Source organism: Streptomyces sp. NPDC015220 (genome assembly GCF_043079345.1).
GTDB lineage: Bacteria > Actinomycetota > Actinomycetes > Streptomycetales > Streptomycetaceae > Streptomyces.
Map to the genome: position 1 here is coordinate 115,344 of NZ_JBIBUK010000002.1, position 114,125 is coordinate 229,468.

At 71.0% G+C, this 114,125-nt stretch carries 100 protein-coding genes, 1 pseudogene and 1 riboswitch; of the genes and pseudogenes, 47 read left to right on the top strand and 54 right to left on the bottom strand.

Annotated features, from left to right (window positions below; all coding sequences use genetic code 11):
- Positions 1-436: 436 nt before the first annotated feature.
- Positions 437-922, top strand: coding sequence for a hypothetical protein (locus ACF061_RS05410; RefSeq protein WP_392265493.1), 486 nt, complete (start codon positions 437-439; stop codon positions 920-922).
- Here ACF061_RS05410 and ACF061_RS05415 read toward each other — a convergent pair.
- The 5 genes from ACF061_RS05415 to dndB all read right to left on the bottom strand — a co-directional run bounded on the left by ACF061_RS05415 (position 888) and on the right by dndB (position 7,289).
- Positions 888-1,670 (bottom strand): IS5 family transposase, encoded by a 783-nt coding sequence (locus ACF061_RS05415; RefSeq protein WP_392265494.1) that lies wholly within the window; start codon positions 1,668-1,670, stop codon positions 888-890. The genes ACF061_RS05410 and ACF061_RS05415 overlap by 35 nt on opposite strands.
- A 521-nt stretch (positions 1,671-2,191) precedes the next feature.
- Positions 2,192-2,569, bottom strand: a complete 378-nt coding sequence (gene dndE / locus ACF061_RS05420; RefSeq protein ID WP_392265495.1) for a DNA sulfur modification protein DndE — start codon at positions 2,567-2,569, stop codon at positions 2,192-2,194.
- Positions 2,559-4,586 carry a DNA sulfur modification protein DndD gene (gene dndD / locus ACF061_RS05425; RefSeq protein ID WP_392265496.1) on the bottom strand — a complete coding sequence of 676 codons (2,028 nt, stop codon included), beginning with the start codon at positions 4,584-4,586 and terminating at the stop codon, positions 2,559-2,561. Before dndD ends, dndE begins: the two co-directional genes overlap by 11 nt.
- Positions 4,573-6,153 (bottom strand): DNA phosphorothioation system sulfurtransferase DndC, encoded by a 1,581-nt coding sequence (dndC, locus tag ACF061_RS05430; RefSeq protein WP_392265497.1) that lies wholly within the window; start codon positions 6,151-6,153, stop codon positions 4,573-4,575. The genes dndD and dndC overlap by 14 nt, the downstream gene beginning before the upstream one ends.
- The gene (gene dndB / locus ACF061_RS05435; RefSeq protein ID WP_392265498.1) at positions 6,150-7,289 is read right to left on the bottom strand and encodes a DNA sulfur modification protein DndB; all 1,140 of its coding nucleotides are present in this window, start codon (positions 7,287-7,289) and stop codon (positions 6,150-6,152) included. The genes dndC and dndB overlap by 4 nt, the downstream gene beginning before the upstream one ends.
- Before the next feature lie 244 nt (positions 7,290-7,533).
- Between dndB and dndA the strand changes: the two genes are divergently transcribed.
- Positions 7,534-8,688, top strand: coding sequence for a cysteine desulfurase DndA (gene dndA / locus ACF061_RS05440; protein ID WP_392265499.1), 1,155 nt, complete (start codon positions 7,534-7,536; stop codon positions 8,686-8,688).
- A gap of 6 nt (positions 8,689-8,694) precedes the next feature.
- Here dndA and ACF061_RS05445 read toward each other — a convergent pair whose 3' ends face one another.
- From ACF061_RS05445 to ACF061_RS05475, 7 genes are all read right to left on the bottom strand, one after another.
- Positions 8,695-10,131, bottom strand: coding sequence for a DNA phosphorothioation-associated putative methyltransferase (locus ACF061_RS05445; RefSeq protein ID WP_392265500.1), 1,437 nt, complete (start codon positions 10,129-10,131; stop codon positions 8,695-8,697).
- Between the two features lie 107 nt (positions 10,132-10,238).
- Positions 10,239-10,925, bottom strand: coding sequence for a DUF6308 family protein (locus ACF061_RS05450; protein WP_392265501.1), 687 nt, complete (start codon positions 10,923-10,925; stop codon positions 10,239-10,241).
- Between the two features lie 110 nt (positions 10,926-11,035).
- Positions 11,036-11,980 carry a hypothetical protein gene (locus tag ACF061_RS05455; protein ID WP_392265502.1) on the bottom strand — a complete coding sequence of 315 codons (945 nt, stop codon included), beginning with the start codon at positions 11,978-11,980 and terminating at the stop codon, positions 11,036-11,038.
- On the bottom strand, positions 11,977-13,206 hold the full coding sequence (locus ACF061_RS05460) for a protein phosphatase 2C domain-containing protein (protein WP_392265503.1): 1,230 nt from the start codon (positions 13,204-13,206) through the stop codon (positions 11,977-11,979). The genes ACF061_RS05455 and ACF061_RS05460 overlap by 4 nt, the downstream gene beginning before the upstream one ends.
- Positions 13,207-13,214: 8 nt before the next feature.
- Positions 13,215-13,889, bottom strand: coding sequence for a VWA domain-containing protein (locus tag ACF061_RS05465; RefSeq protein WP_392265504.1), 675 nt, complete (start codon positions 13,887-13,889; stop codon positions 13,215-13,217).
- Positions 13,890-13,935: 46 nt separating this feature from the next.
- Entirely contained in the window at positions 13,936-14,454 is a 519-nt protein-coding gene (locus ACF061_RS05470; protein ID WP_392265505.1) for a hypothetical protein, read from the bottom strand.
- The gene (locus ACF061_RS05475; protein ID WP_392265506.1) at positions 14,451-16,013 is read right to left on the bottom strand and encodes a hypothetical protein; all 1,563 of its coding nucleotides are present in this window, start codon (positions 16,011-16,013) and stop codon (positions 14,451-14,453) included. The genes ACF061_RS05470 and ACF061_RS05475 overlap by 4 nt, the downstream gene beginning before the upstream one ends.
- A gap of 1,204 nt (positions 16,014-17,217) precedes the next feature.
- Between ACF061_RS05475 and ACF061_RS05480 the strand changes: the two genes are divergently transcribed.
- Entirely contained in the window at positions 17,218-17,787 is a 570-nt protein-coding gene (locus ACF061_RS05480) for a hypothetical protein (protein WP_392265507.1), read from the top strand.
- Between the two features lie 23 nt (positions 17,788-17,810).
- Here ACF061_RS05480 and ACF061_RS05485 read toward each other — a convergent pair whose 3' ends face one another.
- Genes ACF061_RS05485 through ACF061_RS05500 form a run of 4 tightly spaced genes read right to left on the bottom strand, consistent with a single transcriptional unit; the run spans position 17,811 to position 20,272 of the window.
- Entirely contained in the window at positions 17,811-18,107 is a 297-nt protein-coding gene (locus ACF061_RS05485) for a hypothetical protein (RefSeq protein WP_392265508.1), read from the bottom strand.
- Positions 18,104-18,304 (bottom strand): DUF397 domain-containing protein, encoded by a 201-nt coding sequence (locus ACF061_RS05490; RefSeq protein ID WP_392265509.1) that lies wholly within the window; start codon positions 18,302-18,304, stop codon positions 18,104-18,106. The genes ACF061_RS05485 and ACF061_RS05490 overlap by 4 nt, the downstream gene beginning before the upstream one ends.
- 8 nt (positions 18,305-18,312) lie before the next feature.
- Positions 18,313-19,167 (bottom strand): helix-turn-helix domain-containing protein, encoded by an 855-nt coding sequence (locus ACF061_RS05495; RefSeq protein ID WP_392265510.1) that lies wholly within the window; start codon positions 19,165-19,167, stop codon positions 18,313-18,315.
- A 25-nt stretch (positions 19,168-19,192) separates the two neighbouring features.
- Complete coding sequence (locus tag ACF061_RS05500) at positions 19,193-20,272, bottom strand: helix-turn-helix domain-containing protein (RefSeq protein ID WP_392265511.1); 1,080 nt, start codon at positions 20,270-20,272, stop codon at positions 19,193-19,195.
- Positions 20,273-20,939: 667 nt separating this feature from the next.
- Here ACF061_RS05500 and ACF061_RS05505 point away from each other — a divergent pair.
- A complete protein-coding gene (locus ACF061_RS05505; RefSeq protein ID WP_392266148.1) occupies positions 20,940-21,332 on the top strand; it encodes an ATP-binding protein in 393 nt (130 codons plus the stop codon).
- 73 nt (positions 21,333-21,405) lie between these two features.
- Here the strand turns inward: ACF061_RS05505 and ACF061_RS05510 are convergent, their stop codons facing one another.
- Positions 21,406-24,735, bottom strand: coding sequence for an AAA family ATPase (locus tag ACF061_RS05510; protein WP_392265512.1), 3,330 nt, complete (start codon positions 24,733-24,735; stop codon positions 21,406-21,408).
- 324 nt (positions 24,736-25,059) lie between these two features.
- Complete coding sequence (locus ACF061_RS05515) at positions 25,060-27,231, bottom strand: M4 family metallopeptidase (protein ID WP_392265513.1); 2,172 nt, start codon at positions 27,229-27,231, stop codon at positions 25,060-25,062.
- Between the two features lie 365 nt (positions 27,232-27,596).
- Between ACF061_RS05515 and ACF061_RS05520 the strand changes: the two genes are divergently transcribed.
- Both ACF061_RS05520 and ACF061_RS05525 read left to right on the top strand, forming a co-directional pair.
- On the top strand, positions 27,597-28,067 hold the full coding sequence (locus ACF061_RS05520; protein ID WP_392265514.1) for a hypothetical protein: 471 nt from the start codon (positions 27,597-27,599) through the stop codon (positions 28,065-28,067).
- Positions 28,064-28,408, top strand: coding sequence for a hypothetical protein (locus ACF061_RS05525; RefSeq protein WP_392265515.1), 345 nt, complete (start codon positions 28,064-28,066; stop codon positions 28,406-28,408). The genes ACF061_RS05520 and ACF061_RS05525 overlap by 4 nt, the downstream gene beginning before the upstream one ends.
- Positions 28,409-28,934: 526 nt before the next feature.
- Here the strand turns inward: ACF061_RS05525 and ACF061_RS05530 are convergent.
- Together ACF061_RS05530 and ACF061_RS05535 are read right to left on the bottom strand one after the other, a co-directional pair.
- On the bottom strand, positions 28,935-29,666 hold the full coding sequence (locus ACF061_RS05530) for a hypothetical protein (protein ID WP_392265516.1): 732 nt from the start codon (positions 29,664-29,666) through the stop codon (positions 28,935-28,937).
- 104 nt (positions 29,667-29,770) lie between these two features.
- The gene (locus ACF061_RS05535) at positions 29,771-30,868 is read right to left on the bottom strand and encodes a Ku protein (protein WP_392265517.1); all 1,098 of its coding nucleotides are present in this window, start codon (positions 30,866-30,868) and stop codon (positions 29,771-29,773) included.
- A gap of 76 nt (positions 30,869-30,944) precedes the next feature.
- Between ACF061_RS05535 and ligD the strand changes: the two genes are divergently transcribed.
- Positions 30,945-31,829 (top strand): non-homologous end-joining DNA ligase, encoded by an 885-nt coding sequence (ligD, locus tag ACF061_RS05540; RefSeq protein WP_392265518.1) that lies wholly within the window; start codon positions 30,945-30,947, stop codon positions 31,827-31,829.
- 49 nt (positions 31,830-31,878) lie between these two features.
- On the opposite strand, the gene ACF061_RS05545 is transcribed toward ligD, so the two are convergent.
- Positions 31,879-32,718, bottom strand: a complete 840-nt coding sequence (locus ACF061_RS05545; RefSeq protein WP_392265519.1) for a nuclease-related domain-containing protein — start codon at positions 32,716-32,718, stop codon at positions 31,879-31,881.
- Positions 32,719-32,819: 101 nt separating this feature from the next.
- Here ACF061_RS05545 and ACF061_RS05550 point away from each other — a divergent pair, with 101 nt between their 5' ends.
- The 7 genes from ACF061_RS05550 to ACF061_RS05580 all read left to right on the top strand — a co-directional run bounded on the left by ACF061_RS05550 (position 32,820) and on the right by ACF061_RS05580 (position 39,887).
- On the top strand, positions 32,820-33,326 hold the full coding sequence (locus tag ACF061_RS05550; RefSeq protein WP_392265520.1) for a dual specificity protein phosphatase family protein: 507 nt from the start codon (positions 32,820-32,822) through the stop codon (positions 33,324-33,326).
- A 142-nt stretch (positions 33,327-33,468) separates the two neighbouring features.
- The gene (locus ACF061_RS05555) at positions 33,469-34,269 is read left to right on the top strand and encodes a hypothetical protein (protein ID WP_392265521.1); all 801 of its coding nucleotides are present in this window, start codon (positions 33,469-33,471) and stop codon (positions 34,267-34,269) included.
- Positions 34,266-35,555 (top strand): ATP-binding protein, encoded by a 1,290-nt coding sequence (locus tag ACF061_RS05560; protein ID WP_392265522.1) that lies wholly within the window; start codon positions 34,266-34,268, stop codon positions 35,553-35,555. Before ACF061_RS05555 ends, ACF061_RS05560 begins: the two co-directional genes overlap by 4 nt.
- Positions 35,556-35,876: 321 nt before the next feature.
- Positions 35,877-36,383 (top strand): SH3 domain-containing protein, encoded by a 507-nt coding sequence (locus tag ACF061_RS05565; protein ID WP_392265523.1) that lies wholly within the window; start codon positions 35,877-35,879, stop codon positions 36,381-36,383.
- 43 nt (positions 36,384-36,426) lie between these two features.
- Complete coding sequence (locus ACF061_RS05570) at positions 36,427-37,800, top strand: FtsW/RodA/SpoVE family cell cycle protein (RefSeq protein WP_392265524.1); 1,374 nt, start codon at positions 36,427-36,429, stop codon at positions 37,798-37,800.
- A 31-nt stretch (positions 37,801-37,831) separates the two neighbouring features.
- Positions 37,832-39,301, top strand: a complete 1,470-nt coding sequence (locus ACF061_RS05575; protein WP_392265525.1) for a penicillin-binding transpeptidase domain-containing protein — start codon at positions 37,832-37,834, stop codon at positions 39,299-39,301.
- Between the two features lie 70 nt (positions 39,302-39,371).
- On the top strand, positions 39,372-39,887 hold the full coding sequence (locus ACF061_RS05580; RefSeq protein ID WP_392265526.1) for a DUF3291 domain-containing protein: 516 nt from the start codon (positions 39,372-39,374) through the stop codon (positions 39,885-39,887).
- Here the strand turns inward: ACF061_RS05580 and ACF061_RS05585 are convergent.
- Entirely contained in the window at positions 39,884-41,059 is a 1,176-nt protein-coding gene (locus ACF061_RS05585; RefSeq protein WP_392265527.1) for a ferritin-like domain-containing protein, read from the bottom strand. The two genes, ACF061_RS05580 and ACF061_RS05585, sit on opposite strands and share 4 nt — an antisense overlap.
- A gap of 153 nt (positions 41,060-41,212) precedes the next feature.
- On the opposite strand from ACF061_RS05585, the gene ACF061_RS05590 reads away from it, so the two are divergent.
- The 4 genes from ACF061_RS05590 to ACF061_RS05605 all read left to right on the top strand — a co-directional run bounded on the left by ACF061_RS05590 (position 41,213) and on the right by ACF061_RS05605 (position 44,933).
- Entirely contained in the window at positions 41,213-42,151 is a 939-nt protein-coding gene (locus ACF061_RS05590; RefSeq protein ID WP_392265528.1) for a diiron oxygenase, read from the top strand.
- A 303-nt stretch (positions 42,152-42,454) separates the two neighbouring features.
- On the top strand, positions 42,455-43,114 hold the full coding sequence (locus ACF061_RS05595) for a TetR/AcrR family transcriptional regulator (protein ID WP_392265529.1): 660 nt from the start codon (positions 42,455-42,457) through the stop codon (positions 43,112-43,114).
- 10 nt (positions 43,115-43,124) lie between these two features.
- Positions 43,125-43,430, top strand: coding sequence for a hypothetical protein (locus ACF061_RS05600; protein WP_392265530.1), 306 nt, complete (start codon positions 43,125-43,127; stop codon positions 43,428-43,430).
- A gap of 102 nt (positions 43,431-43,532) precedes the next feature.
- Entirely contained in the window at positions 43,533-44,933 is a 1,401-nt protein-coding gene (locus ACF061_RS05605) for a C40 family peptidase (protein WP_392265531.1), read from the top strand.
- Here the strand turns inward: ACF061_RS05605 and ACF061_RS05610 are convergent.
- The 5 genes from ACF061_RS05610 to ACF061_RS05630 form a co-directional block, all read right to left on the bottom strand.
- On the bottom strand, positions 44,897-46,159 hold the full coding sequence (locus ACF061_RS05610) for a styrene monooxygenase/indole monooxygenase family protein (protein ID WP_392265532.1): 1,263 nt from the start codon (positions 46,157-46,159) through the stop codon (positions 44,897-44,899). The two genes, ACF061_RS05605 and ACF061_RS05610, sit on opposite strands and share 37 nt — an antisense overlap.
- A gap of 141 nt (positions 46,160-46,300) precedes the next feature.
- Entirely contained in the window at positions 46,301-46,948 is a 648-nt protein-coding gene (locus ACF061_RS05615; RefSeq protein WP_392265533.1) for an ATP/GTP-binding protein, read from the bottom strand.
- Positions 46,929-47,363 carry a DUF742 domain-containing protein gene (locus ACF061_RS05620; RefSeq protein WP_392265534.1) on the bottom strand — a complete coding sequence of 145 codons (435 nt, stop codon included), beginning with the start codon at positions 47,361-47,363 and terminating at the stop codon, positions 46,929-46,931. Before ACF061_RS05620 ends, ACF061_RS05615 begins: the two co-directional genes overlap by 20 nt.
- A gap of 8 nt (positions 47,364-47,371) precedes the next feature.
- Positions 47,372-47,875, bottom strand: coding sequence for a roadblock/LC7 domain-containing protein (locus ACF061_RS05625; RefSeq protein WP_392265535.1), 504 nt, complete (start codon positions 47,873-47,875; stop codon positions 47,372-47,374).
- Entirely contained in the window at positions 47,872-50,940 is a 3,069-nt protein-coding gene (locus ACF061_RS05630) for a nitrate- and nitrite sensing domain-containing protein (protein ID WP_392265536.1), read from the bottom strand. Before ACF061_RS05630 ends, ACF061_RS05625 begins: the two co-directional genes overlap by 4 nt.
- Before the next feature lie 414 nt (positions 50,941-51,354).
- Between ACF061_RS05630 and ACF061_RS05635 the strand changes: the two genes are divergently transcribed.
- Complete coding sequence (locus ACF061_RS05635) at positions 51,355-52,143, top strand: hypothetical protein (protein WP_392265537.1); 789 nt, start codon at positions 51,355-51,357, stop codon at positions 52,141-52,143.
- A 17-nt stretch (positions 52,144-52,160) separates the two neighbouring features.
- Here the strand turns inward: ACF061_RS05635 and ACF061_RS05640 are convergent, their stop codons facing one another.
- Positions 52,161-52,652, bottom strand: a complete 492-nt coding sequence (locus tag ACF061_RS05640) for a MarR family winged helix-turn-helix transcriptional regulator (protein ID WP_392265538.1) — start codon at positions 52,650-52,652, stop codon at positions 52,161-52,163.
- Between the two features lie 282 nt (positions 52,653-52,934).
- Here ACF061_RS05640 and ACF061_RS05645 point away from each other — a divergent pair, with 282 nt between their 5' ends.
- On the top strand, positions 52,935-53,753 hold the full coding sequence (locus ACF061_RS05645) for a lysozyme (RefSeq protein WP_392265539.1): 819 nt from the start codon (positions 52,935-52,937) through the stop codon (positions 53,751-53,753).
- 206 nt (positions 53,754-53,959) lie between these two features.
- Here the strand turns inward: ACF061_RS05645 and lon are convergent, their stop codons facing one another.
- Together lon and ACF061_RS05655 are read right to left on the bottom strand one after the other, a co-directional pair.
- Positions 53,960-56,383 carry an endopeptidase La gene (lon, locus tag ACF061_RS05650; RefSeq protein WP_392265540.1) on the bottom strand — a complete coding sequence of 808 codons (2,424 nt, stop codon included), beginning with the start codon at positions 56,381-56,383 and terminating at the stop codon, positions 53,960-53,962.
- Between the two features lie 89 nt (positions 56,384-56,472).
- Positions 56,473-57,342, bottom strand: coding sequence for a rhomboid-like protein (locus tag ACF061_RS05655; protein ID WP_392265541.1), 870 nt, complete (start codon positions 57,340-57,342; stop codon positions 56,473-56,475).
- A gap of 207 nt (positions 57,343-57,549) precedes the next feature.
- Here ACF061_RS05655 and ACF061_RS05660 point away from each other — a divergent pair, with 207 nt between their 5' ends.
- The 7 genes from ACF061_RS05660 (at position 57,550) to ACF061_RS05690 (ending at position 66,902) form a co-directional block, all read left to right on the top strand.
- On the top strand, positions 57,550-58,227 hold the full coding sequence (locus ACF061_RS05660) for a spermidine synthase (RefSeq protein WP_392265542.1): 678 nt from the start codon (positions 57,550-57,552) through the stop codon (positions 58,225-58,227).
- 122 nt (positions 58,228-58,349) lie between these two features.
- On the top strand, positions 58,350-59,087 hold the full coding sequence (locus tag ACF061_RS05665) for a response regulator transcription factor (protein WP_392265543.1): 738 nt from the start codon (positions 58,350-58,352) through the stop codon (positions 59,085-59,087).
- Positions 59,084-60,217, top strand: coding sequence for an ATP-binding protein (locus ACF061_RS05670; RefSeq protein WP_392265544.1), 1,134 nt, complete (start codon positions 59,084-59,086; stop codon positions 60,215-60,217). The genes ACF061_RS05665 and ACF061_RS05670 overlap by 4 nt, the downstream gene beginning before the upstream one ends.
- A gap of 280 nt (positions 60,218-60,497) precedes the next feature.
- Positions 60,498-64,316 (top strand): multifunctional oxoglutarate decarboxylase/oxoglutarate dehydrogenase thiamine pyrophosphate-binding subunit/dihydrolipoyllysine-residue succinyltransferase subunit, encoded by a 3,819-nt coding sequence (locus tag ACF061_RS05675; RefSeq protein WP_392265545.1) that lies wholly within the window; start codon positions 60,498-60,500, stop codon positions 64,314-64,316.
- 165 nt (positions 64,317-64,481) lie between these two features.
- The gene (locus ACF061_RS05680) at positions 64,482-64,661 is read left to right on the top strand and encodes a DUF6104 family protein (RefSeq protein WP_018544467.1); all 180 of its coding nucleotides are present in this window, start codon (positions 64,482-64,484) and stop codon (positions 64,659-64,661) included.
- A 323-nt stretch (positions 64,662-64,984) separates the two neighbouring features.
- A complete protein-coding gene (locus ACF061_RS05685) occupies positions 64,985-65,875 on the top strand; it encodes a DUF4097 domain-containing protein (protein ID WP_392265546.1) in 891 nt (296 codons plus the stop codon).
- 1 nt (position 65,876) lies between these two features.
- Positions 65,877-66,902 (top strand): helix-turn-helix transcriptional regulator, encoded by a 1,026-nt coding sequence (locus tag ACF061_RS05690; RefSeq protein ID WP_392265547.1) that lies wholly within the window; start codon positions 65,877-65,879, stop codon positions 66,900-66,902.
- Between the two features lie 102 nt (positions 66,903-67,004).
- On the opposite strand, the gene ACF061_RS05695 is transcribed toward ACF061_RS05690, so the two are convergent.
- Together ACF061_RS05695 and ACF061_RS05700 are read right to left on the bottom strand one after the other, a co-directional pair.
- Positions 67,005-67,970 (bottom strand): zinc-binding dehydrogenase, encoded by a 966-nt coding sequence (locus ACF061_RS05695; RefSeq protein WP_392265548.1) that lies wholly within the window; start codon positions 67,968-67,970, stop codon positions 67,005-67,007.
- Between the two features lie 162 nt (positions 67,971-68,132).
- Complete coding sequence (locus ACF061_RS05700; RefSeq protein WP_392265549.1) at positions 68,133-69,356, bottom strand: NADP-dependent malic enzyme; 1,224 nt, start codon at positions 69,354-69,356, stop codon at positions 68,133-68,135.
- A 549-nt stretch (positions 69,357-69,905) separates the two neighbouring features.
- Between ACF061_RS05700 and ACF061_RS05705 the strand changes: the two genes are divergently transcribed.
- From ACF061_RS05705 to ACF061_RS05715, 3 genes are read left to right on the top strand one after another with little or no spacing between them, the layout of a single operon-like run.
- Entirely contained in the window at positions 69,906-70,865 is a 960-nt protein-coding gene (locus ACF061_RS05705; RefSeq protein ID WP_392265550.1) for an ABC transporter substrate-binding protein, read from the top strand.
- A gap of 33 nt (positions 70,866-70,898) precedes the next feature.
- Positions 70,899-71,840 (top strand): amino acid ABC transporter permease, encoded by a 942-nt coding sequence (locus ACF061_RS05710; RefSeq protein ID WP_392265551.1) that lies wholly within the window; start codon positions 70,899-70,901, stop codon positions 71,838-71,840.
- Positions 71,837-72,643: an amino acid ABC transporter ATP-binding protein gene (locus ACF061_RS05715; RefSeq protein ID WP_392265552.1), complete on the top strand. Its 807-nt coding sequence runs from the start codon at positions 71,837-71,839 to the stop codon at positions 72,641-72,643. Before ACF061_RS05710 ends, ACF061_RS05715 begins: the two co-directional genes overlap by 4 nt.
- A gap of 116 nt (positions 72,644-72,759) precedes the next feature.
- Here the strand turns inward: ACF061_RS05715 and ACF061_RS05720 are convergent, their stop codons facing one another.
- Entirely contained in the window at positions 72,760-73,536 is a 777-nt protein-coding gene (locus ACF061_RS05720) for a class I SAM-dependent methyltransferase (RefSeq protein WP_392265553.1), read from the bottom strand.
- 99 nt (positions 73,537-73,635) lie between these two features.
- Here ACF061_RS05720 and ACF061_RS05725 point away from each other — a divergent pair, with 99 nt between their 5' ends.
- Entirely contained in the window at positions 73,636-74,265 is a 630-nt protein-coding gene (locus ACF061_RS05725; protein WP_392265554.1) for a CGNR zinc finger domain-containing protein, read from the top strand.
- On the opposite strand, the gene sodX is transcribed toward ACF061_RS05725, so the two are convergent.
- Complete coding sequence (sodX, locus tag ACF061_RS05730) at positions 74,169-74,603, bottom strand: nickel-type superoxide dismutase maturation protease (RefSeq protein ID WP_392266149.1); 435 nt, start codon at positions 74,601-74,603, stop codon at positions 74,169-74,171. The two genes, ACF061_RS05725 and sodX, sit on opposite strands and share 97 nt — an antisense overlap.
- Positions 74,604-74,748: 145 nt before the next feature.
- Between sodX and sodN the strand changes: the two genes are divergently transcribed.
- Positions 74,749-75,144 (top strand): superoxide dismutase, Ni, encoded by a 396-nt coding sequence (gene sodN / locus ACF061_RS05735; RefSeq protein ID WP_392265555.1) that lies wholly within the window; start codon positions 74,749-74,751, stop codon positions 75,142-75,144.
- Positions 75,145-75,719: 575 nt separating this feature from the next.
- On the opposite strand, the gene ACF061_RS05740 is transcribed toward sodN, so the two are convergent.
- Positions 75,720-76,301, bottom strand: coding sequence for a dihydrofolate reductase family protein (locus tag ACF061_RS05740; protein ID WP_392265556.1), 582 nt, complete (start codon positions 76,299-76,301; stop codon positions 75,720-75,722).
- Between the two features lie 122 nt (positions 76,302-76,423).
- Here ACF061_RS05740 and ACF061_RS05745 point away from each other — a divergent pair, with 122 nt between their 5' ends.
- A complete protein-coding gene (locus ACF061_RS05745; RefSeq protein ID WP_392265557.1) occupies positions 76,424-77,032 on the top strand; it encodes a TetR/AcrR family transcriptional regulator in 609 nt (202 codons plus the stop codon).
- Between the two features lie 58 nt (positions 77,033-77,090).
- Here ACF061_RS05745 and ACF061_RS05750 read toward each other — a convergent pair whose 3' ends face one another.
- The 3 genes from ACF061_RS05750 to ACF061_RS05760 form a co-directional block, all read right to left on the bottom strand.
- A complete protein-coding gene (locus tag ACF061_RS05750) occupies positions 77,091-77,735 on the bottom strand; it encodes a GNAT family N-acetyltransferase (protein ID WP_392265558.1) in 645 nt (214 codons plus the stop codon).
- Positions 77,736-78,149: 414 nt separating this feature from the next.
- Positions 78,150-79,319 carry a family 2 encapsulin nanocompartment cargo protein polyprenyl transferase gene (locus tag ACF061_RS05755; protein WP_392265559.1) on the bottom strand — a complete coding sequence of 390 codons (1,170 nt, stop codon included), beginning with the start codon at positions 79,317-79,319 and terminating at the stop codon, positions 78,150-78,152.
- 112 nt (positions 79,320-79,431) lie between these two features.
- A complete protein-coding gene (locus tag ACF061_RS05760; RefSeq protein WP_392265560.1) occupies positions 79,432-80,838 on the bottom strand; it encodes a family 2B encapsulin nanocompartment shell protein in 1,407 nt (468 codons plus the stop codon).
- Positions 80,839-81,198: 360 nt separating this feature from the next.
- Here ACF061_RS05760 and ACF061_RS05765 point away from each other — a divergent pair, with 360 nt between their 5' ends.
- Entirely contained in the window at positions 81,199-82,140 is a 942-nt protein-coding gene (locus ACF061_RS05765) for a 1-aminocyclopropane-1-carboxylate deaminase/D-cysteine desulfhydrase (RefSeq protein ID WP_392265561.1), read from the top strand.
- Positions 82,141-82,164: 24 nt separating this feature from the next.
- Here ACF061_RS05765 and ACF061_RS05770 read toward each other — a convergent pair whose 3' ends face one another.
- A complete protein-coding gene (locus tag ACF061_RS05770) occupies positions 82,165-83,760 on the bottom strand; it encodes a Na+/H+ antiporter (protein ID WP_392265562.1) in 1,596 nt (531 codons plus the stop codon).
- A 62-nt stretch (positions 83,761-83,822) separates the two neighbouring features.
- On the opposite strand from ACF061_RS05770, the gene ACF061_RS05775 reads away from it, so the two are divergent.
- The 3 genes from ACF061_RS05775 to ACF061_RS05785 all read left to right on the top strand — a co-directional run bounded on the left by ACF061_RS05775 (position 83,823) and on the right by ACF061_RS05785 (position 85,931).
- Complete coding sequence (locus ACF061_RS05775; RefSeq protein ID WP_392265563.1) at positions 83,823-84,083, top strand: UBP-type zinc finger domain-containing protein; 261 nt, start codon at positions 83,823-83,825, stop codon at positions 84,081-84,083.
- Positions 84,084-84,330: 247 nt separating this feature from the next.
- Positions 84,331-84,747, top strand: a complete 417-nt coding sequence (locus ACF061_RS05780; RefSeq protein ID WP_009190566.1) for an anti-sigma regulatory factor — start codon at positions 84,331-84,333, stop codon at positions 84,745-84,747.
- A 17-nt stretch (positions 84,748-84,764) separates the two neighbouring features.
- Positions 84,765-85,931, top strand: a complete 1,167-nt coding sequence (locus ACF061_RS05785) for a SigB/SigF/SigG family RNA polymerase sigma factor (protein ID WP_392265564.1) — start codon at positions 84,765-84,767, stop codon at positions 85,929-85,931.
- A 44-nt stretch (positions 85,932-85,975) separates the two neighbouring features.
- Here ACF061_RS05785 and ACF061_RS05790 read toward each other — a convergent pair whose 3' ends face one another.
- Complete coding sequence (locus ACF061_RS05790) at positions 85,976-86,428, bottom strand: hypothetical protein (RefSeq protein WP_392265565.1); 453 nt, start codon at positions 86,426-86,428, stop codon at positions 85,976-85,978.
- A gap of 136 nt (positions 86,429-86,564) precedes the next feature.
- On the opposite strand from ACF061_RS05790, the gene ACF061_RS05795 reads away from it, so the two are divergent.
- A complete protein-coding gene (locus ACF061_RS05795) occupies positions 86,565-87,533 on the top strand; it encodes a diacylglycerol/lipid kinase family protein (protein ID WP_392265566.1) in 969 nt (322 codons plus the stop codon).
- 318 nt (positions 87,534-87,851) lie between these two features.
- A complete protein-coding gene (locus ACF061_RS05800; RefSeq protein ID WP_003992873.1) occupies positions 87,852-88,109 on the top strand; it encodes a WhiB family transcriptional regulator in 258 nt (85 codons plus the stop codon).
- A 334-nt stretch (positions 88,110-88,443) separates the two neighbouring features.
- Here the strand turns inward: ACF061_RS05800 and ACF061_RS05805 are convergent, their stop codons facing one another.
- Positions 88,444-89,910 carry a sensor histidine kinase gene (locus ACF061_RS05805; RefSeq protein WP_392266150.1) on the bottom strand — a complete coding sequence of 489 codons (1,467 nt, stop codon included), beginning with the start codon at positions 89,908-89,910 and terminating at the stop codon, positions 88,444-88,446.
- A gap of 854 nt (positions 89,911-90,764) precedes the next feature.
- On the opposite strand from ACF061_RS05805, the gene nagB reads away from it, so the two are divergent.
- Positions 90,765-91,550 carry a glucosamine-6-phosphate deaminase gene (gene nagB, locus ACF061_RS05810; RefSeq protein WP_392265567.1) on the top strand — a complete coding sequence of 262 codons (786 nt, stop codon included), beginning with the start codon at positions 90,765-90,767 and terminating at the stop codon, positions 91,548-91,550.
- A gap of 64 nt (positions 91,551-91,614) precedes the next feature.
- On the opposite strand, the gene ACF061_RS05815 is transcribed toward nagB, so the two are convergent.
- The 4 genes from ACF061_RS05815 to ACF061_RS05830 form a co-directional block, all read right to left on the bottom strand.
- Complete coding sequence (locus ACF061_RS05815) at positions 91,615-93,138, bottom strand: glycoside hydrolase family 3 protein (RefSeq protein WP_392265568.1); 1,524 nt, start codon at positions 93,136-93,138, stop codon at positions 91,615-91,617.
- A gap of 9 nt (positions 93,139-93,147) precedes the next feature.
- A complete protein-coding gene (locus ACF061_RS05820) occupies positions 93,148-94,008 on the bottom strand; it encodes a carbohydrate ABC transporter permease (protein ID WP_392265569.1) in 861 nt (286 codons plus the stop codon).
- The gene (locus ACF061_RS05825) at positions 94,005-94,991 is read right to left on the bottom strand and encodes a carbohydrate ABC transporter permease (RefSeq protein ID WP_392265570.1); all 987 of its coding nucleotides are present in this window, start codon (positions 94,989-94,991) and stop codon (positions 94,005-94,007) included. The genes ACF061_RS05820 and ACF061_RS05825 overlap by 4 nt, the downstream gene beginning before the upstream one ends.
- A 128-nt stretch (positions 94,992-95,119) precedes the next feature.
- Positions 95,120-96,403: an extracellular solute-binding protein gene (locus tag ACF061_RS05830; RefSeq protein ID WP_392265571.1), complete on the bottom strand. Its 1,284-nt coding sequence runs from the start codon at positions 96,401-96,403 to the stop codon at positions 95,120-95,122.
- A gap of 465 nt (positions 96,404-96,868) precedes the next feature.
- On the opposite strand from ACF061_RS05830, the gene ACF061_RS05835 reads away from it, so the two are divergent.
- From ACF061_RS05835 to ACF061_RS05860, 6 genes are all read left to right on the top strand, one after another.
- A complete protein-coding gene (locus ACF061_RS05835; RefSeq protein ID WP_392265572.1) occupies positions 96,869-97,633 on the top strand; it encodes a GntR family transcriptional regulator in 765 nt (254 codons plus the stop codon).
- A gap of 169 nt (positions 97,634-97,802) precedes the next feature.
- Positions 97,803-98,069, top strand: coding sequence for a DUF3311 domain-containing protein (locus ACF061_RS05840; protein ID WP_392265573.1), 267 nt, complete (start codon positions 97,803-97,805; stop codon positions 98,067-98,069).
- On the top strand, positions 98,066-99,694 hold the full coding sequence (mctP, locus tag ACF061_RS05845; protein ID WP_392265574.1) for a monocarboxylate uptake permease MctP: 1,629 nt from the start codon (positions 98,066-98,068) through the stop codon (positions 99,692-99,694). The genes ACF061_RS05840 and mctP overlap by 4 nt, the downstream gene beginning before the upstream one ends.
- Positions 99,695-99,842: 148 nt before the next feature.
- Positions 99,843-100,349: a GNAT family N-acetyltransferase gene (locus ACF061_RS05850; RefSeq protein ID WP_392265575.1), complete on the top strand. Its 507-nt coding sequence runs from the start codon at positions 99,843-99,845 to the stop codon at positions 100,347-100,349.
- A 27-nt stretch (positions 100,350-100,376) separates the two neighbouring features.
- Positions 100,377-100,549, top strand: a riboswitch (cobalamin riboswitch).
- A 121-nt stretch (positions 100,550-100,670) separates the two neighbouring features.
- Positions 100,671-103,037 carry a ribonucleoside-diphosphate reductase subunit alpha gene (locus ACF061_RS05855; RefSeq protein WP_392265576.1) on the top strand — a complete coding sequence of 789 codons (2,367 nt, stop codon included), beginning with the start codon at positions 100,671-100,673 and terminating at the stop codon, positions 103,035-103,037.
- A 62-nt stretch (positions 103,038-103,099) separates the two neighbouring features.
- Positions 103,100-104,056 carry a ribonucleotide-diphosphate reductase subunit beta gene (locus ACF061_RS05860; protein WP_392266151.1) on the top strand — a complete coding sequence of 319 codons (957 nt, stop codon included), beginning with the start codon at positions 103,100-103,102 and terminating at the stop codon, positions 104,054-104,056.
- On the opposite strand, the gene ACF061_RS05865 is transcribed toward ACF061_RS05860, so the two are convergent.
- Positions 103,969-104,241: a hypothetical protein gene (locus tag ACF061_RS05865; RefSeq protein WP_392265577.1), complete on the bottom strand. Its 273-nt coding sequence runs from the start codon at positions 104,239-104,241 to the stop codon at positions 103,969-103,971. The two genes, ACF061_RS05860 and ACF061_RS05865, sit on opposite strands and share 88 nt — an antisense overlap.
- A gap of 93 nt (positions 104,242-104,334) precedes the next feature.
- Between ACF061_RS05865 and ACF061_RS05870 the strand changes: the two genes are divergently transcribed.
- The gene (locus tag ACF061_RS05870) at positions 104,335-105,300 is read left to right on the top strand and encodes a GlxA family transcriptional regulator (protein WP_392265578.1); all 966 of its coding nucleotides are present in this window, start codon (positions 104,335-104,337) and stop codon (positions 105,298-105,300) included.
- 59 nt (positions 105,301-105,359) lie between these two features.
- Here the strand turns inward: ACF061_RS05870 and ACF061_RS05875 are convergent, their stop codons facing one another.
- The 8 genes and pseudogenes from ACF061_RS05875 to sigR all read right to left on the bottom strand — a co-directional run bounded on the left by ACF061_RS05875 (position 105,360) and on the right by sigR (position 113,952).
- Complete coding sequence (locus ACF061_RS05875) at positions 105,360-106,736, bottom strand: cytochrome P450 (RefSeq protein WP_392265579.1); 1,377 nt, start codon at positions 106,734-106,736, stop codon at positions 105,360-105,362.
- The gene (gene cyc1, locus ACF061_RS05880) at positions 106,733-107,818 is read right to left on the bottom strand and encodes an epi-isozizaene synthase (RefSeq protein WP_392265580.1); all 1,086 of its coding nucleotides are present in this window, start codon (positions 107,816-107,818) and stop codon (positions 106,733-106,735) included. Before cyc1 ends, ACF061_RS05875 begins: the two co-directional genes overlap by 4 nt.
- Positions 107,819-108,107: 289 nt before the next feature.
- The gene (gene def / locus ACF061_RS05885; protein ID WP_392265581.1) at positions 108,108-108,758 is read right to left on the bottom strand and encodes a peptide deformylase; all 651 of its coding nucleotides are present in this window, start codon (positions 108,756-108,758) and stop codon (positions 108,108-108,110) included.
- 59 nt (positions 108,759-108,817) lie between these two features.
- Positions 108,818-109,798, bottom strand: a complete 981-nt coding sequence (locus ACF061_RS05890) for a tetratricopeptide repeat protein (protein WP_392265582.1) — start codon at positions 109,796-109,798, stop codon at positions 108,818-108,820.
- Positions 109,799-109,902: 104 nt separating this feature from the next.
- Positions 109,903-111,129, bottom strand: a complete 1,227-nt coding sequence (locus ACF061_RS05895; protein ID WP_392266152.1) for an HD-GYP domain-containing protein — start codon at positions 111,127-111,129, stop codon at positions 109,903-109,905.
- A gap of 362 nt (positions 111,130-111,491) precedes the next feature.
- Positions 111,492-112,787, bottom strand: a pseudogene (locus ACF061_RS05900) (HD-GYP domain-containing protein); the annotation flags it as partial.
- Between the two features lie 143 nt (positions 112,788-112,930).
- Complete coding sequence (rsrA, locus tag ACF061_RS05905; RefSeq protein WP_392265583.1) at positions 112,931-113,260, bottom strand: mycothiol system anti-sigma-R factor; 330 nt, start codon at positions 113,258-113,260, stop codon at positions 112,931-112,933.
- Positions 113,257-113,952 (bottom strand): RNA polymerase sigma factor SigR, encoded by a 696-nt coding sequence (sigR, locus tag ACF061_RS05910; protein WP_392266153.1) that lies wholly within the window; start codon positions 113,950-113,952, stop codon positions 113,257-113,259. The genes rsrA and sigR overlap by 4 nt, the downstream gene beginning before the upstream one ends.
- Positions 113,953-114,125: the final 173 nt, after the last annotated feature.

Consider the following 114,125-nt stretch of genomic DNA (forward strand, 5'->3'; position numbering starts at 1 on the left):
CGGTTCGTGATCTAGCCCGCCTCGCCTAGGCGCCCCGAACCGCCTCCAGCGCCGCACGGGCGACGCCAGCAACCTTCCACCGCACCTAAGGGCCTGTCACCTGCGGGCACGGCGGCCATCAACTGTGCCGTACACACAGGGACGCCAACCGCTCCACCCACCCCTCGACAGACTTGCCTTCGAATCCAGGTGCGACCCGCGCACCTGCCGTACCCAGACGGAGACGGCAACACCTCACCCCACCCCGAAGTGCTTGACCGTTACACCATTCACAATATGACCACATGAAGATCGCCTGCGCCAGGTGCAGTTCCAGGAGCGTTAGAAGCCGTTGTCTTTCCGAAAGTGACGGGTGCGTTTCCGCTGGTCAGGCATAGCGCCGGTGCGTTGGTGGCAGAGACGGGGCGTCGTGTCGTCTCTTCGGTGGAGGTGCCGGATGCCGTCGGTGATGGGGCTGCTGGAAGAGCGTGAGCGTGCTGCCCGGCAACGGGTGGAGGCCCTGCAGTCCGAGCTGCAGGAGGCGGAAGCCGCGTGGGAACGGTTCGTTATCGCCCGTCAGACGGTGGCCGAGGTCCTGGCGGAACCTGCTGCAGGCGAGAAGGCGCCCCTGGCCGAGGTGGCCGGTCACCGGCCTGCGCGGGTCGCAAAGGCGGTGCCCGGATCGGTGGTTCCCGCCTGGAGGGAAGGGTTCGCTCTCGACTTGCTGGCGCCGGACTACCAGCGGCTCGTGGAGATCCTGGCCGATCGGGGCGGGGAGGCGATGGACTGTCGGCAACTCGCGGCGGCCCTGGGCCTGGAGGTGGTCGCGGCGAAAGTCGAGGGAGTTCGGTCGAAGGTGAAGCGCCTGGCCGCGCGGGGCTGGCTGGTCGAGGAGTGCCCGGGAATGTTCAGGACGGTCGCCGGGCGAGCCGGCGGCTCATGACCATGCTCATCGACCACCGGATCATCGCCTCGGAGGTGTCGGCGCGGGTCTCGTAGTCGCGTGCCAGGCGGCGGGAGCGCATCAGCCACGCGAACGTCCGCTCGACCGGCCACCTCTTGGGCAGCACGGCGAAACCGCTGGCGTCGTCGCTGCGTCTGACCACCGTCAGCGCGACACGCAGCACCTCGCGGGAGAAGTCGACCAGGCGTCCGGTGTAGCCGCCGTCGGCCCACACCCGTGTGACGCGCCGGTGGCGCTCACGCAGCCGGGCCAGCAAGGTCTGCCCCGCGCCCCGGTCGGTGACCGAGGCCGCAGTCACCATCACGGCCAGCAGCAGTCCGAGAGTGTCCACCACGATGTGCCGCTTGCGGCCGTTGACCTTCTTCCCGCCGTCGAAGCCTCTGGTCACAGCCGGCACCGACGCGGCTGCCTTCACCGACTGCGCGTCGATGACGGCAGCGGTCGGCTCCGGATCCCGGCCCGCGGCCTGACGTACCCGGTCACGCAGCCGGACGTGGAACTCGGCGGTCAGACCCTTGTCCCGCCAGCGCCGGAAGAAGGCGTAGACACGGTCCCACGCGGGGAAGTCCGCGGGCATCGCCCGCCAGGTGATGCCGCCCGCGACCAGGTAGCGCACCGCGTCGACCATCTGCCGGTGGCAGTAGCTCTCCGGCTGCCCGCCGCGGCCCTCCAACCAGCCGGGAACCGGCATCGCGTCACGTACGACGGCCCACTCCGCGTCGCTCATGTCCGACGGATACTTCGGTCGCCTGTACGGCCGGTCCCTGGCATTCCCGAACCGGTGAGCGAGACAATCGCACGACGGGGAAGCCGAGTTGGACGACATCGGCGTCGGAACGGAAGACTGCAGCACCAGGGGCCTCCTGTTGCTCGGGATTCGACACCCACGAGCTGTGCGGGAGGCCCCGCTCTCATGCCCAGCCAACCAGAAGATCACCCGACCGAGTCGGTGACCTCGAACTCATGCCCACCGAGATCGATAGAGCGACGGCTTCTTACACCTGAGCAACGGCGTGATCTGCGGGTCGTGTGTGGGGAGAAAGCCATTTACCAGGAGGAGTCGCCAAATTTGGGGCATGAGGTAGGAAGCGCCGGCCCACCGCCTGGACCCCGATTCTCGAGACGGGCCGGCGAGCAACAGGGCGGAGTAGCGCTACAGCGGCAGCACTCTGCCGCTCGGGAAGGCACATACGCCGATCCCCCCAGGACGGACTCCATGGGGGGATCGATAAGAGGCACATCAGACAGTCACGTCACGACGGCGCCGACCATTCCTTCGATCGTGGCCATCTGTTTGTCAGCACCGAGGTAGCCGATGCCACGGTGCAGGTGGACGGTCAGGATGCGCTGGATGTTCTCGTCGGTGGGTTCCTCGCCTATGGCGACGCAGCGCTGTTTAAGCAGGGCCAGGTAGAGGTCGCCGTGCTGGCCGGCGAAGGTCTTCCAGCTCATCTCGACGTTGGAGTCGGTGACGATGTCCTTCACCAGGGGCGTGGAGGGGTCTTTCAACGACAGCAGCAGCGCCCAGCGGCACAGCACGTTCCATTGAGTGATGCCGGTGGTGCGCTTGAGATAGATCAACCGGTCCTTGGCAGGCTGGGACAGGCGGACGTTCTCAACCGACATGCTGCACTCCTGCGTTCCACCAGTAGCCCTCGACAACGCTGGTGGTGAACTCAGTATCGTCGTGGACGAGCGTATAGGTGTGGGCGACGGACTTCTTCAAACGGCCTAGCAGGTACTCGTCGATCTCCTCGTCGGTGGAGAGCAGGAGGACCTGGTCACTGGCGTTGGGGAAGTAGCGGTCGACGAGGTGCTCACGGTGACGGCTATCGAGACGCCCCAGGGGGGTGTCGATCACGCTGGGCAGCCTGTTGCCGGCAACCCGCATCAGGCCCCACAGCAGCGAGACGGCCAGAAGCTGGCGCTCTCCCGCACTGAGGCGCGCAGGATCGATGGCCTCGCCCTCAGCGTCAGCGAGGGTGAGCGTGAACTTGTCGGTGTCGATACGCAAGTCGTGGACGAGAGATTGCTTGCGCATGAGGGCCCTGAAGCTTTGCAGGACAGCCACTTCAAGCCGGTTGATGTGCCGTTCAAGGAGCGCGGAACCGAAGCGTTCGAGGGTGTCGCGAGCCTTCTCGGAGTACTTGATGATCCGCTCGACTTCTTCCGCCTTGACCTTGGTGCGGACGAACTCCTTATGAGCGCGCTCCAGCAGGGTGGTCACGTGTTCACGGCGCCGCTTGAGGTCATCCAGCTTGGCCGCGGCGCGGTCGCAGGAGGCCTTACAACGGGCAACCTCCATGATCTGCTCGTCGCGGGCCACTTGTAGGGCCTCGACCTTGTCCTGGGCGGGAACGCCGGCGAGTTGCCGGTCCAGCTGATCAAGCTGTTCGGCGAGTTCAGCGGCGCTGTGCAGCAGCTGTGTGGACCGCTGGGTGTCCCGCTGCAGCAGTTCGTCGAGGACGGTGAGCTGAGCCAGCGCATCGTGTGGCAGCCGCAGATCCACCGGAAGCCGCGTCTTGGCAGCGCGCTCGGCGCGGTCGTCATCCAGACTTTTAATGACCTCGGCGCGGACGGTGTCGGGCATCAGCTCCAGCAGCCACCGGTCCCGCTCCTCCAGGACATCGAGGACCTGAGCTGACTGTTGGGCTTCCTGCTCACTCATGGCTTGCTGGCGCACGTCGTCCAGGAGAGGCTTAACCATCAGCAGTGGTAGCGGTCCAGCAGCGAGCTGCGTGAGCTCCGCACGCACTTGGGTCAGCTGGGCAAACGCCTGCTTCTTGTCGTTCTCCAGCTCGACGCGCCGTGTGAACAGTTCGCCGCCTTCGTCGGCGAACGCCTTCTCCAGGCTCTCCAGCTTGCGTAGCGCCTTGCCGAGCTCGCTGCGGGACTGGGCGAGCTCTTGGTGGGCGATGTCGTATTGGGACATCACCGCATCGCGTTCGGTTTCCTGCGTGCGAATGTTGTCCAGGAGGTGCTGTTCTTCGTCGGAAAGTTTCTGGCGCCGCTGCAGGGCCAGAAGATCGTTGCGCAGCTGCTGGACGGTGCTGACACCCAACAGAGAGTGCACTGCCGACTCGATGACGGACGCCGCCCGTTCGGGGTTGGCCAGCGACTCGATCTTCTCGCCGTCGAAGAAGGCGAGGGAGGCGATTTCCAGGGGCAGCAGTGACTCGACGTGGTCGGCCCAGCCCTCGCTGAGCAGCCGGTTGAACTTCCCTTCCTGCGCCGCGTTGCGCTGAGTCTTCACCCGCTCGCCGTAGGTCTCGTCGACGTAGACGTTGAGGAACTCTTTGAGTGTTTTGCCGCTGATGTGCCAGCTGCGGACGACACGGTAGTAGTGCTCTTGTCCACCGGCCATGACAGTGAACTCGAGGGTGATGGCAGAGCCGCGGCTGGGGTCAGCCTTGCGGTTGATGCTCTCCCGCAGGTACGTCTCGTACGCCTTGGTTCCGCGCCCACTGCAGCGTGCACGGTTGCCGTAAAGCGCCAGCTGGATGGCGTCGAGCAGAGTCGTCTTGCCGCACCCGTTCAATCCGCCAATCAGAATGATCGGCTTGTTCTTCTTGGGGGTGAGGTCCAGAGACTGCTTGCCGCGGTAGGCCCCGAATTCTTCGAGGGTGATCTTACGCAGGAGCATCGAGTTCGTTTTCGTCGTCGAAGGTCAGGTTCTCGGCGATGTCGTCCCGCCACTTTTTCTTGCGCGTAGCGAATTCCACGGCGTCTTCGTGGTTGTCGTAGTAGCCCTTTTGTACGGCTTGCTCGAGGGCCTGGAAGAGGCCGGAGCGGCGGGCCATGGTGCGGTACTTTCGCTCGACGGCGAGGAGTTCGCGGACCATGTTGTAGTGCAGGTCGTCGCCGTCGCAGACCTGCTTGAGGACATCCATCTCGTCGGAGCCCATGACGAGCTGCTCATCCAGCGGGCCGCCCGGGAACGGCTCGCCGGTAGCGTCCTGGTAGATCCGTGGCAAGCTGTCCTCGACCTCATGCTTGTCGAACACCCAGATCCTGCGGATCTCATGGAGTTCGTCGAGCGTGATGAGTTCAATGTTCTGCACGTGCTCGGGGGCGTGGGCACGGATCCATGTTTGCGCCTGGAGCAGCTCCTTGAGCCACTCTTCGCGGTAGGACTGAAGATATGGGCCATGGATGGCGCCGTCGTTGAACAGCATCACCTTGCCGTTCATCCGGCGGAAGTCGCGGGCCGGCTTGTCCGGGCGTGGGAACGGTGCCTTACGGCCAGGCGGAAGGTCGGGGTCGCCCTCCTTGTAGTGGCCGAAGGGGGCATCGAGCTTGTTGCGCAGATCCAGCAGGGGGAGCATCCACTCCTTCTCCTCGTCATTCTGGATCATGGCGGACATGGACTTGTCCTGCTCGACGAGGGTGCAAGTCCAGCAGCCGAAGCGGCTGGAGCCGCAGGAGGGAGTGGTGGAGTCGACCACGAGGGGGCATTCGCCGTCCCCGGAGGCGCCCTGGTACATGGTGAGCAGGTCCTGATTGTTGTAACCCCAAGGGTTGGGCTTTTGCATCAGGAAGTGCCACACGTCGTCGTTGGTCCAGTCCTCAACGGGGCTGTACACGAGGGAGTTGGGCAGGTTGGCGTTGGGGGAGAGGCGGTCGCGCACACGTCGCTTCTCGTGCTTCTCCATGGCGCGGGCGCGGGCTTGGCTCTCTGCCTTGCGAATGCCCAACACCATGATCGCTTCGCCGTGGGCAGCGACCACGCTGCGGATGAAGCTGTTCGACGGCTTGATCTTCAGTCGCTCGGTGCACCAGCGGAACTTCGGGCGCGGGGCGGGATAGCCGCGGCCGATCAGGTTCACCCAGAAGGTGTCCTTTATCTCCGGCGTAAGGCGGTGCGGCTCGATCGGCAGGCTCTGTGCCTGCGCCGCGTCCTGCATGGTGCCTAGAGAAGCAGAGACCCAGGCGGCAACGACGGGATTCTCCACGAGGGTGTCAGTGGAGATGACGTGTACGGCCTTGGTGCGCTGCTCAGCGGGCAGGTCTGCGAGGGCCATCCACACCAGCTGCAGGACGGCGGTCGAGTCCTTACCCCCGCTGTAGCCGATGACCCACGGCACCTGGTCGGCGGTGTAGAGCTCGCGAATCTCCTCGGTGAGCTCAGTGACGACCTCATCCAGCGAGCGGCCGTTGAAGGGCTTGCGGCGAACGGGGGTGAGCCCGAGGTTGAGCGGGATGGTGGTCATGCCTCGCCTCGCAGGTATGCGTCTTCCACGCGCTGCTCTTCTGGGCTCAGCTCCAGGCCCAGATGCTTGCGTAGGTAATTAACGGTAAGTGTCACGTTTTGGTGGCTTTTGGAGACGCGGCCGCCGACGATGGCGCGCCCCTCCCAGTCTGCATTGGTTCGGCTCCAGTCCACGTGCTTCAGCGGAGCCAAACGCTTCTTCCACGCAGTTGCCTTGGTGGACTGCCGCAGGAGTGAGTTGCCGACACGACCCAGCGCATGCAAGGCGATTCCGTGGCTGTGAATGAAGTCCCGGCGCATCTCCTGAGCAGACAGCTGCTTGTCACGCACCATCGCCCACTCGGGCAGCGCCGCATCCACGGCCTCCCAGAACGACTGCGCCAGCCGGCTGGCCTCCTCCTGCTTCAGCTCGAGGCCCTGGAGCAGGGACTGGTTGCCGAAGTACAAGGCGCTCAGGGTGAACAGCTTGCGGGACCGGGCGGACAAGGTGCTCTTTTCCATCTCCACAAAACCCTTGAAGATGACCGAGCGCTCGGTGAGGGTCCGGGTGATCTGCGCGTTGACGTCCCGGTGGTCGTAGAGGACACCAATGGAGCGCGCCGGACGGACGGCGTGCCGATTGAGGTCGGCGAACATCTGCTGAGAGCGGGCGAGCCCAGTGTCGTGGAAGAAGACCACGGCGATGGTCTCATCCCCCAGATCCGGGTTCTCCTTCAACGCGAGCTCGATGGCGGCGCGGCGGTGCTGCCCGTCATTGATGAGGAAGCGTGCATCCATCGGGATGCGCAGTTGCCCCGTACGGTGCGCGGCGCCCTCTGCGCCCTGGCTTTCGAACACCATGTCCCCGTCCACGGAAGCAGTCAGGGCACTGAACACGTAGTCCTCGGGGTTGTCCAGGATGTAGCGGGCGAGCGCCGGCAGGCGTCCTTTATTTAGGACGCGCTGGGCTCTCAGATCAGCAGAAAGATCATCTTCGTCGAAGAGGAAGATCTTCGGGATGAGCCGCAGCGGGCACATCGACGCATAGAACTCCCGCCCCGCCTGCACCCCGCGGATCGCAGGGAAGGTGTACTCAAAGCCATTCGACACTCGCGAGACGACCCGCCCCGCAGCCTTACTCGCCGCTTCAGTCTGCACCCGTGCACTCTAGCGTGCCCGTACGTCTCCTGAGAAACGTACGTCACCTTCGTCTCGACGTACCCAGGTGCGGAAAATGACGTCCACTCCCCGGCGGTGCGTCTAGAGAGCTCGCAGAGCGGCAGGAACAGACATCGCAAGTACGGTGTCCACATGCCGAGGTGGCGGCTTCATGCGCTGCGGTCCCAGCGTGTACGTTAATCACTTGACGTACGACCTGTTGTAGAAGCGTGCAAAGAGGCGGGTGAGCGCCGTGGTGGCGTATCTGGATGTGGCGGCGACGACACGGGTGGACCCGCGGGTTGCCGAGGTGGTGCTGCACTGGATGACCGAAGACTTCGGCAACGCCGGCAGCCGCACCCACGAGTACGGTGCACGCGCCAAGAAGGCGGTGCAGCAGGCGCGTTCCTTCATCGCCGGCACCGTGGGCGCCAAGACGGAAGAAGTGATCTTCACCAGCGGGGCGACGGAGTCCAACAACATCGCTCTGCTCGGGCTGGCGCCGCACGGCGAGCTCACGGGTCGCAAGCACATCATCACCTCCGCCATCGAGCACAAGGCGGTACTGGAGCCGCTGACGCACCTACGCGATACCCGTGGCTTCGAGGTCGACTTCCTCTCCCCCGGCCCCAGCGGCCGCATCACCGCTGACGCCGTGCTGGAGCGGCTACGCCCGGACACCCTGGTCGTGTCGCTGATGCACGTCAACAACGAGACCGGTGTCATCCAGCCGGTCGCCGAACTCGCGGAGAAGCTGCGCGCCACGCCCACCTTTCTGCACGTCGACGCCGCTCAGGGCTACGGCAAGGTCCCCGCCGACCTGATGGCGCCCATCGACCTGATCAGCATCTCCGGCCACAAGATCGGCGCCCCGAAGGGCGTCGGCGCTCTGATCACCCGTCGGCGGGGATGGGACAAGGTGCCGCTGGAGCCGATCATGTTCGGCGGTGGTCAGGAGCGCAAACTGCGCCCCGGCACCCTCGCTGTTCCATTGATCATGGGCCTGTGCGAGGCCGCGAAGATCTTCACCGAGAGCCGGGCAACGTGGGAGCGGGAGGCGAAGGCGATGCGCGAACGGATCCTTGCTGCGCTCAGCGCGACGCGCTTCCGCCTCAACGGAGACCCAGAGCACAGCGTCCCCCACATCCTCAACGTCAGCTTCGATGAGCTGAATGCCGAAGCACTCATCGTCCGCCTCAAAGACCAGGTCGCCATCGCCACCGGCTCGGCCTGCACCAGCGCCTCCTACACCCCCAGCCATGTCCTTCAGGCGATGGGCCTGGAAGACGCCGTGGCTGCCAACGGGCTGCGTCTTTCCTGGTTCCCCTCCCAGGCAGCCGATTTCGATCCCCTCCCGCTCGCCGAGACCATCGCCAGCATGCAGCCTCAGGAAGGTTGACCAGCCCTACGCCTCCGAGCGACGGACCAGCCGGTGCCCGCGCAGCTGCCGGCCGCACCTGACGAGCTCGGCCTCCCAGCCGTTCTCGGTTCCGATCAGGTGCGGCCGTTCATACAACCCCGCCCGCATCTCAGACTCGGTCAATCGGCGGTATCGCTGCACGTCCGCATCATCTGGTGCCAGAAACTCGTGCTTGCGGTGCAGCAGCGGCCGGTTGGCCGAGCTCTCGTATGAGAGATGGGACGCCTCAAGCGTCTGCAGGTCCACCATGTAGGAGGACCGGATCCGCGGATGCGGGTCTTTGTCAAAGTCCGGGTAGTCCAGCCACGAAACCGCTCGCCCTTGGTGCTTGAGCTTGGCCACAGTCCACTCCTCCGGGCGACCGGCAGCGATCGATGCGCAGTGCTCGTACAAGCGCAATACCGTCGGGATCCGCTCCAGCGCGCGTCGATGCACGTACAGCGCCGTCGGTGTCACCTTGCCGGCAATGGAGGCGTTCATGGCATTGCGCACATAGCCGTCGTCGCGGAGCTTCAGCAACAGTCGGTCAGCCCGCTGACAAGCCTCCTTGTAGGAACTGAAGAACGTGCGCACGTCCTGTTGCAAGCCCACTGGCAGACTCCCGAACGGCCCACGACCGTTGAACAGCTCCACCGCCAGGTAGAGCAACGTGTTCAACGTCGATCGCTTAGCCCCCGCAGCGGCCCGCTCAGGATCAGCACCATCCCGCACCAGGCGCTTGACGTCGCCAGGTCGCAGATGAGCCAAAAGCTCCGCAACAGTCCGCGGCATCTCCTCAATCCGTGGCGGACGTCCCCTGCGCTCGAAGAAGTCCACGACCGCACTCACCGCTGAGGCGGTGTCCTCGGAAGCAAGCCACTCGGCATCCGGGATCACCCGCTGCGCCAGATAGCTCAGACGGGCGCCCTCGTCCCGGAACGCGTAGACGACTCCGGGCGCGGCCGCCACCACCCGCGCGCCGGTCACCTGCTCCACGTACGCCCGAAGCTCACTCGCGGCATATAGATGCTGGAACGTCTGCCGACTCGTCAGTAGACCGTCACCGAATTGCTGACCGTGGACCTTTGACTTCTCCCAGGTCAGCCGGGCTGAGACAACCAGCAGCGTCGAGGTCAGTTGCCACGCCTGCTTCAAGGTCTGCCGACGCTCTACCGGATCTTCGATCACGTTCAACACGTAGGTCAGCAACACGACGTCGCTGGCGACCAGCTGGGTGTCGGAGCGGTAAAACGGATCCCACCCAGCCACCTGGCAGTCCAACTGCTCCAGAGCCCTAACATCGTCCCCACGGCCACAGCCGTAGTCGAGGATCGTCCGCTCAGGTAGCAACTGGCGGTCCGCCAGCGCCTGACGCGCGGGGACCGACAACGCCATCCGCCCGATCGCCGTTCGGCGACGCTCACTACCCCACATCTGCTGCATCACAGGCACCTGCATCCAGGTAACGACACGATCAGCAGGGTAGAAGACCGGCGCCCGGCACGCTCACGCAACGACGAACCTGCCCCTCAAGTGTCAGCAAGGCACCATCACGCGGCGCACCCGCTGGCCGTGTGTTCCCAGATAATGATGTCTGCCGCTCGAAGAAGGCTAAGAGGTCTCTCGTCAGGCGTACGAATGGGGACGATGAGGTCTTGGATCCAACCCCGGTGACGGCGTAGGTCTGCTTGCAGGAGCGGCCACAAGCGCCGGGGAGTGTCCTTATAGGCTCCGGGAACTGGCTTTTGGCCGAGGTAGAACTGGTAAATGCTGCTGTCGAAAATCGGCACTAGGTTAGGCCGCTTGCGGTGGAGGATCTTGGTGACGGCAACGGCCTTGAAGTCGGGCAGCCCCGTACCGCCGGCTTCACCTGCAGCCACTAGTGCTCGATCGACCAGAGACCAGGGTCCCGTCAACGGATCCAGCGTCACGTCCAAGAAGTCCGCTGTCGCACACCCCTTGTTCGCAAGCACCGCTTCCATGGCCTGCAGGACCTCAGCTCCCGGGCCATCAGGGTGGAACAACGGCACTACCTGCTTGTAGCCCATGCGGACGCTCAGCAGGGCCGGGGCCAGACAGTCCAAGGGGCTCAATCGGTCCGGATCGCCCTGCCAGTCATACGTGCGGAAGGCTCTGGGCCCCCGGGGATCTGTGTAGGTCTGCAGGTGCTTCTCCGCACACCCATGCAGTGCTCCAATGGTCCTCACGTAGCCCCCCGCAGCCTCGACGTTTCGCATGGCAGCGCCGCCGCTCTCATCAGAGCAATGCTTATGCTACGAGCTGTCGACTATGCGTGGACCCATACTCGTGGAACAGCCCGTCGAGGTCCCGCCTGAGCCCCCGGCCACTACCCGCGGCGCAATTGAATCGGCCTGCGATCGCGGACGCCGTCCAGGACGGATGTGTCGACGACGGGCCGCTGTCTGGGCTGCGTCGCGCGGAGCTGGATGGTGCCGCGGTCGCTCATGGCGTTACACCACTCGCTCGGTTTTGGCCTAGTGCCGGCCGGGCCGCCCGCCTGCTCGAAAAGGCTGCGGACGGCCGACTCTTGGCGGTCGTTGAGGCAGCCGGCGACGAATCTGAGCGGGTCACCCGGGACGACGTACGGGTCCTCGGCGAGGATCCGTACGACAGCCAGGGCGGTCTTGAAAGCGTCACTGTCCACGCTCGCCTGCGCCGACGGGGTATGCGGGTCGCCCCACTCCGGGGTGTCAGCCTGGATCTGCACCGACACTCCTCCAACACGACGGAAGCCGTCGCAATCGATGAAGTGAACCATCGGCTCCGGCTGCAGAGACCACAGGATGTTGGCGTGGGAAATGTCCCCGATGACCATGCTGGTGCTGTGGAACCAGTCGACGGCCTTTGCACAGGCCATGGCCAGTGCGCGCCGCTGCTCCGGAGACGGGCGGCGAACGTTCTTCGTCGCGGGCCTCTCGGGGTAGAGCACGTGCTGCAGCTGTAGGAGCTTGGTCTTGCCGTTCGGCGTCTGCCATCTGTACGCGTCCGGTGCATTGCGCATGAGGAAGCCGACCGAACGGCCTCCGTCCGACACACGGCACAGCGGCCAAGCAGCGATCCGATCCAGATGGGCGCGCTCCGGGTCAGACAGTGCCTGGCGGAGCGCGGGGAGAGTCGCCAGGGCGCTCTCGTTCACGGTGGCGGGGTTCTTGTATTCCTTGAAGAGCAGGCCATCGCTGGCTAGGTACACGACGCCCTGACCGCCGCTGCCCATCTTGGCGCCGAGAGTGAGCGATGACTTCGCAACATCCTGACCGTCCTCGGCCGTCATCGGCCCGCCACCCCCTCCCACACACAGATGACCGTGCGGTCGTCGTCGTACGTCTTGGCGCGGAGCTGCGCCTGCCTGAGGAATTCAGACATGGTCGGGACCTCGCCGATACCCCAGTAGGCGGCCAGACGCGCACGGAACTCGGGTTCCTGGTTGATCGGATTGGTGATTCCGTCGGTTCCGAGGAGCAGCAGTTCGCCCGGTTCGGATCGAAGCAGGGCGACCGCGGCATACCGGGTTGAAGGCAGGGCGGTCGTCCTCGTGCTGGCGATTCCACCGTCCTGGCCTTCCAACCCGTGCCACTCGCCATCGACGAGACGTAGCAAACCGCCGTCACCAATGCTGACCCATACCCTGTCCCGGATCTTGGTGTCCGTGGGCACCAGAAGGAGGTGCAGAGTAGTGGCGTAGTCCCGCTCGTCGAACCCCGCGGTCTTCGCCGCCCACTTCTTAAGGCAGTCGGGCACGGCCTCGCCGATGGCGCTGTTGACGGCAGCGATGAGCATCTGATGGTCCTGGGCCGCCAGCAGGTTGTGGAGGTCCCGGGCCTTCGTGTCCAAAGCCTTGATCACGGCGTGAGCCAATTCCTGCGAAGCGACGTGGGACCGCTTCGACGAACCAACACCATCCGCCACCGCGAGCACCAGCAACTGTTCATTGCCCTCGCCAATCCGAGCCAACACCATCGCGTCCTGGCGGCAGGTCCCCTCCCACCGATGGGAGTCGCCCCGCATGGACGCGCCCAGCACGGCCAGTCCGGGCACGGTGAGACCATCGACGATGGTATCCGGGGTGAAGGCAGCGAAATCGTCCTCACCGACGGCCGGCTTGTTCTTCGGGAACAGCGGATAGGCGGGGGGACGCCTGCCGATGTGCTCGGGAAACGTGCGCGCAGTGCCGCCGCACGCGCAGCCGGGGTTCACCGCCGACGGATTGGGGGTCGGCTGCAGGGCCGATACCGGGGCGGGATCCGGGGTCAGTTGCGGCTGCGGCTGGACCTGAGTTTGCGAGGTCTCGTGGGGACCTGAAGCATCCAGCTCGACCTGCGGTTTCTGAAAGACGTGGGGCGTCGGCAGCGCCTGGGGCAGCGGGGACGCCGAGGCCGCGACCGCCTCGGCCGGAAGAGGAGCGGAAAAGGGCGCAGGCAACCCCATACTGACCAGCGCCACGGCCTGGTCCATCTGCTCGTCCGCGCTGATTGGCACGCGCGGGTCGTCATGATTCATCGGCGCGCTCACATCTTGTCCAGGGAGAGGCTGGTGTACCCGTCCACGTGGTCGTCGACCTTAAGGTCGAAGCCTTCGCCCCCTTTAGACGAGATGCTGGTGGTCGAGTTGACGATCGAGTTTGTCAAGCTCGACGCGAACTCGCGAAGGGCGACAGCGGGAGTGACATTGTCGCTCTTCTGGATGAACGCCTTGAAGTTGGCGACCTCAGCGATCGTCATCGGATCGGCCGTGCCGATGCCGAAGGCGATGATCTTCGGGGCGTAGGAGAACTCCTTGAGTTCCTTGAGCGCATCGCGCCAGAGGGTGTCCGGCATGTCAGTCGGAGCACCGTCGGACAGGAAGAAGACGACCGGGCGGAAGACGGAGTGGCCCTCGCCCTTCAGCCGGTCGATATCTTTCTGGATGGTGTCCTTAAGCAGCTGAAACGCCGAGGCAAACGACGTCACGCCACCCGCCGACAGCGACGGCAGAGAGTCGATCTCGCTGAGGTCGACCAGCGGCTGGAGCAGGGTGGCGCTGGTGGAGAAGCCGATCATCGCGAATCGGGCCTTGTCGGCGACGGCCGGGTTGGAGCTGATCTCGTCGTGCAGATCCGGCAGGGCGTCGTTGATGGCGTCCACGCCGCCGGCGGCCATGGAGGCGGACTCGTCGCATACCAGGTAGAAGGGAAGAAGCTGCATTGCTTGCTCCTGAATCGATGGAACGTGGGGGACGACGGCCTGGCCGTCAGCGGGTGTAGAAGTAGATTTCGAGCGCGGCGCTGCCAGAGGTCGGGCTGCCCTGCCAGAACGGGCGCTCCACGGACTTGCCGAACATGTCCGGACGGGCCTTCTTCAGCGCCTTGTTGATCTCATCGGCGTACGCCTGACCCTGACTGGTCTCCGGAGACTCGCCGAAGGTGAGGACCAGAGCGGCCTGGCGGTCCCCGTACCGCTCAGTGGCCGCACGCACCTGCGCGACCATGGCAGACCGGTCGCCTGCGGCCGCCTGCACCCGGATCTTTACCGGCTTCAGCTCAAGCGACCGGGGCCCGGGGGGCGTCGGTGACGGCGAAGGGGACGCCGAGGTGGACGGCGACGGCTTCGGCTTCGCCGCCGACTGGGCTGCGAGCGGATCGGCCCGGTCCCCCAGGGAGACCAGGGCCAGGACGAGGAGCATATCGGCGAAGAGCCAGCCGGCGAGGTGCAGCGGGTTGAACCGACTCAACCGGCGCCTCTCGCTCGCGGACCCGGACGAGGCGGTCATGAGGCCTTGTCCAGGCTTACCGGCGGCCGCTGGGGATAGGCGGCGTCGGAGGAGGAATGCGGCCTGGCATCCGAGCGCTCACGTTGCTGCGGCTGCGCGGGGAACGGGTTACTCGGCGACATGGACGACGCAGGAGGCACCGGCGGTGTCGACGCTGAGGCCTGGCGCAAAATCTCCTCGGCCCTCGCGAGCGCTTCCTGCGCCTGTTTCCTGGCGTCCTCCGCCATGCGGCGCTCGATTTCGGCGGCCGCACGCGCCGCGTCGCCGTCCTTGGCGGCACGCTCCACGACGTCGATCAGGGCAGTGAACCGCTTCGCGGCCTCGTCGAGCGCCTTCGTGCGGTCGGCGATGCCGGAGACGGCCTGCCGGGAGTCCCCAGCCGCCTGCTCGGTGTGTTCGGCCATGGCCTTGAGGCCGTCGATGAGCTGGCTGTGCAGGTCGCCGACTACTTCGACGCTGGTGGTGAAAGAGCGCTGCGTGGCGGCCAGCAGCGTAACGGAGTCCTCGACGCGCTGAGCCGCATCCGTGAGCGCGGTACGGACGTCGTCACCGTTGCCGGAGACAGTGGCCTCCAGCCTGTCTGTGGTGCGGGAGAGGAGGTTCCGAAGATCGTTTGTGGCGGTGATCAGGCTGTCGCGGCTACGATCGAGGGCCTCGCGGTGGCCGTTGACGGCATGCCGGAGCTCGTCGCCGACCTGCGTGAGCGGCTGGTCCAAGTCGCGCACGGCCGTACGGATCGCAGTGCCGCTGTCCCGGACGGTGTCAGCCATCCGCGCCACCGCCGTCTCGAGGGGTCGAACCGAATCGTCGGCTTCCGCGAGGCGTTCTTCCGCCTTTTCCAACGCCTCACGGACCACCTCGGCGGCGTTGACGAGATGCTTCTGTGCGGCGAGCGCCTTGGAGTGCATGCGCTGGATCTTCCCGCCGGCCTTGTTGAGCTCCTCCGCGAACCTTCCCGGCGAAGCAAAGCGGTGCGCGTTGAGGATCAGCTGGGCTTCGGTCAGTACGGGCACCAGGCGGGCCATCGCGGCACGGGTCTCCTGCTCCGCCCTCTGCTCTGCCCGGTCCGCGGCGGCACGACGATTGCCGTGGAGCAGCGTTAGCGCGAGTAGGGCAAGAAGAGCGACGCTGCCGACCTCGGCGACGTGGCCGAACTCGAACCAACCGCTGAGGTGCCCCTCGAAGCCGGTCTGCCACAGCTGGAGGAAGGGGCGCCTGGCCGCCTTCGGGTCCGCGGTGGTGAGATCGCCATAGGCGCTGGTCGCCATCGCGAGACCGGACCAGGTAAAGATGAGCGGCATGAAGACGAGTGCGCCGAGGACCCAGTCCAGCCCGTCGACGGTCTTCGATACCAGGGCGGCCCGACGGCTAGTCGCCGGCGTCACGTCGCACACCATGCTCTCGGGGCGGGCGAAGTTGGCCATCAGGTCGAGGTCGGCCCAGGCGTCCAGCGCGTCGAGTTCGCGAGAGTCCATCGCACGGGCGAGCGCGCGTAGTTCCTCAGCTCGTGGGGCAAGCGCAGGATCCTGGGCCTGGTCCTCAAGGTGACGGGCGGTCACCGATCTGTCGTGCAAAACCCCCACAGGGCTCCCCTATCCTGCCCATGGCTGTCGCCAGGTCGTATGACGGATCGATGCACTGGCGGCACCGGCGAGTTTGATCGGAGCGCGCATGGCCCCCAAGCCGCATGGGCGTCGATCGGATGGACCTTCACATCCTCCACAAGAGACGGTCGAGAGTAGTGCAGGGTTGTAGTGGAAGTGTGATGCTCTGTGAATCCGGTCGGGACTGACGTGACACGCAGTTGAGGGGGGTGAGGCGGATGAGCGGGGACGGTCGTAAGCGAGGGGTCGTCCAACTGAAGTCGACGAAGGGGCTTCCCCGGGGGTGATCATCGAACCAGAGCCGGAGCCGGTGCCGAAATCGCGGCGGGAGCCGCAGCCAAGGCGGACCTCGGCCTCGGGTGCATGGTACGTACGCGGGACGGTCGAGGCGGCGCGATCCAGCCGCTGGGTGCCAACTTCGGCTCCTTCGATCACTGGCCCTACCTGGAGCATCAGGACGACCGCACCGGTCGGTCGAGGCACCGCGCGGACCATTCGTGGACTGGGGCTTATCGCTCGTCATGCAACGAGCCTCTGACCAGGAGAAATGCCTGGCACACCAAGGGCCTCCGGAGCCGTGTGTGCAGGTTCTAATCCTTCCATGCCGTGGAGTGCTTCCGGCTTTCGGCGTTTTACGGAAGAGGTGGTCCGGGCCCAGTCGGCACCAGGGGCGACGAGATCCGTGGCCCTGGCCGGTCCGAATGAGCCAGCGCTTGGCCATCGGCAGCCATGGGGCTGGCAGCAACGGGGACGCGATGTTGCACCTGTGGACACCTCGGGGGCTGCTCCGCTTCGCCGCTTCCTGGGCAAGGCGGGCCAGCGGGGTCGGGGGCGCGCTCTGGTTGCTCGCCTGGCGGGGTCGGCTTGTCGTTGTGTTTCTCGGGAGTGGGGTGTCTGGTGATCCAGCCGTTGATGGATCAGGCCGAGACCGGTGGGGGCTCAGGGTGGTTCGCTTGTCGGGCAGGGTGAGGGGTTGGTGCTGCGGGCGCTGGGGCTTCGGTGAGGTCGTTGGTATGCGGTGAGGGGGGTTTCGCCTGGGTGGGCTTGTGGTGTCACACGTGGGGATTGTCTGAAATGACAGGTGTAGGGGGTGTCGTTACGTTCGTCTCAGGTCGGTTGGCCGGCTGGCGGCCGCGAGACTGAGAGAAACGGGACTGACATGTTCACGCGTCGATTTGTTGTGGCCGCTGCCGGTGTGGGCGCGGCCGTGCTTGGGGCCACGGGTATCACGTACGCCTCGGGTTCCGGGGGCACGACAGCGGCTCCGGTTGTTCGCCACGCGGCTCCGGCTGTTCATCACGTGGCTGCGCCCGGCCAACAAGCCAAGCCCGTTCAACGGGCCAAGCCGGTGCAGCGTGCCGCCCCTGCTGCGGCTCCCGTGGGGAGTGGCGCGCGTGGGGAAGAGAAGCGCGAGGGCGGGGGCCATGGGGGCGGGCATGAGGAAGGGGGGAGGATCTACTTCAATGAGCGGGAGTACTCGGCCGCGGGTGAGGGGTGCATCACCGCGGTGAGTGGGCTGGGCTCCAGTAGCTTCAACGTCTTCAATGACAGCCGGAAGGTTGTCGAGGTCTTCCGTGGCTTCACCTGTGACAACGGGTCTCCGGTCGCCACTGTGGGTCCGCACGGCGGCACCAATGGCGTGGTGACCCCTACCGTCCAGGGCAGCCTGTTCGGTGACGACGGCGTCGTGGGGAGCTTCCGGGTGATCGGTGACTACGACGAGTGGTGACGGCGCCGCCGCCGTCCGTAAGGTCAGGCTGTCCGAGCTTCTTCGAGGGTCCGCTGCACGTCGTCCACCAGGTTGCGGAGGCTTCCGGACCGCACGCCTTCTCGGTCCAGCCATTCGTTGAGCCGGGGACGCAGGTATCGCGCCGTGCCCATCCCGTGGCGACGTAGCGCTGAGCGGCTGGTCGAGATCTCTTCCTGTATCTCTCTTCGGAGGTCGTCGGTCCAGCCCTGCGCCCGGTCCTCTTCCTCCAGAGGAGCCTTGAGGACGGCTACCGCTTCATCCAGGGGCGTGAGCAAAGCCATGGCCTCTTCCGAGATCACTCGGCGCGTTCCGCGACGAAGCCGATGAAGGATGCCCAAGCATGCCGGCGAACCGTGAGGTCGGCGCGTTCGGTGTTCTTGGAGTCTCGTATGTGGAGGCCGTGCGGGGACACGGCGACTTCGACGCATTGGCCGCCGTCGCCGGCGCTGTAGCTGCTCTTGAACCAGGTCAGGGGTGCTGGGTTCCGTCCAGTCATGTCTGCCTTCATCCCGCTTCCAGGGTTCTGATCAGGGCAAGCGACTCGGCCGGGGTGAGTGCCTGGGCTCGCAGGGTTCCGTAGATGGCTTCGAGCTCCCGCACCTTGGCGCGTGCCGTGTGCACGCGGCTGTCGCCTTGCACTTCCGTGTAGGCGATCTTCCGCTCCTCCTTGGTTTCCATCAAGGTGAACGGACCGGCCAGTCCGGCATGTTCCCTGCGATCCCACGGCATGACCTGAATCTCGATGTTCCGCATCTGTCCGATCACGAGCAAGTGCCGCAACTGCTCGCGCCAGATGTCTTCTCCGCCGAGCGGACGCCGTAGAGCGGCCTCCTCCATGACGAACGTCAGACCTGCTGCGGGGCGTTTCGTCAACAGCTTCTGCCTGGTCAACCGTGCGTCCACTCGCTCCTGGATCACATCCTCGTCCAGGAACGGACGCCACATCGCGAACACGGCTCTCGCATAGTCAGCTGTCTGGAGCAGGCCGTTGACCAGGAGAGCGTCGTAGACGCTGATTGCGAGGGCATCCGCCTCCAGCTTCGCCGCGTTCCTGAAGAACGCCGGGTACTGCGCCTCCGCCACCGCCTCCTTCATTTCGCAGAGGACGCCGCCTGCGTCCAGGAGGTCGTCCGCCTGGTCGATGAAGGTGGGTGGGGGGACTCGGCGGCCCTGTTCGAAGGCGGCGATGGTGGAGGGGGAGTAGCCGGTCCGGGCGCCGAAGTCGGGGCGTTCGAGCCCGGCGCGTAGGCGGAAGCGTTTGAGTTGGCGGCCGAAGACTCGTAGGACACTGGGGATTTGGTCGGTTGTGGCTTCGGGGCCTGTCTCGTCTTCGTTGGGGTGGCTGGTCAGGTCGTGCATCCGTCCTCATCCCTCCGTTTCGTCGTCACGCTAGGGCCTGGTGCGGCCACTGCGACGGGTGGTGAATCGGGTTCACCGGAACGCGTGGCAGGTGGCTCGTCACGCTGCCTCGGGCTCGTACGCGGGGCGGCAGCCGGCGCAGCGGGACTGCGGGTCGTGGGAGCGGAAGGCCCGGTCGCAGCCGTCGCAGTTGATCAGTGGGGGTGGGGTCGCGGGCTGCTGGGAGGTGTCCGCGCCGCTGGGAGGGAGTGGGGGGTGGGAGGAGTGTGCGCAGGCGGTGGGAGAGGAAGCGGGACGGGTGGTGGATGGGGACTGGGGTTGGGGGGAGGCCTGCTGTCAGGGTGCGGGTGATCTGGGGTGGGGTGGCGCCTCGTGACAGCCAGGCGTTCACCTCGGAGGTGAGGTCTTGGACGTCTCGGGTGGAGAGCAGGAGTCTCGGGTCTGCGAGGCGTAGGCGGGAGAGCAGGTCTGCGGCCGGGCCGGTCGGGGGCGTGAGGGGTGTGGGGGGTGTGGGGGGTGTGGGGGGTGTGGGGGGTGTGGGGGGTGTGGGGGGTGTGGGGGGTGTGGGGGGTGTGGGGGGTGTGGGGGGTGTGGGGGGCGGCTGTGTGGGGGTGGGCTGCCGGGTGGTGGTTTTGGTGGTGGGGGGATCGGGCGTGGGGTGGGTGCGGGGGTGTTTGGTGGGCGGGCTTGTAGGGCGGGGTGGGTGCAGTCGTGGGGGCGGAGCTTGGGTGGAGTTGCGGTCGGCTGTCGGGTTGTCGGTGAAGAGGGTGCGGGTGGTGACCCGGCCGTTGTTCGTGCGGATGCGGCTGCGGATCAGGTAGCCGGCCTTCACCAGCTCGTTCAGGGCCCGGCCGATCCTTGTCTCGCCCTCGCTGAAGCGGGCCGCCAGGGTCTTGATCGTGACCGGGGCTCCGTCCGGGAGCGACTGGATGTGTACGCCCAAACCGATCGCCGTGGCCGACAGGGCGGGGTGTTGGGCCAGGTGATTGCCGACCACCGTGTAGCGCTCGGTATGGCGGTGGCGGATGTGGAGGACACCTGCGCGAGGGGTGTTCTCGGGGCATGGGTACGCGGATGCGGCCGCGTTAGACTGCGGGTCAGCCATCGGGAAGGTATCGGCTTCCTGGTTGGTCAGGCCCCTGGTGCGGATTGCCGTCCTGCCGGGGGCCGTTCTGTGTGGTGTGTGGAGTTGTTGTCGCGAACGTACCTCACCTTTCGGGCCGAACTGCCTTGCTTCACACGATCGGGTGGCCGGGGCGAGACCGAGGCCGAGCCACAACTCGATCCCGCCCGTGTCAGTCCTTCCACGTCGGGTCCATCCGTTCGACCGTTCGGCCGTTCGGCCGTTCGGCCGTTCGGCCGTTCGGCCGTTCGGCCGTTCGGCCGTCCAGGCTCAGTGTCGTCGTGGCGGCGGGGGGTTGGTTTGGTTGGGTTGTTTCTTCCAGGGGTTTTTAAGAGCGGCGGGGACTACCGGGGCGTGGGCGGTCGCGACCCGGTGGGCTGAGTCGTGGTCGGGGCCGCGAGGGTCCTCGCCGAGGGTGGGGGCCCGGGGGCGGTGGGTCGGCGAGGGGGCGTCGGTCCGGGTGTCGCCGTCTTCCGCCTACACGTGCGGTGGCCGCGCCTACAGGGTTCGGGTGTGCGCGTGTCGGGGCTGGTCAGGGGCCTCCCCCGGGCTCGACCGTGGGGGTATGAACGACCTTCCCTCTTCTGTGGTGGACCCGTCCGTCCTCGGTCCCGTTCGGTCGGCCGGTGTCGAACTCGACCAGTTCGCCATGCGTTTCAGCTCGACTCCGCGTGGTGCGCGGCTCGCTCGGCGGCTGGTGGCGCACCGGCTGGACGCGTGGGGGTTTCCGTACGGGGGTGATGTCAGTGAGGCGCTCACGCTCGTTGCCGCCGAGTTGGTCTCCAATGCCGTACGGCACGGGCATGTGGCCGGGCGGGACTTCGCGGTGCGGCTGATCGCACTGGAGGGGGTGGTGCGGGTCGAGGTTTCGGACGCGCGGGGCGAGCGGGTGCCGTTGCTGTCGCACCGCGAGCCGCCCGGTGATGTGGAGTCCGGGCGGGGGCTGTTGCTCGTCGCGGCGCTGGCCGATCGGTGGGGGGCGATGCCCCGGGTGAACGGGCCGGGCAAGACCGTGTGGGCCGAGAAGGACACGGGGTGTTGAGGGTATTGCTGCACTGATGGGAGGGGCCGGGGAGAAGTGGGGCGCTGAGGGGGCGGGGGTGGGAGGGGGACGCCTATCCCGCGGGGCGGGTCATCACCATGCGGGTGATTTCCACGCGGGACTTGGCGCCGAGTTTGCGGTAGGCGCGGGTGAGGGCGGCTTCGACGGTTTTGACGCTGAGGACCAGGGCGGCGGCGATCTCGCGGTTGGTGGCGCCCTGGGCGGCTCGGGCGACGACGCTGCGCTCGGTCGCGGTGAGGTGTTCCGACCAGGAGCCTCCGGCGGGGAGCGGGACCGGGCTGTCGCCCGCGCGGTCGCGTTCGGCGCGGGTCATGGTGACCCAGGAGCGGGCGCCCGCCTTGGTGAAGATGCGCAGGGCGTCGGCGAAGGCGGCTCGGGCGGCGGCTTCGTCTCCGGTCAGGCGGCGGACCCGGCCGAGGGAGACTCGGGTGCGGGCCTCCTCCAGGGGGTAGCCGATGGCCCGTAACCGTGTTGCGGCCGCCTCGAACTCGCGGCTCGCACGGCCGAGTTCCCCTCGGGCCGCGCTGACGGTCGCTGTCGCTCGGTCCAGGGTGGCCAGGACGCCGTGACGGCCGAGTCGTTCGGCCTGTCGGCGGGCTCGGGTGATGACGGCCTCCGCCTCGTCGGGCGCGCCGCTGCCCGCCAGGGCTTCGGCGAGGTCGGCGTGCCAGCGTCGGGTGGCCGGGTCCTGCTGGCCTTGCGCTGTTTCCAACTCACCGGTTCGGCAGAGGAGTTCCGCCGCCTGTCGGCACTGGCCGCCGAAGAGCCGGATGCGGCCCTCGGCGTGCAGTGCTCGGGGCAGGAAGAGGCGGTCGTCGTCGTCCTCGCTGTGCCGTCTGGCGGTCTCTGCCGCGGCGAGTGCCTGGGTCAGACTGCCGCCGGCGGTCTCGGCGAGCGCGACCGTGTACCAGGCGGGGCCCGGGCTGAGTCCGGCGTCCTCGGCGATGCGCAGGCTCTGCCGGGCGATGGTCAGGGCGGGTCGGCAGCGGCCGCGCAGGATCTCGACCTGGGCGAGGCCGATGAGGCACTGGCTGAGGCTGTCCGCGGAGCCCCGCTGGCGCAGCGTGTACACCAGGGAGCGCAGTTCGGCGCGGGCCTCGTCCAGTTCGTCGTGGGCCAAGTGGAAACGGTGCTTGAGGTAGATGGGGCCGTTGTGGTGGGTCATGGCGTGCACGTCGTGGGGGGTGGCGAGGGCGGCGGCCAGGGTCGTCTCCGCCTCCGGTAGTCCGAGGAAGAGTTCGAGGGCCGCCTGCTGGGTCAGTGCCATGAGTTCGGTGCGCCGGTCGCCGGTGCGAGCCGCGAGCCCGGCGGCGAGGACGGCGTGGCGGTGGGCGCGTGCGGCGGAGCCGCCGACCATCCACTCGCGCCAGCTCATCCGGTAGTGGAGCTGGGCCAGCAGGCCGGGGTCGCCGCCGGCGTCGCGCACCGCCTCGGGGAAGACGTCGGCGATCTCGGCCATCGCCTGGCCGGAGGAGTCGATGACCACGTTCCAGGCGCGCACCCGGTCGGCGGGCCGGTCGGCCTCGCCCAGCACCTCGTGGGCGAGCTGCCTGGCGAAGTCGAGGTCTCCGGCCGCGAGGCCGTCCTCGGCGGCGGTGAGCCGGCGGTCGGTGTCGAGGTGCGGCAGGTCGGTGGGGGTGTAGTCGGCGGCCATGCGGCCGAGTCGCGCCGCGGTCCCGGGAGCGCCGCGCCGGCGGGCGGCACGGGCGGCGTCGGCGAGCCGGGCGGCCACCTCCGGGTCGGGGCCGGCCGCGAGCCGGACGATGTGGTGGGCGCGCTCGACCTCGTCGTCGGAGGCGTCGGCCAGCGCGCGGTGTACTTCCACCAGGTGTGTGTAGGGGGTCTCGGCCTGGAGCACCATCGGTGTCAGCGGGTCCAGGAACCTGATGATCCCGTGGTCGGAGGTCTGGGGGAGGCCGAGGAGGCCGTGCCGTACGCAGGTGTCGATGTCGGCGGCGGCGTGGGGACGGCCCGCGCGGCGCAGGAGTTCGGCCGTGGGGCGGGCGGCGGCGGCCGCGGTCACCAGTGTCCGTCGGGCGCCGGCGGGCAGGGCGTCGATCCGGTCGAGGATCGGGCGGCGCAGGCATTGGGGTACGGGGAGCGGTTCGGCGGAGTCGGGCAGTCGCGCGCCCTCGATCCGGACGTGCTCGTCGAGGGAGCAGCTGAGCTCCAGTGCGGTGCGGGGATTTCCTCCGCTCGCCTGGTGCAGGCGCGCGACGAGCGGGCGGGGCCAGGAGGGGTGGTCGTGCGCCTCCAGCAGCTCGGCGGTCTCGTGGGCGGTCATGGGCGGTACGGGCACCCGGCGGACCGGCGGCACGCACAGTTCCCGGGCGCTCGCCAGGTCGTCCGGGCGGTGGTCGGGGCAGTGTCCGGGGTCGTCTCCGGTGGCCGTGGTGCGCAGGGTGACGAGGGCCGAGACGCCGGGCTCGCCCCGTCGGGCGAGGAACGTCAGGATCTCCGCCGTCTGCGGGTCCAGCCACTGCGCGTCGTCGACGACCAGCAGGAGCGGGCCGGTGCGGCTCAGCAGGGTGAGGACCTTGCGGACGGCGATGCGCAGGACGAGGGCGTCGCGTCCGGCGGCCGGGTCGGGTGCGGAGGCCGGAAGGGGAGCGCTGATCGGGTCGGATTCGGAGGCCGGAATGGGACCGGTGGCCGAGGCAGGGCCGGTAGCCGGGTCCGGTGCAACGGCCTGGTCGCCTCCGGAGGCCGCATGGGAACCGGAGGCCGGGTCAAGTGCAGTTGCCGGCTCGCGCCCGATGACCGGGTCGGGAGGGGCAGCCAGATCGGGACCGGTGGCCGAGGCGGGACCGGCAGCCGGGTCCGGTACAGCGGCCTGGTCGCCTCCGGAGGCCGCATCAGAACCGGAGGCCGCAGGGGAACCGGGGGCCGCATCGCGTCCGGAGGCCCGGTCACGCCCGGAGCCCGCATCCGAACTGTTGGCGGCATCGAGTCCAGTGACCGGGCCGCACCCGGAGGCCGCATCGCCCCCAGAGGCCGCATCGCCCCCGGAGGCCGGATCAAGCGCGAGACCCCGTGGGCTGCGCAGCAGGGCCGCGTCGAGTACGGCTCTCTCGTGGGGGGCGAGGGCGGCGAGGGTGGTGTCGTCTACGCCGGCCAGCAGGTCGATGAGTCCGAGGAAGGGGGTGCCGCGTTCGGACGGGGAGGGCGAGCAGCGCAGGATGCGGCGGCCGCGGGCGCGCAGTTCCGCCGCCAGCCGGGTCGCCAGTGTGGTGCGGCCGATGCCCGCCGGGCCGGTGAGGAGGACGCCGCCTCCGCCGGTCAGGTGGGTCCGTACGGTGTCGCAGAGGGCGTCGCGTCCGACGGCGGGCGGCCGGGGAGCGGCGGGGCCGGCGGCGGCCGGCGGGCTGGTCGGCTCGGTCATCGCAAGCCCTCCCGGACAACGGACGCAGCCTTGTTCATGGCTCGTGCGGCGGGCGTGCTCCAGGCGCTGGGCGGCACGTCCCGATGCCGAGCATGAACCTGCCATTCGTGGTGCCGCGCCGAATGTAGGACCGCCCTCCGGGAAAGGTCAAGACCAATTGGAGGGCCGCGCCGCGATGAAAGGTCAAGACCAATTAAAGGTCCGTCGGCCGCCTCCGGAGCGTGCGGAACGGGCCGCCGGTGGACTCACCGACGGCCCGGTCACACAGCCGAGTCGACGGGCTCAGTCGTCACTCGGCAGTGGCCTCGAAGAGGACGGGTGCGCTCAGCAGGCGCCCTCGTCCTTCCAGACGGCCCAGGAGCCGGGCGCGCCCGGTGTGGCGCCGGTCGAGTACCACTGCGAGGCCCACTTGTGGCCGTTGTAGGAGACCTCGTCGCCCGGCGCGTAGGCCGTGGTCGCGCTCCAGGCCGGGACGTTGCCGCAGCCCTGCGGCGGCGGGGTGCCGCCGCCGGTGACGGTCCAGGTGAAGGAGGCGGTGCCGGTGGCGTTGTCGGTGTTCTTCGCCGTGACGGTCACGGACGAGGTGCCGGCGGTGGTCGGCGTACCGGTGATGCGGCCGGTGGAGGAGTTGATCGTCAGCCCGGCGGGCAGGCCGGTCGCGCTGTAGGTGAGCGTCTTGCCGCCGGGGTCGCTCGCCTGGATCTGGAGGGAGACCGCGGTGCCGACGGTGCCGTTCTGGTTGCCCGGGTTGGTCACCGAGGGCGCGCCCGGCTGGCTGTTGCAGTTGCCGGGCACGGGGTCGGCGCCGGTGACGCTGACGGCCGCCCAGGCGGCGTCGACGGTGTTGTACTCGGTGCAGTGCGCGCCGTAGAGGTCGGCGGCGGCCTTCAGCGAGTCAGTGCGGGCCTGGTGGTAGTTCTCGCTGCTGTTGGCGTAGGAGGCCAGCGCCTTGTACCAGATCTTGGCGGCCTTGTCGTTGCCGATGCCGTTGACCGTGGAGCTGTTGCAGGTCGGGCTGTTGCCGTAGCCGTGGTCACCGCTGCCGACGGCCAGCAGGAAGAACCAGTGGTTCAGCGGGCCCATCGAGTAGTGCGGGTCGAGGCTGCCGTTGTTGCTGGCCCAGCAGTTGGGCGACTGGCCGTCGAGGGACGGGTTGTACATGTAGCGCAGCGGCCGGTTGTCGCCGCTGATGTTGATGAGTTCGCCCATCGTGTAGTCGGGGGTGTCGACGGGGTTGGCGGCGTAGAACTCGACCATGCTGCCGAAGATGTCGCTGGTGCCCTCGTTCATGCCGCCGGTCTCGCCGGTCTCGTCCCAGCCGGTCAGGGCGCCGCTGACGCCGTGACTCATCTCGTGACCGGCGACGTCGAGTTCGACCAGCGGGCGGGCGTTGCCCGAGCCGTCCCCGTACGTCATCTGGGCGCCGTCCCAGAAGGCGTTGACGTAGGCGTTGCCGTAGTGCGTGCGCGACGGCACGCCCCGGCCGTCGCCGAAGATGCCGTTGCGGCCCTGGACGTTCTTGAAGTAGTCGAACGTCATCGCGGCGCCGTAGTGGGCGTCGACGCCGGCGGAGGCGGGGTCGCTGTTGGTGCCGTTGCCGAAGCTGCCGCTGGAGCTGGTGAAGACGGTGCCGGTGCCGCTGGTGGCGTGGTTGAGGTTGGTGGTGTAGCCGTTGCCGTGCGACGGGTCCTGCATCGAGTAGCCGCCGCCGGTCTGGGTGACGTCGAGGGAGACCCGGCCGCTGTAGATCGACTGCCCGCTGCCGGCGGCCGCGGCGGCGACGCCGGTCTTCGGGGCGGCGGCCGTGGAGCCGGCGGCCGCGGCGCCCTGGGCCGCGAAGGTGTCCACCTCGTCGCTGGTGCGGACCACCTTGCCGGTGCGCGCGTCCACCAGGACGTGCAGGCGGCTCGGCGTCTGGTCCGGGCGGACGCCGCTGACGACCGTCTCCCAGACCAGGGTGGCGTCAGCGCCCTTCATCTGCACGGCGAGGTGCGAGGCGGAGACCGATTCGACGTGGCCGCGGAAGGCGGCCCTGGACGTCCTGGCGGCACGGGCGGCGGGCAGCCGGGGCTCGGTGGAGACCGCCCCGGAGGTCCGCGAGCCGGTGGTCAGCGACTCGAAGGCGCCGTCCTTGCCCAGGTGCACGATGACATCGCCGCCGTAGGTCGGCAGCCCCTTGTACTTCCGGTCGAAGCGGACGGCGGCGGAGCCGTCCCGGTCGACCACCAGGTTGCGGACCGAGAAGGCGTCTCCGTCGGCCTTGTGGGCCGCGCCCGGGTGGGCCGCCAGCGCCTTCTTCGCGTCGTCCACGACACGGTCGCGGACGGCGGGCGCCGGCCGGGTGGTGAACGGGGCCGCGGTGAACGCCTCGGGGCCGGCCGGTGCGGGGTGCCGGTGCGGCGCCGGAGCGGCCGTGGCGGCCGGCAGGGCGATCGCGGAAGCGGACACGCAGGCCAGAGTGACCGTCAGAAGCCTGGCGGCTCTTCGTATGACCATGGGACGGGGGGTTCCTTTCACCTCGTGCATGAGGGCGCCTGCCGCTGACTCGCAGGGCGGTGGGGGAAGCGGCGGACACCGGTGGGTGTGCCGACGGCGCGGCCCGTGGGTGGAGCGGCGCCGACGCACGAGTGTCGGAAAACGGAGGTCACGGCTGCCAGGCAGTGCGCCGGGGGTGAGGGGTTTCCCTCACCGCGCGGGGAGGGCTGTGACGCCGCTGTTACCGGAGGAGTGGCTTCCGCCACAGCCCTGGTGATCAGGGCGTGGTGGGGTGGGCGGATTCGCGTCGCCGCCGACCCGGTCACCCGTGTTCGCGCGCGGCGGCCGGCCGGCGCGCCCGTCGGCGCGTGTCAGGAGGTGGGGTCATGACGCTGTTGGCAGGTCTCGCCGTCTGCGTCGTGTGCGCGGTCGGGGCGGTGGTCGCCGCGTTCGGGGTGCTCGCGGTGGCGCTGCCGGGGCGTCCGCAGCCGTGGCGACTGCATCTGATGCGCCGCGGGGCGTGGTTCACCGGCTCGGCAGCCGCGGCCGTCTACGCGCTGGGGCTCTCCGGCGTCATGATGTCCGAGGCGGAGTACGGTGACGGCGCCGACTCCGTTCCGGCCCCGGCGTGCCGTGACGGGTTCGACGAGGCGACCCGGCAGGGCCTGTCCCACCACCGGTCCTCCTACCTGCCGCTGCGCTTCGACTGTGTGCGGTACGACGGCAGCGTCTATTCCAGCGACCCCTCCTACACATGGCTGAACTGGACGAGCGCGTCGCTCGCGCTGTGCGGGGCGCTGCTGGTCGTCGGCGCGGGTTTCCTGTCCGAGTTCCGGGCGAGGAGGGCGGCCGGATGAGCGGTCCGGTCCGGCGGTACTCGCTGCCGGTGCTGGTGAACCTGCTGATCGGGCTGCCCGCGGTCGTCGTCCTGGCGTGCGCGCGGTGGTACGCCGCCAACGGGCACTGCGACATGGGCGACCTGCGCCGGCCCGATCTCGACGGGTGCACCTACCGCCAGATCGACCACAGCGGGCCGATCCTGTTCGCCCTGGTCGTCAGCGGGGCGTTCGTGTCGTCGCTCGTGCTGATCGCCGATGTGCTGGTGCCGCTGCGCCGGGGGCGTTCGCCCGCGCCGTGGCTGCTGACGCTGCCGGTCGTGCCGCTGCCGTACGTCGTGCTGGTCGTGACGGCGCGGTGACGTCGCCGCCAGGTGCTCCAGCCGTTCCACCCGCTCCCGCCGCTCCCCGACCGTCCCTGCGCCGGACGCCCGTGGGAGAGGAGTGCGTGCGATGCCGTCCCTCCGGGCGTGGTTCGTCGGCGGCCGTCCGCGCACGTGGCGGGGCCCGGGAGTCGTATCCAGCTCCCGGGCCCCTGGGGATGCCACCCAATTGCGCACGCCGGCGGCTTTGAAGAGTACGGATCCGTCTCAAGCCGTCGTGTTCTTCCTTTGAACTACCGCACCGTGGAGAGGTGCAGGCGAGAGTCGAACTCGCACCCGTCGGCGTTCGTCCGTACCCGGTCGCACCGGCGATCGGTGGCGGATGCTGAAGCTGGAGCGAGAGTCTGAGCTTGACCGCGGCCGGCGGTCGGCCGGTACCGCTTCTCAGGCTGAACGTCAGTTTCAGCTTGCGCCCATGGCACGTGCCGGTCCTCAGTCCGGCCCGCGCCTGTCGCGCACCCCCGCGCTCGCACGCGGGGGCGATCATGGGGTGGCCCCGGCTCGCTCAGGCGAACAGGTAGCCGAACACCGCGTCCCCCACCCGCTGGTCGGTGATCTCCGTGCCGTTGGCCTCCTCGCGGGCGAACTTCACCGCCTGCTGGAGCCTCTCCACCCGGTCCAGCAGTTCGTTCACCCGCCTCGCGGGGAGGGCGCCGGAGAACTTCACCGTCGTCCAGTAACCGATGGGCACGTCCTCGTAGTACACCTCGACCTGCGCCGGGTGCTTGTCCGTCGCCTCGGCCTTGACGTGGTTGCGCGGCACCTTCTTCGTACGGATCGTGCGGACCGGGTCGGTCTTCCACCAGTCCGTCGACGGATCGAGCGACCAGGACTCGGCCGCGTCGAGCACCGGGAGCTTCTTGACGAAACCGTGCAGTTCGGCGAGCTGCTTCTCCAGGAACAGCAGGTAGCTGACCGGGACTTCGGCGAGGATCGTCCGGCCGTCGACCGTGACGTCCGCGCACGCCGTGCGGTTCGCCCAGTCCTTCGTCGCCGTCACGTCGAACAGCCGCGTCAGCGACGCCGACACCTCCCGCAGGATCTCCTCGCCCTTGACCTGCACCCGCGTCGACTCGGGCGGCAACTGCTCGCCCTCCTCGTCCTTCGGCTGGTACGTCCGCGAGATCCCGGCGAGCAGCGCCGGCTTCTGCACCTTGTTGTGCGCGGCCGAGATGTCCTGGAGCGACTTGCTCTTGACACCCTTCTCCACGGCGATGATCTGATTCAGCTTCGTCACGTGGCCCCCCTTCGAACATCAGCAACATAGCTCGCCGAGGGGGAGGCTTTCCCCTGATTTTTCTTGGGAGGCCCGCGGGGGGCACGGGGGCGGGCGGCGGTGCGCTACGCGGTGCGTTTGCGGGCCGCCGTCTTCTTCGCCGCACCTGTCTTCGCCGCACCTGTCTTCGCCGCGCCGGCCTTCTTCGTCCCGTTCTTCGCCGCCGCCTTCTTGGCCGTGCTCCTGCCGGCCGAGGCGGTCTTCTCGGTCTGCGCCGACTTGGCGCCGGTCTTCTTCGCCGCGGTCTTCTTTGCCGCCGGCTCGCGGGCCGGCGGCTTCTCCTCGGCGGCGCGGCCGGACTTGCGGCGCGGGAGGTGTCTGACCTCCGCCTGTGCACCCTCCTCGGCCGCCGGTACCTCGGCGGTCTCCGCCTCCCCCGCTTCCTCGCCCCTGGACCGCCTGGCCGCCTGGACGCTCTTCTCCAGGGCCGCCATCAGGTCCAGGACCTTGCCGCCCGGGGCCGGTTCCGGGGTCTCGGGGGGCGTCTCGCCGGCGGCCTTGGCGGCGATGACCTCCTCCAACGCCTCGCGGTACTCGTCGTGCAGGTCCGCCAGGTCCACCTCGCCGAGGGTGTCCATCAGGGCGTCCGCCAGGTCCAGCTCCTTGTCGCGGACGGTCACCTCGGAGTCCGGGGCCACGCCCTGCGGGGCGCGGATCTCGTCCGGCCAGAGCAGGCCGTGCATGGTGATGACGTCGTCCACCACGCGGAGCATGCCCAGGCGCTCCCGGCCGCGCAGGGCGAACTTCGCGATGGCCACCCGCCGGCTGCGCTTGAGGGCCTCGCGCAGCAGGGTGTACGGCTTGGCGGCGGGCGCGCCGCTCGCGGCCAGGTAGTACGCGTTCTCCATCTGGAGCGGGTCGATCCGGTCGGCCGGTACGAAGGCGACGATGTCGATGGTCTTCGCGGTCGGCAGCGGCAGGCGGGACAGGTCCTCGTCGGTGATCGGGATGATGCTGCCGTCCGCGTCCTCGTACCCCTTGCCGATCTCCCCCTGGGCGACCTCGCGGTCCTCCAGTTCGCACACCTTGCGGTAGCGGATGCGGCCGCCGTCCTCCGTGTGGATCTGGCGGAAGGAGATGGTGTGGTTCTCGGTGGCGTTCACCAGCTTGATCGGGATGCTGACCAGACCGAAGGAGATGGCGCCGTTCCAAATGGATCGCACGTGCAGCACCTTCCGGATCGGGGCGGTACGGGCTCTTTGTAATCTTTTGCGTACTTTGACGTGGTTTTCTTATCGTATGGCACCGATCACAGAGGTGGAGGGACGACGGCTCGCGCTCAGCAACCTGGACAAGGTGCTCTATCCCGCGACCGGGTTCACCAAGGGCGAGGTGCTGCACTACTACGCGACCGTCGCCGACGTGCTGCTCCCCCACCTGCGGGACCGGCCGATGTCCTTCCTGCGGTATCCGGACGGAGCGGACGGGGAGCGCTTCTTCGTCAAGAACGTGCCGCCGGGTACGCCCGAGTGGGTTACGACCGCGGAGGTGCCCCGGTCGGCGGGGCCGGCCCGGATGGTGCTGGTGCAGGATCTGCCGAGTCTGATGTGGGCGGCCAACCTGGTGACCGAGTTCCACACCCCGCAGTGGCTGATCGGGGCGCCGGGGACGGCCGACCGGATCGTCTTCGACCTCGACCCGGGGCCGCCCGCGACCGTGGTCGACTGCTGCCGGGTGGCGCTGTGGCTGCGCGAGCGGCTGGCGGCGGACGGGATCGAGGCGTACGCGAAGACCTCCGGGTCGAAGGGGCTGCACCTGCTGGCGGCGGTGCGCGGGGCGTCCGGCGAGCGGACCTCGAGGTACGCCAAGGGGCTGGCCGTGGAGGCGGAGAAGGCCATGCCGCGGCTGGTGCTGCACCGGATGACGCGGAGTCTGCGGCCGGGGAAGGTGTTCGTCGACTGGAGCCAGAACGCGGCCCGGAAGACGACCGCGGCGCCCTACACGCTGCGGGCCCGGCCGGAACCGACGGTCTCGGCGCCGGTGACCTGGGAGGAGGTCGCCGGGTGCCGGGCGCCCGAACTGCTTCAGTTCCGGGCCCCGGACATCGCGCCCCGGGTGCGTGACCTCGGGGATCTGCTGGCCGCGCTGCTGGACGCCGAGGGGGCGCGGGAGTTGCCGTCGTGAGCCCTCGGCGGGACGCCGCGCCGCCGCCGGCCGTCCCGGGGAGGTCCGCTCAGAGCCTCAGCCATGTCCTGCGGTCCCGCGCCATCGCGTGCAGGGCCTCCGCGTCCGCCGGTTTCAGTACGCCGCCCAGACGCGCCAGGGCCGGCAGTTCCTCGCCCCGCAGCACGCGGACCCCTCTCGGCGGGGCCGTGACGCGGAGCTCCGCCGGGTCGGTGAGGACCAGCAGGGGCTGGACCTCGGCGGTGAGGGCGTAGGAGACCCGGTCGGCGGTCGCGCGCAGGAGCCGGAGCAGCGGCTGTGGGGCGTGGCGGCCCAGGACGACCACGGGATCGGTCACCCGGACGCGCTGTCTGCGGGCGTACACGCTGTGGACCGCGAACACGCCGCCGGGGCCCATCAGCAGGTGGTGGACGCGGTCGCCGCCGGGCAGGGGGATCGAGTGCACGGTGTGCCAGTCGGCGCCGTCCAGGCGGTCCAGCGCCTCGCCGGTCGCCTGCTCGGCGGCCAGCGCCCGGCGGCGCGGGTCCGGACGGAGCCGGTGGGCGGGGGACGGCTCGCGGTCGAGGGCGATCAGCAGGGCCTCGCCGGGGCGGTTGGGCGCCAGGTCGTCGTCCGGGTGGAGGCTGAGCCGGGCGAGTTCGGCGGCGGTGGGCACGGGCGGCGGGCCGATGGCGACCGGGCCTGTGAGGAAGGGACCCAGGGCGTGCAGGACGTCTTCTCGCTCGGCCTCGCTGAGCAGGTGCACCCTGCCCGCCTCCCGGTCGTACCAGGCCACGGCCCTGCCGTCCGGGTGGCAGACGTGCAGCCGCTCCTGGCCGTGGCGCCGGCCGGGTACGACGCGCAGGCCGCCCGTGCCGGGCGGGCCGGGCTGTCGACGTGGTCCGCTCATGCACCATCACCCCTACGACCATGGGAACAGGCGGGGTGCTCCCGGGGCAAGAACCCGGCTACCTTTGAGGGGCGGTGGGGAGCGGAGTGGGGGAGGCACCGTTGCGGACCCGCGGAAGGCAACCCGACGTACCGGTCCCGGACAACCCGTGGAGCGAGATCGTGCCCGGCCTGTGGATGGGCGGCCACGAGGTCCGCGGCCGTTCCGGACAGCGGGAGCCCGTCGTCGTGCACGACGAGTTCGATCTCGTGCAGAGCCTGCTCAGGCTGCCCGGGCACGGCCCCGACCCGGGCGTCGAGCACCAGGTGTGGCCGATTCCCGACGGGCCGCTGGACAGCACCCAGCTCGCGGGGGTGATGCGGCTGGCCCAGGCCGCCGGTGACGCGCTCGACGCGGGGCGCCGGGTCCTGGTCCGCTGCTACTCGGGGTACAACCGCTCGGGGCTGGTCGTCGCGCACGCCCTCGTGCGCCGGGGGCGCTCCGCCGACGAGGCGATCCGGCTGATCCGTGCCCGCCGCTCCCCCTGGGCCCTGCACAACGAGCTGTTCGCCGACTACCTGCGGGCCGGGCTGGCGACGGTCCGGGTACTGGAGGAACTGGCCGAATAATCGTTTTACCTTCTGTGCGTACGCTCCGCGGAGCGGCGCCCTCGCCGGCCCCGCCCGCCGGACCGGGAATCCGGTGAACAAAAAGGACTTCCGTACGAATAAGGTGTACGCGGCCTTCCCGCCCCCGATCCTCCGGAGAGCAGTGTCCCGCAGACGTCCCGCCCAGGTCACCGCCCTCGTCGCGCTGCTGCTGGGCACCGCGGCGGCGTGCGGTGACGCGGGCGGGCTCCGGGCCGCGGGCGCCACCCGGACCGCGGTGAGCCCGGCCCGGCTCTGGCCCTCGCTCAGGCCGGCCGCCAGCCCGGCGTGGCCGTACGACGAGGTGCAGGTCGAGCCGGTGAAGGGGATCACGGCTCCCGGCGACGACATCCGTAAGGTCGATCCGGTGGCCGTCGTGCGGGCCGAGGTCGCCGCGCACCGGGACGACTACACGGCCGCCGGGGCGCCGTACCACGAGGCGGCGGACCGGCTGGCGGAGTGCGGCAGGCGCGGGGCCGCGGGGAAGCGGTGTCCGGTGATGCGACCGTACTACCGCGACCTGACCGGTGACGGGCGCGACGACATGACGCTGGGGTTCCGGCTTCACCCCACCAACCAGACCGCCGTCCGCGTCTACACCTTCGAGGGCCACCGGCTCGTACAGGTCTTCGCCAACGACGACGCGGTGACCGGCGTGGAGCTGGCCGGCCGGGCCGTGATCATCCGCTCGCCGGCCGGGATCGCCGGGTACGAGTACCGCACGACGTGGTCCTGGGACCCGGACCAGCGGGCCATGGTGTTCTCCCGGGACGAGTTCCTGCGCACCGGCACGCACAAGCCCACCCGGGCGCGCACCCCGGCGGCCACCGCCCCGCCGTCGCCGGTGCCCCGGCCGACACCGACGCCGAGCCCCTCCCCCGCCGATCCCGTGCCCTCGGAGTCGTCCTCCGCGAGCGCGGGATGAGGCTCGCGCTGCCCCGGTGGACCGGGACGCTCGCCATGAAGGCCGCGGCCTTCATCACGGTGATGTGCTGCGCGCTCGCCGCGCTGCTCGGCGTCCTGGTGCACGTCTCGGTGACCGACCAGACCGTCGGCCAGGCCCGCACCCTGGCGCTGTCCCGGCTGAAGGACGCCACCAGCGCGTTCGAGTCCGGGGACACGCTGCTGCCGGGCGCGGGCGTGGACCCGCCGGGGCTGCCGCGGTCGCTGCGGCGGCTGGCCGCGAGCGGACAGCGCGGCACGATGGTCGGCCGGCACCACGGGCGGCCCACCATGTGGGCGGCCGGGCCCGCCGACCACGGGCGGACGCTGGCCGTCGAGGTCGACTACTCGCAGCAGGCCCGCACCATCGCCGGGCTGGACGGGGCCATCCTGTGGTCCTCGGGGCTGGCGATCGGGACGACCCTGCTGGTGGGCGCGTTCGCGGTGACCCGGGTGACCCGGCGGCTGCACGCGACGGCGCGGGTGGCCCGGCGGATCACCGCCGGCGACCTGGACGCCCGCGTCAACGACCCGCTGACGCACGACCGTTCGCGCCCGCAGGACGAGGTAGCCGCGGTCGCCGCCGCGCTGGACTCGATGGCCTCCTCGTTGCAGGGCAAGCTGCTGGCCGAGCAGCGGTTCACCGCGGACGTGGCGCACGAGCTGCGCACGCCGCTGACCGGGCTGCACGCGGCGGCCGAGCTGCTGCCGCCGGGCCGCCCGACCGAGCTGGTGCGCGACCGGGTGGCCGCGCTGCGCACGCTCACCGAGGATCTGCTGGAGATCTCCCGGCTGGACACCGGGCGGGAGCGGCTCGACCTCGACGCCGAGCACCTGAGCGCGGTGGCGGAGCGGGTGGTGCGCGGCTCGGGGGCCGCGGCGGGCGGCGAGGCGCGGGTCAGGGTCGTACGGGACGTGTACGTGGAGACCGACCGGCGCCGGCTGGAACGGGTGCTGGGCAATCTCGTGGCCAACGCCCTGGGGCACGGGCGAGCGCCGGTGGTGCTGACCGTGGACGGGCCGGTCGTCAGCGTCCGCGACCACGGCGACGGCTATCCGGCCTACCTCGTGGAGCACGGGCCGCAGCGGTTCCGCACCGAGGGCGGCGCGACGGGCCACGGGCTGGGGCTGACGATCGCGCTGGGCCAGGCGGAGGTGCTGGGCGCCCGGCTGGAGTTCGCCAACGCCCCGGACGGCGGGGCGGTGGCGACGCTGACGCTGCCTCAGCGACCGCCGGAGGGAGGGTCCGCGGACGCCGGTCCCGCGTGACGCCGGCGCCCGTACCCCGACCGGCCCGTCACCGCCGCCCCTCGCCCTCCCCCTCCCGGCACGGCCTCCTCCGGCTCGCTCCCTTCCGGCACGGCCTCTTCCGCACGGTCCCTTCCGGCCCGGCCTCTTCCGCACGGTCCCTTCCGGCCCGGCCTCTTCCGCCCGCTCTCTCCCCGTACAGCCTCTTCCCGCACGGCCTCACACGGCGGCGGCTCCGATGGCTCAGCGTGACGGGCGTCCCGCGGCGCCCGCTCCTAATGTGGCGGTCAGTCAGCCACGCCCGCCATCGGCGGGTCACGCCGCCTCAGGTGGAGGTCCTCCATGTCCCCGCGCTCCCGCCTCACCCGGCCGGCCCTGGCAGCGGCCGCCGGCGCCCTCCTGACCGCTGCGGCGGTCGCGCCCGCCGCCGCCGACGCCGGCCGGGACGGCGCCTCGGACCCCGTCCCCGTCAGCGGTCCGGGCCCGGACGCCGGCGACACCGCCCCCGGCGCCGCGAGGACCGCCCCGGACGCGGGTACGCAGAACACGGCGCACCCGAGCGGCGACGGCCCCGCCGGGACGCGGCCGAACGGCCCGGCATCGAACGACCAGCGCTTCTACCGGGGACGCGTCACGGCCCGCGGCGGGCTCGCCCTGCACGACCGGCCGGACCGGGGCAGCCGGGTGATCCGGGTGGTCCGGCAGGGCGAGACCGTCTGGATCCACTGCAAGACGGCCGGCCGGAACGTGTCCGGCAACCACCTGTGGTACCTGCTCGCGGACGGCACCTGGGCGTGGGTCTCGGCCCGCTTCGTCGACAACGTCGGGCCCGCGCCACGCTGGTGCTGACCTCCAGGGCGGGTAATCGCCCTCTTTTCGGTAGGTTCCGGACATGACCAAGGCCGGAACCACCGGAACCACCGTGGCAGCCGCTCCCCCGCCCGCCCCGGCCGCCGCACGTCCGCTCCGGCGCCCGGGCGTCGAGCTCTCCCTGATCGTCATGGCCGTCCTGCTGTCCGTGTACGGGTACTGCGCGGTGGGCCTGGCCAGGCACGGCGCCGTTCCGCCCGGCGCGGCCGGCTACGGAGCCGGGCTCGGCGGGCTCGCGCTGCTCGCCCACGTCGCGGTGCGGGTGCGGGCGCCGTACGCGGACCCGCTGCTGCTGCCGATCGGCGTACTGCTCAACGGGCTGGGCCTGGTGCTGATCTACCGGCTCGACCTGGAGACCCCCGGCGAGCGGGCCGCGCCCGCCCAACTGGTGTGGTCCACCCTGGGCATCGCGCTGTTCACCCTGGTCGTGCTCGTGCTGCGCGACCACCGGTGGCTCCAGCGCTACTCCTACGTCTGCGTCGCCGCCGCGCTCGCCCTGCTCACCCTGCCCATCCTCTTCCCGCCCGTGAACGGCGCCCGCATCTGGATCCGGCTGGGCGGGTTCTCCATCCAGCCGGGCGAGTTCGCGAAGGTGCTGCTGGCGGTGTTCTTCGCCGCGTACCTGGCCGCGAACCGCGGCGCGCTGGCGTACACCGGCCGCCGGGTGTGGCGGCTCCAGCTCCCCACCGGCCGGGTGCTGGGGCCGGTCGTCGCGGTGTGGGTGCTGAGCGTCGGCGTGCTGGTGCTGGAACGGGACCTCGGGACCTCGCTGCTGTTCTTCGGCCTCTTCGTCGTCATGCTGTACGTCGCCACCGGCCGCACCGGATGGATCGCGGTCGGGCTGCTGCTCGCCGTGGCTGGCGCGGTCGGCGTCGGCCGGCTGGAGCCGCACGTGCACGGCAGGGTGGAGGAGTGGCTGCGCCCGTTCGCGTCCATCGAGGCGGGACGGGGGCCGGGCCAGGTCGCCCAGTCGCTGTTCTCGTTCGCGGCCGGCGGGCTGCTCGGCGCCGGGCTCGGTCTCGGCCACTCGATCCTGGTCGGCTTCGCCGCCAAGTCGGACTTCATCCTGGCCACCGCCGGGGAGGAACTGGGGCTGGCCGGACTGGCCGCGGTCTTCCTGCTGTACGCCCTGCTCGTCGAACGCGGCTTCCGGGCGGCCCTCGCCCTGCGCGACCCCTTCGGCCGGCTGCTGGCGGTCGGGCTGTCCTCGATCGTGGCGCTCCAGGTGTTCGTGATCGCGGGCGGGGTGACCGGGCTGATCCCGCTCACCGGCATGGCCATGCCGTTCCTGGCCCAGGGCGGCTCCTCGGTCGTCACCAACTGGGCGATCGTGGCGCTGCTGATCCGGGTGAGCCATGTCGCGCGCCGCCGGCCCGACGCCGAGGCCGCGCCGTGAACCGCCCGGCGACCGGCGCGGAGGTCCTCCGGTGACCAGGCACATCCGGCACGCCGGCGTCTTCTGCGCGCTGCTGCTGGCGGCGCTGCTGGTGAACACCGCCTGGCTCCAACTCGTCCACGGCCCGTCCTACGGCGGCAACCCGGCCAACCGCCGCCCCACCATCACCCGTTACGAGCAGCCGCGCGGCCAGATCCTGGTGGGCGGCCGGCCGGTGACGGGCTCCCGGGACACCGGCGAGCAACTGCGCTACGAACGCACCTACGCCGAGGGTCCCTTGTACGCCCCGGTCACCGGGTTCGCCTCGCAACGCTACGGCACCACCTTCCTGGAACACGCCGAGGACCCGGTGCTGTCGGGGACCGATCCGATGCTGGCGGGGTTCCCGCCGTGGAACGACTTCACCCGGGGACAGGCTCCGGGCGGCAACGTCGTGACGACCCTCGACCCCGCCGCCCAGCGTGCGGCGTTCACCGGGCTCGGCTCGCGCAAGGGGGCGGTCGCGGCGATCGAGCCGACGACGGGCCGGATCCTGGCGCTGGTGTCCACGCCGTCGTACGACCCGGCGGAGCTGTCCGGGAACGGCCCCGCCGCGGCGGCGGCCTGGGCCCGGCTGAACGCCGACCCGGAGCAGCCGTTGCTCAACCGGGCGGTGCGGCAGACGTATCCGCCGGGTTCGACCTTCAAGGTGGTCACCGCGGCGGCGGCGCTGGACTCGGGTCTGGTGACGGACCTCGACGAGCCGACCGACTCGCCGGACCCGTTCCGGCTGCCGGGCAGCACCACACGTCTGGTGAACGAGGGCGAGGGGTGCGAGGACGCCTCGCTGCGCTACGCCTTCGAGTTCTCGTGCAACACGGTGTTCGCCAAGCTCGGCGTGGACGTGGGCGCCGAGGCCATGCGGACGGCGGCACAGGGGTTCGGCTTCGACGACCCGGACCTGCGCATCCCCTTCTCGGTCACGCCGAGCACCTTCGACGCGCCCGCCGACCCGGCGCAGCGGGCGCTGTCGTCGATCGGGCAGTTCAACACGCGGGCCACGCCGTTGCAGATGGCGATGGTCGCGGCGGCGGTCGCCGACGGCGGGCAGGTGCGCGCGCCGTACCTGGTGGAGCGGACCACGCGCAGCGGCGGGGGCACGGTCTCGGCGGCCGGTTCCCGGCCGGTGCGGCAGGTGATGCGGCCGACGACGGCGGTGCGGCTGCGGGAACTGATGTACGACGTGGTGGCCGAGGGCACCGGACGCAACGCCGCGATCCGGGGGGCGACGGTGGGCGGCAAGACGGGGACCGCGCAGCACGGCGTCGGGAACAAGGGCACGCCGTACGCGTGGTTCGTCTCCTGGGCGCAGGGTGAGGAGGACATGGACCCGCGGGTCGCGGTCGCGGTGGTGGTGGAGGACGCCTCGGCGCGGCGCGGGGACATCAGCGGGGGCGGTACGGCCGCGCCGATCGCCAGGGCGGTGATGGAGGCGGTGCTGCGCTCGCCGCCGGCCGGGTGAGGGGCACGGGTCCGCTCGCCTGTCGAGACGAGGGTGGTGCCCGCCGGGCGGCCCGGCCTACCGTTCGATCATGACATCAACCGCCGCGTACGAACTCGCCGAGGTCAACGTCGCCCGCCTCGAAGCCCCTCTGGACTCGCCGCGGTTGAAGGACTTCGTCGACGCGCTCGACCCGGTGAACGCGGACGCGGACGACGCCGACGGTTTCGTCTGGCGGTTGCAGAGCGACTCCGGCAACGCCACCGACGTCCCCGTGCTCGGGGACGAGCGGCTGATCGTCAACCTGTCGGTGTGGCGGGACGCCGACGCGCTGACGGCCTTCATGTACCAGGGCCGGCACCGGGAGATGCTGGCCCGGCGTCGGGAGTGGTTCGAGAAGCCGGCGGAGGCGGTGACGGCACTGTGGTGGGTGCCGGCGGGCCACCGCCCCACGGTCGCCGAGGCGGAGGACCGGCTGCTGCACCTGCGCGCCAACGGTCCGACGCCGTACGCCTTCACACTGCGGACGTCGTTCGCCCCGGGAACGGCGGTACCGGTGCCGGCCGCGGAGGGCGCGGTGCCCGGGGAGCTGGGCTGCCCGGTCTAGGCCGGAGGCCTCCGATCGGGGGCGCGCCGGTCCGGCACGGCCCCGAACGGGAGGAGGCCCTGTCGGCTCGGGCCCCGCCCCTCCTCGATCGCTGCCGCCACCTCGGCCACCCGCTCCCGCTCCTCGGTCGCGAAGCGTTCGGCGTCCAGTCGCTCGGCGATCTCCTCGTCCTCGGCCATCAGCCGGTCGAGGCTGGAGTCGCCCATCTCGAAGACGCCCATGTCGACGTAGGCCCGCTGGAGTCGTTCGCCCCACAGGCCGATGTCCTTGACGCAGGGGACGATGCGGCTGAACAGCAACTGGCGGAAGAGCCGGAGGAAGTCGGACCGCTCGCTCAGTTCGCCGGCCTCGGCCTTCGGGATGCCGAAGTTCTCCAGGACCTCCACACCGCGCAGGCGGTCGCGCATCAGGTAGCAGCCCTCGATGACGAACTCCTCGCGTTCGCGCAGTTCGGCGTCGGAGAGCTGCTTGTAGTAGTCGCGCAGCGCCATGCGGCCGAAGGCCACGTGCCGGGCCTCGTCCTGCATGACGTAGGCCAGGATCTGCTTGGGCAGGGGCTTGTCCGTGGTGTCGCGGATCAGGCCGAAGGCGGCCAGCGCGAGCCCCTCGATCAGGACCTGCATGCCCAGGTACGGCATGTCCCAGCGACTGTCGCGCAGGGTGTCGCCGAGCAGGGACCGGAGGTCGTCGTTGATCGGGTAGACCATCCCGATCTTCTCGTGCAGGAAGCGGCCGTAGATCTCGGCGTGCCGGGCCTCGTCCATGGTCTGCGTCGCCGAGTAGAACTTGGCGTCCAGGTCGGGGACGGACTCCACGATCCGCGCGGCGCAGATCATCGCGCCCTGCTCGCCGTGGAGGAACTGGCTGAACTGCCAGGACGCGAAGTGCCGGCGCAGCTCGCCCTTGTCCCGGTCGGTCATCTTCGCCCAGTAGGGCGTGCCGTAGAGGGCCATCGCCTCCTCGGGGGTGCCGAGCGGGTCGTACGGGTCCACCTCCAGGTCCCAGTCGATCCGCTTCCGCCCGTCCCACTGCTTGTCCTTGCCCTTCTGGTACAGGGCCAGCAGCCGGTCGCGGCCGTCGTCGTACTCCCAGCTGAAGCGCGCCGCGCCGGAGGCGGGGACCCGCCAGTGCGGGTCGCCCGGGTCGTCGGCGTACACGTCATAGGTCGCCATACTCCGCAGGCTCACACGTAGACGCCGAGTCAACAAGTCGTGTGCGGGGGATTGACGAGCTTGCTGACAAGCAGTCTCATAAGAGGCGGAGAATCTGACTCCCGAGTAACCAGCCAATCCAGCCGCAAACCCGTACGACGAGGTGGGACAGCCATGACGACCGTGACGGATGCCGACGCGCTCGCCGGACTGCGCGACGCGCTCGGTCTGCTCAAGGACCGGGAGCAGGTGGCCGAGCGGCTGCTCGACTCTTCCGCCAAGCACTCCTTCGACCCGGACAAGGAGCTGGACTGGGACGCGCCCTTCGAGGAGGGCAAGTGGTTCTGGCCGCCGGAGCTGGTGTCGCTGTACGACACCCCGATGTGGAAGCGGATGAGCGAGGAGCAGCGGATCCTGCTCTCCCAGCACGAGGCCGCCGCCCTCGCCTCGCTCGGCATCTGGTTCGAGCTCATCCTCATGCAGCTCCTCGTCCGGCACGTCTACGACAAGCCGGCCACCAGCGCGCACGTGCGGTACGCGCTCACCGAGATCGAGGACGAGTGCCGGCACTCCAAGATGTTCGCCCGGCTGATCACCCGCGGCGGCACGCCCTGGTACCCGGTGGCCCCCGTGCACCAGCACCTCGGCCGGCTCTTCAAGACGATCTCCACCACCCCAGGCTCCTTCACGGCGACCCTGCTCGGCGAGGAGGTCCTGGACTGGATGCAGCGGCTGACCTTCCCGGACGAGCGGGTGCAGACGCTGGTCCGCGGGGTCACCCGGATCCACGTCGTGGAGGAGGCGCGGCACGTGCGGTACGCCCGCGAGGAGCTGCGCCGGCAGATGGTGACCGCGCCGAGGTGGTCGAAGGAGTTCACCCGGGTCACCTCCGGTGAGTTCGCGCGGGTGTTCTCCATCGCCTTCGTCAACCCCGACGTCTACACCAACGTCGGCCTGGACAAGCGCGAGGCCATGGCGCAGGTCAAGGCGAGCGGCCACCGGCGCGAGGTCATGCAGAACGGCTCCAAGCGGCTGACCGACTTCCTGGACGACATCGGCGTGCTGCGGGGAGCCGGCCGGCGGCTCTGGAGGTCCTCGGGCCTGCTGGCGTGACACCCGGCGGGTCCCGCGCGCTCCGCCCTCGCCGGCGCACACCCCGGGACGGCGCCGCGGCACCCACCGAGTGGCCGGCGCCGCGCGGCGGAGCCGCACACCGACACAGCCCGGACGAGATCGGCGTGCCGCGGGGCGCCGGCCGACGGCTCCGGAGGCCCTCGGGCCTGCCGGCGTGACACCCGGCGGCCGGTCCCGCCGTTCCCGGCCGGCGGCCGCAGGGGCCGTCGGGCCCGACGGCCCGGAGTCCCCGGCGCGAGGGAGGGCGGCTGGGCGGGGCGGGCAGCGATTACGCTGCCGGACATGAGCCCTGCCGCCCCGACCCCCGCCTACCGCCGCCTCAGTGTCGAGGCGCGGCGCGCTCAGCTGCTCGAGGCCGCCCTGTCCCTCTTCGCGCACCGGGCGCCCGAGGACGTGTCGCTCGACGACGTCGCCGAGGCGGCCGGGGTGTCCCGGCCCCTGGTGTACCGGTACTTCCCCGGCGGCAAGCAGCAGCTGTACGAGGCCGCCCTGCGCTCGGCGGCGGAGGAGCTGCGGAACTGCTTCGACGAGCCGCACGACGGCCCGCTCGTGCCCCGGCTCGCCCGCGCCCTCGACCGCTACCTGGCCTTCGTCGACGGACACGACGCCGGTTTCACCGCGCTGCTCCAGGGCGGCAGCGTGGTGGAGACGTCCCGGACCGACGCGATCGTGGACGACGTGCGCAGGGTCGCCGCCGAGCACATCCTCACCCACCTGGACGTACCGGCCCCGGGGCCGCGGCTGCGCATGACCGTGCGGATGTGGATCACCGCGGTGGAGGCCGCCTCGCTGATCTGGCTCGACGAGGGCAAGCAGCCGCCCGTGGAGGAGCTGCGGGACTGGCTGGTAGAGCAGTTCGTGGCCATGCTGTCGGTGACCGCGGCCCGGGACGAACAGACCGCCGCGCTGACACGGCGCCTCCTGTCCCCGGCGGATGACTGAGACTGGTGCCGTGAAGAGCGAAGACACCCCGTTCGAGGGCGGCCCCATGGACGGGCGGGTGCTGCCGGTGCTGGTGGGGCCCACCGGGAACCCCCCGAAGACGTACCGCATCCCGGTCCCGGACGCGGCGGGCGGCCCGCCCACCGTGCTCGTCTACCGTCGGGTCCCGCGCGGTCACAGCAAGCGGCTAGGGCTGCCCCGGGGGTGGAAGTACGAGTTCGACCCCGAGGGCAGGCGGGGCGGGCTGAAGTGGCCCTGGTCCAGGCCGGAGCCCCGTACCGGCTCGCAGCGCAAGCCGGATGACACCGACGGCTGACCGTTTTGCGCCAGATGGCGTACAACAGGCGCACATGGTCGGTTCATACGTCGAATCTCACGGTGTGGAGCGGAAGGACCGCCCCACACCGGAGGTGATGTCGTGTCAGGAAGGGTGCCGCGTCTGGTGTGCACGGCGGCGGTGGCGGCGCAGGCCGCTCTCGCGCCGATGGCCGCCACGGCCGTACCGCAGCCGCCCCCGCCCGGACAGCCTTCCATGACCGGGCAGCCGCCCCCACCCGGGCAACCGTCCGCGCCCGGCCAGCCGCTCCCGCCCGCACCACCGCCCGCGTCCGGGAGACCGGCCCCGCCCGGGCGACCGGCCCCGCCCGCGCCATCGCTCGCCCCTGGACAGCCGTTCCCGTCCGCACCACCGCCCGCGCCCGGACAGCCGGCCCCGCCCGCACCACCGCTCGCCCCCGGCCGGCCGTCGGCGGCCGGGCAGCCACCGGTACTCGGGCAGCCGCCGGTGGCCACGCTGCTGACGGATCTGCGGGCGCTGTACCGGCAGGCCGAGCGGGCCGCCGAAACCTTCAACGTCACCGGCGAGCAGCTGAGGAAGCAGCACGCCCGGACGGACCACCTGGACGCCGCCCTCGCCCGCGCCCGGGTAGCCCTGCACGACAGCCGCGCGGCGGCCGGCCGGCTCGCCCGGCAGCAGTACCAGGACAACGGCGGCCTCTCCCCCTACGTGCGGCTGCTGCTGGCCCGTGACCCGCAGCACGCGCTGCAACAGGGCCATGTGATCGGGCAGCTGGCGCAGGAGCGGGCTCGGACGGTGGGGCGGCTGGCCGACGACGAGGCGAAGGCGGCCGCGCTCGCCCTCGAGGCGCACCGGGCGCTGGACGCCGAGCTGGCCCTCGCCCGGCGGCAGCAGCGGGCCCGGGACGACGTGCGCAAGCGGCTCGACGGCGTCGAGAAGCTGCTGGCCTCGCTCACCGCCCAGCAGTTGGCGGCACTCGCCGAGTTCGAGCGGAGCGGGATCACCGAGGCGCAGCGGAGGTTCCTGGCCTCCGGCAGGCTCGGAGCCGGGCAGCGGCCCTCCCTGGCGGGCGAGAAGGCCGTGCGCTACGCGGTGCGGCAACTGGGCAAGCCGTACCAGTGGGGCGCCGCCGGCCCCACGGCCTACGACTGCTCGGGGCTGACCTCGCAGGCGTGGGCGCAGGCCGGGACGCCGATCCCGAGGACCAGCCAGGAGCAGTGGGCCCGGCTCAGGCGGGTACCGCTGACCCAGCTGAGGCCGGGCGACCTCGTGGTCTACTTCCCCGAGGCGACACACGTCGCGCTCTACCTCGGCGACGGCATGGTGGTGCAGGCGCCCCGGCCGGGCGCGAGGGTGAAGGTGTCACCGCTCGCCGCCAACCCGGTGCTGGGCGCCGTCCGGCCCGACCCGGGCGGGGCGCCGCTGCCGCGGTACGTCCCGCCGGCGCTCCCCAGGGGCGCCCTGGACGGGCCGGACGCGGGGCTCTACGCCGCGGACCCGGCGGCGACCTCACCGAGGTAGGCCTCGGTCTTCGCCGGCTCGTAGAAGAAGTTCTCGAAGTCGGCCGGGTCGTTGAAGGCGTTGGCGAAGCGGTCGGCGACCGGCTGGAGCTGACCGGCCGCGCCGATCAGGTTGAGGACGTGCTCCGGCGGCGGGGCCAGCATGGCGTTCGTCCACTTGGTGACGTGCCGGGCGGTGTTCCAGTAGCGGTCGAACGTCTGCTGCATCCAGTCCTCGTCGAACGGCTTGTCGCCGTGTTCGAGGATCGAGGCGAGGTAGGCGGCGGCGCACTTGGACGCCGAGTTGGAGCCCTGGCCGGTGATCGGGTCGTTGGCTACGACGACGTCCGCGACGCCCAGGACGAGGCCGCCGCCGGGCAGCCGGCCGATCGGTTTGCGCACGGTGGGGGCGTAACGGCCGGCCAGGGTGCCGCCCGCGTCCGTGAGTTCGACCTTCGTGGCCCGCGCGTACTCCCAGGGCAGGAAGGTCCTCAGCAGGTCCAGGGTCAGCGCCAGGTGCTCGGCCGGGTCCTTGACGCCCCTGAAGGCGTCGAGCGGGCCGCCGGGTATGCCCTCCCAGAACAGGATGTCGGCGCGGCCGGTCAGGGTGTAGGTCGGCATGACGAACAGCTCGCCGACGCCGGGGACCAGGTTGCACCGGACCGCGTCGAACTCCGGGTGCTCCGGGCGCGGGCCCAGTCCGTGCACGTACGCCACCGCCAGCGCGCGCTGCGGCTCGCTGTACGGGGAGCGCTCCGCGTCCCGCTCGAACATCGACACCAGCTCGCCCTTGCCCGCCGAGACCAGGACGAGGTCGTAGGCGCGGGAGAAGTAGTCGAGGTCGCCGACGGCCGCGCCGTGGATGACGAGCTGGCCGCCGCGCTGCGCGAACGTCTCCATCCAGCCGGCCATCTTCACCCGCTGGTCGACCGACTGCGCGTACCCGTCGAGCCGGCCGACCCAGTCGATCGCGCGCTGCGAGGGGCCCGGGTCGAAGGAGCCGGGGGCGGCGACCGAGACGCCGAGTCCCTCGATCCTCGGGGCCTGGGACTCCCAGAAGTTCAGTTGCAGGTCCCGCTCGTGCTGGAGCGCGGTGTGGAACATGCACTGCGTCGACATGACCCGGCCGGCGCGGATCTCGTCCGCCGTCCGGTTGGACATGAGGGTGACCTCGTACCCGTGCGACTGAAGGCCGAGGGCGAGCTGGAGGCCGGACTGGCCGGCCCCCACGACGAGTATCTTGCGCATGCGGGTGGTGCCTCCTACGACTTCTGGGCTGCTCGCTGGACTGCTCGGGGACCGGGGCCGGTCCGGGGCCGGAACCGCTCGGGGACCGGGCCCGCCCGGGATCCGTGACCGGGCCGGATCCGTGACCGGGCCGGATCCGCCCTACTCGGGGGTTTCCTCGAGGGCGTGGGCCACGAGGGCCAGCAGGGTTTCGATGGCCGAGATCCGGCGCCGCGCGTCCATGATCATGACAGGTATGTGCGCGGGGATCGTGAGCGCCTCCCGGACGTCCTCCGGATCGAACAGCTCGGTGTCGTCGAAGTGGTTGACCGCCACGACGTACGGCAGCCCGCAGCTCTCGAAGTAGTCCAGGGCCGGGAAGCAGTCCTTCAGCCGGCGGGTGTCGGCCAGGACGACGGCGCCTATCGCGCCGCGCACCAGGTCGTCCCACATGAACCAGAACCGCTGCTGGCCCGGCGTGCCGAACAGGTACAGCACCAGGTCGTCGTCGAGCGTGATCCGGCCGAAGTCCATGGCCACGGTCGTGGTCAGCTTGCCCGGTGTCGCGCTGAGGTCGTCGGTCTCCTCGCTCGCCTCGGTCATCAGCGCCTCGGTCTGCAACGGCGTGATCTCCGAGACGGTGGTGACGAGCGTGGTCTTGCCCACGCCGAAGCCGCCGGCCACCACGATCTTCGTGGCGATCGGAGCGCGGGTGCGGTCCGTCTGCCAGGGCAGCAGGGGCTCGTCGGGCTCGACGAGAGGGGAGACGCCGACCGAGGAGGAGGCGGCGTCAGAGACGGCGGAGTCCACTCAGCACCCTTTCCAGCAGAGCGCGGTCCGGACGGCCGGTGCCATGACCGGTGCCGGTGCCGTACACACGGATCTTTCCCTGGTCCGCGAGATCGCTCAGGAGCACGCGGACCACACCGAGCGGCATCTTCAGCAGCGCGGCGATCTCGGCCACCGTCCGCATCCGGCGGCACAGTTCGACGATGGCCCGCATCTCCGGCATGACCCGGGTCGCGAGGGAGCCGTTCTCCAGCTCCCTGCGCTCCTCGGGGGCCTCCAGCGCGGCCGTGCTCGCCACGAACGTCTCCACGAGGAGCACGTGACCGAAGCGGGTGCGGCCGCCGGTGAGCGAGTAGGGGCGCACCCGGGCGGGCTTGCGGTCGCCGCCGCGCACCGGGAGCTGCTGTTTGGGCACGGCGCTCGTCGGACTGCTCATGGCACGGCTCATCGGGCGCTCCCCGCCGACTCGGTCTCCAGGGACTTCCGCAGCTCGCTGCGGAGTTCGGGCGTCAGGACGTGTCCGGCGCGGCCGACGAAGAGCGCCATGTGGTACGCCACCACGCTCATGTCGCACTCCGCGGAGCCGTGCACGCCGAGCAGCGAGCCGTCGCTGATGGACATCACGAACAGGCTGCCCTCGTCCATCGCGACCATCGTGTGCTTGACGGCTCCGGACTCCATCAGCCTGGCCGCGCCGACCGTGAGGCTGCCGATGCCGGAGACGACGGTGGCGAGGTCGGCGGCGGAGCCGCGCGGGCCGCTCCGGGCCGCGACGGGAGACCGGCGGGCGGCGTCGTTGCGGTCCTGGTCGGAGGAGAGGAGCAGGAGGCCGTCGGAGGAGACCACGGCGACGGACTCGATGCCGGGCACCTCCTCGACGAGGTTGGTCAGCAGCCAGTGCAGGTTGCGTGCCTCACGGCTCAGTCCGAAGGTACTGGGAGCGGTCAACTGCTTGCCTCCTCGACGGTGCCCCCCGTGGATTCCTCGGCGTGGGAGCGGGCGGGCGGCGCCGGCCGCTGGTTCTGGCCGGTCCGCTCGGCGATCTCCGCCTGGACGTCGCGGTGACCGGCCTGCGCTCCCTGGCGGAATCCGCCCAGGCGTCGGCGCAGGGCATCGGCGTCCACGGAGCCGGTGCGCTGGCGCGGGGCCTGGCTGGGGGTGGTGATCCTGGGGGTGCGCTTGGGGAGGCCCTTGGCGGTGAGCCGGTCCTCCGACGCGCGCTCGTGCGCGTCGGTCTCGGCCCCGCCGTCGGCCGGTGGCCTGTTCTTCCCCGCACCGCTTTCCCGGTCGGAGGCGGGCGGTCCCTGGGGGACGCGCTCGCCGTCGGCGGCCGCGGGTCGTGCCTGTGCGGGGGTGGTGCCGGGCGCGGAGTCCGCCCGGGCTGGGGCGGCGCTCCCGGTCCCGTGGTGGGTACGCTCCGGGGCGCGCCCGGACGCGTAGGGCGCCTGCGCCGGAACGGGTCGGTCCGCCGGGCCGGTCCGCGGCCGGTCCCGCTGCTCCTCGGGGTCGGGCCCCGTCGCGTCCCGCTCGGCCGCGGGCGACGGCAGCAGGAGCTCCATCGTGGTCTCGGCGGGGGACTCCGGCGGCGCCGGGTGCCCGGCCATCCGCTCCCCCCTCGTGGTCTCCTCGGCCGCTTCGGGCTCCGTCGCGGCCCGGCTCTCCTGCGCCGTCGCGCCCCGTTCCGCCGCCTTAGACCGCCGTACGGCCTGCTCCGCCAGGTTCACCAGCGGGTCGCCGTCCTTGGCGCGGGCGTGCAGGACGTTGGAGTTGGCCTCGGCGTCCGCTCCGGGGAGGGTGAAGGTGCCGGTGCCGCCGTGGGCCGGGTCGGAGGCCGGGACCGCGCCGTCGGGGGCGGAGGCCAGGAGCGGCTGGGGCACGACCACGACCGCCGCGATGCCGCCCTGCTTCTGCTTGCGCAGTTGCACGCGGGCGCCGTGCCGGTGGGCGAGACGGGCCACCACGTACAGGCCGAGGCCCAGTCCGTCCTCGCCCTCCTGGTCGTAGGCGCCCTCCGGGCCGAGGTCGGCGAGGCGGGCGTTGAGGCGGGCCATCCGGTCCTCGGCCATGCCGATGCCCTCGTCCTGGACGGAGAGCATGATCTCGCCGTTCTCCAGGAGCCAGCCGGAGACCTCGACCGGCTGGTCGGGCGGGGAGGACGAGGTGGCGTTCTCCATGAGCTCGGCCAGCAGGTGGGAGAGGTCGTCGGCGGCGAACCCGGCCACGTGCGCGTGCGGCGGCAGCGCGGCGATGCGCACCCGCTCGTAGCGCTCGATCTCGCTGACCGCCGCCCGGACCACGTCGACCAGCGGGACCGGCCCGGCGTGCTGCTGGACGTGCTCGGTGCCGGCCAGCACCAGGAGGTTCTCGCTGTGCCGGCGCATGACCGTGGCGAAGTGGTCGAGCTTGAAGAGGGTGGCGAGCCGTTCGGGGTCCTGCTCGCGCTCCTCCAGGCCCTCGATGACGGCGAGCTGCCGCTCGACCAGGCCCAGGGTGCGCAGCGCGAGGTTGACGAAGGTGGTGCCGATGCCGGTGCGCAGCCGCTCCAGCTGGGCGGTGGCCTCGGCGACCTCGGTGCGCAGCTCCTCGCGGGCGTCGGCCATCTTCTGCCGCTGGCCGATCAGGTGCTTGCGGTCGGTCTCCAGGGTGGCGATCCGCTCGGCGAGGGCGGCGGCCCGGGTGTGCAGGGTGTTGACGGACCGGACGACCTGGGCGAACTCGTCGTTGCGGCCGGTGAAGGTGACCGGTTCCTCCGCGGTGGCGTCCTGCGCGTCCGCCAGGCGTGCCGAGCCCCGGCGGAGCACGGAGAGCGGGCGGGTGAGGGTGCGGGCCAAAGCGGTGGCGATGCCGATGGTGACCAGCAGCAGGGCGCCGAGGAGGGCGACGCGGATCTCCAGCGCGGTGACGTCGTCGTCGCGCAGTGCCGCGAGGTCCTTGGTGCGGTGGTCGTAGAGGGAGGACTCCGCGCCGCGCATCAGGTCGACGCGGGCGCTCAGTGCGGCGTCCGCCTTCTTGACGCTGGTGTTCAGGTCGTCGTCGGAGAGGGTCGGCCGGGTGGTGAGCTTCTTCAGGTAGCTCTCCGCCGAGTTCGCCTCGGGGCCGGTGACCGTGGAGTCGTAGGAGGCACGGGCGGCCTCCGGCGCGGTGTCGCGGAACTCGGCGAGGGCCGCGTCGGAGCGGACCCGGGCCTGCTGGGCGGCGGCGCTGAGGGCGTCGCGCCGCTTGCCGTCGGCCTCCGAGGAGGTGTTCGACTGTGTGGGCAGTCCGGTGACCGGGCTGATGACGCTCTGCGTGGAGTACGGCACGTTGAGGGCCGCCAGCAGCAGTCCGCGGGCGGCCGCGGCCTGCTGGACGGCGGTGTCCAGTTCGGCCAGGGCGTGCGCCCCGGAGCCCGCGCGCGAGGGCATCCGCTCGGCCAGCCGTTCGGCGAGCTTGTGCAGGTCGGCGATGGTGGCGGAGTACGCCTGGTGGGCCTGCAGGGCGCTGCTCCGCCCGGTGAGCGCCGACCGGCGCACGGCGGCGATGCCGTCCAGGTCGGTGCGCAGCCCGGCGGGTGTGTCGGGGTCGGCGCGCAGTTCGTCGACCTGGCGGTCGACGCGGGTGCTGCGCTGCTGCGAGGGCGCCTTGGACTTGGGCCGGCCGGCGGCGATGTAGGAGGTGACCTCGTCGCGCTCGTCGGCGAGCGAGTGGGCGAGGGCGAGGGCGTCCTGGGTCTGGCCGGCGAGCGTCACCAGGTCCTGCGAGTCGCTCAGCCGGCCGGAGGCGGCGATCACGGAGGGGGCGCCGGCCGCGGCGACGGCCGCGGCCACCACTGCGACCGCGGCGATGAGGCGGTTGCGCACATGGGTCGGACGGCCCTTGCCGACGGGGACGGCGGGGACGGCGGGAGTCACGGGCGACGTGCCGGGGGCCACGGGGGGTGTGCCGGGAGCCGCTGGGGGTGTGCCGGGTGTCCGTGCCGGGCCGCCCGCGGTTGCCGCCTGCTTGCCTGTGCGCCGAGGCCGCTTCTTCTGCACCGGTGCTCGCATTCCTGTACTCGTGTACTCCTGGGCCCGGGTGGCGCTCCGTCAGGTGTCGCGACGGGGGCGTGCACCCTCCCCCGGCCCGCGCTGGCGGGCGAGCGGGGGACCTGCATCGGTTTCCGACCCTCCCAGTGCCGGTGGGCAGTGGGCCCGCATCGTCCGACCGGCCACCCGAAGGAGTGAACATCGGAGGGGAGTTGGCGGGCAAGTTCCTCCGGCCTGTGCCCGGGCGCCGTCCGGCGGGCCGGTTGGACGTCTGCGGCAGGCTTTGACAGGATTCGCCGCCACGCTTTCCCGGAGGCCGCCATTTGCTCCCAAACCAGGCGGCTGACCTGCACCGCTGCGGCAATTCCAAGGCGGTTGGCGGTCTTTGGCAGGCCATGTGAAGGCCTGGTGCAGACTGGCCGGATGCGTACTGAGGTTGTTTCGGAGCCCGGCCGTCCGGACCGGCCCAACGAGGACTTCGCCGCCGTCGGGCTGCCCGCCTCGGGACAGGGCGGCTGTCTCGTCGCCCTGGACGGGGTGACCCCGCCGAGGACGGGGAGCGGGTGTCTGCATTCCGTCCCCTGGTTCACCGCCCGGCTCGGCGGCGCGCTGACCGAACTGACCCTTTCGCGCCCTGATCTGACGCTGCCGGAGATCCTTTCGGGCGCGATCGCGCGCACCGCGGAGGCACACGCGATCACGTGTGACCTTTCTCACTCACGCACGCCTCAGGCAACCGTGGTCATGGCGCGCTGGTCCGCCGACACGGTCGAGTACCTGGTCCTGTCCGACTCGGTGCTCCTGCTGGAGTCCGCGGACGGCTCAACCGCCCCCGTCCTGGACGACCGGCTGGCCCGGCTGCCCCGGGCCGCGCTCGCCACCGACGAGCTCGTCGACACCACCCTGCGCAACAAGGAGGGCGGCTTCTTCACCGCGGCGGCGGACCCCTCGGTGGCGGACCGGGCGGTCACCGGCTCGCTGCCGCGCGAGGGGCTCCGGGCCGTGGCCGCGCTGACCGACGGGGCGGCGCGCTGGGTGGAGACGTTCCACGAGGGCGACTGGGCGCAGTGTCTCGGCCTGGTCCGCGAGGAGGGGGCGCGGGGTCTGGTGGACCGCGTACGGACGCTGGAGCGGGCCGACCGGGAGGAGCGGGCACGTCTCGGCCGGGGCAAGACGCACGACGACGCGACGGTGGTCCTCGTGGAGCTGTGAGGGCCGGAGCAGGCCGGCTACTTGTCCATGACGCCGTTCAGCTCGTGCAGCAGCCGTGCCAGTTCGGCGACCTCGCGGCGGTCCCAGTGGGCGAGCTGACGGACGTAGCGGGCGCGGCGGGCCTCGCGCACCTGGCCGACCCGGCGGCGGCCGTCGGCGGTGAGGGCCACCAGCCAGGCCCGGCCGTCCGCGGGGTCCGGTTCCCGGGCGACGAGTCCCAGGTCCTCCAGGGCGCGCAGCTGACGGGACATCGTGGCCTTGCCGACGCCGATGTACGCGGCGAGCGCCGTGGCGCGCTGGCCCCCGCACTCGTCCAGCCGGGCCAGCAGTCCGTACGCCGAGGACTCCAGCTCCGGGTGGACCTCGCGGGCCATCTCCCCCTGGCTGGCCCGCGCTCGCCGCAGCAGCAGCGTCAGTTCCCGCTCCAGGGACAGGAACTCGCGGTCCACACCACTGGGGGAAGGGCCCGGTTCACCCTCGATCCCCTCGCTGTTCGCGTCTTCGTGCACGTCAGCCCCTGCCTGAAGTTTCCCGGTCCTGAAAGTTTCCGCCAGTCGCCGCCATCGCCGCAGCTCCGTCAGTATTTCGCAGGCATAGACCAACGGCGGCAACCGGTCCCCCTTCCCAGCCCCGGTCTACGTGCGTAGCTTCGTCACCGGACAAGTAAATGGCATGCCCACGCCAGTACTGCTCCACGGCGGGTCTCCCCCGATCCGCTCTCCCCCCGTGCGACCGTGGGCCGTGCCGGCGTTTCCCCCCACCGAGCACCACCGAACTTTCGGAGGCACGACATGCCCGTGCACAGATCCGGAACGGCCCGCGCCCGGCGGCTGACCGCCGCGGGAGTCCTGCTCGCGGCATTCTCCTTCTTCCTCACCGCCCCCTCCTCCGCCACCACCGCCCCGCCCCGCGGCTCCGCGTACATGGGAATGGGCGTCGTGGCGCACGACGGCCAGAGCGGCACGCCCGCGTCCGACAAGGCCGCCCAGACCGAAGGCGTCGACGTCTCCGGCTACCAGGGCAACGTCGCCTGGTCCACCCTGTGGAGCAGCGGCGTGCGGTGGGCCTACACCAAGGCGACCGAGGGCACGTACTACACGAACCCCTACTTCGCCCAGCAGTACAACGGCTCCTACAACGTCGGAATGATCCGCGGCTCCTACCACTTCGCGACCCCGGACACCACCAGCGGAGCCACCCAGGCCAACTACTTCGTGGACCACGGCGGCGGCTGGTCCCGCGACGGCAAGACCCTGCCGGGCGCCCTCGACATCGAGTGGAACCCCTACGGCGCCGCCTGCTACGGCAAGTCCGCGAGCGCGATGGTCAGCTGGATCGCCGACTTCCTCAACACCTACAAGGCCCGCACCGGCCGTGACGCCGTCATCTACACGGCCACCAGCTGGTGGACGCAGTGCACCGGCAACTACGGCGGCTTCGCCGCGAACAACCCGCTGTGGATCGCCCGCTACGCCTCGACCGTGGGGACGCTGCCGGCGGGCTGGGGCTACTACACGATGTGGCAGTACACCTCCTCCGGCCCGACCGTGGGCGACCACGACAAGTTCAACGGGGCGCTGGACCGGGTGCAGGCGCTCGCCAACGGCTGACCGGAGCCGACCGGCCTCGTCCGGGGGCCCGGGGGTCGCCCCCGGACGAGCACGGCGACGGGCGCCGGACCGGTGCGCGCACTGGCCGGCGGCCGGCCGGTCCGCGAGACGGTGAAGGCCCGGGCCTCCCTCACGGGACCCGGGCCCTTTCCCGTCCGGCGGCGTCCGTCACTCCGCCGCCGGAGCCCTGCGCCGCGCGCCGTTCCTCACGCCGCGGCCGCGACCTCCGACTCCGCGCCGCTGGTCGCCGGCGCGAGGGCCAGTTCCAGCACCTGGCGGACATCGGTGACGGCGTGGACGTCGAGCTTGTCCAGAACCTCCGCCGGGACGTCGTCCAGGTCGGGCTCGTTGCGCTTGGGGATGATCACGGTGGTCACCCCGGCGCGGTGGGCGGCGAGCAGCTTCTGCTTGACGCCGCCGATGGGCAGCACCCGGCCGGTCAGCGAGACCTCGCCGGTCATCGCCACGTCCGTGCGGACCAGGCGGCCGGACAGGAGCGAGGCGAGCGCGGTGGTCATCGTGATGCCCGCGCTCGGGCCGTCCTTGGGGACCGCCCCCGCCGGGAAGTGGATGTGCACGCCCCGGTCCTTCAGGTCGCCCACCGGTAGCTCCAGTTCGGCACCGTGGCTGCGCAGGAAGCTCAGCGCGATCTGCGCCGACTCCTTCATCACGTCGCCGAGCTGGCCGGTCAGCGTCAGGCCCGCCGCGCCCGTCTCCGGGTCCGCCAGGGACGCCTCGACGAAGAGGACGTCGCCGCCGGCGCCGGTCACCGCGAGTCCCGTCGCCACACCGGGGACGGAGGTGCGGCGCTCGGCCGGGTCCTGGGCGGACTCGGGCACGTGGTGCGGCCGCCCGAGCAGGTCGCGCAGATCGCCGTCGGTGACGGTGAACGGCAGTTCCCGCTCACCCAGTTCGTGCTGGGCCGCGACCTTGCGCAGCAGTCGCGCGACGGACCGCTCCAGGGTGCGCACCCCGGCCTCACGGGTGTACTCGCCGGCCAGCTTGCGCAGCGCGCCCTCGTCGAGCGTCACCTCGTCCTCGCGCAGACCGGCCCGCTCGAGCTGGCGCGGGAGCAGGTGGTCGCGGGCGATGACGACCTTCTCGTCCTCGGTGTAGCCGTCCAGGCGGACGATCTCCATACGGTCCGCCAGCGCCTCCGGGATGGCCTCCAGGACGTTGGCGGTGGCCAGGAAGACCACGTCGGACAGGTCGAGCTCGACCTCCAGGTAGTGGTCCCGGAAGGTGTGGTTCTGCGCCGGGTCCAGCACTTCGAGCAGGGCCGCGGCCGGGTCGCCGCGGAAGTCGGAGCCGACCTTGTCGATCTCGTCCAGCAGGACCACCGGGTTCATCGACCCGGCCTCCTTGATCGCGCGCACGATCCGGCCCGGCAGCGCGCCGACGTACGTACGCCGGTGGCCGCGCACCTCGGCCTCGTCGCGGACGCCGCCGAGGGCGACGCGGACGAACTCACGGCCCATGGCGTGGGCGACGGACTCGCCCAGCGAGGTCTTGCCGACGCCGGGCGGTCCGACGAGGGCGAGCACCGCGCCGCCGCGCCGGCCGCCGATCACGCCCAGGCCGCGGTCGCTGCGGCGCTTGCGCACCGCCAGGTACTCGGTGATGCGCTCCTTCACGTCCCGCAGGCCGGCGTGCTCGGCGTCCAGGACCGCCCTGGCGCCCTGGATGTCGTACGCGTCCTCGGTCCGCTCGTTCCACGGCATGTCGAGGACCGTGTCGAGCCAGGTGCGGATCCAGGAGCCCTCGGGCGAGGCGTCGGAGGCGCGCTCCAGCTTGTCGACCTCCTTGAGCGCGGCCTCGCGGACCTTCTCGGGCAGGTCGGCGGCCTCGACGCGGGCCCGGTAGTCGTCGGACTCCTCGCCCTCCGTCTCGCCGTTCAGCTCGCGCAGCTCCTTGCGGACGGCTTCGAGCTGGCGGCGCAGCAGGAACTCGCGCTGCTGCTTGTCGACGCCCTCCTGGACGTCCTTGGCGATGGTCTCGGCGACGTCCTGCTCGGCGAGGTGGTCGCGGAGCTGCTGGGTGGCGAGCTTCAACCGGGTGACCGGGTCGGCGGTCTCCAGCAGCTCGACCTTCTGTTCGGTGGTGAGGAACGGCGAGTACCCGGAGTTGTCGGCGAGCGCGGAGACGTCGTCGATGGCCTGGACCCGGTCCACGACCTGCCAGGCGCCGCGCTTGCGCAGCCAGGCGGTGGCGAGGGCCTTGTACTCCTTCACCAGTTCGGCGACCTGGCCGGGCAGCGGCTCCGGCACGCTCTCGTCGATCCGCGTGCCCTCGACCCACAGCGCCGCCCCCGGCCCGGTGGTCCCGGCGCCGATCCGCACCCGGCCCCGGCCGCGGATGAGCGCGCCCGGGTCGCCGTCGGCCAGCCGGCCGACCTGCTCGACCGTGCCCAGCACACCGGTCTTCGCGTACGTGCCCTCGACCCGGGGCACCAGCAGCACCCTGGGCTTGCCGGGCTCGTCGCGGGCCGCGGCCTGGGCGGCCTCCACCGCGGCCCGCACCTCGGAGTCGTTCAGGTCCAGCGGAACCACCATGCCGGGCAGCACGACCTCGTCGTCGAGCGGCAGCACAGGCAGGACGATCGGTGTGAACGCCGTGGACTCAGCAGCCATGATCTCCCCTTCGGCAGTCAAGTTGAGCTATGCCGACTCAATGTCTGGGCGACCTTGATTGTTCCCCGGCGCGTGTTCGCCGTGAGCGATCAGCGCTCAACGCAGCGGAAGCGGGAGGCGAGGGGCGTTCGGCGGCCGTCGGCGGGGCTTCGGCCGAGGGCGCGGTGCCAACGGCGCACCACCGGCCAGCTCGCCACTCCCAGCCCCACGGAGACGAGGTGCCCCGAGCTCGCCAGCGGGTCGGCGAAGGTGAGCAGGTCCGCCAGCGTCACGCCGGCGAACAGCACCAGCACGGGCCAGCGCAGCCAGGGGCGCAGCAGGCCGGCCAGGGCGCCCAGACTGGCGGCGACCCCGAAGCTGATGCCGTAGTCGAGGCGGTGCAGCGAGCTGCCGGGCAGCGCCCCCGCCGCCACCGCGAGCCCGACCGGGACCTCGGTGGCGAGCGTGGCCAGCACGTGCCCGTACAGGAAGACGCCGGCCGTGCGCAGGCCGCCTATCCGGCGTTCCAGCGCGGTGAGCACCAGCAGGAAGCACAGGGAGTACGGCGTCACGAGCCCGCCCGCGATCCACAGCGCGCTGGCCGGCAGGACGAGCAGGGGGGCTCTCACCAGGTGGGCGACGTCCGTGCTGGAGCCGCGGTGCAGCGCGTCCACCACCGAGGGCGCGGCGTACCGGGCGACGAGCGAGGTGACGGCGAGCACCGCCGCGTAGGCCAGGGTGAACGGGGTCGCGGCGGGTGTGGGCAGCAGGCGCCAGGGGAGCGGGCGGCCCGGCCGCGCGGCGCCGGTCGCGCCGACCGCGGCGCCGGAAGCCGCGAGGCCGCACGTCGCGGCATCGGCGGCCTCGCACGTCGAGGCGCCGGGCACGGCGCGGCCAGCGGGCGGCGGGACCGGCCGCTGCCGCGGCACACCGTCCAGGCGGGACGAGGCCGCGGCGTCGTCCGTCGCGGTCCGTTCCACGGCGGGGCTCCTTCCGTCGGACCCCACCCTTCGCGCCGGGGCCGCCCATGTCCACGACCGGCGCCGGTCAGGCGTCCATTCATAGCAACCTATTAAGTTCCCACCACGTCCGGTCCACCGCCGAACTGCGTCCCCGCGGCCGGGAACTCACCTGGCGTCACCCGTAATTCAGGTGGTGGTCCGTGCCCGTTGGGGCAGGATGACCCCATGACCGCCTCGTACGAGACTCCTGTGGTGCTGGACCGTCGCGAGGGACCGTACGGCGAGGTCGTGCTGCGCCGGCACGGTGCGCTGCTGCAGATCGTCGCCAACGGCTGCTTCCTGATGGACACCTCCGACGGCCGCTCCGAGCGGCTGCTGGTGGACGCCGCCCTCGCCGCGCTGGACGGCCGCCGGGCGCCGCACGTGCTGATCGGCGGCCTGGGCGTCGGCTTCTCCCTCGCGCACGCGGCGGCGGACCCGCGCTGGGGCCGGATCACGGTGGTCGAGCGGGAGCCCGCGATCATCGGCTGGCACCGGGCCGGCCCACTCGCCGCACTGACCGCGCAGGCCCTCGCCGACCCGCGCACCGACATCGTCGAAGCGGACCTGACCGACCACGTCAATGAGACATCCGCCACTTACGACGCACTGTGTCTCGACATCGACAACGGGCCGGACTGGACGGTCACGGACGGCAACCAGGACCTCTACGCGCCCCCCGGACTGGCAAGCTGCGCAAGGGCGTTGAAGCCCGGCGGCGTGCTCGCCGTATGGTCGGCGAAGCCGTCTCCGGAATTTGAAGGAACCTTGCGGAATGTCGGATTCCAACAGGTGCGCACCGAAGAGGTCCCCGTTGCCCGGGGCGTTCCCGACGCGGTGCACCTCGCCGTCCGACCTGGATAGCAAAGCCGCGGTGACTCCCCGTACCCTGCTTGCCTGACGCCGATCATTCAAGCGTCAATCGCAACCATGCGCAGTCGAGGAATCACCCCACTGATTCCGGAAGCACACCTCAGGGGCGGGCGATGGAGCAGACACACACCTCCCACAACGGCACGACGGCCGGTCCCGGCGCACAGCGCCGGGTCCTGGTGGTCGAGGACGACCAGACCATCATGGACGCCATCGCCACCCGCCTGCGCGCCGAGGGGTTCCTGGTGCAAACGGCGGGCGACGGTCCGGCCGCGGTGGACACCGCCGAGGCCTGGCAGCCCGACCTGCTGATCCTCGACATCATGCTGCCGGGCTTCGACGGCCTGGAGGTCTGCCGCCGGGTGCAGGCCCAACGGCCCGTGCCGGTGCTGATGCTGACCGCGCGGGACGACGAGACCGACATGCTGGTCGGGCTCGGGGTCGGCGCGGACGACTACATGACCAAGCCGTTCTCGATGCGTGAGCTGGCGGCGCGGGTGCACGTGCTGCTGCGCCGCATGGAGCGGGCCGCGCTGGCCGCCGCGACGCCGCGCAGCGGGATCCTGCGCCTGGGCGAACTGGAGATCGACCACGCACAGCGCAGGGTGCGGGTGCGCAGCGAGGACGTCCATCTGACGCCGACGGAGTTCGACCTCCTGGTCTGCCTGGCGAACACCCCGCGCGCGGTGCTCTCCCGTGAGCAGCTCCTCGCGGAGGTGTGGGACTGGGCGGACGCCTCCGGCACCCGGACCGTCGACAGCCACATCAAGGCGCTGCGCCGGAAGATCGGCGCGGAGCGGATCCGCACGGTGCACGGCGTGGGTTACGCGCTGGAGACGCCGACCCCATGAGCGCGGGGCGGCCGGCCGCACGGCGGGACCGGGTGCACGCCCCACGGGGGAGCCGGCGGGAGCCCTGGGGCGGTGTGCGCCCGTTCTCGGTCAAGACCAAGCTGGGCGCGCTGGTCGTCATATCGGTGCTGATCACCACGGGTCTGTCGATGATCGCGGTGCACACCAAGACCGAGCTGCGCTTCATCATGGTCTTCTCGATGATCGCCACCCTGCTCATCACGCAGTTCGTGGCCCATTCGCTCACCGCGCCGCTGGACGAGATGAACGCGGTGGCCCGCTCCATCTCGCACGGCGACTACACCCGCCGGGTGCGCGAGAACCGCCGGGACGAGCTGGGCGACCTGGCCCAGACGATCAACCGCATGGCGGACGAGCTGGCGGCCCAGGACCGTCAGCGCAAGGAACTGGTGGCGAACGTCTCGCACGAGCTGCGCACCCCGATCGCGGGGCTGCGCGCGGTGCTGGAGAACATCGTGGACGGGGTCACCGAGGCCGATCCCGAGACCATGCGCACGGCCCTGAAGCAGACCGAGCGGCTGGGCCGGCTGGTGGAGACACTGCTGGACCTCTCCCGCCTGGACAACGGCGTGGTCCCGCTGAAGCTGCGGCGGTTCGAGGTGTGGCCGTACCTGTCGGGCGTGCTGAAGGAGGCCAACATGGTCGCCTCCGCGCGCGCGGGGATGGCCTCCGGCTCCGGCAGCCACACCCGTACGGACGTCCATCTGCACCTCGACGTCTCCCCGCCCGAGCTGACCGCGCACGCGGACCCCGAGCGGATCCACCAGGTGGTCGCCAACCTGATCGACAACGCGGTGAAGCACAGCCCGCCGCACGGCCGGGTGACCGTGAAGGCGCGGCGCGGGCCGCAGCCGGAGTCGCTGGAGCTGGAGGTCCTGGACGAGGGACCGGGCATCCCGCGGTCCGAGTGGCACCGCGTCTTCGAGCGCTTCAACCGGGGCGCGGTGAGCCGGCCGCACGGCCCGGGCAGCGACGGCGGCACCGGGCTCGGCCTGGCGATCGCGCGCTGGGCGGTGGATCTGCACGGCGGCCGGATCGGTGTGGCCGAATCCGATCGGGGCTGCCGGATCCTCATCACTCTTCCCGGGCTCCCCTCAGTACCAAGTTGACGTAAAGTTCGACCCGGAACCACAAGATCCACGAGCGTCCGCGCAGCCGGACACGTGTGAGCAGGCGGGGCCCGCACCCACTCCGGGTCGGGCCCGGGTCCACCCTTCCCTTTCACTGGCGAACCACGCTTGTTTCCCGCCATTTCAAGCCCCGAAACACAGCTTTAGATGTGACTTACGCGACGATGAACGGGCTCGACCTGACCTTCACGGTGTTGGAGGCGTAGCCTTTATTCCCGCTGTCCATAACCTTGTGAAGCGGAAGAGGGCGGTTGCCGCCGTGTCGCCACAGTCCCCCAGTAACTCGAGCATCTCCACCGAGGCCGGCCAGGACGGGAAGAACCCCGCCGCCGCCTTCGGTGCCAACGAGTGGCTCGTCGACGAGATCTATCAGCAGTACCTCCAGGACCCGAATTCGGTAGACCGCGCCTGGTGGGACTTCTTCGCCGACTACAAGCCGGGGGCCGCCGCGGCTGCCTCCTCGGCTCCGTCGGGCGGTGCGGCCACGGGGGCCGCGGGGACCACTACGGCGCCCCAGGCGGCACCGGCCCAGCCCGCGCAGGCCCCGGCCGCGCCCGCCGCCGCGAAGCCGGCCGCCGCCGCTCCCGCTCCGGCCGCCCCGGCGCCGGCCGCCGCCCCGGCGCCCGCCCCGGCGAAGCCCGCCGCCAAGGCTCCCGCGCCCGCGAAGCCGGCCGCCGCGGCCAAGGCCGAGCCCGCCGCCGCGGCTCCCGAGGGTCCCGAGTTCGTGACGCTGCGCGGCCCGTCCGCCGCGGTCGCCAAGAACATGAACGCCTCCCTGGAACTGCCCACGGCCACGTCCGTGCGCGCCGTCCCGGTGAAGCTGCTGTTCGACAACCGCATCGTCATCAACAACCACCTCAAGCGGGCCCGCGGCGGGAAGATCTCCTTCACCCACCTCATCGGCTACGCCATGGTCCAGGCCATCAAGGCCATGCCGTCGATGAACTGGTCGTTCGGCGAGAAGGACGGCAAGCCGACCCTGGTCAAGCCGGCCCACGTCAACCTCGGCCTGGCCATCGACCTGGTCAAGCCCAACGGCGACCGCCAGCTCGTCGTCGCGGCCATCAAGAAGGCCGAGACCCTGAACTTCTTCGAGTTCTGGCAGGCCTACGAGGACATCGTCCGCCGCGCCCGCGACGGCAAGCTGACGATGGACGACTTCACCGGCGTCACCGTCTCCCTCACCAACCCCGGCGGCCTCGGCACGGTCCACTCGGTGCCGCGCCTGATGCCCGGCCAGTCGGTGATCATGGGCGTCGGCTCCATGGACTACCCGGCGGAGTTCCAGGGCACCTCCCAGGACACCCTGAACAAGCTCGGCATCTCGAAGGTCATGACGCTCACGTCGACCTACGACCACCGGGTGATCCAGGGCGCCGCCTCCGGCGAGTTCCTGCGCCAGGTCGCCAACCTGCTGCTCGGCGAGAACGGCTTCTACGACGAGATCTTCGAGTCGCTGCGCATCCCCTACGAGCCGGTCCGCTGGCTCAAGGACATCGACGCCAGCCACGACGACGACGTCACCAAGGCCGCCCGCGTCTTCGAGCTGATCCACTCCTACCGGGTCCGCGGCCACGTCATGGCCGACACCGACCCGCTGGAGTACCAGCAGCGCAAGCACCCCGACCTCGACATCACCGAGCACGGCCTCACCCTGTGGGACCTGGAGCGCGAGTTCGCCGTCGGCGGCTTCGCCGGCAAGGCGATGATGAAGCTGCGCGACATCCTCGGCGTGCTGCGCGACTCGTACTGCCGCACGGTCGGCATCGAGTTCATGCACATCCAGGACCCCAAGCAGCGCAAGTGGATCCAGGACCGCGTGGAGCGCCCGCACTCCAAGCCGGAGCGCGAGGAGCAGCTCCGCGTCCTGCGCCGGCTGAACGCCGCGGAGGCCTTCGAGACCTTCCTGCAGACGAAGTACGTCGGCCAGAAGCGGTTCTCCCTGGAGGGCGGCGAGTCCGTCATCCCGCTGCTGGACGCGGTCATCGACTCCGCGGCCGAGTCCCGCCTGGACGAGGTCGTCATCGGCATGGCCCACCGCGGCCGCCTCAACGTGCTGGCGAACATCGTCGGCAAGTCCTACGCGCAGATCTTCCGCGAGTTCGAGGGCAACCTCGACCCGAAGTCGATGCACGGCTCCGGCGACGTGAAGTACCACCTGGGCGCCGAGGGCACCTTCACCGGCCTGGACGGCGAGCAGATCAAGGTCTCGCTGGCCGCCAACCCCTCCCACCTGGAGACGGTCGACCCGGTCATCGAGGGCATCGCCCGCGCCAAGCAGGACGTCATCAACAAGGGCGGCACGGACTTCACCGTCCTGCCGGTGGCGATCCACGGCGACGCGGCCTTCGCGGGCCAGGGCGTGGTGGCCGAGACCCTGAACATGTCGCAGCTGCGCGGCTACCGCACCGGCGGCACGGTCCACATCGTCATCAACAACCAGGTCGGCTTCACCGCCGCCCCGGAGTCCTCGCGCTCCTCCATGTACGCCACGGACGTGGCCCGCATGATCGAGGCCCCGATCTTCCACGTGAACGGCGACGACCCGGAGGCCGTGGTCCGCGTGGCGCGGCTCGCCTTCGAGTTCCGCCAGGCGTTCAACAAGGACGTGGTGATCGACCTCATCTGCTACCGCCGCCGCGGTCACAACGAGTCGGACAACCCGGCCTTCACCCAGCCGCTGATGTACGACCTGATCGACAAGAAGCGCTCGGTGCGCAAGCTCTACACCGAGTCGCTGATCGGCCGGGGCGACATCACCCTGGAAGAGGCCGAGCAGGCCCTGCAGGACTACCAGGGCCAGCTGGAGAAGGTCTTCACGGAGGTCCGCGAGGCCACCTCGCAGCCGGCCGCCCCGGTGTCCCCGGACCCGCAGGCGGGCTTCCCGGTCGAGGTCAGCACGGCGATCTCCGCCGAGGTCGTCAAGCGGATCGCCGAGTCCCAGGTCAACATCCCCGAGCACTTCACCGTCCACCCGCGTCTGCTGCCGCAGCTGCAGCGCCGGGCGACGATGGTCGAGGACGGCACGATCGACTGGGGCATGGGCGAGACCCTCGCCGTCGGCTCGCTGCTCCTGGAGGGCGTCCCGGTCCGGCTGTCCGGCCAGGACTCCCGCCGCGGCACCTTCGGCCAGCGCCACGCGGTGCTGATCGACCGCGAGACCGGCGAGGACTACACGCCGCTGCTGTACCTGTCCGACGAGCAGGCCCGCTACAACGTCTACGACTCGCTGCTCTCCGAGTACGCGGTCATGGGCTTCGAGTACGGCTACTCGCTCACCCGCCCGGACGCGCTGGTGATGTGGGAGGCCCAGTTCGGCGACTTCGCCAACGGCGCCCAGTCGGTCATCGACGAGTACATCTCGGCCGCCGAGCAGAAGTGGGGCCAGACCTCCGGCGTCACGCTGCTGCTGCCGCACGGCTACGAGGGCCAGGGCCCGGACCACTCCTCGGCCCGCATCGAGCGCTTCCTCCAGCTCTGCGCGCAGAACAACATGACGGTCGCGATGCCGACCCTGCCGTCGAACTACTTCCACCTCCTGCGGTGGCAGGTGCACAACCCGCACCACAAGCCGCTGGTGGTCTTCACCCCGAAGTCGATGCTGCGCCTGAAGGCCGCCGCCTCGAAGACGGAGGAGTTCACGACCGGCCAGTTCCGCCCGGTCATCGGCGACGCCTCGGTCGAGGCGAGCGCGGTGCGCAAGGTCGTCTTCTGCTCCGGCAAGGTCTACTACGACCTCGACGCCGAGCGGAAGAAGCGCGGCGCGACCGACACGGCGATCATCCGTGTCGAGCGGCTGTACCCGCTGCCGGGCGCCGAGCTCCAGGCGGAGATCAAGAAGTACCCGAACGCCGAGAAGTACCTGTGGGCCCAGGAGGAGCCGGCGAACCAGGGCGCCTGGCCGTTCATCGCGCTCAACCTGATCGACCACCTGGACCTGGCGGTCGGCGCGGACGTGCCGCACAACGAGCGGCTGCGCCGCATCTCCCGCCCGCACAGCTCCTCCCCGGCCGTGGGTTCCGCCAAGCGGCACCAGGCGGAGCAGGAGCAGCTGGTGCGCGAGGTGTTCGAGGCGTAACCGCTCCGCGGGCCGTCGCGCGTCCGTCGCGAGCCGCCGGCGCTCCCCAGGGACGCCGGCGCCACCCGCGGGCCGCCCGTACCGTCCGCAGGGCCGCAGCGGCCGGGCCGCACCCCCGAACCGGGGGTGCGGCCCGGCCGTTTTCGCGCACTTATCCTTGACCACATGTACTTCACAGACCGTGGCATCGAAGAACTGGAGAAGCGGCGGGGCGAGGAGGAGGTCTCCTTCGAGTGGCTCGCCGAGCAGCTGCGGACCTTCGTCGACCTGAATCCGGACTTCGAGGTGCCGGTGGAGCGGCTGGCGACCTGGCTGGCCCGGCTGGACGACGAGGACGACGAGTAGGACGACCAGGACCGCCGACGCGGGTCCACCGGGCAGGGACCGCGACGAGCGTTCCGCCGGACGGCCCGGACCGGTGCGGCACCGCCCGGTACGACGGACGGCAGGAGCGGCGCACGGGTGCGCGGCCCGGTCCGGAGCCCGGTTTCAGGGGCGCCCCTTCCTCGGGGGCGCCCTTTCGCGTTCCCACGGTGTGTCTTGACTTCCCGTGTCCGCGATATATCGTGTCTGTCGAGGACGCGATATGGCGTGTCCCGTCACCGTCCCGGTCCCGTCCCCGGCCCCGCGGTCGCGCGCGGTCCGGTCCGTCCCAGGAGGTCAGCACCATGTCCGAGTGGTCCGTGGGCGAGCCCAGGAAGCTCACCTTCGACGAACCCGTGACCGAGCTCAACGTCCGTGTCGTCAACGGCACGGTGAACGTCGTGGGCACGGACGAGGGGTCCGCCCGCCTGGAGGTCTCCGAGATCGAGGGGCCGCCCCTGGTCGTCACCCAGCAGGGCGGCACCCTGACGGTGGCCTACGACGACCTGCCCTGGAGGAACTTCCTGAAGTGGCTCGACCGGAAGGGCTGGCAGCGCAGCGCCGTGGTGTCCCTGGCCGTCCCGGCGAGCACCCGCGTCGAGGTCGGGGTGGTCGGCGCCGCCGCGGTGGTCTCCGGAATCGACGGGCGTACGGAGGTGAGGGGCGTCACCGGTGACACCACGCTGGTGGGCGTCACCGGCCCGGTGCGCGCCGACACCGTCTCGGGGAACCTGGACGCGCAGGCCCTCTCCGGAGACCTCCGGTTCCACTCGGTCTCCGGAGACCTGACGGTGGTCGAGGGCGCCGGCTCGGCGGTCCGGGCCGACTCGGTGAGCGGATCGATGATCGTCGACATCGACCCGTCGGGCCGCCCCACCGACATCAGCCTGACCAACGTCTCGGGCGAGATCGCCATCCGGCTGCCCCACCCCGCGGACGCGGAGGTGGAGGCGAACACCGCGAGCGGGTCGGTGTCCAACGCCTTCGAGGACCTGCGGGTCAGCGGCCAGTGGGGCGCCAAGCGGATCACCGGCCGGCTGGGCACGGGCCACGGCAGGCTGAAGGCCACCACGGTGTCCGGCTCGATCGCCCTGCTGCGGCGTCCCGCGGCGGACGACTCATGGGACTCCGGTCCGGGCGAGGGCGGCCCGAGTGGCGCCCCGGCCGGCGGCACGACCGACAAGAAGGTGCTCTGACATGCCTCCCGTCTTCGCTCACGGACGCCTCCGTCTCTATCTGCTCAAGCTGCTCGACGAGGCGCCGCGCCACGGTTACGAGGTGATCCGGCTTCTGGAGGAGCGCTTCCAGGGCCTGTACGCCCCCTCGGCGGGCACCGTCTACCCCCGGCTGGCCAAGCTGGAGACCGAGGGCCTGGTCACCCACACCACCGAGGGCGGCCGCAAGGTGTACGCCATCACGGACGCCGGCCGTGCGGAACTGGCCGACCGCAGCGGTGAACTGGCCGACCTGGAGCTGGAGATCCGTGAGTCGGTCGCCGAACTCGCCGCCGAGATGCGGGCCGACGTGCGCGGTGCGGCGGGTGATCTGCGCCGTGAGATGCGCGCGGCGGCCTCCGAGGCGAGGCAGGGCTCCGCCGGGGGCGCGGGCGAACGGGAGTACGGCGCGGCGGGCGACACCGGGGAGAAGGAGGCCTGGCGCGCCGCCAAGGAGGAGATGCGCCGGGTCAAGCAGGAGTGGAAGGAGCAGGCCCGGCGGGCCAAGGACGAGAGCCGGCGGGCCCGCGAGGAGGCCCAGCGGGCCCGGCGCCAGGCCAAGGAGGCCCAGGAACATGCGCGGGCGCAGGCGCAGGAGGAGTTCCAGCGCACCGTCCGGCGTCTGCAGGACCATGTGCAGGACCACTTCGCGCGGGGCGACTGGCCGACGGGGGTGCGCGAGGGGCTGACGGAGATCGCGAAGGAGTTCGGCGAGATCGGCAAGGAGTTCGCCTTCGGCCGCTCGGCGTCCGGCGGCGCGTCGGCGCGCGCCGAGTACTCCGCGACCCCGGAGGACTTCCCCGCCGCCTACGAGCCGGCCTGGGCGCACGAGGACTTCACCGGCGACCCCGGCCGCGACCTGGACCGGCTGCTGGACCGCTTCCGGGACGACATCCGGGACGCGGCCCGCGACCACGGCATCACGTCCGACCAGCTCCGTGACACCCGCAGCCAGCTGTCGGCGGCGGCAGCCCGCATCGGGGCCCTGCTGCGCGCACCGAAGATCTGACGGGTCCGGCACCGACACCGCCGGGTCCTTCCGCCGGTAACGGCGTGATCCGGACGAGGATCCCCGGGGTCCGCGGTGCACGGGCCCCGGGGTGCGCGCGGGTCAGGAGCCGGTGAGCACGATCTTGCCGAACTGGCCGCCCGTCTCCATCCGCTCGAAGCCCTCGCGGGCCCGGTCCAGCGGCAGCACCTCGTCGATGACGGGGCGCACGCCGGTGGCGGCGCAGAAGGAGAGCAGGTCCTCCAGTTCGTCCTTGGTACCCATCGTCGAGCCGACCACCTTCAGCTCCAGGAAGAAGATCCGGGTCAGCTCGGCGTGCGAGGGCCGGTCGCCGCTGGTGGCGCCGGAGATGACGATGGTGCCGCCGGGACGCAGCGACTTCACCGAGTGGGACCAGGTGGCCGCGCCGACGGTCTCGATCACGGCGTCCACCCGCTGCGGCAGCCGGGCCCCCGACTCCACCGCCTCCACGGCGCCGAGCTCCAGGGCCCGCTTGCGCTTGGCCTCGTCGCGGCTGGTGGCGAAGACCCGCAGGCCGGCCGCCTTGCCGAGCACGATGGCGGCGGTGGCGACACCACCGCCCGCGCCCTGCACCAGGACGGAGTCACCGGGACGCACGCCCGCGTTGGTGAACAGCATGCGGTACGCGGTGAGCCAGGCCGTGGGCAGGCAGGCGGCCTCCTCGAAGGAGAGCCCCTTGGGCTTGGGCAGGAGGTTCCAGGTGGGCACGGCGACCTGTTCGGCGAAGGTGCCCTGGTAGCGCTCGGTCAGGATGGAGCGGGGCTCGGCGGGCCCGACACCGTGGCCGCTCTGTCCGATGACGGAGTGCAGGACGACCTCGTTGCCGTCCTCGTCGACGCCTGCGGCGTCGCAGCCGAGGATCATGGGCAGCTTGTCCTCGGACAGGCCCACGCCCTTCAGCGACCAGAGGTCGTGGTGGTTCAAGGAGGCGGCCCTGACGTTGACGGTGCTCCAGCCGGGGCGGGCCTCGGGGGCCGGGCGCTCCCCCGACTCCAGACCGTTCAGCGGCTGGTCGCGGTCGATTCGGGCGGCATAGACAGCGAACATGACCTTGACGATAGGCGCGCGCCGACGCCTGTGGAACCGCGCGGCCCTGTGACACACGCCCTCTTGCCAAGGCCCCGCCCGCCCGTGGCCCCGCACGAGCGGGCGGAAAGGCGAATGGCCCCGCCCGTTCGGGCGGGGCCATTCGGGGCCGGTCGGCTCAGGTCAGCGACGGGCCACGCCCTCCGCGCGCGCTGCCGCGGCCACGGCGGCCGTCACGGCCGGGGCGACCCGCTCGTCGAACGGCGAGGGGATCACGTAGTCCGCGGCGAGGTCGTCCCCGACGACCCCGGCCAGCGCCTCGGCCGCCGCGATCTTCATTCCCTCGGTGATCCGCGACGCCCGCACCTGGAGCGCGCCGGCGAAGATGCCGGGGAACGCCAGGACGTTGTTGATCTGGTTGGGGAAGTCCGACCGTCCGGTCGCCACGACCGCCGCGTACTTGTGCGCGACGTCGGGGTGGACCTCCGGGTTCGGGTTGGCCATGGCGAAGACGAACGCGCCCTCGGCCATGGAGGCCACGGCCGTCTCCGGCACCGTGCCGCCGGAGACGCCGATGAAGACGTCGGCGCCGGCCAGCGCGTCCTCCAGGGAGCCGGTGATGCCCGCCTTGTTGGTGAACTCGGCCAGTTCGCGCTTGACCTCGGTCAGGTCCTGCCGGCCGGCCGACACGACGCCCTTGCGGTCGGTCACCGCGACGTCCCCGATACCGGCCTCGACCAGCATCCTGGCGATGGCGACACCCGCGGCGCCCGCGCCGGAGATGACGGCCCGCAGTTCGCCGATGGTCCGCCCGCTCAGCCGCGCCGCGTTGCGCAGCGCCGCGAGGGTCACGACCGCCGTGCCGTGCTGGTCGTCGTGGAAGACCGGGATGTCCAGGCGCTCCTGGAGCTTGCGCTCGATCTCGAAGCACCGGGGCGCCGAGATGTCCTCCAGGTTCACGCCGCCGAAGGACGGGGCGAGGCGCACCACGGTCTCGACGATCTCGTCGGCGTCGGTGCAGGCGAGCGCGATCGGCACCGCGTCGACGCCGCCGAACTGTTTGAACAGAATCGCCTTCCCCTCCATCACCGGAAGGGAGGCTTCGGGACCGATGTCCCCGAGGCCGAGCACGGCCGTTCCGTCGGTCACGACGGCGACCACGGACGACTTCCACGTGTAGTCGTTGACCAGTTCCGGCTGCTCGGCGATGGCGGTGCACACCCGCGCGACGCCGGGCGTGTACGCCAGGGACAGGTCGTCCTTGTCACGGACGGGCACGGTGGCCTGCACGGCCATCTTTCCGCCGCGGTGCAGCGCGAAGGCCGGATCGAAGGAATCGAGCGGCTCTGCCCCGCCGTCCTGATCCGTCCTGTTGTCGCTGCGAGGATTGACGATCTCCGCTGCCACTTGGTTTTACCCCTTAATTGTTCATGGTTTGAGGGTGGCCACTCCTGGTGAGGGGTGGGCGGGACCGCGCATGCGCCGGTGAGTGATGCGTTCTGGCGCGTACGCGACGGGCGCGCCGCACACGCGCCCTGAGCCCCGGATGAGGGGTGTAAAGAACCTTCTTACCGGACGGACGGCGTCGGCGACGAGTCCATAACGCGAAGGTCACATGACGACGTCCCGACACTTGGCTCAATATGGGGACAAGTACTCGTCGAATGTTTGACAAAGCCTTGCAATCACCCAAAAGCCGTGCATCACGAGCCCGTACGCCGAGACGAACCGAAGATCTTCCGGCTGGAAGGAGACATTCCCGCAGATAGTCCCGCCTGGGCGGGTCGGTGGCGGGCGGTTCGGAGTTCACCCGTTATCCGATTTTGACATGGCGGGTCCCCTGATTGGCCCATCCCGAATGGCAAGATGCGTCAATCGCACGAGGTCACGACACCCGAAGGTGTGTGTTCTCGTTGACCCATCGGCAACTCCACCCATCCGCCGGAGGAACCCACCATGACCGCACGCTCCACCCGTCGTACGGCCGCCGCGCACTCCCGTCTGGCAGCGGTCGGTGCGATCGCGGTCGCAGGCGCCCTGATTCTCACCGGCTGCGGTGACCAGACCAAGGACAAGAGCACGACCACCGACAACTCGTCCGCCGGCTCGGCGCCACTGGCCGACAAGCTCCCGGCCTCGATCCGCGACAAGGGCGTCATCCGGGTCGGGTCGGACATCTCGTACGCGCCGGTCGAGTTCAAGGACGACTCCGGCAAGGTCACCGGTATCGACCCGGACATCGCGGCCGCGTTGGGCAAACAGCTCGGGGTGAGGTTCGACTTCCAGACCGGCACCTTCGACGCCCTGCTCACCGGCCTGCGCTCCAACCGCTACGACATGGCGATGTCGGCGATGACGGACAACAAGAACCGACAGCAGGGCGTCGACCCGACCACCGGCAAGAAGGTCGGCGAGGGCGTGGACTTCGTCGACTACCTGCAGGCCGGTGTCTCCATCTACACCCGCAAGGGCGACACCAAGGGCATCGCCTCCTGGCCCGACATGTGCGGCAAGAAGCTCGCCGTGCAGCGCGGAACCGTCTCGGAGGACCTCGCCAAGTCCGAGGCGAAGAAGTGCCCGAGCGGCAAGAAGCTCGCCATCCAGTCCTTCGACGACAACCAGGAAGCCGAGACCCGCCTGCGCTCGGGCGGCGCGGACGCCGTCTCCGCCGACTTCCCGGTCGCCGCCTACGCGGTGAAGACCTCCGGCGGCGGCAAGGACTTCCAGATCGTCGGCGGACAGGTCGAGGCGGCTCCGTACGGCATCGCCGTCGCCAAGAACACCACACAGCTGCGGGACGCGCTGCACGCGGCGATGAACGCGATCATCAAGAACGGCGAGTACCAGAAGATCATGGAGAAGTGGGGCGTCCAGGACGGCGCCGTCAAGGAGTCCGTCGTCAACGGCGGCAAGTGACCGCCCCCGCGCGGCCACCGAGAGGCAATACCCGTGAGTGCTGACATCGACAAGACGGCGGGGCCCCAGGGCACGCCCCCCGCCGGACCGCTGGCCGTCAAGGCCGTTCCGGTCCGCCACTACGGCCGGTACGTCACCGCCGTCATCGCGATCGCCGTCCTCGTCGCGATCATCTACGCGTTCAGCCAGGGCAAGATCAACTGGCACGCGATCCCGGACTACTTCTTCGACCACCGGATCACCACCGGCGTCGGCAAGACCCTCCTGCTGACGGTCCTGTCGATGCTGATCGGCATCGTCGGCGGCATCGTCCTGGCGGTGATGCGCCTGTCGAAGAACCCGGTGACCTCGTCCATCGCCTGGTTCTACATCTGGTTCTTCCGCGGCACCCCGGTCCTGGTCCAGCTGTTCCTCTGGTTCAACCTGGGCCTGGTCTTCGAGTACATCAACCTGATGCCGTTCTACAAGGACTACTGGTCGAACTTCATGACGCCGCTGCTGACGGCGCTGCTCGGCCTCGGTCTGAACGAGGCGGCGTACATGGCCGAGATCTGCCGCGCCGGCCTGCTCGCCGTGGACGAGGGCCAGACCGAGGCCGCCCACGCGCTGGGCATGAGCCACGGCAAGACCCTGCGCCGGATCATCATTCCGCAGGCCATGCGGGTGATCGTGCCGCCGACCGGCAACGAGGTCATCAACATGCTGAAGACCACCTCGCTCGTGGCGGCGGTCCAGTATCCGGAGCTGTTCCGCTACGCCCAGGACATCGGCCAGGTCTCCGGCGCCCCGGTGGAGATGTACTTCCTCGCCGCCGCCTGGTACCTGATCCTCACCTCGGTGCTGAGCGTGGGCCAGTACTACCTCGAGCGGTACTACGCGCGCGGCTCCAGCCGCAGCCTGCCGCCGACCCCGTGGCAGAAGGTGAAGGCGAACATGTTCTCCATCGGCAGGCCGAAGGGAGCCGTGAGCGCATGACCGACAAGCTCACGAAGGAGGACGCCGCCCCGCGCGACGCCTCCGTCGCGATGGTCAGGGCGGAGGACGTGCACAAGTCCTTCGGCCAGGTCGAGGTCCTCAAGGGCATCGACCTCGAGGTCAGGCCCGGCGAGGTGTTCTGCCTCATCGGCCCCTCCGGCTCCGGCAAGTCGACCTTCCTGAGGTGCATCAACCACCTGGAGAAGATCAACGCGGGCCGGCTGTGGGTCGACGGGGAACTCGTCGGCTACCGCCAGAACGGTGACAAGCTCCACGAGCTGCGCGACCGCGAGGTCGCCATGAAGCGCCGGGACATCGGCATGGTCTTCCAGCGCTTCAACCTGTTCCCGCACATGACGGCCGTGGAGAACGTCATGGAGGCTCCGGTCCAGGTCAAGGGCGTGAACAAGGGCGAGGCGCGGGACCGGGCGATGCAGTTGCTGGAGCGCGTTGGCCTGGCCGACCGCGCGGGTCACTACCCCTCGCAGCTCTCCGGCGGCCAGCAGCAGCGCGTGGCGATAGCCCGGGCCCTGGCCATGGACCCCAAGCTGATGCTGTTCGACGAGCCGACCTCGGCGCTCGACCCGGAACTGGTCGGTGACGTCCTCGACGTCATGCGCGACCTCGCCGAGTCCGGCATGACGATGGTCGTCGTCACCCACGAGATGGGCTTCGCCCGCGAGGTGGGCGACAACCTCGTCTTCATGGACGACGGCGTGGTGGTCGAGTCCGGCCACCCGCGCGAGGTGCTGACCAACCCTCGGCACGAGCGCACCCAGTCGTTCCTGTCCAAGGTGCTGTAGGCGGCGGAGCCGCCGTGGGCGCCGCGGCCGGGCGACGACAGGCGGACGGTCGCGTCCCGTGCGGCGCGTACGGGAAGGGGCGGTACGGAGCTTCCGTACCGCCCTTCGCCGTCCGCCTACTTCAGCGCCAGCAGCAGCGTGTCCGACGGCGAGGACCAGACCGGCCGGACCTCCGCGAAGCCCTTCTCGCGCAGCACGCGCACGTGCCATGCCGCGGAGGGCGTGTCGCCGTCGGCGTGCTCGCCGTAGATCTCGAACCGGCGGGCCGTCGGCTCCGCCAGGACCGGGTCCTGTGCGGCCAGCCGCCACCACTCGGCCCAGTCCGGGACGCCGCCGGCCCTGGCTTGTTCCATGCGCGCGTGCCGCTGCGCGCGCTCGGCGGCGTTGATCCGCGGGGTGGTCTCGTCGATCATGTGGTCCGCGTTCATGAAGACACCGCCGTCGCGGACGAGTTCCGCGACCGATCCGTAGAGGGCGGCGAGGGGTTCGCTGTGCAGCCAGTGCAGGGCCGTGGCGGTCAGGACGGCGTCGTAGGAGTCGTACGGCAGTTTCGCCGTCCAGTCGGGGTCCTTCAGGTCGGCGGTGACGAAGGAGACCCGCTCGTCGCCCTCGAAGGTGCCCCGCGCGATGGTGAGCAGCGCCGGGTCGAGGTCGACGCCGGTGCTGGTGGCCCCGGGGAAGCGGGCGAGCAGGCGGGCGGTGACGCTGCCGGTGCCGCAGGCGAGGTCCAGGACCCGCGGCGCGGGGCCCACGAGGGCCTCCACCATGTCGAGCATGATGCGGAAGCGGTCCTCGCGGTCGGGCATGTACCACTCCTGCTGCCGGTCCCAGCTCTCCTGCCACGCCCGCCAGTTGGTCCCCACAGCGGTGATGTCCGTGTGCGTGTCCGTCATCGTTGCCCTCCCCGACCCCTGCCGCGTAATACCCTGGAAGCACGACCGTCTGTTACAGGTCGCGCTCGTGACCATAGAGCACCCGCGTAAGGACTACAAGTGGAACTGGCCTATTACTCGGACTACGCCGTGCGTCTCGTCAACAGCGAGGAACCGGCCCGGGGCAAGGACACCCTGACGTCGGTGGAGGCGGTCCGGGAACTGTTCGGCGCCAACGCCTCGGCCGGCCGCCGCGCCGCCGAGGCCGACGTCACCCGATTCCGTTCGGTGCGAGCCCGGCTGCGCGCGGTCTTCGAGGCGGCCGACCAGGGCGACGAGACCCTGGCGGTCGCGCTGCTGAACTCGCTGCTGCTGGAGTTCCCGGTGAGCCCGCAGATCTCCGGGCACGACCACCGGGACGAGGACGGCCGCCCGCTGTGGCACATGCACCTGGCGGACCACCCGTCCAACGCCACGGCCGGCTACGCGGCCATAGCGGCGATGGGCCTGGCCTTCCACCTGACGGAGTACGGCGTCGACCGCCTCGGACTGTGCGAGGCCGCACCGTGCCGCAACGCCTACCTGGACACCTCGACCAACCGTTCGCGCCGCTACTGCTCCGACCGCTGCGCCACCCGCGCCAACGTGGCCGCCTACCGCGCCCGCAAGCGCCTGGAGGCCGACCGGGCGGTCAGGACGGGCCTGGCGGCCGACAGCACCCAGCGCACCAGCGCCAGCGGCGAGCGCTGAGCGGGCCGGCGCGGCCGGTAGCGGAACCATGCCTTCCCGAGGACCAGCTCCTCCGGCACGGTGCCGTAGTCGGTGCTGTCACCCCCGGCGTAGGTGTTGTCCGCGAGCACCCACCAGCCGCCCTCGCGCCGCTCGGCCGCACGCTTGACGACCAGCAGGTCCTGCTGGAAGGGGTGCCGCAGGACGACCACGTCACCCGGTCGGATCCGGGCTCCGTACTGCACCACGAGCCGGTCCCCGTGATACAGCGTGGGCACCATGGACGGCCCGGTCACCTCGGCCAGCCCGAAAGGCAGCACGGCAGCCCTGCGCTCGGTCTCCTGCGACAGCTCCGGCATCCCCGGCACCTCCCCGGTCCGTTCCTCCACCAGTCTCAGTCTGACCCTGGACTTTTGTCCTAAGCCCATGGGGGCACTCGCGAAAACACGCCTGGCAGGGAGTAATGTCCCACCTGAGAAGACGATCACGAGGAAGGAACGCTCCATGCTTTCCCGCCTGTTTGCCCCCAAGGTCAAGGTCAGCGCGCACTGCGACCTGCCCTGCGGCGTGTACGACCCGGCCCAGGCCCGCATCGAGGCGGAGTCGGTGAAGGCCGTCCAGGAGAAGATGGCCGGCAACGACGACCCGCACTTCCAGGCGCGTGCCACCGTCATCAAGGAGCAGCGCGCCGAGCTGGCCAAGCACCACGTCTCCGTGCTGTGGAGCGACTACTTCAAGCCCCCGCACTTCGAGAAGTACCCGGAGCTGCACCAGCTGGTCAACGACACGCTGAAGGCCATCTCCGCCGCCAAGGCCTCCACCGACCCGGCCACGGGTCAGAAGGCGCTGGACTACATCGCCCAGATCGACAAGATCTTCTGGGAGACCAAGAAGGCCTGAACCAGAGGCCTTGTCCGATGACTCGCGGTCGGTGCATCACCGCGGGTCGCCGAGGACCGTGAGGGGTCCGGCCGGTTTCCGGTCGGACCCCTTCGCGCTGTCCGGGACACGCCGGCCGGACGCCCCGGCCAGGAACGTGCGGGCGCCCCGCCCGGGAGCGTTCCGGACGGCTGCCCCGACGCCGGCGTCGGCGTCCGCGGACCCGACCGCGGCCCGCGGTCGTCGATCCACCGGCCCCGGCGCCGCGCCGCACACCCGGGTGCCAGGTCCTCGAGCCGCCGCCCGGCCCGCCCGTCCGGGTGCCGGGGCAACGCCCCGGCGAGGAGCGCCCGGCGGGGAAGGCGCCGCCTCGGCCGTCCCGGACCTGGCGCGCGCGGACACCGCCACCGCCCGCTCCCGGCAGGAGTGCCCGGGCGCGGCCGACGACATCGGCCACCCCTGCCGGACCGTGCTGCGCAACCCGTCCGGCGGTCCGTGCCGCCCGACCCGGGCACGGCCCGGGGACGGACGGGCCGTCCGCGGCCCGACGCGGCCGACACGGCGGCCGCTCCACCGGTGGCCGCCTCCCGGAGCGGTCACTTCCTGCGGTACGTCCGCACCAGCACCCCGTTGGCGAAGGAGCGCGTCTCCTCCAGGTCGAACTCCGAGACGGCGAAGCCGGAGCCGAACATCGGCATGCCGGAGCCGAGGACGATCGGGTAGGTCTTGACGACGAGCTCGTCGATCTCCTGGATCAGCTCACCGGCCAGCCGCGAGCCGCCGCAGAGGTAGATGTCGAACCGGCTGTCCTCCGCCTTCAGTTCGCGGACGCGTTCGACCAGGTCGGTGGAGATGATCCGCACGTTCGGGTCCGGGGACTCGGTCAGGGTGCGGGAGGCGACGTATTCGCGCAGATGGGCGTAGGGGCTGGTGATGCCCTCCTTGAGGGCCAGGTCGTAGCTGGCCCGTCCCTGTACGACCGTGTCGAACCGCTTGTTCGCCAGGTCGTCGACGCCGAGAGCCCGACGGCCGTGGGTGGCCAGGGTCTCCGGGAACTCCGCCGTCAGGAAGGCGAGGAACTCCTCGTCGACGAAGGGGAAGAACATCCGCGCATCGCCGCTCGGGTCTCCGATGAAGCCGTCGACGGAGCAGGCGATGAAGTAGGTGAGCTTTCGCAAACCGGTCTCTTTCCGTAGGCTGTGCGAACCACTTCGCTTGTAGTGCTTCAGTTGTAGTACTTCAACTGTAGTGGTTGCAAGGGTTTTTCGCGGGCCCGAACAAGTGAGAGAGGGGATTCCACATGGCCGGCAATCCGCAACGGCGGACGGCCCTGGTCGACGCCGGGGTCGAGGTGCTCGCACGCGAGGGCGCGCGCGGGCTGACGTTCCGCGCGGTCGACGCCGAGGCCGGGGTGCCGGTGGGCACCGCCTCGAACTACTTCACCTCACGCGACGACCTGCTGCGCCAGATCGACGCCCGGCTGCACAGCCGTCTCGCGCCCGACCCGGAGGTGATCGCCGAACTCCTGGACCGCCCCAAGGACCGCGCCCTGGTCGCGGCGTTCATGCACGACCTGCTGGCCCGGGCGACCCGTGACCACACCGGCTACCTGGCCCTGCTGGAAATGCGCCTGGAGGCCACACGACGCCCCGAACTGCACGCCTCCTACACCAAGTCGGTGCGCGGCGACCTGGAGGAGGCCATCGAGTTCCACCGGGCGGCGGGGCTGCCCGGCGGCGACGAGACCGTGACGGTGCTCTATCTCGCCGTGCTCGGCCTGCTGGTGGAGCACCTGACCCTGCCGGGCGTCCTGGACGGCGTCCTGCCCGGCGTGAGCGTGCCCGAGGCACTGGTGGACCGCATCGTCACGGTGATCGTGCCGGAGGGTCGGGTCCCCCCGTCCGGATGACCCGGGCCCGCGTGTCCCGGCGCCGCTCCCCGGTCCGGGCCGGCCGGGAGGAGGTACTTCAGGATGCCGACGGCCGCCGGGTGCGCGGCTCCCGCCACATCGGCCACATCCGCGGGCCGTCCGGCAGGTCGAGGGCGCGGCCGGTGAAGGCGAACCCCAGGCGCTCGTAGAGCTTGGCGCTGCGGGCGCTGCTGGCCTCCAGATAGGCGGGCAGACCCTCGCGGTCGCAGCGGCCGAGAACGTGCCGGACGAGCGCGCCACCCAGACCCTCGCCCTGCCGGTCGGGTGCGACGCCGATCATCCACAGGTACTCGTGGGCGCGGTCCCTGGGATGCGACTCGACGACCAGCCGGGTGATCTCCTCCACCCTCGGGTTCGCCGGGTCTACGGCCTCCCGCAGCCGGACCGCCTCGTCGGTCGCACCAGAAGCGCCGGACCCCTCGGCGCCGTCCGCCGTCCCGGGGCCGTCGGCCGGCACCGACAGCCACAGCGCGCACGCGGCGCCGTCCTCGGTGAGGTCGATGCGCCCCTCGGCGAGCACCACGTCGGTGAAGGCGGCCATCAGCCGGTGGTGGGTCGTACGGCGGTACTCCTCACCGGGAAACACCCAACCGCTCACCGGATCGTCCTGGAAGGCCGCGTCCAGCAGCCGGACGATCAGTTCACGGTCGTCTGCCCCAGCCGGCCGGATCCCCACACCCATCTTCCGCCCCTCCACCTCAAAAAGCCTCAGGCGTACGGGTGTTGAGCGTACTCGGCGCACAGGGGGGGCGGGTCGGGGAGCGGGCCCCGCACACCGTGGGGCAGTGCGGGGCCCGCCGGGCCGGAGCCCTGGGCGGCCGTACGGGGTCAGGAGCCGTACGGTCCCGGGGACTCCGGGGTCTGCGTGCCCCACGCCGACGGCGGACTGCTCCGTCCGGAAACGATCAGGACCGCTACGACCCGAGCCGGAGGTGTCCCGGCGTGGCGGTGCGGGCGAGGCGGCCCGGCCGGAGCCGTCCGGGCGGAACGGGCCGGACAGTCGCCGGACCGGACAGTCGCCGGACCGGGCAGTCCACGGGCGGCCCGGCCCCGCGCCGGGGGTTCCGGTGGAGCCGTCCCGTCGTCGGGGGCGGCGTCAGTTGGTCCGTCTGGTCACGAACTCCGCCAGGGCCAGCAGACCGCCCGCGGCAGCGGGGTCCGGCACGGCGCGCGACAGCTCGTGGACGGCCTGGGCCATCCGGTCGGCCGCCTGGGACTGCGCCCAGTCCCGGCCGCCCGCACGCTCCACGACCAGCGCGGCACGCTCCTCCTCTCCTTCCTGGTGGGGCCGGGCGTACAGCTCGGCGAGTTCGGCGGCGGCCGGTGTGCCGGAGGTCAGCGCGGCGACCACGGGGAGGGACTTCTTGCGGGCGGCGAGGTCCGCCCCGGCCGGCTTGCCGGTGCGGCCGGGATCACCCCATATGCCGATCACGTCGTCGATGAGCTGGAACGCGAGCCCGGCCTGCCGGCCGAATCCGTCCAGCGCCGCCACTTCCTCCTCGGCCGCCCCGGCGTACAGCGCGCCGACGGCGCAGGCGCAGCCCAGCAACGCCCCCGTCTTGGCCTCGGCCATGGCGAGCACCTCGGGGAGGGTGACCTCCTGCGGAGGACGCCGTTCCAACGCCGTGTCCGCGTGCTGGCCCGCGCACAGCTCGACGACGCAGGCGGCGAGCCGGGCGACGGCGGTCGGCGCCGCCGGATGCGGGTCCTCGGCGAGCAGCCCCAGGGCCAGTGCCTGCAGGGCGTCCCCGGCGAGGATGGCGTCGGCGTCGCCGAACACCGTCCACACAGTGGGCCGGTGCCGGCGGGTGGTGTCCCGGTCCATCACGTCGTCGTGCAGCAGCGTGAAGTTGTGGACCAGTTCCACCGCGGCGGCCGCCCGCGCGGCCGCCGCCCGCGCCCCGGGGCCGCCGAGCGCGTCGGCCGCGGCCAGCACCAGCGCCGGACGGATCGCTTTGCCCGCAGGTCCCGCGGCGGGTCTGCCGTCCGCGTGCTCCCAGCCGAAGTGGTAGCTCGCGATCCGGCGCATGGACGCCGGCAGCGAGGCGACCGCCGAGCGCAGTTCCGGGTCCACCGACGCCCGGGCCCGGTCGAGGATCACTGCCGCGTCGGGTCCGTCGAGGACGCCCGGCGTCCCGTCGCCGGGACCGCCGGCGGCGGGCCGGGGGAACGGCTCGGCCGGTGCCGGACCTCCCGGCCGCGCCGTCGCCGCGGTGCGCCTTGGCCCGGGCAGGCGTGGTGTCGTCCCCGTCATGAACTCGGCCATCCGCTCCCCCTCGGCACATCCGCGGACACGGGCGTCTGCGCTGCCGGTCCGGTACGCCCGACGGGCCCCGTCCGGGCCGGTGGGCGGGGACACCGGGCACCGGCGAGCGGTCTCAGCGCCAACGGCCGACCTCGATGTTCTCCAGGACGCCCAGCGCGTCCGGCACCAGCACCGCCGCCGAGAAGTAGGACGTCACCAGGTACTTGATGACGGCCTGCTCGTTGATGCCCATGAACCGCACGGACAGGCTCGGCTCGATCTCGTCCGGGATGCCCTTCGCGCGCAGTCCGATGACGCCCTGCTCCTCCTCGCCGAGACGCATGGCGATGATCGAGCTGGTCCGGGCCTCGGTGACCGGGATCTTGTTGCACGGGAAGATCGGCACCCCGCGCCAGGTCGGGATGCGGTTGCCGCCCATGTCGATGGTCTCGGGAACCAGCCCCCGCTTGTTCAGCTCGCGGCCGAACGCCGCGATCGCCCGCGGATGGGCGAGGAAGAGCTTGGTGCCGCGGCGCCTGCTCAGCAGCTCGTCCATGTCGTCGGGGCCCGGCACGCCGTCGTGCGGCTGGATCCGCTGGTCGTACTCGCAGTTGTGCAGCAGCCCGAACTCGCGGTTGTTGACCAGCTCGTGCTCCTGGCGCTCCTTCAACGCCTCGACGGTCAGCCGGAGCTGCTGCTCCGTCTGGTTCATCGGCTGGTTGTAGAGGTCGGCCACCCGCGAGTGGATGCGCAGGACGGTCTGGGCGATGCTCAGTTCGTACTCGCGGGGCCGGGCCTCGTAGTCGACGAAGGTGTGCGGGATGTCCGGCTCACCGCTGTGGCCCGCGGAGAGGTCGACCGCCTTCTCGCCGTACTTGTTGGTGCGCTGCCCCGGGATCGAGCGCAGCCGCCGGAGGTGGTCACGCAGCGAGTCCGCGCGCTCGGCGACCTGTTCGAAGTCGTGCCGGGACAGCACCAGGACGGTGCACGCGGTCGCCGCGCGCGCCGAGTACTCCCAGATGGCGTCGGGGTCGAGCAGCGCCTGCTCGCCGAAGTAGGCGCCGTCGGCGAGGAAACCGAGGACCTGGTCGTCGCCGTACGGACCGGTGCCGACCTTGTCGACCCTGCCGTGCGCGAGCAGGTAGACCTCCTCCGACTGGTTGCCGAACGAGGCGATCACCTGGCCGGCGCCGACCTCGCGCTGCCGGCAGCGCTGGGCGAGCTCGGAGAGCACGTCGTCGTCCTCGTACCCCCGCAGTGCCGGCAGTTCGCCGAGCTCGGCGGGGATCACCTCGACACGGTCGCCCGTCTTGACGAAGGTGATCCTGCCGTCGCCGACGGCGTAGGTGAGCCGCCGGTTCACCCGGTAGGTGCCGCCCTGCACGTCGACCCATGGCAACATGCGCAGCAGCCAGCGCGAGCTGATCTCCTGCATCTGGGGTACGGACTTGGTGGTGGTGGCCAGGTTCCGCGCGGCCGCCGTGCCGAGGCTCTGCTGCGGCCGGTCCTGCTCCGAACGGACCTCTTCGCCTACCGACATAGAGAATTGCCCTCCCGCTCATGCCCGGCCCGCGATCGGAGCCGGGCATCGATTTGCATGCGCCAGCCTTCCATCACGCACCGTGCTCGTGCTATTACCCGAAAGAGCGGGAATGGATCACCGTCGGCCCGGGCAGAGATGGGTGCCCGTCCAGGCCGGCGGGGGCCGACCGGGCGCCTGCCCGCTCGCCCGCGGGCCGGCGGGGGTCGGTCCTGAGAGACGGTCTCCGCCCCGCTTCCGGCCCTCCCTCCCGGGCTTCGCCCCCGGTCCACGCGCCGCCTCCCCGGCCCGGCGCCGTTTCCCGCGGCCCACGCACCCCGCCCGCCGTCCCCTGCGCTCCACCACCGCCCGGCGGAGACAATGGCCGGCGGAGACAATGGCCGGGTGACCAGCTCCGCCGCTCCCGATCCCGCCGCGCTCTCCCCCCGCCTGCCCTCCCCCCTGCAGGAACTGACCGACGACCGGTTCGCCCGGCGCGGCCTGCGGCTGCTCCTCAAGCGCGACGACCTGATCCACCCTGAACTGATCGGCAACAAGTGGCGCAAGCTCGCCCCGAACCTGCGGGCCGCGGCCGGCCGGACGATCGTCACCTTCGGCGGCGCCTACTCCAACCACCTGCGGGCCACCGCCGCCGCGGGCCGCGTCCTAGGCCTGCCCACGGTCGGCGTGGTCCGCGGCCAGGAGCTCGCCGACCGCCCCCTCAACCCCTCGCTGGCCCGGTGCGTGGCCGACGGGATGCGGTTGCACTTCGTCGACCGCGCGACGTACCGGCGCAAGACCGAGCGGGAGACGCTCGCCGCCGTGCTGCGCGCGGTCGGGGCGCGGGACGCCCACGTCGTACCGGAGGGCGGCAGCAACACCGCGGCCGTGCGCGGCTGCCGTGCGCTCGGCGAGGAACTCGGTGATCACGCCGATGTCGTCGCGGTGGCCTGCGGTACCGGCGGCACCCTCGCCGGGCTCGCCGCCGGGCTGCCCCCCGGCCGGCGCGCCCTGGGCGTACCGGTCCTCAAGGGCGGCTTCCTGGGCGCCGACGTGCAGGCCCTCCAGGAGCGGGCCTTCGGTTCCCGCCGGGGCACGTGGTCGCTCGACGACCGCTTCCACTTCGGCGGCTACGCCCGCACCACTGCGGAACTCGACGCCTTCGCCGAGGACTTCTCCACCCGCCACGGCGTCCCCGTCGAGCGCCTTTACGTCGCCAAACTGCTGTACGCCCTGGTCGCCCTGGCGGACGAGGACGCCTTCGCGCGCGGGACGACGATCGCCGCGGTCGTCACCGGCCGCCCCTTCCCGGAACGGCCCTGAGCCACGCGCCGTCCGGGCGACCCCTCACGCGGCCTCCCGGTGGACGGCCGCCTCCTCCAGGTCCAGCCTGCGCAGCAGGGTGCGCAGCATCTCGTCGTCGATGTAGCGGCCGTCGCGCAGCCGTACGAAGACGGCACGCTCGACGCCGATCATGTCCCGTGTCAGGCGCCGGTAGGTGTCGTCGACCGATTCGCCGGTGACGGGGTTCGTCTGGCCCAGGCGTTCCCACACGGCGTTGCGGCGGCGCTCCAGGACCGAGCGCAGCCGTTCGGCCAGCGGCGGGGGCAGGGTGTTGCGCTCGTCGGCGAGCAGTTCCGCCAGGCGCCGCTCGGCGGCCAGGGAGGCCTGCGCCTGGGCGTTCGCCTCGGCCAGTGTGGCGGCCTGTGCGTCGTGGCCGGGGAACTTCAGCAGGCGGATCAGCGGGGGCAGGGTCAGACCCTGCACGACCAGTGTGCCGATGACCGTCGTGAAGGTCAGGAAGAGGAGCATGTTGCGCTGCGGGAAGGGCCCGCCGCCGTGCACCGTGACCGGGATGGAGAAGGCGATGGCCAGTGACACCACTCCCCGCATCCCGGCCCAGCCGGTGACCATCGCCCCTCGCCAGGTGGGGTTCGCCTCCCGTTCCCGCACCCGCCGGGACAGCAGCCGGGGCAGGAACGTCGCCGGGTACACCCATACGAACCGGGCCGCGACGACCACCAGGAAGACGGCGGTCGCGTACCAGGCGGCGTCGATGCCCGCGTACGCCTCGAGCCCCCGCACGACGACCGGCAGTTGCAGCCCGATGAGGGCGAACACCGCCGACTCCAGGACGAACGCCACCATCTTCCACACCGCCTCCTCCTGGAGCCGGGTGGCGAAGTCGACCTCCCACGCGCGGTGTCCGAGGTAGAGGGCGACCGTCACGACGGCGAGCACGCCGGAGGCGTGCACCTGCTCGGCGACGCCGTAGGCGACGAACGGGATCAGCAGGGAGAGGGTGTTCTGCAGCAGCGCCTCCGTCAGGCGGGTGCGCAGCCAGTGGAGCGGCGCCATCAGCACCAGCCCCACGCCGACGCCGCCGACCGCCGCGACCAGGAACTCCTCCACTCCGCCGGCCCAGGTCGCGCTCGCGCCGACCGCCGCGGCCAGCGCCACCTTGTAGGCGGTGATCGCGGTGGCGTCGTTGAGCAGGGACTCGCCCTGGAGGATCGTGGTGATCCGCGAGGGCAGTCCGACCCGGCGGGCCACCGCGGTGGCCGCCACCGCGTCCGGCGGCGCCACCACGGCGCCCAGCACCAGCGCCGCCGTCAGCGGCAGCCCCGGCACGATCAGATAGGCGGCCCAGCCGACCGCGAAGGTCGCGAAGAGCACGTAGCCGACCGAGAGCAGCGCCACGGGCCGAAGCTGGGCGCGCAGGTCCAGGTAGGAGCTGTCGATGGCCGACGTGTACAGCAACGGGGGCAGCAGCAGCGGCAGGACCACCTCGGGGTCGAGGGTGTAGTCGGGGACCCCGGGGACGTAGGAGACGGCCAGTCCGGCGGCGACCAGCAGCAGCGGCGCCGGCACCGGGGTGCGCCGGGCCGCCCCGGCCACCGCGGCGCTGCCCGCCACCAGCAGGAGCAGCGGCATCACATCCATCGTTCTCGTCCCACCCTCTTGTTCCGCGCGGTCACCCGCGCGCCCGTCGTAATCTGGCAATCATGAAACAGTGCACGCACACCGGCACGCTGCCGCACCCGGAGCCCGACCCCCGCAGCGAGACGTGCCTGGAGTGCCTGGCGGACGGCACGCACCCGGTGCAGTTGCGGCTGTGCCTGACCTGTGGCCACGTGGGGTGCTGCGACTCCTCGCCGCACCAGCACGCGACGAAGCACCACAAGGACACCGGGCACCCGGTGATGCGGACGTTCGAACCCGGCGAGGACTGGCGCTGGTGCTTCGTCGATCACGTGCTGGTGTGACCAGGATCGCGGACGGTTCGACCGTCTGACGTCTGGGTACGTCAACCCGGCGCGCGCTGTTCCCTTTTGAGGCCGCCGAACCCCTAGCCACGGAGCGTATCCGCGTGTTTACTATGAGTGACAGTGGGGTTGGGGTCCCGGGACAGTAATGTCGAGAGCGCGGTAGCGTCACCGCTGAACGACGCATCGCGTGACCCGGGGGGCGACCCTCGGCCCCGAGAAAGCTTGTACCACCTTGGAGGTGAGGGTGTCCCAGATCGCAGGCGAGCCCGCGGCGAACCAGGACTTCGTGGAGGTCCGGCTGCCGGCTGCGGGTGCCTACCTGTCGGTGCTGCGGACGGCCACGGCCGGCCTCGCGGCCCGTTTGGACTTCACCCTCGACGAGATCGAGGACCTGCGCATCGCGGTGGACGAGGCCTGCGCGATCCTGCTCCAGCAGGCCGTGCCCGGCTCTGTGCTCAGCTGTGTCTTCCGGCTGGTCGACGACTCGCTGGAGGTCACCGTCTCGGCCCCCACCACGGACGGTCACGCCCCCTCGCGGGACACGTTCGCCTGGACCGTCCTGTCCGCTCTCGCGGGCAAGGTCTCCTCCGCCGTGGACGAGGACAAGACCGTTTCGATCAGCCTCTACAAACAGCGCGGCGCGGGACCCGGGCCGGCGTGAGGAACGGGGACGGGCCGGTGCGTGACGAAGAGCGCGGCACACGGGAGCTGCCGCCCGAGGGCGGGCTTCCGCTCCGCACGGACGGGGCGTCCGGGGTGCCGGACGCGGACGCTCCGGGCGGCCCGACGGGGGCCTCGGAGCCGGTCGGCGGCATCGACGGGATTCCCGAGCAGGCCAGGCCGCACCCGGAAGACGACCCGGTGGGTCCCGTCCTGCCGGGCGAGCAGCCGGACGACGCCGTGCGGGGCACGCCTCCACCGGCGCGGAGCGGGGCCTCCGCCGGCCATGGGGGCCCCTCCCCCCGGTCCAGGCCGAGGGAGGGGGCGAGGGCTCGGGGAAGGGCGACGGGCGGGACGATGAGCGAGCACGAGCGGAACTCCGAGGACGACGCCCAGAGCGTCCCGGGCGTGCACGGCACGCGGCACGACTCCCGGGACCGCGGTGGCGCCCGCGCGATGTTCGTGGAGCTGCGCGCCCTGAAGGAGGGCAGTCCGCAGTACGCGGAGCTGCGCAACCAGCTGGTCCGCATGCACCTCCCGCTCGTCGAGCACCTCGCACGCCGCTTCCGCAACCGCGGGGAGCCGCTGGACGACCTGACCCAGGTCGCCACCATCGGGCTGATCAAGTCGGTCGACCGGTTCGACCCGGACCGCGGCGTGGAGTTCTCGACGTACGCGACCCCGACGGTCGTCGGTGAGATCAAGCGGCACTTCCGGGACAAGGGCTGGGCGGTGCGAGTGCCGCGCCGGCTCCAGGAGCTCCGGCTCTCGCTCACCACGGCGACGGCCGAGCTGTCCCAGCTGCACGGCCGCTCCCCCACGGTGCACGAGCTCGCCGAGAAGCTCGCCATCTCCGAGGAGGAGGTCCTGGAGGGCCTGGAGTCGGCCAACGCGTACTCCACGTTGTCCCTGGACGTCCCCGACACGGACGACGAGTCGCCGGCGGTCGCGGACACCCTCGGCGCGGAGGACGAGGCACTGGAGGGCGTGGAGTACCGGGAGTCGCTCAAGCCGCTGCTGGAGGACCTCCCGCCGCGCGAGAAGCGCATCCTGCTGCTGCGCTTCTTCGGCAACATGACCCAGTCGCAGATCGCGCAGGAGGTCGGCATCTCGCAGATGCACGTGTCCCGTCTGCTGGCCCGCACCCTGGCCCAGCTGCGGGAGAAGCTGCTGGTGGAGGAGTAGCCCGGCGGTCGCACGGCCGCCGGTGCGCGCGACGGGAACGCCGCCTAGCGCTGCCCGGGCTCCCCGGTGCGGCCCGGACCCCTGATGCCGAGCGCCTGGGTCGTCGCCGGGTTGACGAGCAGGACCAGTGCGGCCACCGCCACGGCCGCCAGCGCGATGCCGGCCGGGACGGCCACGCTGTCCGCCTTGAGCAGGCTGTAGGCGACGGGCAGCGCCATGATCTGTGTGATGACGGCCGGCCCCCGGCTCCAGCCGCGCCGCAGCAGCAGCCCCCGGGCGGCCAGCAGCGGCAGCAGCGCGAGCACGAGCACGGTGATCCCGCCCGTGACGGCCTGCTGCCGGTCGCTCCCGTCGCCCGTGACGCCGAGGACGAGCATCCAGACCCCGCCGGCGAGCAGCGCGAGCGCCTCCAGCGCGCACAGCGCCGCGGCGCCGGTCAGCCGCCGCGGGCGCGGTCCGGTGGTGGTCTCGACGACGGGGCTCTGCTCACTGCTCACCCCAGCAGGGTAGCCCTCGCGCCCGCGCGGGGGCCCGCGCGGCCCGGGCCGCCGTGTCCAGGGTCACGTGCCCGCCTCTTACCCGATCCCTACCTCGGCCTGGGCCGAGTACTGCCCAGTAGGTACGCTGCAACCCATGCGTGCACTTCTCGTGGTCAATCCGGCGGCAACCACCACAAGCGCACGTACGCGCGACGTCCTGATCCACGCGCTCGCCAGCGAGATGAAGCTGGAGGCGGTCACCACCGAGTACCGCGGCCACGCGCGCGACCTGGGCAGGCAGGCCGCCGACAGCGACGACGTCGACCTGGTCGTGGCCCTCGGCGGCGACGGCACCGTCAACGAGGTCGTCAACGGCCTGCTGCACCGGGGCCCGGACCCCGCGCGCCTGCCCCGCCTCGCCGTGGTGCCCGGCGGCTCCACCAACGTCTTCGCGCGCGCCCTGGGGCTGCCCAACGACGCCGTGGAGGCCACCGGGGCGATCCTGGACGCCCTGCGCGAGGGCAGTGAGCGCACGGTCGGCCTCGGCCTGGCGTCCGGAACGCCCGGCACCGAGGACGCCGCCGTGCCCGAGCGCTGGTTCACCTTCAACGCCGGGCTGGGCTTCGACGCGGGCGTGGTCGGACGCGTGGAGCAGCAGCGGGAGCGCGGCAAGAAGTCCACGCACGCCCTGTACGTGCGCCAGGTGGTCCGCCAGTTCCTCGGCGAGCAGAATCGCCGGCACGGCGCGATCACGCTGGAACGGGCCGGCGAGGACCCGGTCGCCGATCTGGTGGTCGCCATAGTGTCGAACACCTCGCCGTGGACGTATCTCGGCAATCGCCCGATGTACACGTCGCCTAAGGCCTCGTTCGACACGGGGCTCGACGTGCTCGGTCTCAGCCGTCTGTCGACGGCCGCGGTTGCCCGGTATGGCACCCAGTTGCTCACTTCGTCCCCGGAGCGCGGACCCCAGGGAAAGCACGCTCTCTCCCTGCATGATCTGAGCCGCTTCACCTTGCAATCGAAGGTGCCGCTCCCCCTCCAGATGGACGGCGACCACCTGGGACTGCGTACGAGCGTGACGTTCACAGGCGTACGCCGTGCACTGCGTGTGATTGTGTGAGCGGAAGGGCCCAAAGTCCTTTCACTCGAACGTTTAGGCAAGGATCCACCCCATGGAAGTACGGCTGTGACCTAGTCGACACCGAGGAATCAAAAAAAACTTTCCGGAAGGGGTTGTATCCGCCGCCGAGGTTTGCGAGTCTCTACGTGGTGATCGGGGCGGCCCGCTACATGGGCCCCAGAGATCACCGGAACCCCTCTTCAATCCACAGGACCACGCCAGGGATACCTGACGGTCGGCCCTTCACTTGTTGAGGGATTCGTGAAAGCGTTCACATTCACAAGCAACTTGCACGTAATACCAAGAGAGGTAGCAGCCATGGACTGGCGTCACAACGCCGTTTGCCGCGAGGAAGACCCCGAGCTCTTCTTCCCCATCGGCAACACCGGTCCTGCGCTGCTGCAGATCGAGGAAGCCAAGGCCGTCTGCCGTCGCTGCCCGGTTATCGAGCAGTGCCTGCAGTGGGCGCTCGAGTCCGGTCAGGACTCCGGCGTCTGGGGTGGTCTCAGCGAGGACGAGCGCCGCGCAATGAAGCGCCGTGCCGCCCGCAACCGGGCCCGTCAGGCCTCCGCCTGACAACAGCCACCCCGCTGACAGCCTGAGCTTGGCGGCGCGTACAGCGAGTACGCATCTCCCGCCCCCGAGCCGCAGCGCGCAGTACCCCCCGATGGTTCCCCCCGCTCTCCGAGCAGGGGGCGCCTGAGTCGACAGGGGAAAGCACGAGCGACTAGCCCCGGACCCGCCAGGGTCCGGGGCTCTTTGCTGTGCCCGCGAGGTGCGGGGGCACGGCGGGCGCACGGGGCCCCGCCCGGCCCCGTGCGGGGCCGCGGCGCGACCGAGGGCACCTGCCGTGCCCCCACCGGAGTAGACCGCCGGGACCGGCCCCTCGGGCCGCTCCCCCGCGCCACCGCTACTTGTGCGCCTGGACCGGGATGTCGAGGATCACGCGCGTGCCCCGCTCCGGGGCCGGGACCATGTCGAAGGCGCCGCCCAGCTCCCCCTCGACCAGGGTGCGCACGATCTGCAGGCCGAGGTTGCCGGAACGGTGCGGGTCGAAGTCCTCGGGCAGGCCCACACCGTCGTCCTGGACGGTGACCAGCAGCCGGGCCTCGCGCGAGGTGCCGCCGCGGACGGCGGAGACCTCGACCGTGCCGGTGTCGCCCTGGCGGAAACCGTGCTCCAGCGCGTTCTGAAGAACCTCGGTCAGCACCATCGACAGCGGGGTCGCGACCTCGGCGTCCAGGATCCCGAACCGGCCGGTGCGCCGGCCGGTCACCTTGCCCGGCGAGATCTCCGCGACCATCGCCAGCACCCGGTCGGCGATCTCGTCGAACTCCACCCGCTCGTCCAGGTTCTGGGACAGCGTCTCGTGCACGATGGCGATCGACCCGACCCGGCGCACGGCCTCCTCCAGGGCCTCCCGGCCGCGCTCGGAGCCGATCCGCCGGGCCTGGAGGCGCAGCAGGGCGGCCACCGTCTGGAGGTTGTTCTTGACCCGGTGGTGGATTTCCCGGATCGTCGCGTCCTTGGTGATCAACTCACGTTCGCGACGGCGCAGTTCCGTGACGTCCCGGAGCAGGACCAGCGAACCGATGCGGGTGCCCTTGGGCTTGAGCGGGATGGCCCGGAACTGGATCACCCCGTCGCTGGCCTCGATCTCGAACTCGCGGGGCGCCCAGCCGCTCGCCAGCTTCACCAGCGCCTCGTCCACCGGGGCGCGGGACGGGGCGAGTTCGGCCGTGGCCTCGCCGAGGTGGTGGCCCACGAGGTCGGCGGCCAGGCCCAGGCGGTGGTAGGCGGACAGCGCGTTCGGCGAGGCGTAGTGGACGACGCCGTCCGCGTCCAGCCGGATGAGACCGTCGCCGACACGGGGCGAGGCGTCCATGTCGACCTGCTGGTCGGGGAACGGGAAGGAGCCCGCCGCGATCATCTGCGCCAGGTCCGAGGCGCTCTGCAGATACGTCAGCTCCAGCCGGCTCGGGGTGCGCACGGTGAGCAGGTTGGTGTTGCGCGCGATGACGCCGAGGACGCGTCCCTCGCGCCGCACCGGGATCGACTCGACCCGGACCGGGACCTCCTCGCGCCACTCCGGGTCGCCCTCGCGCACGATCCGGCCCTCGTCGAGCGCCGCGTCCAGCATGGGGCGGCGGCCGCGCGGGACGAGGTGACCGACCATGTCGTCCTGGTAGGAGGTGGGGCCGGTGTTGGGCCGCATCTGGGCGACGGAGACGTAGCGGGTGCCGTCCAGCGTGGGCACCCACAGGACCAGGTCGGCGAAGGAGAGGTCGGAGAGCAGCTGCCACTCCGAGACCAGCAGGTGGAGCCACTCGAGGTCGGAGTCGTCGAGGGCCGTGTGCTGGCGTACGAGTTCGTTCATGGAGGGCACGTCTGCGAGCGTACCCGGGCATTTGTGCGGTCCTGAAATACGCGGCTGTGGCTCGCTCCCGCAGGCCCCGGGGACACCCGCGGGCCGCGGCGCCTGAGAGGGACCCTCAACCCTCCCGGCACCGCAGCCCGGAGCAGTATCGGCCGCCAGGGTGTGCGGTCCCGGTCGGCCGAAGGATGAGGATCCGGGGCAGTCAGGGCAGAGAGCACCGGTTCCTCGGTCCGTCCTCCTGTGCGGGGAGGGCGGAGGCTCGTGCGTTCACATCTGGTGCGCGGGCGGTGCCGCGCGTGTTCCGCTGGTCGAGACTTCTCCTCGATTGTGGACTAGACCACTTGCGCCTGTCCATGAGCAGGGAGGTGTTCGTTGTTCTTTCTTCACCGGTCGGACGCACCGACGGGGACGAACCGGCCGGCCGGTCGCGCCTTCCGGCGTCCCCACGCAGCAGCCTAGCCCGCCCCGCTCGGCCCCGGGGCCGGTTGGTCACGGCATTTTCCACGGGCGCCTCCGGTTCCTCCCGGCTCGCGCCGTCGCGCGCCCGCCGTGACGCGCCCCCGAGCGTCTCGGCCGGCACACCCCGGCGAGGCCGCCGGCGCCTCGCGGCGCGGGCGGTTCCCCCGCGGCGACGGCGGCCCGCGCACGGCCCATCGAGGCGGCGGCGCCCGCCCGTGGACCGTCGTGCGGTTCCTCCCCGTGGCGGCCGTCGGCAGCCCGTGCGGCACGGGGGCGGCCGGGGTGCCGGAACCGGGCCTCGCGGGGGCCATTCTGCTAGATTGGTCTAAACCACATGGCCCCTCGTTACCGGGTCCAGTCCTCTTCTCGGTTCTCCTCAGATCGGCAGGCCCAGCGTGGAAGTTGTCATCGTTCCGGACGCCGCAGCGGGCGGCGAGCTCATCGCCGAGGCCATGGCGCGGCTGCTGCGGAGGAAGCCCGACGCCCTGCTCGGCGTGGCCACGGGCTCGACCCCGCTGCCCGTCTACGAGGCGCTGGCGGCCAAGGTGCGCTCCGGCGCCGCGGACACCTCACGGGCGCGGATCGCCCAGCTCGACGAGTACGTGGGGCTGCCCGCCGACCACCCCGAGTCCTACCGCTCCGTCCTGCGGCGGGAGGTGCTGGAGCCGCTGGGGATCGGGATGGAGGCGTTCCTGGGTCCCGACGGCACCGCCGAGGACGTGCAGGCGGCGTGCGAGGACTACGACCGGGCGCTGGCCGGGGCCGGCGGTGTGGACCTCCAGCTGCTGGGCATCGGGACGGACGGGCACATCGGCTTCAACGAACCGTGCTCCTCCCTCGCCTCGCGGACCCGGATCAAGACGCTGACCGAGCAGACCCGGGTGGACAACGCGCGCTTCTTCGACGGTGACGTCGACCAGGTGCCGCACCACGTCATCACCCAGGGCATCGGGACCATCCTGGAGGCCCGGCACCTGGTGCTGCTGGCCACCGGCGAGGGGAAGGCCGACGCGGTCGCCGCGACCGTCGAGGGGCCGGTGGCGGCCGTCTGCCCGGCCTCCGCGCTGCAGCTCCACCCGCACGCCACGGTCGTCGTCGACGAGGCCGCGGCCACCAAGCTGAAGCTCGCCGACTACTTCCGCCACACCTACGCCAACAAGCCCGCGTGGCAGGGGATCTGACCGCGACGGCGACCACGCACGAAGGCGCCGGCCACCCCGAGGGGTGACCGGCGCCTTCGCCGTCTCAGGCCCGTACGCCCGCGATGACCTCCGCCGCCGCCCGGCCGCAGACTCGGGCCGCGCCGTGGGTGGCGATGTGCAGGGCGCCCCGGGGGGCCGCCTGGGGAACGCCCATCTCGACGACGACCGTGTCCGGACGGGCGGCGATCAGGGTGTCGAGGGCGGCCGCCATCCAGGGGTGCCGGTGCTCGTCGCGGACGACGGCGACCACTCGCCGCTCGCCGGCCGCCGCCAGCGCCGCGGGTCCCGCGTCCTCGCCGGTGAAGCTGCCCGTCCGGGTGCCGGGCAGCAGGCTCAGGAGTTCCGCGGCCACGCCCCAGGGGGTCTCGTCGCCGACCGCGATGTTGGCGACGGGGGTGAGCGCGGCGACGTAGGGCGGCTCGGTGAGCGCGGTGGAGTTCTCCGCCACGGTGACCCGCAGCGCGCGCCGGGCCGCCCTCAGCCCGACCTCGGGATCGGCCGCGTCCGGTGCCGCGGTCGCGCCGGCGGCTCCCGCGGTCGCGGTCCAGCGGGCGAGGGCGCGCACCCGTTCGGCGGCGTCCGCCAGCCGTTCCGCGGCGAGCTCGCCGGAGCGGACCGCGGTGACCAGGGCGTCGCGCAGGCTCAGGACGGTCGCCTCGTCGGCCAGGCCGCCACCCACGCAGATCGCGTCGGCGCCGGCGGCGATGGCGAGGACGCTGCCCCGTTCGATGCCGTAGGCGTCGGCGATGGCCCGCATCTCCATGCCGTCGGTGACGATCAGGCCGTCGTAGCCCAGTTCGCCGCGCAGCAGGTCGGTCAGAATCCGGTGGGACAACGTTGCCGGAAGCTCCGGGTCGAGGGCCGGGACCAGGATGTGGGCGCTCATCACGGCCTTGGTCCCGGCGGCGATCGCCGCGCGGAACGGGGCCAGTTCGCGTTCCTGGAGGACCTCGGCCGACACGTCGATGCGGGGCAGGGCGTGGTGGGAGTCGACCGCGGTGTCGCCGTGGCCGGGGAAGTGCTTGGTGCAGGCGACGACGCCCGCGGCCTGCAGGCCGGAGACGTAGGCGGCGGTGTGCCGGGCGGCCAGGTCGGTGGAGGCGCCGAAGGACCGTACGCCGATGACCGGGTTGTCCGGGTTGGAGTTGACGTCGGCCGAGGGCGCCCAGTTGAAGTTCACCCCGCACTCGGCCAGTCGCCTGCCGAGTTCGTGGGCCACGGCCCGGGTCAGCTCCACGTCGTCCACCGCGCCCAGCGCGTGGTTGCCGGGGAAACTGGACCCGGTGCGCACCTCCAGGCGGGTGACGTCGCCGCCCTCCTCGTCGATGGCGACCAGGACGTCCTCGCGTTCCGCGCGCAGCTGGGCGGTCAGCGCGGCCAGCTGCTCGGAGGAGGTGATGTTGCGGCCGAACAGGCCCACCGAGGCCAGGCCCTCGCCCAGGCGCCGCAGCAGCCAGTCGGGGGCCGTGGTCCCGGTGAAGCCGGGCTGGAGGACCGTCAGCGCGTCACGGGACAGGCTGTCGTTCTCCGAGTTGGACGCAGTCGTACCGCTGGCGAATGTCGTCATCGGGTGGCGTTATCCCTTCACGGCGCCCGCGGTCAGGCCCGCGGCCATCTTGCGCTGGACGAGGAGGAACAGAACGACGATCGGCACGGCCATCATGGTGGCTCCGGCCATCATCGGGGCGTACTCGGTGCCGTGCTTGGTGGTGAAGTTGCCGAGCCAGACGGTGGCGGTCTGGTTGTCCTGGCTCAGCAGCATCAGGGCGTACAGGTACTCGTTCCAGGCCTGGATGAAGCCGTAGACCGAGGTGGCGACCATGCCGGGGGCGAGCAGCGGGAAGACCACGCGGACGAAGGCGCCCGTGCGGGAGCACCCGTCGACCATGGCCGCCTCCTCCAGCTCCTTGGGGATGTTGACGATGAAACCGCGCAGCGTCCACACCGTGAAGGGGAGGATGAAGGTCAGGTACGTGATCATCAGGCCAGTCAGCTTGTCGTACTGACCCAGGTCGTTCAGCAGCAGGAAGATCGGGATGATCATGGCGACCAGCGGCACCATCTGCACCGCCAGGATGCCCACGATCACGATCTTGCGCCCGCGGAAGGCGAACCGGGAGATGGCGAGCGCGGCCAGGGTGCCGACGACCATGCCGATCACCACGACGGTCAGCGCCACGATCAGGCTGCGCCCGACCGGGCCCCAGAAGTCGGCGATGTCCAGCGCCCGCTTGAAGTTGTCCAGCGTGACCCCGGTCGGCAGCAGGCTCGGGTCCGGGTCGATGGCGTCCTTGGCCGGCTTGAACGCCGTGTTGAGCATCCAGTACAGGGGGAAGCCCAGGGTGAGGAAGACCAGGAGGCCGAGCAGGTTCCAGCCGAGCTTCGAGGTCCGAAGACGGCGGCCCGCCGCCGGGGCGGTGGTGCTCGTGCCGCTCATTCGACTTCTCCGATCTTCAGCATCTGGCGCATGTAGACGGCGACCACGCCCAGCAGCAGCAACACGGTGATCAGGGCGATCGCCGAGCCCTGCGAGTAGTCGTTGATCACGAAGGCGCGGTCGTAGGAGTAGGTGTTGAGGACCTGGAACTCGGCCTCGGGGTGACCGCCCCGCATGACGAACACCTGCGGGAAGACACCCATGTCCCAGATGACCGACAGGGTCGTGAGCATCACGATGATCGGCTTGAGGATCGGCAGGGTGACGTGGCGGAAGACGCCCCACGAGCCCGCGCCGTCCAGCCGCGCGGCCTCCTCCAGCTCCTTGGGCACCTGGGTCAGGCCGGCGCTGAGGGTGATGACGACGAAGGGCACCGCGCCCCACACCACGAGGAGCATGATCACGGCCAGGCCCTGGGGGCCGCTGGCGAACCAGTTGTGGCCGATCATCTCCACGCCGGGCAGCCTGCTCAGCAGCGCGTTGAGGATGCCGTAGTCGGAGTCGAAGAGCCACTTGAAGACGGTGGTGGCCACGATGACGGGCATGCCCCAGCTGGCCACCAGCACGATGTTGATCAGCGTCTTCATCCAGCCGGAGACCCGCTGCTGGAGCAGGGCGAGGCCCATGCCGATGACCATGGTGAGGACGACGGAGCCGACGGCGAAGACGATCGTGCGCACCACGACCGCCCAGAACTCGCTGTCGGTGAGCACGGTCTTGAAGTTGTCGAAGCCGATCCAGTCGGGCGACTGGAAGCCCCACAGCTGCGGCTGGCCGAACTTCTCGAAGGACAGCGCCACCAGCCGCGCCAGCGGGTAGGCCATGACCAGGGCCAGGATCAGCAGGCAGGGCGCGAGCAGCAGCCAGGGAGTCGCGGCGCCGCCCTCCGCCCGTGGTCTGCGTGTCCGGTCCGGGACGGCCGGTGGCGGCGCCTGCCGCGGTTGCGGCACCTTGGCAGGGGTGGTCGTGTCTGCGGCACTCATCGCGCGCTCCTCAGCGGTCCCTCAGGTCGTACGGAGGCAAAGCCCTGAACGGCCGCACGGAAGCCGAAGCCGCCGCGCGGCCGTGCGAGAAGCAGGGCCCCGCCCGGTGGCAGGGCCCTGCGCTCAGGTCACTTGTTGTTGATGACCTTGTCGATCGCGGCGTCCGCCTCCTTGGCGGCGTCCTCGACCGACTTCTTGCCGGTGCCGATGCTCTGCAGCATGGTCTGCAGCACCTGGGCCTTCTCGACCTGGCCCCAGCCCGGCGCCATCGGGACGAACCAGTTGGACTCGGCCGCGGTGGCCGGGACGGCCGTCTTCGGGTCGTTCTTCAGCGTCGCGAGGTCGGTCTTGTTGTTGGGCAGGTTGCCCTTGGCGATCAGGCCCTTCTGGCCGGTCGGGCCGGTGAAGGCGTTGATCCACTCGGCGGCGAGCGCCTGGGCCTTGGACTTGACCGGGACGGCGAGGTCCGAACCGCCCAGGAAGACCGGCATGTTCTTGCCGGACGGACCGGGCATCACGAAGTTCTCGATCTTGTCCGCGAGCTTGCCGACCTTGTCGTTCTTCGGGTCGGCGGCGGTCCCGCCCTCCCACGCGGCGGCGAAGATCATGCCGGACTTGCCCTGGCCGTAGACGATCGGGCGGTCGGCCTCGTCCTTGGTCTTGTCACCGTGCATGTACTTGTCGAGGACCGACTTGTACGCGTTCAGGCCCTTGAGGGACTCGGGCGAGGAGAGGCTGGCCTTCCACTGGCCGCCCTCCTCCTTGGCGATGGCGCCGCCGGCGTCGAAGACGAAGGACATGGCCGCGTACCAGTCACGGCTGGGCTGGTACCAGGCGCTGAACTTGTCGCCCTGCTTCTTCTGGACCTTGTCCAGGTCGGCGGTGAGCTCCTGGTAGGTCTTCGGCGTCGACTTGACGCCGGCCGCCTCGAAGACGTCCTTGCGCCAGTTGGCGACACGGCCGCCCGCGTAGTAGGGAGCGCCGTAGACCTTGCCGTCGTAGGTCACCGAGGCCTTGAGGCCGTCCAGCCAGGCGGAGGAGTTGTCGAACTTGCTCTCGTCCAGGGGGGCGAAGGCGCCCTTGACCATGTAGCCGAGCATCTCGGTGTTGCCCATCTCGACGACGTCGGGGGCCTTGTCGGTGGCGAGGACGGCGTCCAGCTTGGCGTTCTTGTCGGGCCAGCCGTAGTACTCGTGCTTGATCTTCACGCCCGGGTGCTTCTTGGTCACCGCGTCGTCGGCCGCCTTGACCAGTTCCGGCCAGTTGTTCTGCGCGTCCACGGTGAGCCAGACGGTCAGCTCCTTGGCGTCCGCCCCCTTGCTGGAACCGTCCTTGTCGTCACCCCCGCCGCACGCCGCGATGGAGACCATCATGCCCGCGATACCGATCGCGGCAACCAGCTTGCGCTTCACGCCACCCTCCTCAGGGAATCCACAAACCCCCCTGCCTCCCCGCGGTTGAGCGACAGTGGAAGCGTCAGCGCATACCGCCCATGGGGCCGGGACCTGGACCAATGGTGTAGACCAGTACGGGGAGCTTGGCCCAGACCAATAGGGCTGTCAAGAGTGCGTCGACCCGCTCAGGTGCTCCGTTATGGGACCGCGATATGCAGGGACCTTTCATTGCTCATCCGGTCAAACGGACGCCCCCGTTCCCCTGTACCAATGTGCGCCACCACCCGCGCGAGGCACGCCTGTTCACATGGACCACCGGCCTTTGTGAGGGGCGTTGGACTAGACCAACCAGAGTCACGGCGGTATACAGAGGAGATCACGGAGCGTGCGGGTGACCACCCGACACAAGAAGCCGTGCCACGATGTGAGCCGTGGCCGATGGGGATGTCGGTCGCTTCGGCACCGGAGCCGGGAAGGCGGAGCATGAGCACCGACGTCAGCAGTGCGGAGAACGAGGGTGGGGCGACTGTCCGTACCGCGCGCGTGCCTAAGTACTACCGTCTGAAAAAGCATCTGCTCGATATCACCCGGACGCAGGCGCCCGGGACGCCGGTACCGCCGGAGCGGACACTGGCGGCCGAGTTCGACACCTCGCGCACGACGGTGCGCCAGGCGCTGCAGGAACTGGTCGTCGAGGGCCGGCTGGAGCGCATCCAGGGCAAGGGCACCTTCGTCGCCAAGCCGAAGGTCTCCCAGGCGCTGCAACTGACCTCCTACACCGAGGACATGCGCGCCCAGGGCCTGGAGCCGACCTCGCAGCTGCTGGACATCGGCTACATCACCGCCGACGACCGGCTCGCGGACCTGCTCGACATCACGGCCGGCGGACGTGTGCTGCGCATCGAGCGGCTGCGCATGGCCAACGGCGAGCCCATGGCCATCGAGACCACGCACCTGTCGGCCAAGCGCTTCCCGGCGCTGCGCCGCAGCCTGGTGAAGTACACCTCCCTCTACACCGCCCTCGCCGAGGTCTACGACGTCCACCTGGCCGAGGCCGAGGAGACCATCGAGACCTCGCTGGCCACCCCGCGCGAGGCGGGCCTGCTCGGCACCGACGTGGGGCTGCCGATGCTGCTGCTGTCCCGGCACTCGCTGGACCGCACGGGCCAGCCGGTGGAGTGGGTGCGCTCGGTGTACCGCGGCGACCGCTACAAGTTCGTGGCCAGGCTGAAGCGGCCGGTGGACTGAGCCGGAGCGGCCGACCGGCCGGGCCCCGGTGGGCCGGCCGGGGAACCGGCCGTCAACCGGTATGCGGACAAGGGGTTCCGTTCCCTCGACGCCGTGACCTAGATTGCCTGCGCATTACACGGGTGATCAGCGAACGATCACGGTGCTCAGCGAGGGGACGGAGCCGGACATGTCGAATGATTCCCCAGGGGTCGGCGAGGCGGTGGTGACACCCGTCCGGGTCGTCATCGGCCTCTGCCTCGTCGCGCCGTTCGTGGCCATGCTGTGGGTCGGTTCGTACGCCAAGACCGATCCCACGCTGATCGGCGTCCCGTTCTTCTACTGGTACCAGATGCTGTGGGTGATCGTCTCCACGGTCCTGACGGTGATCGCGTACCGGCTCTGGCAGCGTGACCAGCGCGCCCGTGCCGCCCGGAAGGAAGGGGCGGCCGAATGAAGGACGGCGTCAACGGCGTCGCGCTCGGCGTCTTCATCTTCTTCTTCCTGCTCGTCACCGTCATGGGCTTCCTGGCCGCCCGCTGGCGCCGGGCCGAGAACGAGCACAGCCTGGACGAATGGGGCCTGGGCGGCCGGTCGTTCGGCACCTGGATCACCTGGTTCCTGCTCGGCGGCGACCTGTACACGGCGTACACCTTCGTGGCCGTGCCCGCGGCGATCTACGCCACCGGAGCGGCCGGCTTCTTCGCGGTGCCGTACACGATCCTGGTCTATCCGCTGATCTTCACCTTCCTGCCGCGCCTGTGGTCGGTCTCGCACCGGCACGGGTACGTCACGACCTCGGACTTCGTGCGCGGCCGGTTCGGCTCCAAGGGCCTGTCGCTGGCCGTGGCGCTCACCGGCATCCTCGCCACCATGCCGTACATCGCACTGCAACTCGTCGGCATCCAGGCGGTGCTGGACGTGATGGGCGTCGGCGGCGGCGAGAACACCAACTGGTTCGTGAAGGACCTGCCGCTGCTGATCGCCTTCGGCGTGCTGGCGGCGTACACGTACTCGTCGGGCCTGCGCGCGCCGGCGCTGATCGCGTTCGTGAAGGACGCGCTCATCTACATCGTCATCGCGGTCGCGATCATCTACATCCCGATCAAGCTGGGCGGTTTCGACGACGTCTTCGCCAAGGCCGCCGACGCGTTCAGCCAGACGAACCCGGCCACCGGCAAGCCACGCGGCGCGCTGGTGCCGGGCGAGGCGAGTCAGTGGACGTACGCCACGCTGGCCCTGGGCTCCGCGCTGGCGCTGTTCATGTACCCGCACTCGATCACCGCGACGCTGTCCTCGCGCAGCCGTGAGGTGATCCGCCGCAACACCACGATCCTGCCGCTGTACTCGCTGATGCTGGGCCTGCTCGCCCTGCTGGGCTTCATGGCGATCGCGGCGGGCGTGAAGGTGAAGAACGGCCAGCTCGCCATCCCGCAGCTGTTCGAGGACATGTTCCCCGACTGGTTCACGGGCATCGCCTTCGCGGCCATCGGCATCGGCGCGCTGGTGCCGGCGGCCATCATGTCGATCGCGGCGGCCAACCTGTTCACCCGCAACATCTACAAGGACTTCATCAAGCCGGACGCGACGGCGAAGGAGGAGACCCGCGTCTCCAAGCTCGTGTCCCTGCTGGTGAAGGTGGGCGCGCTGGTCTTCGTCCTGACCATGGACAAGACGGTCGCCATCAACTTCCAGCTGCTGGGCGGCATCTGGATCCTGCAGACCTTCCCGGCCCTGGTCGGCGGCCTGTTCACCCGCTGGTTCCACCGCTGGGCGCTGCTCGCCGGCTGGGCGGTCGGCATGGTGTACGGCACGGTCGCGGCCTACGGCGTGGCCTCGCCGACGCAGAAGCACTTCGGCGGCTCGGCCAAGGAGATCCCGGGCATCGGCGAGATCGGCTACATCGGCATGACGGCGTTCGTGCTCAACGTGGTCGTCTCGGTGGTCCTGACCTTCGTCCTCAGGGCCCTGAAGGCGCCCGAGGGCGTCGACGAGACGCGGCCGGAGGACTACACGAAGGACGCGGGCGAGCCCGGCGTCGCGGTGGAGCTGCCGCCCGCCACGGCGGGCAGCGCGCACTGAGCCGCACGGCAGGTCGGCGGGCCGTCGGAGCAGTCCGGCGGCCCGCCGCCGTGTCCGCGCGGCGCGGCTCCGGCGGCCCGCCGCACCCCGCGGCGCACGCGAGAAATCCGGCGGCCCGCCGCCCCGCCCGTGCGGCAGACTCGAGGCCGTGGACATCGTGATCGGACAGGCGGAACCCGGCGAGTACGGCGCCCTCGGGGAGATCACCGCCCAGGCCTACCTCCTGGACGGGCTCCTCGACTTCGGGGCGGACGACGCCTACCTCGGGGAGCTGCGGGACGTGGCCAAGCGGGCCGCCGCCGCCGAGGTGCTGGTGGCCACCGGGAACGGGAACGTGCTCGGCGGCGTCACCTTCGTGCCGTCCGGCGGCCCGATGGCCGACATCGCCGGATCCGGGGAGGCCGAGATACGGATGCTCGCGGTCGCGCACTCGGCACGCGGCCGGGGAGTGGGCGAGGCTCTGGTGCGGGCCTGCGCCGACCGTGCCCGGGCGACCGAGGGCTGCGTCCGCCTCGTCCTGTCCACCCAGCCCGCCATGCGCTCCGCCCACCGCCTCTACGAGCGCCTCGGCTTCGTCCGCACCCCCGGACGCGACTTCAATCCCCTCCCGGACCTCCTCGACCTGGACCTGCTCACCTACGCGTTGGCCCTCTGACACGCTCCGCAGTCGCCACGCCACAACATATGGGGGTGGCTTCCCGGCCCGGCACAAGATGTATGCTCATGCTCGCTGTCGCCGCAGGGGAATCCGGTGCGAATCCGGAACTGTCCCGCAACGGTGTACTCGTACACGTATGCCCTCATGGCCGTGTACGTGCGTCAGTCCGAGGACCTGCCGACAGTGCGCCCGGCCGTCCGGTCCGGGTGCCTGACGTCCGGGCCTCGTGGAATGGGCCGGTGGGCGCGGCGCCGCGTGCGCTCGTGTGCTGCCCCCTGCCCTCGGCGAGGCCCCGAGCCGAGCGAGGGAGAGCCCCACGTGACCATCGCGCCAGCGGATCCGGTCTCAGCCGAGGACCGCGTGGAACCCGACGGTCCCGGTGCCGCGCTGCTGCGGACCCTGACCGAGCTGACCGCAGACCTCCCCGACGCCGACCCCGGGAGGGTGGCCGCCGCCGCGCTGCGCGGCCGTTCCGCCCACGCGGACGAGGCGGAACTGCGCGAGCTGGCCACCGAGGCGGCCGCCGGGCTCATCTCCGAGGACCCCGCCTACTCGCGGCTGGCCGCCAGGCTGCTGACCCTCGCCATCCGCGCCGAGGCCGCCTCCCAGGGCGTCACCTCCTTCACCGGGTCCGTCGCCGTGGGCCACCGGGAGGGGCTGATCGCCGACCGGACGGCCGACTTCGTACGCCTGCACGCCGAGCGCCTGGACGCGGTCGTCGACCCGGCCGCCGACGACCGCTTCGGCTACTTCGGGCTGCGCACCCTGCACAGCCGTTACCTGCTCCGGCACCCGATCACCCGCAAGGTGATCGAGACGCCCCAGCACTTCATGCTGCGGGTGGCGAGCGGCCTGGCCGAGGACGACACGGAGCGTTCGGTCGACGAAGTGGCGGCGCTCTACGGGCTGATGAGCCGCCTCGACTACCTCCCCTCCTCCCCCACGCTCTTCAACTCCGGCACCCGGCACCCCCAGATGTCGTCCTGCTACCTGCTCGACTCCCCCAAGGACGAGCTGGACAGCATCTACGACCGCTACCACCAGGTCGCCCGGCTCTCCAAGCACGCCGGCGGCATCGGCATCGCCTACTCCCGCATCCGCGCGCGCGGTTCGCTGATCCGCGGGACCAACGGGCACTCCAACGGCATCGTGCCGTTCCTGAAGACCCTGGACGCCTCGGTGGCCGCGGTGAACCAGGGCGGCCGGCGCAAGGGCGCGGCGGCGGTCTACCTGGAGACCTGGCACTCGGACATCGAGGAGTTCCTGGAGCTGCGCGACAACACCGGCGAGGACGCCCGGCGCACCCACAACCTGAACCTCGCGCACTGGATCCCGGACGAGTTCATGCGCCGGGTGGACGCCGACGGGCAGTGGTCGCTGTTCTCGCCCTCCGACGTGCCGGAGCTGGTGGACCTGTGGGGCGAGGAGTTCGACGCCGCGTACCGCGCCGCGGAGGCGCGGGGCCTGGCCAGGAAGACGATGCCGGCCCGCGACCTGTACGGCCGGATGATGCGCACCCTGGCGCAGACCGGCAACGGCTGGATGACCTTCAAGGACGCCGCCAACCGCACCGCCAACCAGACGGCCGAGCCGGGCCACGTCGTCCACTCCTCCAACCTCTGCACGGAGATCCTGGAGGTCACCGACGACGGCGAGACGGCGGTCTGCAACCTCGGTTCGGTCAACCTCGGCGCGTTCGTGCGCGACGGGGACATCGACTGGGAGCGGCTGGACGGGACCGTCCGCACCGCCGTGACCTTCCTCGACCGCGTGGTCGACATCAACTTCTACCCGACCGGGCAGGCGGGCCGGTCCAACGCCCGGTGGCGGCCGGTCGGGCTGGGCGTGATGGGCCTGCAGGACGTCTTCTTCAAGCTGCGGCTGCCCTTCGACTCCCCTCAGGCGAAGGCGCTCTCCACCCGTATCGCCGAGCGGATCATGCTCGCCGCGTACGAGGCCTCCGCCGACCTCGCCGAGCGGAGCGGCCCGCTGCCCGCCTGGGACCTGACCCGGGCCGCCCGGGGCGTGCTGCACCCCGACCACTACGACGCCGAGCTCACCTGGCCGCGGCGCTGGGCGGCCCTGCGCGAGCGCGTCGCCGCCATCGGCATGCGCAACTCACTGCTGCTGGCCATCGCGCCGACCGCCACCATCGCCTCGATCGCGGGCGTGTACGAGTGCATCGAGCCGCAGGTCTCCAACCTGTTCAAGCGCGAGACCCTCTCCGGGGAGTTCCTCCAGGTCAACTCCTACCTGGTGCGCGACCTGAAGGAGCTGGGCGTCTGGGACACCCGCACCCGTGAGGCGCTGCGCGAGGCGAACGGCTCGGTGCAGGAGTTCGCCTGGATCCCCGAGGACGTACGGCGGCTGTACCGCACGGCGTGGGAGATCCCGCAGCGGGGCCTGATCGACATGGCCGCGGCCCGCACCCCGTTCCTGGACCAGTCCCAGTCCCTGAACCTGTTCATGGAGACGCCGACGATCGGCAAGCTCTCCTCGATGTACGCCTACGCCTGGAAACAGGGCCTGAAGACCACGTACTACCTGCGCTCCCGCCCGGCGACCCGGATCGCCCGCGCGGCCCGGGCGCAGAGCCGGCCCACCGTCCCCGTACCGCAGGTGAGCGACCCCGACGCCGTCGCCTGCTCCCTTGAGAACCCCGAGTCCTGCGAGGCCTGCCAGTGACGACCAGCACCGACCGATCCCAGAACCTCCTCGACCCGGGCTTCGAGCTCACCCTGCGCCCGATGCGCTACCCGGACTTCTACGAGCGCTACCGGGACGCCATCAAGAACACCTGGCACGTCGAGGAGGTCGACCTCCACTCGGACGTCGCCGACCTGGCGAAGCTGAGCCCCGGTGAGCAGCACCTCATCGGCCGTCTGGTCGCGTTCTTCGCGACCGGCGACTCGATCGTCGCCAACAACCTGGTGCTCACCCTCTACAAGCACATCAACTCCCCCGAGGCGCGCCTGTACCTGAGCAGGCAGCTGTTCGAGGAGGCCGTGCACGTCCAGTTCTACCTGACCCTGCTGGACACCTATCTGCCCGACCCGGACGACCGGGCGGCGGCCTTCGCGGCAGTGGAGAGCATCCCCTCCATCCGGGAGAAGGCCGGGTTCTGCTTCAGGTGGATGGACTCGGTGGAGAAACTGGACCGGCTGGAGACGAAGGCCGACCGCCGGCGCTTCCTGCTCAACCTGATCTGCTTCGCCGCGTGCATCGAGGGCCTGTTCTTCTACGGGGCCTTCGCATACGTCTACTGGTTCCGCAGCCGGAGCCTGCTGCACGGTCTGGCCACCGGCACCAACTGGGTGTTCCGCGACGAGACGATGCACATGTCGTTCGCCTTCGACGTGGTCGACACCGTCCGCAAGGAGGAGCCGGAGCTCTTCGACGACGAGCTGGGACAGCAGGTCACCGACATGCTGCGGGAGGCCGTCGAGGCCGAGCTGCAGTTCGCGCGCGACCTGTGCGGGGACGGCCTCCCGGGCATGAACACCGATTCGATGCGGCAGTACCTGGAGTGCGTCGCCGACCAGCGTCTGGCGCGGCTCGGCTTCGCTCCGGTGTACGGCTCGGAGAACCCCTTCTCCTTCATGGAGCTCCAGGGGGTTCAGGAGCTGACCAACTTCTTCGAGCGGCGTCCGTCGGCGTACCAGGTGGCGGTGGAGGGCACCGTCGACCTGGACGAGGACTTCTGAGCCTGTCGTCCTTCCCGCGCGGCCTCGCGGGACTCCTGGTCCGCGTGTTCCTGCCGGGCCCGCCTGATCTGGCGGTCGACGCGCTTGTCGCGCACGACGCCGATCAGCGACGGCAGGGCCATCAGGACCAGGAGTCCGAAGGTCACGAGCATGGAGATCAGGGCTTCGATCCGGTCTGTGTTCATGCACACCACTGTCGCGCCGGATGTTCCTGTCCGTGAGTGGCAGGACTGCCGTACAGCTTCAAATTCCTGCCACATCCGGGGCACACTGTGAGCATGCTGCGGAACGTGGTCACCGTCCTGCTGGACGGCGTGCACCCCTTCGAACTCGGCGTCGTCTGCGAGGTCTTCGGCATCGACCGGAGCGACGACGGACTGCCGGTGTACGACTTCGCGGTGGTCTCCGCGGAGGGCCCGGCGCTGGGCACCCATGTCGGCGGGCTGAGCGTCACCACGCCGTACGGGCTCGACCGGCTGGAGGAGGCCGACCTGGTCGCGGTGCCGGCCGGGAACGACTTCGCCGTCCGGCGCTACCCGCCCGAGCTGCTCCAGGCCCTGCGGCGTGCCGTGGACCGGGGCGCGCGGGTGCTGAGCGTGTGCTCCGGGGTGTTCGTGCTGGGCGCCGCCGGGCTGCTGGACGGGCGGCGCTGCGCGGTGCACTGGCGCCACGCGGCCGAGCTGGCCCGCCAGTACCCGAGGGCGGTCGTCGAGCCGGACGTCCTCTACGTGGACGAGCACCCGGTGATCACCTCCGCCGGAACCGCCGCCGGCATCGACGCCTGTCTGCACATCGTGCGCGAGGAGCAGGGGCCGGAGGTGGCCAACAAGATCGCCCGTCGGATGGTGGTGCCGCCGCACCGGGCCGGCGGACAGGCGCAGTACATCGAGCGGCCGCTGCCGAAGTCGCCGTGCGACACCGTCGGCGAGGTGCTGGTCTGGATGGAGCGCAACCTCCACCAGGAGGTCACCGTCGAGCAGCTCGCCGCCCGCGCCCACATGTCCCCGCGCACCTTCGCCCGGCGCTTCCAGCAGGAGACGGGCACCACCCCGTACCGCTGGATCCTGCGGCAGCGGGTGCTGCTGGCGCAGCGGCTACTGGAGGGGACGGACGAGACGATGGACGCGATCGCGGACCGCACCGGGTTCGGGACGGCGGCCGCGCTGCGCCACCAGTTCGTCCGGGTGCTGGACACCACTCCGAACGCCTACCGGCGCGCGTTCAGGGGCCCGGAGGCCGCCTGAACGCGCGCTCGGCACGAGGCAACGACCGTTCCCCGCGGGGCCGGTCCCGCGGGGGCCGGTCAGCGGGGCAGGGCCCGCAGCAGCAGGCGGCGCGGGCGCAGCGTGATGCCGATGCGCGGCCTGGGGTCGGAGCCGGGGGCGTGCTCGAAGTGGTGGGCGGAGGCGACCGCCGCGGTCAGGAGGGTGAGCTCGGCCATCGAGAAGTGGTCGCCCGGGCACTTCCGGTTGCCCACGCCGAACGGGCTCATGGCGTACTTCGGCACCTCCGCGGACCGCTCGGGCAGCCAGCGTCCGGGGTCGAACTCCTCGTGCCGCTCGAACGACCGCCGGTCGCGCTGGACGGCGTAGGGACTGTAGACGACGTCCGCCCCCGCCGGAATGCGGTACCCGCCGAGCTCCGTCTCGGTCACCGTCCGGCGCGTCAATATCCATACGGCTGGATACAACCGCAATGTCTCGACGACGACATTCGCGGTGTACGTCAGTTTTCGGACGTCCTCGAATGCGACCGGACGGTCTCCGGCGACGGTTTTCACCTCGTCGCGGATCCGGCGCCCGAGATCCGGGTACTCCGTGAGGGCGAGGAGGATCGACATGATCGTGGAACCGACGGTTTCGCTTCCGGCGGTGAGTATCGCGATGACCTGATCATGGATCTCCTGTTCCCCGATGGGCTCACCATTCTCATCCTCGGCCTCCAGCAAAGCCGTAAGCAAATCGTCCGGTCTTTGACCGCCCGCCCGGCGGTCGGCGACGATCTCGTCGACCAGGAGGTGAAAATCGGCCAGAGCACGGTTGAATTGCCGGTTGCTCGGCACGGGTATGCGGTAAAGCGGTCCGAGCGGAACGACCATGCGCTGGTACATGCCGCTGAAGAGCGTGGCCAGCGCGGCGCAGATGCGCTCGGCGCGGGCGTCCGCGTAGCTGCCGCGCATCAGGCACCGGGCGGCGACGCGGACGGCCACCCGGAAGGACTCCGTCGTGACGTCGATCACCTCGGCCGAGCGCCAGCGTTCCACCAGCGCGTGCGCCTCCTCCGCCATGATCGGCCCGTACCCGGGGATCGCGTCCAGCCGGAAGGCGGGCTGGATGGTGCGCCGCTGGCGGCGGTGGAGCGGACCGTTGGCGGTGGCCACGCCCTCCTTGCCGAGCAGGCCCTCCAGGGACTCCCAGAGCGGTCCGGCGATGATGTAGTCGGGGCTGAGCGCCAGTGCGCCGGTGAGGGCCGGCGCCGTGACGGCGTAGAGGGTCTTGGGGCCGAGGCGGAGGCGGACGACGTCGCCGTGGTCGCGCAGTCGCGACAGGAAGGCCAGCGGATCGCGGGCCAGTCTCAGGCCGTGGCCGAGGAAGGGGACGGCGCCCGCCGCCGCCGGCGGCTCGAGCGGTTGTGGGCCCGCCGCCGACCGGCCTGAGGGCCGCACCGACTCGTCGGTCATTTCTCACCTGCCGTTTCGTCGCTGACGTACGGGGGTGTCGACCGGTCGTCCCAGCTGTCGACCCGGTACCGGCCGGATTCGTGGTGGAACCAGTAGACGGAGCTGAACCAGTTCCGCATATTGCCGAGGCAGGAGAGCACGGCGGCGCTCAGTTCCTTTCCCCGTACCGTGCCGTCCGCCAGGCCGTCGGCGAATCGTAATGCCTGCCGCTCCGCGGCGAGGAATTCGGATACGCATTCCTCGACGCGCCGCCGGAGCTCCGCGACTGCTTCCTCCAGGGTCAGCCCCTCATGTTTGACAAGACTTATACCGAGGTTGTGCACCTCGTCTCCCGCTATTTCCTTGGGCAGCGAGCACAGGTCGTTGTACCAGGCGGCGAATTCCTGGCTGAGCAGTGCCGCGCGCCGGTAGGCGGGGTTTTTCCGCACGGCGTCCGGGAGTTCGCGGCCCGCGGCCGGTTCCAGCAGGTCGGTCCAGATCCAGTGCGCGAAGGTGTGCCGGCGCAGGGCGAGGTACTCCTCGACCGTGGGCACGACGCCCTCGGCGCGGTTGTGGAACTCCCGGTCGTACGCCTCGATCACCGCGTGGAAGTGCCGGGCGAAGCGGGCGTTCCACGTGGCCGGCAGGAACCCGTACAGCCTCAGCACGCTGTCCGCGAACCCCGCGACCAGGGTGTCCCGGTGGTCAAGGTGGTCCCGGGGGGAGTCGAGCGCCGTGTGCAGCGCGCGGCGCAGCCGGCGCCAGGCGACGGGCCGGCCGTGGACGATGTCGCGGTCGTGGCGGTCGTCCCAGACGAAGAACCACGCGCTGTAGTCCGCTATCGCCTGGAGCACCTCGTCGGGGGCGCCGAGGTAGTACCCGGCCATGAGGTCGGTGTAGCGGAGGCCGTCGGCGTGGTCGGCCACCTTGTCGGCCGGCATGAGCCGTTTTTCCAGCAGCCAGCCGCGGGTCTTCTCCTGGAGCTCGGGCCAATAGGCGTGCAGTCGCCTGGGAAACGCCGCCTCGAGCACCGGGAGCGCCAGTGATGGTGGCACCGCGACCGCTGTCGATGTCGTTGTGGTGCTGTATGGGAGAGCCGGCACGAACAACCCCTCTCAGCCGCCGGTGGCGCCCGCCCCTGCCGCGCTGCCCGGCGCACGCCGTCGTGTATCCCCGCACCCCCATTCAGCACCACAACTGACTGCTCTGGGAACGGATTTACCCTACCCATCGCCTCGGATGCCGAGAACATCCCCTTGTGTGTCTGATTATGAATCAATACATGGGCACAGAGAATCGAATGCGGGAGGGACACGAGTACGGCGCCCGACCGTTCATCCGGTCAGGCGCCGTTCGCACGAGGGGACTGTCGCCCCAACCGCACCGCTGGGCTCAGTCGTTGGCGACCACGGGGTAGCGCGGTTCGTTCTCGGCCATCTGCCGCAGCGCCTCCTTGCGCTCGCGCTTGGAGAGCCGGTCGATGTAGAGGTACCCGTACAGGTGGTCGGTCTCGTGCTGCAAACAGCGTGCGAAGTAGCCGGTGCCGCGCACCTTGATCGCGTTGCCCCGCTCGTCCCGGCCGGTGACCTCGGCGTAGTCGGGGCGGGCGAGCGGCGCGTACGCGGTCGGCACGGACAGACAGCCCTCGTTGCTGTCGTCCAGGCGGCGCCGGTCCGCGGGCAGCTCGACCAGTTCCGGGTTGCAGACGACGCCGACGTGCCGGACTCCCTCGTCGTCCATGCAGTCGTAGACGAAGACCTTCAGGTCGACGCCGATCTGGTTGGCGGCCAGGCCCACGCCCTCGGCGGTGCGCTGGCTGGCGAACATGTCCGCGACGAGCTGCTGGAGGTCGTCGCCGAACTCGGTGACGTCCTGGCACTCCTTGTGCAGCACGGGATTGCCCACGACCGTGATCGGCCGCGAGGTACCGCGCTCACGCCAGGCCGTCTCGCGCTCCTCGCAGTCCTCCGTGTCGACCACGTAGCCGTCGTCGTCGACGGGGAGCACGCCCGCGTGCTGCTGATCGGTGTCCTGCTGCGCCATGACCGACGTACGCCTGCCTTTCTGGAACGACTGATGCTGGATAAGAGTACGGCGAACGCTCAGCAGACCTCTTCCAGGTCCCGCCAGTCCCGCGAGTCCGGGCTGTCCGCCACCCACCCGTCCAGCAGGCCCCTCACCAGGGAGGCGGGCGCCGCCACCCCGCACTCCCGCTCCGGCACCCACAGCTGTCCGTCGGTGCGGTGCCCCAGCGGCCCGGGGTGCCCGGGCTCGCTGTGGTCGTGCGGGTCCAGGTGCTCGCCGTCGCCCTCGTCGGACGGCATCCGCGACTCCGAGCAGGTCCGGCACAGCAGCCGTACGGAGGACGACCAGTCCTCGGCGGCGAAGCCGGCGTCGGCGGCGAGCTGCTCCAGGGCGTCCCGGTCGGCCTCGGTGGCCGCCTCCAGGAGGACCACCCAGGTGGGCACCGGCGAGGGCGCCCACAGCTCGATCTCGTCGAAGACGGGGTAGCTGTGTCCGGCGGCGGTGGTCCGCTCGCCGTGGGGCACGCCGTCGTGCAGCACGACCTCGCCCCAGCGCCGTCCGGAGGACGGCAGCGGGATGGACAGCACCTCGATCCTGGCCGGGTCGAGCCGCCGGCCCCAGACCACCTCGGCCTCGCCCTCCGGCGACAGCCGGACCGCCGCGCTGCCCAGCTCCATGCCCAGCGGCTCCCCGGCGGCGGCCACGCCGCCGGGCACCTTCAGACCGTATGCCTGCCAAGCCCGTCGGGCCAGCGGCCAGTCCTGCAGGGCGGTGGCGGCGATGCCGACGTTCCACCAGTCGGGCGCCCCGGACTCCTTCTCCAGCAGGGCCACGGCCCGCAGGCCCGCCGCCCTTGCCTGTTCCCAGTCGTGCCGGAACTTGTGCAGGAGGGCGAGGTTGAACCAGGACTCGGAGAGCCAGGGTTCCAGATCGGCGGCGCGCGTCAGCAGTGCGCCCGCGTCCTCGTAACGGCCGTCGCCGATCAGGGTGAACGCGCGGTCGGTGGCCTGCCGCCAGGAGGCGGAGGGCCGGTGCCGTCCCTTGCCGAAGATCCTCACGATTCCTGCCTGCCAGTTCCGTTGAGTGGGCTGGCTCTGCCCCCGGACGCCCTTCCCTTTGCATCCAACCACGTACGGCTTCAGCGGCGCTCATTACCCATGGGTTACCCCGCGGCGGGGGAGGTAAGACAGCCGCGCGAGAGCACCCGGGCCAGTGCCTCGACCACTTCCGGCGCGTACGCGTGGTCGCCGGCGGCGGCCAGCCGCAGCTCCTCCAGCGCCCTCAGCGACCCGCCGGGACCGGCGTCCCGGGTCTTCTCGTCGTAGGCGTTCACGACCCGTACGATCCGTGCGGGCAGCGGCTGCTCCCGGCAGGGGTCGGCCTGCCGCTCCACCACCACCGCGACCTCCCGGTCCACCCCGGTCTGCCGGACCACGGCACCGCCGAGCAGTGCGATGCGCCGCTGCTCCTCGGCGGGCAGACCGGCGGTGGCGCCCGCCGGAACCGGGTCGACCAGGCTGAGCTGCCCGATGTCGTGCATGAGGGCCGCGTGCTCGAGGACGGTGAGCCGGGGCTCCGCGAGTCCCAGGTCCCGGCCCACGGCCCGGCTGAGCGCGGCGACGCGCCGGGCGTGCCCGGCCGGGGTGTACCCGGCGACCTCGGTGGCCCGGGCCAGCGAGGCGATGGTCTGCCGGTAGGTGGCCCGCACGGCCGCGTGCCGCCGGCAGGAGAGCTGGGTGAGCAGCAGCGGCAGCGAGAACACGGGCAGCGCCCACAGCCCTACGACGGCGACCGCGAGGGCCATCACCGCGCCGGTCGCGCACACCGCCGACCCGATCCCGACCAGGCCCCGCAGTTCCTCCCGCAGCAGCGGGCCGAACGGCCAGCGCGTGCGGCAGTGGGCCGGCGCGGCGGCGAGCACGGCGCCGCACAGGGCGGTGAGCGCCAGGAGCGCGAGCAGCAGCAGCGCGTACGCCGGCCCGACCCAGTCCCGGAACGCGCCCTCGCCGTACAGCGGTTGGAAGCAGACGGCGGCGAGGAACACGGTGAGGATCCGCCGTGCCAGGTGGTCGAGGGTCGGGCTGTGCCCGCGCGCGATGTGCGGCACGCTGCCCAGCAGTCCGGCGGCGAGCACCACGGCGACGACCTGGAAGGCCCCGTGGTGGCTGGGCCGGCCGGCGTTCTCACCGAGCAGGGCGTACGACAGCGCGCCGGCCGCTCCGAGCGGCGCGGCCTCCCGGACGTGGGTCCCGGACCACCGGGTGAGCTCCCCGACCAGCACCAGGGCTCCGAAGGCGAGCGCGGTCCCGCGCTCGGCCAGGCCGGTCCCCAGGGTGACGGCCAGGGAGAGCAGCGCGACGAGAAGGGCGGAGCCGCGGACGAGCACCATCAGGTGCGGCCGCCTCACCGGCGGACATCCCGGCGCCCGGCGCCGGGCCGGCCCGAGGAGGCGACGGCGGCGTCGTACGGCCGGGCGCCGGGCGACGCCGGGCCGCCGGAACCGGACGGCTCGGCACGAGCGGCGCCCGACGGCTCGGCACGAGCGGCGCCCGACGGCTCGGCACGAGCGGCGGAAGCGGCGTCGGCCGCGTGCGGGGCCGAGGGGGCGGCGGGTGTGCCGCCGCCGGGGGGTGTCCCGGGGCCGCCGCCGGGGGACGACCGGGAGCGGTCGCCGTGGGCGCCGTGCCCGGCGGGGGGCTCGGGGCGGCCGGCCGGGGGGCCGGTCCCGGTGGCTCGGACGGCGGGACCGGTGCCGTAGGCGTCGGCGGGGGCGGCGGGAGGCGGCGGGCCGGTGGGGGGCTCCTCGGCCGTGACCGTCGGGTGCCAGCCGTGCTCGGCGAGGGCCCGGGCCAGCGCCGTGACCACCCGCGGGTCGAAATGGGTGCCCGCGCAGCGCTCCAGTTCCGCCAGTGCGTCGCCCACCGGCCGGGCCCGCCGGTAGGAGCGGGTGGACGTCATCGCGTCGAACGCGTCGGCGACGGCGACCACACGCGCGCACTCCGGGATCTGGCCGCCCCTCAGGCCGTAGGGGTAGCCGCTGCCGTCCAGCCGTTCGTGGTGGTGCAGGATCGCGGAGCGGGCCTCGCCGAGGAAGGAGATCCCGCGCACCATCTCGTGCCCGTACTCGGGATGCAGTTCGATCACCCGCCGCTCGTCGGGGGTCAGCGGGCCGTCCTTGCGCAGCAGCCGGGTGGGGACGCCCAGTTTCCCGACGTCGTGCAGGATCCCGGCGAACCGCAGCACCTCGACGCGCTCGTCGTCCATGCCCAGCTCGCGCGCGATCAGTCGGGAGGCGTGGCCGACCCGCTCGCTGTGCCCGCGTGTGTACCCGTCCTTGATGTCGACCGCCTGGACCAGCGCCCGGATCGTCGCCCGGTGGGCGGCCCGCTCCCGGTGGTACTGCGCGTACGCCCACCAGGACACGCACATCGGCAGCAGCACGAGGAGCGCGGCCACCGGCCCGTACCGGCTGCGCCAGAGCACGGCCATCATCAGTCCGGCGAGCCCGTGCACCGCGATCGGCGCCAGCGACCGGGCGAACAGTCCCTGCCAGGCCCGGCGCGCCTCGATCCGCTCGGCGAGCGCGAGGATCCCGCCGTCCAGCGCGGTCAGCACCAGGCAGAACGCGGTGACGGCGGCCGTGGCGGGGACGAGCGCGAAGGGGAAGTCGGAGGTGACGACGGCGTCCCGCCCGCCCAGGCCCCCGTGCACACGGGCGGCGGCCCACACCGCGAGGGCCGGCTGCGCCGCCCGCCAGACCCGGCGCAGCGCCTCGGGCCGCCGCCCGGCCGGGGCGAGCAGGGCGTCGGGCAGCGGGACGAGTGCGGCGGCGGGCGGCGGCAGCAGGAAGGCCGCGGCCAGCAGGACGGGGTAGAACGGGCCGGCGAAGCGCCGCAGGGCGAGCCGCTCGCAGCCGGCGTACACCGCCGCCAGCAGGACGACCTCCCACCAGGGGGTGTGCGTCGCGGGCAGCGGCAGCAGACAGACCGCGGCGGCCAGGACGACACAGGCGACGTACGCGCGGGCCCGTGGTGGAACCGCCTCCATGACGCCCCTCCCCGGTCATGCCTGTCCACGGCCAGTGGGTCCGAGCCTAGGACGGGCTGGGGGGAGTCCGCGGGCCGATAACCCGCGGATTAGCACGTTCGAGTGATGGGCGTTCAGACGGTGGGCGTCCTGGCCAGGGACCCTCAGGACTCCTGGGGAGTCACCGGCGGGGCGGTCACGTCACGGGCGGTCACGTCACGCCCGGACTCGGCCTGGCCGCCGGAGCGGATCAGATCGATCCGCCCCATGACCTTGGCGCGCAGGTCCGCGGGTACGTCGTCGTGCCCGCAGCACCGCTTGACCAGCTTCTTCACGGCCTGCTCCAGACCGTACTTCTCGAGGCACGGCGAGCACTCCTCGAAGTGGTGCTCGAACTTGGTGCGATCGACTTCCGGCATCTCACTGTCGAGGAACTCGTACAGATGATCGAGTACCTCACTGCAGTCCGTCTCGTGCGGCTCTCCGCAGCTCATGAGCCCGAGCCTTTCGCTTCGTTCGACTTGCCGGCGCCGGCCGGGACCAGCCCGCGCTCTCGGGCGTAGTCCTCGAGCATGCCGCGCAGTTGACGGCGGCCCCGGTGCAGCCGGGACATCACCGTGCCGATGGGTGTCCCCATGATGTCCGCGATCTCCTTGTACGCAAAGCCCTCTACGTCCGCGAGATAGACGGCGATGCGGAATTCCTCGGGGATCGCCTGGAGCGCTTCCTTGACGTCCGAGTCGGGCAGGTGGTCCAGCGCCTGCGACTCGGCGGAACGCAGACCCGTGGACATGTGCGACTCGGCCCTCGCGAGCTGCCAGTCCTCGATCTCCTCCGCCGCGCTGCGCTGGGGCTCGCGCTGCTTCTTGCGGTAGGAGTTGATGAAGGTGTTGGTGAGGATGCGGTACAGCCACGCCTTGAGGTTGGTGCCCTCACGGAACTGGTGGAAGGACGCGTACGCCTTGGCGTACGTCTCCTGCACCAGGTCCTCGGCGTCGGCCGGATTGCGCGTCATGCGCAGCGCGGCCGAGTACATCTGGTCGAGAAATTCGAGCGCGTCTCGTTCGAAGCGCGCGCTGCGCTCGGCGGTCGACTCGTCGGACGCGGACGCGCCCGTGCCCTGGCCCTCGGGCAGCTCCGCCTGGCCGTTGTCGGTCCCTGCGCCGGTACCGGGAACCGGACCCACCTCCTCGAACGATGTCGTGAGACCGAGAGCGGTCCCACTCGTTTCGGAGGATAGACGACGATCCGGTCCGCTCGCCGCCCGGACGGGGGCGGTTCTCGCCGCGTGCAGCACCGACCAGTCCAGCTCGACGCGCCTGTCGCGGCCATCGTGGGAGTCCACGGGCAGCAGCGCGT

Bases quoted from the DNA above. Each gene is read 5' to 3' on its own strand.
- ACF061_RS05760 (WP_392265560.1), bottom strand. From the start codon at position 80,838: ATGTCGGTAGGCGAAGAGGTCCGTTCGGAGCAGGACCGGCCGCAGCAG.
- ACF061_RS05875 (WP_392265579.1), bottom strand. From the start codon at position 106,736: ATGACCGACGAGTCGGTGCGGCCCTCAGGCCGGTCGGCGGCGGGCCCA.
- ACF061_RS05595 (WP_392265529.1), top strand. From the start codon at position 42,455: ATGAGCCCTGCCGCCCCGACCCCCGCCTACCGCCGCCTCAGTGTCGAG.
- ACF061_RS05515 (WP_392265513.1), bottom strand. From the start codon at position 27,231: ATGGTCATACGAAGAGCCGCCAGGCTTCTGACGGTCACTCTGGCCTGC.
- rsrA (WP_392265583.1), bottom strand. From the start codon at position 113,260: ATGAGCTGCGGAGAGCCGCACGAGACGGACTGCAGTGAGGTACTCGAT.
- ACF061_RS05775 (WP_392265563.1), top strand. From the start codon at position 83,823: ATGAAACAGTGCACGCACACCGGCACGCTGCCGCACCCGGAGCCCGAC.
- ACF061_RS05645 (WP_392265539.1), top strand. From the start codon at position 52,935: ATGCCCGTGCACAGATCCGGAACGGCCCGCGCCCGGCGGCTGACCGCC.
- ACF061_RS05520 (WP_392265514.1), top strand. From the start codon at position 27,597: ATGACGCTGTTGGCAGGTCTCGCCGTCTGCGTCGTGTGCGCGGTCGGG.
- ACF061_RS05750 (WP_392265558.1), bottom strand. From the start codon at position 77,735: ATGGGTGTGGGGATCCGGCCGGCTGGGGCAGACGACCGTGAACTGATC.
- ACF061_RS05720 (WP_392265553.1), bottom strand. From the start codon at position 73,536: ATGACGGACACGCACACGGACATCACCGCTGTGGGGACCAACTGGCGG.
- ACF061_RS05870 (WP_392265578.1), top strand. From the start codon at position 104,335: ATGCTGCGGAACGTGGTCACCGTCCTGCTGGACGGCGTGCACCCCTTC.
- ACF061_RS05510 (WP_392265512.1), bottom strand. From the start codon at position 24,735: ATGACCGAGCCGACCAGCCCGCCGGCCGCCGCCGGCCCCGCCGCTCCC.
- ACF061_RS05840 (WP_392265573.1), top strand. From the start codon at position 97,803: ATGTCGAATGATTCCCCAGGGGTCGGCGAGGCGGTGGTGACACCCGTC.
- ACF061_RS05455 (WP_392265502.1), bottom strand. From the start codon at position 11,980: ATGACGGCCGAGGACGGTCAGGATGTTGCGAAGTCATCGCTCACTCTC.
- ACF061_RS05680 (WP_018544467.1), top strand. From the start codon at position 64,482: ATGTACTTCACAGACCGTGGCATCGAAGAACTGGAGAAGCGGCGGGGC.
- ACF061_RS05495 (WP_392265510.1), bottom strand. From the start codon at position 19,167: ATGCACGACCTGACCAGCCACCCCAACGAAGACGAGACAGGCCCCGAA.
- sodX (WP_392266149.1), bottom strand. From the start codon at position 74,603: ATGCCGGAGCTGTCGCAGGAGACCGAGCGCAGGGCTGCCGTGCTGCCT.
- ACF061_RS05585 (WP_392265527.1), bottom strand. From the start codon at position 41,059: ATGGCGACCTATGACGTGTACGCCGACGACCCGGGCGACCCGCACTGG.
- ACF061_RS05755 (WP_392265559.1), bottom strand. From the start codon at position 79,319: ATGGCCGAGTTCATGACGGGGACGACACCACGCCTGCCCGGGCCAAGG.
- ACF061_RS05445 (WP_392265500.1), bottom strand. From the start codon at position 10,131: ATGCAGCAGATGTGGGGTAGTGAGCGTCGCCGAACGGCGATCGGGCGG.
- ACF061_RS05635 (WP_392265537.1), top strand. From the start codon at position 51,355: ATGCGTACTGAGGTTGTTTCGGAGCCCGGCCGTCCGGACCGGCCCAAC.
- ACF061_RS05765 (WP_392265561.1), top strand. From the start codon at position 81,199: ATGGCCGGCGGAGACAATGGCCGGGTGACCAGCTCCGCCGCTCCCGAT.
- ACF061_RS05410 (WP_392265493.1), top strand. From the start codon at position 437: ATGCCGTCGGTGATGGGGCTGCTGGAAGAGCGTGAGCGTGCTGCCCGG.
- ACF061_RS05820 (WP_392265569.1), bottom strand. From the start codon at position 94,008: ATGAGCGGCACGAGCACCACCGCCCCGGCGGCGGGCCGCCGTCTTCGG.
- ACF061_RS05825 (WP_392265570.1), bottom strand. From the start codon at position 94,991: ATGAGTGCCGCAGACACGACCACCCCTGCCAAGGTGCCGCAACCGCGG.
- ACF061_RS05745 (WP_392265557.1), top strand. From the start codon at position 76,424: ATGGCCGGCAATCCGCAACGGCGGACGGCCCTGGTCGACGCCGGGGTC.
- ACF061_RS05560 (WP_392265522.1), top strand. From the start codon at position 34,266: ATGAGGCTCGCGCTGCCCCGGTGGACCGGGACGCTCGCCATGAAGGCC.
- ACF061_RS05505 (WP_392266148.1), top strand. From the start codon at position 20,940: ATGCGTTTCAGCTCGACTCCGCGTGGTGCGCGGCTCGCTCGGCGGCTG.
- ACF061_RS05835 (WP_392265572.1), top strand. From the start codon at position 96,869: ATGAGCACCGACGTCAGCAGTGCGGAGAACGAGGGTGGGGCGACTGTC.
- ACF061_RS05685 (WP_392265546.1), top strand. From the start codon at position 64,985: ATGTCCGAGTGGTCCGTGGGCGAGCCCAGGAAGCTCACCTTCGACGAA.
- ACF061_RS05665 (WP_392265543.1), top strand. From the start codon at position 58,350: ATGGAGCAGACACACACCTCCCACAACGGCACGACGGCCGGTCCCGGC.
- dndE (WP_392265495.1), bottom strand. From the start codon at position 2,569: ATGTCGGTTGAGAACGTCCGCCTGTCCCAGCCTGCCAAGGACCGGTTG.
- ACF061_RS05805 (WP_392266150.1), bottom strand. From the start codon at position 89,910: ATGAACGAACTCGTACGCCAGCACACGGCCCTCGACGACTCCGACCTC.
- ACF061_RS05705 (WP_392265550.1), top strand. From the start codon at position 69,906: ATGACCGCACGCTCCACCCGTCGTACGGCCGCCGCGCACTCCCGTCTG.
- ACF061_RS05415 (WP_392265494.1), bottom strand. From the start codon at position 1,670: ATGAGCGACGCGGAGTGGGCCGTCGTACGTGACGCGATGCCGGTTCCC.
- ACF061_RS05470 (WP_392265505.1), bottom strand. From the start codon at position 14,454: ATGACCGCCTCGTCCGGGTCCGCGAGCGAGAGGCGCCGGTTGAGTCGG.
- ACF061_RS05620 (WP_392265534.1), bottom strand. From the start codon at position 47,363: ATGAGCAGTCCGACGAGCGCCGTGCCCAAACAGCAGCTCCCGGTGCGC.
- ACF061_RS05590 (WP_392265528.1), top strand. From the start codon at position 41,213: ATGACGACCGTGACGGATGCCGACGCGCTCGCCGGACTGCGCGACGCG.
- ACF061_RS05490 (WP_392265509.1), bottom strand. From the start codon at position 18,304: ATGACTGGACGGAACCCAGCACCCCTGACCTGGTTCAAGAGCAGCTAC.
- ACF061_RS05610 (WP_392265532.1), bottom strand. From the start codon at position 46,159: ATGCGCAAGATACTCGTCGTGGGGGCCGGCCAGTCCGGCCTCCAGCTC.
- ACF061_RS05465 (WP_392265504.1), bottom strand. From the start codon at position 13,889: ATGCAGCTTCTTCCCTTCTACCTGGTATGCGACGAGTCCGCCTCCATG.
- ACF061_RS05570 (WP_392265524.1), top strand. From the start codon at position 36,427: ATGACCAAGGCCGGAACCACCGGAACCACCGTGGCAGCCGCTCCCCCG.
- ACF061_RS05545 (WP_392265519.1), bottom strand. From the start codon at position 32,718: ATGAGCGGACCACGTCGACAGCCCGGCCCGCCCGGCACGGGCGGCCTG.
- sodN (WP_392265555.1), top strand. From the start codon at position 74,749: ATGCTTTCCCGCCTGTTTGCCCCCAAGGTCAAGGTCAGCGCGCACTGC.
- ligD (WP_392265518.1), top strand. From the start codon at position 30,945: ATGGCACCGATCACAGAGGTGGAGGGACGACGGCTCGCGCTCAGCAAC.
- dndD (WP_392265496.1), bottom strand. From the start codon at position 4,586: ATGCTCCTGCGTAAGATCACCCTCGAAGAATTCGGGGCCTACCGCGGC.
- ACF061_RS05460 (WP_392265503.1), bottom strand. From the start codon at position 13,206: ATGAATCATGACGACCCGCGCGTGCCAATCAGCGCGGACGAGCAGATG.
- ACF061_RS05670 (WP_392265544.1), top strand. From the start codon at position 59,084: ATGAGCGCGGGGCGGCCGGCCGCACGGCGGGACCGGGTGCACGCCCCA.
- ACF061_RS05480 (WP_392265507.1), top strand. From the start codon at position 17,218: ATGTTCACGCGTCGATTTGTTGTGGCCGCTGCCGGTGTGGGCGCGGCC.
- def (WP_392265581.1), bottom strand. From the start codon at position 108,758: ATGGCGCAGCAGGACACCGATCAGCAGCACGCGGGCGTGCTCCCCGTC.
- ACF061_RS05690 (WP_392265547.1), top strand. From the start codon at position 65,877: ATGCCTCCCGTCTTCGCTCACGGACGCCTCCGTCTCTATCTGCTCAAG.
- ACF061_RS05800 (WP_003992873.1), top strand. From the start codon at position 87,852: ATGGACTGGCGTCACAACGCCGTTTGCCGCGAGGAAGACCCCGAGCTC.
- ACF061_RS05795 (WP_392265566.1), top strand. From the start codon at position 86,565: ATGCGTGCACTTCTCGTGGTCAATCCGGCGGCAACCACCACAAGCGCA.
- ACF061_RS05525 (WP_392265515.1), top strand. From the start codon at position 28,064: ATGAGCGGTCCGGTCCGGCGGTACTCGCTGCCGGTGCTGGTGAACCTG.
- mctP (WP_392265574.1), top strand. From the start codon at position 98,066: ATGAAGGACGGCGTCAACGGCGTCGCGCTCGGCGTCTTCATCTTCTTC.
- dndC (WP_392265497.1), bottom strand. From the start codon at position 6,153: ATGACCACCATCCCGCTCAACCTCGGGCTCACCCCCGTTCGCCGCAAG.
- ACF061_RS05660 (WP_392265542.1), top strand. From the start codon at position 57,550: ATGACCGCCTCGTACGAGACTCCTGTGGTGCTGGACCGTCGCGAGGGA.
- ACF061_RS05895 (WP_392266152.1), bottom strand. From the start codon at position 111,129: ATGGTGCTCGTCCGCGGCTCCGCCCTTCTCGTCGCGCTGCTCTCCCTG.
- ACF061_RS05715 (WP_392265552.1), top strand. From the start codon at position 71,837: ATGACCGACAAGCTCACGAAGGAGGACGCCGCCCCGCGCGACGCCTCC.
- ACF061_RS05500 (WP_392265511.1), bottom strand. From the start codon at position 20,272: ATGGCTGACCCGCAGTCTAACGCGGCCGCATCCGCGTACCCATGCCCC.
- lon (WP_392265540.1), bottom strand. From the start codon at position 56,383: ATGGCTGCTGAGTCCACGGCGTTCACACCGATCGTCCTGCCTGTGCTG.
- ACF061_RS05815 (WP_392265568.1), bottom strand. From the start codon at position 93,138: ATGACGACATTCGCCAGCGGTACGACTGCGTCCAACTCGGAGAACGAC.
- ACF061_RS05580 (WP_392265526.1), top strand. From the start codon at position 39,372: ATGACATCAACCGCCGCGTACGAACTCGCCGAGGTCAACGTCGCCCGC.
- ACF061_RS05450 (WP_392265501.1), bottom strand. From the start codon at position 10,925: ATGCGAAACGTCGAGGCTGCGGGGGGCTACGTGAGGACCATTGGAGCA.
- ACF061_RS05865 (WP_392265577.1), bottom strand. From the start codon at position 104,241: ATGAACACAGACCGGATCGAAGCCCTGATCTCCATGCTCGTGACCTTC.
- ACF061_RS05770 (WP_392265562.1), bottom strand. From the start codon at position 83,760: ATGGATGTGATGCCGCTGCTCCTGCTGGTGGCGGGCAGCGCCGCGGTG.
- ACF061_RS05860 (WP_392266151.1), top strand. From the start codon at position 103,100: ATGCGCTACCCGGACTTCTACGAGCGCTACCGGGACGCCATCAAGAAC.
- ACF061_RS05565 (WP_392265523.1), top strand. From the start codon at position 35,877: ATGTCCCCGCGCTCCCGCCTCACCCGGCCGGCCCTGGCAGCGGCCGCC.
- ACF061_RS05695 (WP_392265548.1), bottom strand. From the start codon at position 67,970: ATGTTCGCTGTCTATGCCGCCCGAATCGACCGCGACCAGCCGCTGAAC.